This window comes from Pseudomonas nitroreducens (assembly GCF_024170165.1).
Classification (GTDB): domain Bacteria; phylum Pseudomonadota; class Gammaproteobacteria; order Pseudomonadales; family Pseudomonadaceae; genus Pseudomonas; species Pseudomonas nitroreducens_C.
In genome coordinates this window covers 1-112614 of sequence record NZ_JALJXP010000008.1, presented here as the reverse complement: position 1 = coordinate 112614, position 112614 = coordinate 1, and the positions used below count along the sequence as shown (strand labels likewise).

Annotated in this window: 108 protein-coding genes and 1 riboswitch (1 of these 109 only partly in view); of the genes, 60 read left to right on the top strand and 48 right to left on the bottom strand. The window is 67.2% G+C overall.

What is annotated here, in order from left to right:
* The 8 genes from J2T47_RS17390 to J2T47_RS17355 all read left to right on the top strand — a co-directional run.
* Nucleotides 1–900, top strand: the 3' portion of a protein-coding gene (locus J2T47_RS17390; RefSeq protein WP_065084484.1) for a glutamate/aspartate ABC transporter substrate-binding protein. Its footprint begins 9 nt before the window's first position; 900 of the gene's 909 nt are visible here — the last part of the coding sequence; its start codon lies beyond the left edge, outside the window; its stop codon occupies nt 898–900.
* Between the two features lie 194 nt (nt 901–1094).
* Nucleotides 1095–1841 carry an amino acid ABC transporter permease gene (locus J2T47_RS17385; RefSeq protein WP_081517282.1) on the top strand — a complete coding sequence of 249 codons (747 nt, stop codon included), beginning with the start codon at nt 1095–1097 and terminating at the stop codon, nt 1839–1841.
* Nucleotides 1838–2506 carry an amino acid ABC transporter permease gene (locus J2T47_RS17380; RefSeq protein WP_253449284.1) on the top strand — a complete coding sequence of 223 codons (669 nt, stop codon included), beginning with the start codon at nt 1838–1840 and terminating at the stop codon, nt 2504–2506. Before J2T47_RS17385 ends, J2T47_RS17380 begins: the two co-directional genes overlap by 4 nt.
* Nucleotides 2503–3237, top strand: a complete 735-nt coding sequence (locus tag J2T47_RS17375; RefSeq protein WP_253449281.1) for an amino acid ABC transporter ATP-binding protein — start codon at nt 2503–2505, stop codon at nt 3235–3237. Before J2T47_RS17380 ends, J2T47_RS17375 begins: the two co-directional genes overlap by 4 nt.
* Nucleotides 3238–3322: 85 nt before the next feature.
* Nucleotides 3323–4996, top strand: a complete 1674-nt coding sequence (gene ggt, locus J2T47_RS17370) for a gamma-glutamyltransferase (RefSeq protein WP_253449278.1) — start codon at nt 3323–3325, stop codon at nt 4994–4996.
* An 80-nt stretch (nt 4997–5076) separates the two neighbouring features.
* Complete coding sequence (locus J2T47_RS17365; RefSeq protein WP_253449671.1) at nt 5077–6969, top strand: sensor histidine kinase; 1893 nt, start codon at nt 5077–5079, stop codon at nt 6967–6969.
* Complete coding sequence (locus tag J2T47_RS17360; protein WP_253449275.1) at nt 6966–8300, top strand: sigma-54-dependent transcriptional regulator; 1335 nt, start codon at nt 6966–6968, stop codon at nt 8298–8300. The genes J2T47_RS17365 and J2T47_RS17360 overlap by 4 nt, the downstream gene beginning before the upstream one ends.
* Nucleotides 8301–8411: 111 nt before the next feature.
* Nucleotides 8412–8861, top strand: coding sequence for a hypothetical protein (locus J2T47_RS17355; RefSeq protein WP_253449272.1), 450 nt, complete (start codon nt 8412–8414; stop codon nt 8859–8861).
* A gap of 435 nt (nt 8862–9296) precedes the next feature.
* Here J2T47_RS17355 and J2T47_RS17350 read toward each other — a convergent pair whose 3' ends face one another.
* Entirely contained in the window at nt 9297–10262 is a 966-nt protein-coding gene (locus J2T47_RS17350; protein ID WP_253449269.1) for an AraC family transcriptional regulator, read from the bottom strand.
* Between the two features lie 168 nt (nt 10263–10430).
* On the opposite strand from J2T47_RS17350, the gene J2T47_RS17345 reads away from it, so the two are divergent.
* The 3 genes from J2T47_RS17345 (at nt 10431) to J2T47_RS17335 (ending at nt 12053) form a co-directional block, all read left to right on the top strand.
* Nucleotides 10431–11324 (top strand): NAD(P)H-binding protein, encoded by an 894-nt coding sequence (locus tag J2T47_RS17345; protein WP_253449266.1) that lies wholly within the window; start codon nt 10431–10433, stop codon nt 11322–11324.
* Between the two features lie 120 nt (nt 11325–11444).
* Nucleotides 11445–11687, top strand: coding sequence for a hypothetical protein (locus tag J2T47_RS17340; RefSeq protein ID WP_253449264.1), 243 nt, complete (start codon nt 11445–11447; stop codon nt 11685–11687).
* Between the two features lie 108 nt (nt 11688–11795).
* Entirely contained in the window at nt 11796–12053 is a 258-nt protein-coding gene (locus J2T47_RS17335) for a hypothetical protein (RefSeq protein WP_253449261.1), read from the top strand.
* On the opposite strand, the gene J2T47_RS17330 is transcribed toward J2T47_RS17335, so the two are convergent.
* The gene (locus J2T47_RS17330; RefSeq protein ID WP_253449258.1) at nt 12032–12643 is read right to left on the bottom strand and encodes a class I SAM-dependent methyltransferase; all 612 of its coding nucleotides are present in this window, start codon (nt 12641–12643) and stop codon (nt 12032–12034) included. The genes J2T47_RS17335 and J2T47_RS17330 overlap by 22 nt on opposite strands.
* 241 nt (nt 12644–12884) lie before the next feature.
* Between J2T47_RS17330 and J2T47_RS17325 the strand changes: the two genes are divergently transcribed.
* The 5 genes from J2T47_RS17325 (at nt 12885) to prpF (ending at nt 19871) form a co-directional block, all read left to right on the top strand.
* Nucleotides 12885–13607 carry a GntR family transcriptional regulator gene (locus J2T47_RS17325; RefSeq protein WP_253449255.1) on the top strand — a complete coding sequence of 241 codons (723 nt, stop codon included), beginning with the start codon at nt 12885–12887 and terminating at the stop codon, nt 13605–13607.
* Nucleotides 13604–14491 (top strand): methylisocitrate lyase, encoded by an 888-nt coding sequence (gene prpB / locus J2T47_RS17320; RefSeq protein WP_253449252.1) that lies wholly within the window; start codon nt 13604–13606, stop codon nt 14489–14491. Before J2T47_RS17325 ends, prpB begins: the two co-directional genes overlap by 4 nt.
* A 215-nt stretch (nt 14492–14706) precedes the next feature.
* On the top strand, nt 14707–15867 hold the full coding sequence (prpC, locus tag J2T47_RS17315) for a bifunctional 2-methylcitrate synthase/citrate synthase (protein ID WP_081517267.1): 1161 nt from the start codon (nt 14707–14709) through the stop codon (nt 15865–15867).
* Between the two features lie 14 nt (nt 15868–15881).
* The gene (gene acnD, locus J2T47_RS17310) at nt 15882–18491 is read left to right on the top strand and encodes a Fe/S-dependent 2-methylisocitrate dehydratase AcnD (protein ID WP_253449668.1); all 2610 of its coding nucleotides are present in this window, start codon (nt 15882–15884) and stop codon (nt 18489–18491) included.
* Nucleotides 18492–18683: 192 nt separating this feature from the next.
* The gene (gene prpF / locus J2T47_RS17305) at nt 18684–19871 is read left to right on the top strand and encodes a 2-methylaconitate cis-trans isomerase PrpF (protein ID WP_253449249.1); all 1188 of its coding nucleotides are present in this window, start codon (nt 18684–18686) and stop codon (nt 19869–19871) included.
* 141 nt (nt 19872–20012) lie between these two features.
* On the opposite strand, the gene J2T47_RS17300 is transcribed toward prpF, so the two are convergent.
* Genes J2T47_RS17300 through J2T47_RS17290 form a run of 3 tightly spaced genes read right to left on the bottom strand, consistent with a single transcriptional unit; the run spans nt 20013 to nt 21697 of the window.
* Entirely contained in the window at nt 20013–20603 is a 591-nt protein-coding gene (locus J2T47_RS17300) for an LON peptidase substrate-binding domain-containing protein (RefSeq protein ID WP_253449246.1), read from the bottom strand.
* Nucleotides 20604–20621: 18 nt separating this feature from the next.
* Nucleotides 20622–21335 (bottom strand): LrgB family protein, encoded by a 714-nt coding sequence (locus tag J2T47_RS17295; RefSeq protein WP_253449243.1) that lies wholly within the window; start codon nt 21333–21335, stop codon nt 20622–20624.
* Nucleotides 21335–21697: a CidA/LrgA family protein gene (locus J2T47_RS17290; RefSeq protein WP_253449240.1), complete on the bottom strand. Its 363-nt coding sequence runs from the start codon at nt 21695–21697 to the stop codon at nt 21335–21337. Before J2T47_RS17290 ends, J2T47_RS17295 begins: the two co-directional genes overlap by 1 nt.
* A 178-nt stretch (nt 21698–21875) precedes the next feature.
* On the opposite strand from J2T47_RS17290, the gene J2T47_RS17285 reads away from it, so the two are divergent.
* The 3 genes from J2T47_RS17285 (at nt 21876) to J2T47_RS17275 (ending at nt 24839) form a co-directional block, all read left to right on the top strand.
* Nucleotides 21876–22331 carry a MaoC family dehydratase gene (locus tag J2T47_RS17285; RefSeq protein ID WP_045217066.1) on the top strand — a complete coding sequence of 152 codons (456 nt, stop codon included), beginning with the start codon at nt 21876–21878 and terminating at the stop codon, nt 22329–22331.
* Between the two features lie 105 nt (nt 22332–22436).
* Nucleotides 22437–24167 carry a C13 family peptidase gene (locus tag J2T47_RS17280; RefSeq protein WP_253449237.1) on the top strand — a complete coding sequence of 577 codons (1731 nt, stop codon included), beginning with the start codon at nt 22437–22439 and terminating at the stop codon, nt 24165–24167.
* Nucleotides 24168–24197: 30 nt separating this feature from the next.
* Entirely contained in the window at nt 24198–24839 is a 642-nt protein-coding gene (locus J2T47_RS17275; RefSeq protein WP_253449234.1) for an oxidoreductase, read from the top strand.
* Between the two features lie 191 nt (nt 24840–25030).
* Here the strand turns inward: J2T47_RS17275 and J2T47_RS17270 are convergent, their stop codons facing one another.
* The 4 genes from J2T47_RS17270 to J2T47_RS17255 all read right to left on the bottom strand — a co-directional run bounded on the left by J2T47_RS17270 (nt 25031) and on the right by J2T47_RS17255 (nt 29578).
* Entirely contained in the window at nt 25031–25318 is a 288-nt protein-coding gene (locus J2T47_RS17270) for a YceK/YidQ family lipoprotein (protein ID WP_253449232.1), read from the bottom strand.
* On the bottom strand, nt 25308–25937 hold the full coding sequence (gene ubiX / locus J2T47_RS17265) for a flavin prenyltransferase UbiX (protein WP_253449230.1): 630 nt from the start codon (nt 25935–25937) through the stop codon (nt 25308–25310). The genes J2T47_RS17270 and ubiX overlap by 11 nt, the downstream gene beginning before the upstream one ends.
* Before the next feature lie 2 nt (nt 25938–25939).
* Nucleotides 25940–27292, bottom strand: coding sequence for a UDP-N-acetylmuramate:L-alanyl-gamma-D-glutamyl-meso-diaminopimelate ligase (gene mpl / locus J2T47_RS17260; RefSeq protein ID WP_253449228.1), 1353 nt, complete (start codon nt 27290–27292; stop codon nt 25940–25942).
* Nucleotides 27293–27661: 369 nt separating this feature from the next.
* Complete coding sequence (locus tag J2T47_RS17255) at nt 27662–29578, bottom strand: sigma-54-dependent Fis family transcriptional regulator (RefSeq protein WP_253449226.1); 1917 nt, start codon at nt 29576–29578, stop codon at nt 27662–27664.
* A gap of 323 nt (nt 29579–29901) precedes the next feature.
* Here J2T47_RS17255 and exaC point away from each other — a divergent pair, with 323 nt between their 5' ends.
* Nucleotides 29902–31422 carry an acetaldehyde dehydrogenase ExaC gene (gene exaC / locus J2T47_RS17250; RefSeq protein ID WP_253449223.1) on the top strand — a complete coding sequence of 507 codons (1521 nt, stop codon included), beginning with the start codon at nt 29902–29904 and terminating at the stop codon, nt 31420–31422.
* A 245-nt stretch (nt 31423–31667) separates the two neighbouring features.
* Here the strand turns inward: exaC and qhpR are convergent, their stop codons facing one another.
* On the bottom strand, nt 31668–32720 hold the full coding sequence (gene qhpR / locus J2T47_RS17245; RefSeq protein ID WP_253449221.1) for an AraC-like transcriptional regulator QhpR: 1053 nt from the start codon (nt 32718–32720) through the stop codon (nt 31668–31670).
* A gap of 337 nt (nt 32721–33057) precedes the next feature.
* Here qhpR and eat point away from each other — a divergent pair, with 337 nt between their 5' ends.
* The 25 genes from eat (at nt 33058) to J2T47_RS17120 (ending at nt 57388) form a co-directional block, all read left to right on the top strand.
* On the top strand, nt 33058–34422 hold the full coding sequence (gene eat, locus J2T47_RS17240; RefSeq protein ID WP_253449219.1) for an ethanolamine permease: 1365 nt from the start codon (nt 33058–33060) through the stop codon (nt 34420–34422).
* Nucleotides 34423–34433: 11 nt separating this feature from the next.
* Nucleotides 34434–35828, top strand: coding sequence for an ethanolamine ammonia-lyase subunit EutB (locus tag J2T47_RS17235; RefSeq protein ID WP_253449216.1), 1395 nt, complete (start codon nt 34434–34436; stop codon nt 35826–35828).
* A gap of 15 nt (nt 35829–35843) precedes the next feature.
* The gene (gene eutC, locus J2T47_RS17230; RefSeq protein ID WP_253449213.1) at nt 35844–36641 is read left to right on the top strand and encodes an ethanolamine ammonia-lyase subunit EutC; all 798 of its coding nucleotides are present in this window, start codon (nt 35844–35846) and stop codon (nt 36639–36641) included.
* Nucleotides 36642–36903: 262 nt separating this feature from the next.
* On the top strand, nt 36904–37368 hold the full coding sequence (locus J2T47_RS17225; RefSeq protein ID WP_045217031.1) for a GNAT family N-acetyltransferase: 465 nt from the start codon (nt 36904–36906) through the stop codon (nt 37366–37368).
* Nucleotides 37369–37469: 101 nt separating this feature from the next.
* Nucleotides 37470–38354, top strand: coding sequence for a substrate-binding periplasmic protein (locus J2T47_RS17220; RefSeq protein WP_253449210.1), 885 nt, complete (start codon nt 37470–37472; stop codon nt 38352–38354).
* A 194-nt stretch (nt 38355–38548) separates the two neighbouring features.
* Entirely contained in the window at nt 38549–39208 is a 660-nt protein-coding gene (locus tag J2T47_RS17215) for a DedA family protein (protein WP_253449206.1), read from the top strand.
* A 6-nt stretch (nt 39209–39214) separates the two neighbouring features.
* The gene (locus J2T47_RS17210; protein ID WP_253449203.1) at nt 39215–40033 is read left to right on the top strand and encodes a zinc-dependent peptidase; all 819 of its coding nucleotides are present in this window, start codon (nt 39215–39217) and stop codon (nt 40031–40033) included.
* Between the two features lie 80 nt (nt 40034–40113).
* Complete coding sequence (gene ppa / locus J2T47_RS17205; RefSeq protein ID WP_253449200.1) at nt 40114–40644, top strand: inorganic diphosphatase; 531 nt, start codon at nt 40114–40116, stop codon at nt 40642–40644.
* Nucleotides 40645–40966: 322 nt separating this feature from the next.
* Nucleotides 40967–41596 carry an START domain-containing protein gene (locus J2T47_RS17200; RefSeq protein WP_253449198.1) on the top strand — a complete coding sequence of 210 codons (630 nt, stop codon included), beginning with the start codon at nt 40967–40969 and terminating at the stop codon, nt 41594–41596.
* A gap of 106 nt (nt 41597–41702) precedes the next feature.
* On the top strand, nt 41703–41948 hold the full coding sequence (locus J2T47_RS17195; protein ID WP_024764669.1) for an exodeoxyribonuclease VII small subunit: 246 nt from the start codon (nt 41703–41705) through the stop codon (nt 41946–41948).
* Nucleotides 41945–42832: a (2E,6E)-farnesyl diphosphate synthase gene (gene ispA / locus J2T47_RS17190; protein ID WP_253449195.1), complete on the top strand. Its 888-nt coding sequence runs from the start codon at nt 41945–41947 to the stop codon at nt 42830–42832. Before J2T47_RS17195 ends, ispA begins: the two co-directional genes overlap by 4 nt.
* 131 nt (nt 42833–42963) lie before the next feature.
* Nucleotides 42964–43638 (top strand): GntR family transcriptional regulator, encoded by a 675-nt coding sequence (locus J2T47_RS17185; protein ID WP_081517237.1) that lies wholly within the window; start codon nt 42964–42966, stop codon nt 43636–43638.
* 112 nt (nt 43639–43750) lie between these two features.
* Nucleotides 43751–44695: a 4-hydroxyproline epimerase gene (locus J2T47_RS17180; protein ID WP_253449193.1), complete on the top strand. Its 945-nt coding sequence runs from the start codon at nt 43751–43753 to the stop codon at nt 44693–44695.
* Nucleotides 44692–45804 carry an NAD(P)/FAD-dependent oxidoreductase gene (locus tag J2T47_RS17175; protein WP_253449191.1) on the top strand — a complete coding sequence of 371 codons (1113 nt, stop codon included), beginning with the start codon at nt 44692–44694 and terminating at the stop codon, nt 45802–45804. Before J2T47_RS17180 ends, J2T47_RS17175 begins: the two co-directional genes overlap by 4 nt.
* Nucleotides 45797–46033: a 2Fe-2S iron-sulfur cluster-binding protein gene (locus J2T47_RS17170; protein ID WP_081517234.1), complete on the top strand. Its 237-nt coding sequence runs from the start codon at nt 45797–45799 to the stop codon at nt 46031–46033. The genes J2T47_RS17175 and J2T47_RS17170 overlap by 8 nt, the downstream gene beginning before the upstream one ends.
* On the top strand, nt 46030–47277 hold the full coding sequence (locus J2T47_RS17165) for an NAD(P)/FAD-dependent oxidoreductase (RefSeq protein ID WP_253449189.1): 1248 nt from the start codon (nt 46030–46032) through the stop codon (nt 47275–47277). Before J2T47_RS17170 ends, J2T47_RS17165 begins: the two co-directional genes overlap by 4 nt.
* A gap of 173 nt (nt 47278–47450) precedes the next feature.
* A complete protein-coding gene (locus J2T47_RS17160) occupies nt 47451–48230 on the top strand; it encodes a helix-turn-helix domain-containing protein (protein ID WP_437180990.1) in 780 nt (259 codons plus the stop codon).
* 447 nt (nt 48231–48677) lie between these two features.
* Nucleotides 48678–49484, top strand: coding sequence for an ABC transporter substrate-binding protein (locus tag J2T47_RS17155; protein ID WP_138212082.1), 807 nt, complete (start codon nt 48678–48680; stop codon nt 49482–49484).
* Between the two features lie 70 nt (nt 49485–49554).
* Entirely contained in the window at nt 49555–51273 is a 1719-nt protein-coding gene (gene lhpI, locus J2T47_RS17150) for a cis-3-hydroxy-L-proline dehydratase (protein WP_253449185.1), read from the top strand.
* Nucleotides 51273–51938 carry an amino acid ABC transporter permease gene (locus J2T47_RS17145; protein WP_045216994.1) on the top strand — a complete coding sequence of 222 codons (666 nt, stop codon included), beginning with the start codon at nt 51273–51275 and terminating at the stop codon, nt 51936–51938. The genes lhpI and J2T47_RS17145 overlap by 1 nt, the downstream gene beginning before the upstream one ends.
* Before the next feature lie 11 nt (nt 51939–51949).
* Complete coding sequence (locus J2T47_RS17140; protein WP_253449182.1) at nt 51950–52600, top strand: amino acid ABC transporter permease; 651 nt, start codon at nt 51950–51952, stop codon at nt 52598–52600.
* Nucleotides 52593–53315 carry an amino acid ABC transporter ATP-binding protein gene (locus J2T47_RS17135; protein ID WP_138212079.1) on the top strand — a complete coding sequence of 241 codons (723 nt, stop codon included), beginning with the start codon at nt 52593–52595 and terminating at the stop codon, nt 53313–53315. Before J2T47_RS17140 ends, J2T47_RS17135 begins: the two co-directional genes overlap by 8 nt.
* A gap of 175 nt (nt 53316–53490) precedes the next feature.
* Nucleotides 53491–54522, top strand: a complete 1032-nt coding sequence (locus J2T47_RS17130) for a trans-3-hydroxy-L-proline dehydratase (protein WP_253449179.1) — start codon at nt 53491–53493, stop codon at nt 54520–54522.
* 106 nt (nt 54523–54628) lie between these two features.
* Nucleotides 54629–55546, top strand: a complete 918-nt coding sequence (locus J2T47_RS17125) for a dihydrodipicolinate synthase family protein (RefSeq protein ID WP_015475498.1) — start codon at nt 54629–54631, stop codon at nt 55544–55546.
* Between the two features lie 264 nt (nt 55547–55810).
* Nucleotides 55811–57388 (top strand): aldehyde dehydrogenase (NADP(+)), encoded by a 1578-nt coding sequence (locus J2T47_RS17120; RefSeq protein WP_253449176.1) that lies wholly within the window; start codon nt 55811–55813, stop codon nt 57386–57388.
* A 186-nt stretch (nt 57389–57574) separates the two neighbouring features.
* Here the strand turns inward: J2T47_RS17120 and J2T47_RS17115 are convergent, their stop codons facing one another.
* Nucleotides 57575–58579: an Ldh family oxidoreductase gene (locus J2T47_RS17115; RefSeq protein WP_253449174.1), complete on the bottom strand. Its 1005-nt coding sequence runs from the start codon at nt 58577–58579 to the stop codon at nt 57575–57577.
* A 246-nt stretch (nt 58580–58825) separates the two neighbouring features.
* Here J2T47_RS17115 and dxs point away from each other — a divergent pair, with 246 nt between their 5' ends.
* Nucleotides 58826–60751 carry a 1-deoxy-D-xylulose-5-phosphate synthase gene (gene dxs, locus J2T47_RS17110; RefSeq protein WP_253449172.1) on the top strand — a complete coding sequence of 642 codons (1926 nt, stop codon included), beginning with the start codon at nt 58826–58828 and terminating at the stop codon, nt 60749–60751.
* A gap of 20 nt (nt 60752–60771) precedes the next feature.
* Here the strand turns inward: dxs and J2T47_RS17105 are convergent, their stop codons facing one another.
* The 20 genes from J2T47_RS17105 to eutS form a co-directional block, all read right to left on the bottom strand.
* On the bottom strand, nt 60772–61956 hold the full coding sequence (locus tag J2T47_RS17105) for an acetate kinase (RefSeq protein ID WP_253449170.1): 1185 nt from the start codon (nt 61954–61956) through the stop codon (nt 60772–60774).
* 78 nt (nt 61957–62034) lie between these two features.
* The gene (gene eutR, locus J2T47_RS17100; RefSeq protein ID WP_253449168.1) at nt 62035–63093 is read right to left on the bottom strand and encodes an HTH-type transcriptional regulator EutR; all 1059 of its coding nucleotides are present in this window, start codon (nt 63091–63093) and stop codon (nt 62035–62037) included.
* Between the two features lie 131 nt (nt 63094–63224).
* Nucleotides 63225–63773, bottom strand: coding sequence for a BMC domain-containing protein (locus J2T47_RS29230; protein ID WP_301295586.1), 549 nt, complete (start codon nt 63771–63773; stop codon nt 63225–63227).
* A complete protein-coding gene (locus J2T47_RS17085; protein WP_253449166.1) occupies nt 63752–65143 on the bottom strand; it encodes a 4Fe-4S dicluster domain-containing protein in 1392 nt (463 codons plus the stop codon). Before J2T47_RS17085 ends, J2T47_RS29230 begins: the two co-directional genes overlap by 22 nt.
* Complete coding sequence (locus J2T47_RS17080; RefSeq protein WP_253449164.1) at nt 65140–65655, bottom strand: BMC domain-containing protein; 516 nt, start codon at nt 65653–65655, stop codon at nt 65140–65142. The genes J2T47_RS17085 and J2T47_RS17080 overlap by 4 nt, the downstream gene beginning before the upstream one ends.
* 13 nt (nt 65656–65668) lie before the next feature.
* On the bottom strand, nt 65669–66328 hold the full coding sequence (eutL, locus tag J2T47_RS17075) for an ethanolamine utilization microcompartment protein EutL (RefSeq protein ID WP_253449160.1): 660 nt from the start codon (nt 66326–66328) through the stop codon (nt 65669–65671).
* 14 nt (nt 66329–66342) lie between these two features.
* The gene (gene eutC, locus J2T47_RS17070) at nt 66343–67218 is read right to left on the bottom strand and encodes an ethanolamine ammonia-lyase subunit EutC (RefSeq protein ID WP_253449157.1); all 876 of its coding nucleotides are present in this window, start codon (nt 67216–67218) and stop codon (nt 66343–66345) included.
* A gap of 12 nt (nt 67219–67230) precedes the next feature.
* On the bottom strand, nt 67231–68592 hold the full coding sequence (locus J2T47_RS17065) for an ethanolamine ammonia-lyase subunit EutB (protein ID WP_253449154.1): 1362 nt from the start codon (nt 68590–68592) through the stop codon (nt 67231–67233).
* Nucleotides 68593–68618: 26 nt separating this feature from the next.
* Nucleotides 68619–70025, bottom strand: coding sequence for an ethanolamine ammonia-lyase reactivating factor EutA (locus tag J2T47_RS17060; protein ID WP_253449151.1), 1407 nt, complete (start codon nt 70023–70025; stop codon nt 68619–68621).
* 11 nt (nt 70026–70036) lie between these two features.
* Nucleotides 70037–71281 carry an ethanolamine utilization protein EutH gene (eutH, locus tag J2T47_RS17055; protein WP_253449148.1) on the bottom strand — a complete coding sequence of 415 codons (1245 nt, stop codon included), beginning with the start codon at nt 71279–71281 and terminating at the stop codon, nt 70037–70039.
* 47 nt (nt 71282–71328) lie between these two features.
* Nucleotides 71329–72540, bottom strand: a complete 1212-nt coding sequence (locus J2T47_RS17050; RefSeq protein WP_253449145.1) for an iron-containing alcohol dehydrogenase family protein — start codon at nt 72538–72540, stop codon at nt 71329–71331.
* Nucleotides 72537–73379, bottom strand: a complete 843-nt coding sequence (gene eutJ / locus J2T47_RS17045) for an ethanolamine utilization protein EutJ (protein ID WP_253449142.1) — start codon at nt 73377–73379, stop codon at nt 72537–72539. The genes J2T47_RS17050 and eutJ overlap by 4 nt, the downstream gene beginning before the upstream one ends.
* 7 nt (nt 73380–73386) lie before the next feature.
* Nucleotides 73387–74811: an aldehyde dehydrogenase family protein gene (locus tag J2T47_RS17040; RefSeq protein WP_253449139.1), complete on the bottom strand. Its 1425-nt coding sequence runs from the start codon at nt 74809–74811 to the stop codon at nt 73387–73389.
* A 100-nt stretch (nt 74812–74911) separates the two neighbouring features.
* Complete coding sequence (gene eutN / locus J2T47_RS17035; RefSeq protein WP_253449136.1) at nt 74912–75199, bottom strand: ethanolamine utilization microcompartment protein EutN; 288 nt, start codon at nt 75197–75199, stop codon at nt 74912–74914.
* Between the two features lie 131 nt (nt 75200–75330).
* The gene (eutM, locus tag J2T47_RS17030) at nt 75331–75621 is read right to left on the bottom strand and encodes an ethanolamine utilization microcompartment protein EutM (protein ID WP_253449133.1); all 291 of its coding nucleotides are present in this window, start codon (nt 75619–75621) and stop codon (nt 75331–75333) included.
* A 104-nt stretch (nt 75622–75725) separates the two neighbouring features.
* On the bottom strand, nt 75726–76727 hold the full coding sequence (pta, locus tag J2T47_RS17025; RefSeq protein WP_253449130.1) for a phosphate acetyltransferase: 1002 nt from the start codon (nt 76725–76727) through the stop codon (nt 75726–75728).
* Nucleotides 76724–77557, bottom strand: a complete 834-nt coding sequence (eutT, locus tag J2T47_RS17020; protein ID WP_253449127.1) for an ethanolamine utilization cob(I)yrinic acid a,c-diamide adenosyltransferase EutT — start codon at nt 77555–77557, stop codon at nt 76724–76726. Before eutT ends, pta begins: the two co-directional genes overlap by 4 nt.
* 4 nt (nt 77558–77561) lie before the next feature.
* Nucleotides 77562–78290 carry an ethanolamine utilization acetate kinase EutQ gene (gene eutQ, locus J2T47_RS17015; RefSeq protein ID WP_253449124.1) on the bottom strand — a complete coding sequence of 243 codons (729 nt, stop codon included), beginning with the start codon at nt 78288–78290 and terminating at the stop codon, nt 77562–77564.
* Entirely contained in the window at nt 78287–78754 is a 468-nt protein-coding gene (locus J2T47_RS17010; RefSeq protein WP_253449121.1) for a EutP/PduV family microcompartment system protein, read from the bottom strand. Before J2T47_RS17010 ends, eutQ begins: the two co-directional genes overlap by 4 nt.
* A 2-nt stretch (nt 78755–78756) precedes the next feature.
* The gene (gene eutS / locus J2T47_RS17005) at nt 78757–79092 is read right to left on the bottom strand and encodes an ethanolamine utilization microcompartment protein EutS (RefSeq protein WP_253449118.1); all 336 of its coding nucleotides are present in this window, start codon (nt 79090–79092) and stop codon (nt 78757–78759) included.
* 260 nt (nt 79093–79352) lie between these two features.
* Nucleotides 79353–79548: riboswitch (cobalamin riboswitch) on the top strand.
* An 89-nt stretch (nt 79549–79637) separates the two neighbouring features.
* On the opposite strand from eutS, the gene J2T47_RS17000 reads away from it, so the two are divergent.
* Nucleotides 79638–81494, top strand: a complete 1857-nt coding sequence (locus J2T47_RS17000) for a TonB-dependent receptor domain-containing protein (protein ID WP_253449115.1) — start codon at nt 79638–79640, stop codon at nt 81492–81494.
* Nucleotides 81495–81736: 242 nt separating this feature from the next.
* Here J2T47_RS17000 and J2T47_RS16995 read toward each other — a convergent pair whose 3' ends face one another.
* From J2T47_RS16995 to J2T47_RS16980, 4 genes are read right to left on the bottom strand one after another with little or no spacing between them, the layout of a single operon-like run.
* The gene (locus J2T47_RS16995; protein ID WP_253449662.1) at nt 81737–82336 is read right to left on the bottom strand and encodes an HAD family hydrolase; all 600 of its coding nucleotides are present in this window, start codon (nt 82334–82336) and stop codon (nt 81737–81739) included.
* Nucleotides 82337–82344: 8 nt separating this feature from the next.
* Nucleotides 82345–83214, bottom strand: a complete 870-nt coding sequence (gene tesB / locus J2T47_RS16990; RefSeq protein ID WP_253449112.1) for an acyl-CoA thioesterase II — start codon at nt 83212–83214, stop codon at nt 82345–82347.
* 13 nt (nt 83215–83227) lie between these two features.
* Nucleotides 83228–84844 carry a nitroreductase family protein gene (locus tag J2T47_RS16985; RefSeq protein WP_253449109.1) on the bottom strand — a complete coding sequence of 539 codons (1617 nt, stop codon included), beginning with the start codon at nt 84842–84844 and terminating at the stop codon, nt 83228–83230.
* The gene (locus J2T47_RS16980; RefSeq protein ID WP_253449106.1) at nt 84841–85383 is read right to left on the bottom strand and encodes a GNAT family N-acetyltransferase; all 543 of its coding nucleotides are present in this window, start codon (nt 85381–85383) and stop codon (nt 84841–84843) included. Before J2T47_RS16980 ends, J2T47_RS16985 begins: the two co-directional genes overlap by 4 nt.
* Before the next feature lie 211 nt (nt 85384–85594).
* On the opposite strand from J2T47_RS16980, the gene J2T47_RS16975 reads away from it, so the two are divergent.
* Nucleotides 85595–86800 (top strand): MFS transporter, encoded by a 1206-nt coding sequence (locus tag J2T47_RS16975; protein WP_253449104.1) that lies wholly within the window; start codon nt 85595–85597, stop codon nt 86798–86800.
* Between the two features lie 89 nt (nt 86801–86889).
* A complete protein-coding gene (locus J2T47_RS16970; RefSeq protein ID WP_253449101.1) occupies nt 86890–87813 on the top strand; it encodes a histone deacetylase family protein in 924 nt (307 codons plus the stop codon).
* On the opposite strand, the gene J2T47_RS16965 is transcribed toward J2T47_RS16970, so the two are convergent.
* Nucleotides 87798–88298 (bottom strand): hypothetical protein, encoded by a 501-nt coding sequence (locus J2T47_RS16965; protein WP_253449098.1) that lies wholly within the window; start codon nt 88296–88298, stop codon nt 87798–87800. The two genes, J2T47_RS16970 and J2T47_RS16965, sit on opposite strands and share 16 nt — an antisense overlap.
* Nucleotides 88299–88607: 309 nt before the next feature.
* Here J2T47_RS16965 and J2T47_RS16960 point away from each other — a divergent pair, with 309 nt between their 5' ends.
* The 3 genes from J2T47_RS16960 (at nt 88608) to J2T47_RS16950 (ending at nt 90972) form a co-directional block, all read left to right on the top strand.
* A complete protein-coding gene (locus J2T47_RS16960) occupies nt 88608–89849 on the top strand; it encodes a TIGR03862 family flavoprotein (RefSeq protein ID WP_253449095.1) in 1242 nt (413 codons plus the stop codon).
* 59 nt (nt 89850–89908) lie between these two features.
* Nucleotides 89909–90514: a GNAT family N-acetyltransferase gene (locus J2T47_RS16955; protein WP_253449092.1), complete on the top strand. Its 606-nt coding sequence runs from the start codon at nt 89909–89911 to the stop codon at nt 90512–90514.
* A gap of 89 nt (nt 90515–90603) precedes the next feature.
* Entirely contained in the window at nt 90604–90972 is a 369-nt protein-coding gene (locus J2T47_RS16950) for a VOC family protein (RefSeq protein ID WP_253449089.1), read from the top strand.
* A 319-nt stretch (nt 90973–91291) separates the two neighbouring features.
* Here the strand turns inward: J2T47_RS16950 and J2T47_RS16945 are convergent, their stop codons facing one another.
* The 9 genes from J2T47_RS16945 to J2T47_RS16905 all read right to left on the bottom strand — a co-directional run bounded on the left by J2T47_RS16945 (nt 91292) and on the right by J2T47_RS16905 (nt 101082).
* Nucleotides 91292–92767, bottom strand: coding sequence for an aldehyde dehydrogenase family protein (locus tag J2T47_RS16945; RefSeq protein WP_253449086.1), 1476 nt, complete (start codon nt 92765–92767; stop codon nt 91292–91294).
* A gap of 25 nt (nt 92768–92792) precedes the next feature.
* Nucleotides 92793–93611, bottom strand: coding sequence for an ABC transporter permease (locus tag J2T47_RS16940; RefSeq protein WP_138212064.1), 819 nt, complete (start codon nt 93609–93611; stop codon nt 92793–92795).
* Between the two features lies 1 nt (nt 93612).
* A complete protein-coding gene (locus J2T47_RS16935) occupies nt 93613–94524 on the bottom strand; it encodes an ABC transporter permease (RefSeq protein ID WP_081517209.1) in 912 nt (303 codons plus the stop codon).
* Nucleotides 94525–94656: 132 nt separating this feature from the next.
* Complete coding sequence (locus J2T47_RS16930; protein ID WP_253449083.1) at nt 94657–95799, bottom strand: ABC transporter substrate-binding protein; 1143 nt, start codon at nt 95797–95799, stop codon at nt 94657–94659.
* 50 nt (nt 95800–95849) lie between these two features.
* Nucleotides 95850–96965, bottom strand: coding sequence for an ABC transporter ATP-binding protein (locus tag J2T47_RS16925; protein ID WP_253449080.1), 1116 nt, complete (start codon nt 96963–96965; stop codon nt 95850–95852).
* Nucleotides 96966–97341: 376 nt separating this feature from the next.
* Nucleotides 97342–98160, bottom strand: coding sequence for a helix-turn-helix transcriptional regulator (locus J2T47_RS16920; protein WP_253449077.1), 819 nt, complete (start codon nt 98158–98160; stop codon nt 97342–97344).
* 169 nt (nt 98161–98329) lie between these two features.
* The gene (locus J2T47_RS16915; protein ID WP_253449074.1) at nt 98330–99712 is read right to left on the bottom strand and encodes a DEAD/DEAH box helicase; all 1383 of its coding nucleotides are present in this window, start codon (nt 99710–99712) and stop codon (nt 98330–98332) included.
* Nucleotides 99713–99762: 50 nt separating this feature from the next.
* Complete coding sequence (locus J2T47_RS16910; protein WP_253449071.1) at nt 99763–100239, bottom strand: LabA-like NYN domain-containing protein; 477 nt, start codon at nt 100237–100239, stop codon at nt 99763–99765.
* 93 nt (nt 100240–100332) lie between these two features.
* The gene (locus J2T47_RS16905) at nt 100333–101082 is read right to left on the bottom strand and encodes a DUF2076 domain-containing protein (RefSeq protein WP_253449068.1); all 750 of its coding nucleotides are present in this window, start codon (nt 101080–101082) and stop codon (nt 100333–100335) included.
* Between the two features lie 164 nt (nt 101083–101246).
* Between J2T47_RS16905 and J2T47_RS16900 the strand changes: the two genes are divergently transcribed.
* Together J2T47_RS16900 and J2T47_RS16895 are read left to right on the top strand one after the other, a co-directional pair.
* Nucleotides 101247–101897: a YciC family protein gene (locus J2T47_RS16900; RefSeq protein ID WP_253449065.1), complete on the top strand. Its 651-nt coding sequence runs from the start codon at nt 101247–101249 to the stop codon at nt 101895–101897.
* A gap of 88 nt (nt 101898–101985) precedes the next feature.
* Complete coding sequence (locus J2T47_RS16895; protein WP_253449061.1) at nt 101986–102417, top strand: VOC family protein; 432 nt, start codon at nt 101986–101988, stop codon at nt 102415–102417.
* A 39-nt stretch (nt 102418–102456) separates the two neighbouring features.
* On the opposite strand, the gene J2T47_RS16890 is transcribed toward J2T47_RS16895, so the two are convergent.
* Nucleotides 102457–103293, bottom strand: a complete 837-nt coding sequence (locus J2T47_RS16890; RefSeq protein ID WP_253449057.1) for an SDR family oxidoreductase — start codon at nt 103291–103293, stop codon at nt 102457–102459.
* Between the two features lie 153 nt (nt 103294–103446).
* On the opposite strand from J2T47_RS16890, the gene J2T47_RS16885 reads away from it, so the two are divergent.
* Together J2T47_RS16885 and J2T47_RS16880 are read left to right on the top strand one after the other, a co-directional pair.
* Nucleotides 103447–104529, top strand: coding sequence for an endonuclease/exonuclease/phosphatase family protein (locus tag J2T47_RS16885; protein WP_253449054.1), 1083 nt, complete (start codon nt 103447–103449; stop codon nt 104527–104529).
* A 101-nt stretch (nt 104530–104630) separates the two neighbouring features.
* Nucleotides 104631–105395 carry a substrate-binding periplasmic protein gene (locus J2T47_RS16880; protein ID WP_253449051.1) on the top strand — a complete coding sequence of 255 codons (765 nt, stop codon included), beginning with the start codon at nt 104631–104633 and terminating at the stop codon, nt 105393–105395.
* A gap of 109 nt (nt 105396–105504) precedes the next feature.
* Here the strand turns inward: J2T47_RS16880 and hrpB are convergent, their stop codons facing one another.
* Nucleotides 105505–108036 (bottom strand): ATP-dependent helicase HrpB, encoded by a 2532-nt coding sequence (gene hrpB / locus J2T47_RS16875; protein ID WP_253449048.1) that lies wholly within the window; start codon nt 108034–108036, stop codon nt 105505–105507.
* A 193-nt stretch (nt 108037–108229) separates the two neighbouring features.
* On the opposite strand from hrpB, the gene J2T47_RS16870 reads away from it, so the two are divergent.
* The 3 genes from J2T47_RS16870 to J2T47_RS16860 are packed head-to-tail and all read left to right on the top strand — an operon-like array spanning nt 108230 to nt 110056.
* Nucleotides 108230–108646 carry a polyribonucleotide nucleotidyltransferase gene (locus tag J2T47_RS16870; RefSeq protein WP_253449045.1) on the top strand — a complete coding sequence of 139 codons (417 nt, stop codon included), beginning with the start codon at nt 108230–108232 and terminating at the stop codon, nt 108644–108646.
* Between the two features lies 1 nt (nt 108647).
* The gene (locus J2T47_RS16865) at nt 108648–109160 is read left to right on the top strand and encodes a DinB family protein (RefSeq protein ID WP_045215008.1); all 513 of its coding nucleotides are present in this window, start codon (nt 108648–108650) and stop codon (nt 109158–109160) included.
* A complete protein-coding gene (locus tag J2T47_RS16860; RefSeq protein WP_253449042.1) occupies nt 109160–110056 on the top strand; it encodes a cation diffusion facilitator family transporter in 897 nt (298 codons plus the stop codon). The genes J2T47_RS16865 and J2T47_RS16860 overlap by 1 nt, the downstream gene beginning before the upstream one ends.
* A gap of 6 nt (nt 110057–110062) precedes the next feature.
* Here the strand turns inward: J2T47_RS16860 and J2T47_RS16855 are convergent, their stop codons facing one another.
* Complete coding sequence (locus J2T47_RS16855; RefSeq protein ID WP_253449039.1) at nt 110063–111217, bottom strand: DUF6515 family protein; 1155 nt, start codon at nt 111215–111217, stop codon at nt 110063–110065.
* A gap of 443 nt (nt 111218–111660) precedes the next feature.
* On the opposite strand from J2T47_RS16855, the gene J2T47_RS16850 reads away from it, so the two are divergent.
* On the top strand, nt 111661–112140 hold the full coding sequence (locus J2T47_RS16850; protein WP_088421381.1) for an Lrp/AsnC family transcriptional regulator: 480 nt from the start codon (nt 111661–111663) through the stop codon (nt 112138–112140).
* Nucleotides 112141–112614 lie beyond the last annotated feature (474 nt).

The following is a 112614-nucleotide window of genomic DNA, read 5'->3' as shown; positions in this document are numbered from 1 at the left end:
GCACCCCGTGCGTTGGGCGTCGCCATTGTCGCGGCCCTGCTCGCCACTCCCGTCGTCGCCGAAGAACTCACCGGTACCCTGAAGAAGATCAAGGACTCCGGCACCATCGTCCTCGGCCACCGTGACGCCTCCATCCCCTTCTCCTACCTCGGCAGCGATCCCCGCCAGCCGGAAGGTTATTCCCACGACCTGCAGATCAAGGTCGTCGAAGCCCTGAAGAAAGAGCTGAACGCTCCCGACCTGAAGGTGCGCTACAACCTGGTGACCTCCCAGACCCGTATCCCGCTGGTGCAGAACGGCACCGTGGACATCGAGTGCGGCTCCACCACCAACAACCTCGAGCGCCAGAAGCAGGTCGACTTCTCCGTCGGCATCTTCGAGGTCGGCACCCGCCTGCTGACCAAGACCAGCTCGGGCATCAACGACTTCCCGGACCTCAAGGGCAAGAACGTGGTGACCACCGCCGGCACCACCTCCGAGCGCCTGCTCAAGCAGATGAACGCCGACCAGAAGATGGGCATGAACATCATCTCGGCCAAGGACCATGGCGAGTCCTTCCTGATGCTCGAATCCGGCCGCGCCGTGGCCTTCATGATGGACGACGCGCTGCTCTACGGCGAAATGGCCAAGGCCAAGAAGCCCGACGACTGGCACGTGGTCGGCAAGCCGCAGTCCTACGAGATCTACGCGTGCATGGTTCGCAAGGGCGACGCACCGTTCAAGAAGGTGGTCGACAAGGCCATCTCCGACACCTTCGCCTCGGGTGAAGTGAACAAGATCTACGACAAGTGGTTCATGCAGCCCATCCCGCCGAAGAACCTGAACCTCAACTTCCCGATGAGTGATGAGCTCAAGAAGCTGATCGCCAATCCGACCGACAAGTCTGCCGAGCAGATGTAACGGTCGCGCGCGGCTGCGCCCACAAGGCGTAGCCACGCGGGGGCTCGGGAGCGCACGCCAGCGCTCCCGAGCCCACTACTCCTGATGACGATGCCGGAACGCCCGCTACCCGCGGGTGGCGGGCGGCCTTGCGCCCGCGTCCGGCCCCGTACCGCAACAAGCCACCGTGCAAAGCTATCGAGGGGAAACCCGTCATGGATTACAACTGGGACTGGGGCGTGTTCTTCAAGTCCACCGGGATTGGCGACGAACGCTACCTGGACTGGTACATCACCGGCCTGGGCTGGACCATCGCCGTCTCGCTCGCGGCCTGGGTCATCGCCCTGGCGCTCGGCTCGCTGCTGGGCGTGATGCGCACCCTGCCCAACCGCTGGTTGTCGGGCATCGCCACGGCCTACGTGGAGCTGTTCCGCAACGTGCCGCTGCTGGTGCAACTGTTCCTCTGGTACTTCTTCGTACCGGACTACCTGCCGCAGCCGATCCAGGACTGGTTCAAGCTGGGCATCGCCCCGGAAACCTCGGCCTTCATCAGCGTTGTCGTGTGCCTGGGCCTGTTCACCGCCGCGCGGGTCTGCGAGCAGGTGCGCACCGGCATCCAGGCGCTGCCCAAGGGCCAGCTCGCCGCCGCCAGCGCCGTGGGCTTCCGCCTGCCGTCGATCTACCGCCACGTGCTGCTGCCGCAGGCCTTCCGCATCATCATTCCGCCGCTGACCTCGGAATTCCTCAACGTCTTCAAGAACTCCTCGGTGGCCTCGCTGATCGGCCTCATGGAGCTGCTGGCGCAGACCAAGCAGACCGCCGAATTCAGCGCCAACCTGTTCGAGGCCTTCACCCTGGCCACGGCGATCTACTTCACCCTGAACATGAGCCTGATGCTGATCATGCGCTTCGTCGAGCGCAAGGTCGCGGTGCCCGGCCTGATCTCCGTGGGAGGTAAATGATGGACTTCAGTCAGATCGTCCCCGCCCTCCCCGGCCTCTGGGAAGGCATGCTCACCACCCTGCAGCTGATGGTGCTGGGCGTGCTGGGCGGCGTGGTGCTGGGCACCATCCTCGCGCTGATGCGACTGTCGAGCAGCAAGCTGCTGGCGAACATCGCCGGCTTCTACGTGAACTACTTCCGTTCGATCCCGCTGCTGCTGGTGATCACCTGGTTCTACTTCGCGGTGCCGTTCATCCTGCGCTGGATCACCGGCCAGGACACTCCCGTGGGCGCGTTCACCTCGTGCCTGGTGGCCTTCATGATGTTCGAGGCGGCGTACTACTGCGAGATCGTCCGCGCCGGCATCCAGGCCATCCCCAAGGGGCAGATCGGCGCGTCCTACGCGCTGGGCATGACCTACGGCCAGTCCATGCGCCTGATCATCCTGCCCCAGGCATTCCGCAAGATGACCCCGCTGCTGCTGCAGCAGAGCATCATCCTGTTCCAGGACACCTCGCTGGTCTACAGCGTCGGCCTGATGGACTTCCTCAACGCCGCCCGCTCCCGTGGCGACATCATCGGCCAGCCCCATGAGTTCCTGATCTTCGCCGGACTCGTCTACTTCGTCATCAGCTTCGCCGCGTCCTTCGGTGTGAAGCGCCTGCAGAAAAGGTTAACCGTATGATCTCCATCGATAACGTCAGCAAGTGGTACGGCGACTTCCAGGTGCTCACCGACTGCAATACCAAGGTCGCCAAGGGTGAAGTGGTGGTGGTCTGCGGGCCGTCCGGCTCGGGCAAGTCGACCCTGATCAAGTGCGTCAACGCGCTGGAACCCTTCCAGAAGGGCGACATCACCGTCGACGGCACCTCCATCGCCAACCCGAAGACCGACCTGCCGAAACTGCGCTCGCGGGTCGGCATGGTGTTCCAGCACTTCGAGCTGTTCCCGCACCTGACCATCACCGAGAACCTCACCATCGCCCAGCGCAAGGTGCTCGGGCGGAGCAAGGAAGAGGCGCTGGACAAGGGCATGAAGCTGCTCGACCGCGTCGGCCTCAAGGCCCATGCGCACAAGCACCCCGGCCAGCTTTCCGGCGGCCAGCAGCAGCGCGTGGCAATCGCCCGCGCCCTGGCCATGGACCCGATCGTCATGCTGTTCGACGAACCGACCTCGGCGCTCGACCCGGAGATGGTCAACGAGGTGCTCGACGTGATGGTCCAGCTCGCCCACGAAGGCATGACCATGATGTGCGTGACCCACGAGATGGGCTTTGCGCGCAAGGTCGCCGACCGGGTGATCTTCATGGACCGCGGGCAGATCGTCGAGGACTGCCCGAAGGAGGAATTCTTCGGCGACCTGCAGAACCGCGCCGAGCGTACCCAACAGTTCCTCGCCAAGATCCTGCCGCACTGAGCCGCCCGCTCTGATTCACCCGAACGCCCCGGCTCGCCGGGGCTTTCAACCTCACCGCAAGCACAAGAATAAATAAGGAAGTTCCATGCGCGTGTTCCACTTCAGCAAACTGCCCCTGGGCGTCGCGATCCTCGCGGCGAGTACCTCGGTGTTCGCCGTCACCCTCGACGGCGGCGCGGTCGCCTCCCCTGACCAGTACGGCGCGAAAGTCGCCGCCGAGATCCTCAAGAAAGGCGGCAACGCCGTCGACGCCGCGGTTGCCACCGCCTTCACCCTCGCGGTCACCTACCCCGAAGCCGGCAACATCGGCGGCGGCGGTTTCATGACCCTGTACGTCGACGGCAAACCGTACTTCCTCGACTACCGCGAGATCGCCCCGAAGGCGGCGACCAGGACCATGTACCTGAACGACAAGGGCGAGGTCATCGAGAACCTCAGCCTGGTCGGCGCCAAGGCCGCCGGCGTGCCGGGTACCGTGATGGGCCTGTGGGAAGCGCACAAGCGCTTCGGCAAGCTGAAGTGGAGCGAACTGCTGACCCCGGCCATCGGTTACGCGCAGAGCGGCTTCAAGGTCGCCGACCAGCAGTACCAGTACCGTCAGGACGCCATCGCGCTGTTCAACGGCAAGACCAATTTCGGCGACTACTTCGGCACCATGAAGCCGGGCGAGACCTTCAAGCAGCCGGAACTGGCCAAGACCCTGGAGCGCATCGCCGACAAGGGCCCGGACGACTTCTACAAGGGCGAGACCGCCAAGCTGCTGGTCGCGCAGATGAAGCAGGACGGTGGCCTGGTCACCGCCGACGACCTCAGCACCTACGAAGCCAAGTGGCGCGAGCCGATGCGCGTCGACTGGCAGGGCAACACCCTCTACACCGCGCCGCTGCCCAGCTCCGGCGGCATCGCCCTGGCCCAGCTGATCGGCATCAAGGAACAGCGCGCCGCGGACTTCAAGGGCCTCGAGCTGAACTCCGCCAAGTACATCCACCTGCTCGCGGAAATCGAGAAGCGCGTGTTCGCCGACCGCGCCGACTACCTGGGCGACCCGCAGTTCTCCAAGGTGCCGGTGGCCCAGCTGACCGATGCAAAATACATTGCCAAGCGCGCCAAGGAAGTGAACCCGGACGCCATCTCGGCCACCGAGAAAGTCCGCCCCGGTCTTGAGCCGCACCAGACCACGCACTTCTCCATCGTCGACAAGGACGGCAACGCCGTCAGCAACACCTACACCCTCAACTGGGACTTCGGCAGCGGCGTGGTGGTCAAGGGCGCCGGCTTCCTGCTCAACGACGAGATGGACGACTTCAGCTCCAAGCCCGGCGTGGCCAACGCCTTCGGCGTTGTGGGCAGCGACGCCAACGCCATTGAGCCGGGCAAACGCATGCTCTCGTCCATGAGCCCGAGCATCGTCACCCGCGACGGCCACGTCAGCCTGGTGCTAGGCACCCCCGGCGGCTCGCGGATCTTCACCTCGATCTTCCAGGTGCTGAACAACGTCTACGACTTCCACCTGCCCCTGGAGAAGGCAGTCGCCGCGCAGCGCGTGCATCACCAGCTGCTGCCCAAGGACACCATCTACTACGACGCTTACGCGCCGCTCACCGGCAAGGTTGCCGACGAGCTCAAAGCCATGGGCTACACCCTGGAAGACCAGGGTTGGAACATGGGTGACATCCAGGCCATCCGTGTCAACGGCAAGGCCCTGGAAACCGCCTCCGATCCGCGCGGCCGCGGCGTCGGCATGGTGGTCAAACCCTAACCCCTGGCAGACGCACCGTGTGGTATCCGAGCCAGTCCATCGCCGCCCCCCGGCGTTGGGCTGGTTCGGCCCCGGCGACTGTGCTGCAATGCGCTTCCAGCCCATTGCCGTCGCCGCTCACCGTGAAGCCACGCCTCGTGCGCAACTACCTGTTGCCCCTCCTGCTGCTCCTGCTCACCCTGGGCTTCGGCTACGGCGGCTACCTGATCAGCGAAGGCGCCGGCACCCGCAGCCTGATCGAGAGCGGCGAACGCCAGCTGGAACTGCACGCCCGTGGCGTGGAAAGCGAGATCAGCCGCTACACCTACCTGCCCAGCCTGCTGGAACTCGAAAGCAGCGTCAGCCGCCTGCTGGTGGACCCGACGCCGCTGCACCGCGACCGCGTCAACCACTACCTGGAAGGCCTCAACCGCCGCGCCGGCAGCCGCGCCGTTTACCTGCTGGACACCTCAGGCCGCGTGCTGGCCACCAGCAACTGGCAGGACGCCGACAGCTACCTGGGTGAAGACCTGTCCTTCCGCGCCTATTTCCAGGAAGCGGTGAACGGCCGCCCCGGCCGCTTCTACGGTATCGGCAGCACCACCGGCGAGCCCGGTTACTACCTCGCCCACGGCCTCGTGCATGGCGGCAGGATTGTCGGCGTCGCGGTGGTCAAGGTGCGCATGGAATCCCTCGAAGAACGCTGGGAGAAGGCGCGTCTGCAGGCCTTCGTCAGCGACGAGAACGGCATCATCATCCTCTCCAGCGACCCGGCCCTGCGCCTGAAGGCCGTGCGTCCGCTCAGCGACCAGGACAAGGAACGCCTCGCCCGCAGCCTGCAGTACTACTGGTGGGCGCTCAACGAATGGCAACCGCTGTCGCGCAACCCCCTCGGTGAAGGGGTCGAGGAAATCAGCTTCCCGCCGGGCGAACACGCCGACAGCCACAAGCCGCTCAGCTACCTGATGCAGACGCGCCAGCTCAGCGACACGCCGTGGAACTTCACCCTGCTCACCCCGCTCGCCGACCTGCGCCGCGAAGCACTGATGCACGGCGTGCTGGCCGCCGTCGGCTTCGCCCTGTTCGCCTTCCTGCTGATCGCCTGGAACGAACGGCGCAAGGTCATCGCCACCCGCCTCGCCGCCCGTGAGGCGCTGGAGCAGGCCAACAACGCCCTGGAGCGGCGCATTGCCGAGCGCACCGCCGACCTGCGCGCCAGCAACCAGCACCTGCGCGAACAGATCCGCGAACGCCGGCAGGCCGAGGACACCCTGCGCAAGGCCCAGGACCGCCTGGTCCAGGCCGGCAAGCTGGCGGTGATCGGGCAGATGTCCACCAGCATCGCCCACGAACTCAACCAGCCGCTGGCGGCGCTGCGCACCCTGTCGAGCAACAGCGTGCGCTTCCTCGAGCGTGGCAAGCTGGACGTCGCCAGCAGCAACCTCGAAGCCATCGCCGAAATGGTCGACCGCATGGGCCGTATCACCGCCAGCCTGCGCGCCTTCGCCCGGCGCGCCGACGATCACGGCCAGGCGACCCTGAGCAAGGCGGTGGACGCCGCCGTGATGGTGCTGCAGGGGCGCCTGTCCGAAGTGCCGGTGACCCTGCACCGTGACTACCCCGACGCGTGTCTGGCCATCGACCAGACGCGCCTGGAACAGATCCTGGTCAACCTGATCGCCAACGCCCTCGACGCCATGCGCCCGCAGGACGACCGCCAGCTCTGGCTGGAAGGCCGCAGCGAAGGCGACGGCCACTACCGCCTGGTGGTCCGCGACAACGGCCCCGGCATCCCGCAGGATCAGCGCCAGCACCTGTTCGAACCCTTCTTCACCACCAAGCCCGGCGAACTCGGCCTGGGCCTGGGCCTGACCCTTTCGGCCAGCCTCGCCACCGCCGCCGGCGGCAGCCTCGGCGTGACCTACCCGGAGGCCGGCGGCACCGCCTTCGAGCTGCACCTGCCGCTGCTACCGGCCATGGAGACACCCGCATGAGCGACCCATCCCTGCGCGTCCTGATCGTCGAGGACGACCCCCACGTGCGCCTCGGCTGCCAGCAGGCGCTGGCCCTGGAAGACATCGAGACCGACAGCGTGGGCAGCGCCGAGGAAGCGTTGAAAAAGGTCGGCGCCGACTTCCCCGGCATCGTCGTCAGCGACATCCGCATGCCCGGCATGGATGGCCTGCAACTGCTGGAAAAGCTCAAGGAACGCGACCCCAGCCTGCCGGTGGTACTGATCACCGGTCACGGCGACATCGCCATGGCGGTCAAGGCCATGCGCGACGGCGCCTACGACTTCATGGAAAAACCCTTCTCCCCCGAGAAGCTGGTCGACACCGCGCGCCGCGCCCTCGCCCAGCGCGCGCTGACCCGTGAAGTCAGCCAGCTGCGCCGCCAGCTCGCCGGCAAACAGGCACTGGAAAGCCGGCTGATCGGCCGTTCGCCGGCCATGCAGGCGCTGCGTGAACTGATCGCCAACGTCGCCGACACCTCCGCCAACGTGCTCATCGAAGGTGAGACCGGCACCGGCAAGGAACTGGTCGCGCGCTGCCTGCACGACTCCAGCCGGCGCCAGCCCAAGCCCTTCGTCGCGCTCAACTGCGGCGGCCTGCCGGAAAGCCTGATCGACAGCGAAATCTTCGGCCACGAGGCCCACGCCTTCACCGGCGCCGGCAAACGGCGGATCGGCAAGATCGAACACGCCGACGGCGGCAGCCTGTTCCTCGACGAGATCGAGAGCATGCCGCTGAACCTGCAGATCAAGCTGCTGCGCGTGCTGCAGGAACAGCAGCTGGAACGCCTGGGCTCCAACGAACTGATCCGCGTCGACTGCCGGGTGATTGCCGCGACCAAGTCCGACCTCGCCGCCATGGGTCGCGAAGGCAGCTTCCGCAGCGACCTCTACTACCGCCTCAACGTCATCACCCTGAACCTGCCACCGCTGCGTGAGCGTCGCGAAGACATCCTGATGCTCTTCGAGCACTTCCTGCAGCAGTCCTCGCTGCGCTTCGACCGGCCGGCGCCGGCCATCGACAACGCCACCGCCGCCACCCTGATGGCCCACGACTGGCCGGGCAACGTACGCGAACTGCGCAACGTCGCCGAACGCTTCGCCCTCGGCCTGCCGGTGCTGGCCGGCGGCAACCTCGGCCCGGACGCCGGCGAACCGCGCTTCGCCGAGGCCGTGGAAGCCTTCGAGAGGAGCCTGCTGTCCACCGCCCTCGAACGCCACGCCGGCAACCTCAGCCAGGCCGCGCACGCCCTGGGCATGGCCAAGACCACGCTGTTCGACAAGGTGAAGAAGTACGGCCTGAAAAGCGAATGAACGGCACCTGCTTCGCAAGTGCCTGACCTGTAGGAGCAGTTCCCATTGATCTGTGCCGCCCCGTCCCGGACACTATCGGCCTTTGAACCGGCCGCACGAGCGGGAGCCAACATGTCCACCCAAGCCGAAACCCTCTGGAACCAGCTCTGCGCCGACGCCGGCGTCGATCCGCAACAGCGCATGGCCGCACGCCAGGCCATCCTCGCCGACAGCAGCGCGCTGGACGCCACCGTCTACCGCCCGGACGACAACGACCCGGATGCCGAAGAACAGGACATGGGTGATGCCAAGGTGCTCTTCCTCGGCCCCTTCGACCCCCCCACCGAATGGGACGCAGCCGAGCGCGAAGACTTCTTCGACGACGCCGACCCGGCGCTGTTCTTCAGCGTTCGCATCGAGTGCGAAGCCCAGCCCGGCACCTCCGCCTTCTTCGTCCCGGAAGTGGGCGACTACCTGGCAGTGATGGACGGCGGCAAGATCCAGATGTACTTCCTCCACGACTGGCGCGAAGACGAAGACGGCTGCACCTGCGTGCTGATCCGCGACGATATCGAGCTCTGATCTCTTCCTGCCGCCGGCACAAGCGTAGGGCGCATAACCTGGAACAGGTTATGCGCCGAAGCCTCGCAGTGAATGCCACCCTGATGGATTTCGCGGACAAGGTCCGCTCCTACACAGTGCGCTCTGGCTCTGGCTCTGGCTCTGGCTCTGAAATATTTCCAGAGAAATGACCGCACACTCCGACTGCCCCGTTCAGCGAGGGTATTTTTCGCCCCAAGCGAAAAACCGGATGTCCGGGGCAAGCCTTTTGGTTACTTTTCGGCGTTTGGAAAAGTAACTCGCCCGAGGGGGGCGAAACACGAGGTCCGCGCGCACGCCGAAGCGGCGCAGAAACACCCAAGCCAACGCAGCAGACCTGCAACACCAGAGCAAAAGAAGCGTCGGCCCTGCCGACGGATCGCGGGCATGGCCCGCTCCTACAGTCGACGGCACAACCTAGCTGCGCCGCACGCTGCCCGGTGAGACGCCGATAAAGCGCTTGAACGCCCGGCTGAACGCCGCCTCGGACTGGTAGCCGAGTCGCTCGGCCAGTTCGGCCACGGCGATCTCCCGCTCCTGCAGCCAGCTCAGCGCCACATGCATGCGCCAGCGAGTGACGTAATGCATGGCCGGCATGCCGACCTTTTCGGCGAAACGGGCGGCAAAGGCGGAGCGCGACATGGCCGCTACGCCGGCCAGCGACGCGAGGTTCCAGTCCCGCGCCGGGTCACGATGGATCAGGCTCAACGCGCGGCCCAGCTGGCGATCCTGCAACGCGCCGAGCCAGCCGGTCTGGGCCGTGGGGTCCTGCTCGATCCAGGCGCGGATGGCCTGGATCACCAGGATGTCGGCCAGCCGGGTGATCACCGTTTCGCCACCGGGACGCATGGCCCGCGCCTCGTTCTCCATCAGTTGCAGGGTGCTCATCAGCCAGTCGCGCTGGCCGGGATCGCGCACCTGCGCCTCCAGCACGCGCGGCAGCAGGCGCACCAGTTGCAGCGCGGCGGGATGGTCGAAGCGCACGGCACCGCAGATCATCGCCGTCGGCTCCCCGCCACCACCCTGGCGCAGCACTTCGTAGCGGTCGCTGGCGTAGGCGCGCGGCAGGTCGAACAACCCCGCCGCCGTCTGGCCCGGTGCACTCACCAGGCGATGGCCTTCGCCGTGGGGTACCAGCACCAGATCGCCCGGCACCAGCCGACGCGGCTCGTCGCCCTCGGCTTCCAGCCAGCACTCGCCGACGGTCAGCACGTGGAACATCAGGCACTGCGGCATCGCCGGCAGGTCCAGCCCCCAGGGCGCGCTGAACTCCGAGCGGCAATAGAAGGTGCCGCTCATGCGCAGGAAATGCAGCGCCTCTCCCAGGGGATCGGTGGATGCCCAGGCATCGGTCAGGTCCGGAATCGCAGTAGGAGCATTCATGGCCTTGAGACTGGGCCGGCACTCCGGCGGCGTCCAGCACTTCTGGACGAATGAGCATGAAGTTGCGATTTCCAGACATTAACCGTCCAGAAATTCAGCAGCAGACTGAACCCAGGCCAACGAACCCACGGCGGGCGCCGCGGGACGGCCAGCAGCGAGGACACCGCCATGATCACCGTAATGGGAGCCACCGGCCGTACCGGTTCGAGAATCTGCCAGACCCTGCTGGAGGCGGGCGTGCCCGTCCGCGCCCTGGGCCGCAACGCCGAACGCCTGGCGCCGCTGACCGCCGCCGGCGCGCAGATCGCCGTGGGTGAGCCGCACGACGCCGCCTTCCTCAGCGAGGCCTTCCGAGGTTCGGAAGCGGTCTACACCCTGCTCGCCTACGGCCCGGACACCGAGGACTACCGCCAGCAGCAGGCCGCCCAGGGCGAGGCGATCCTTGCCGCGATCCGCACCAGCGGCGTGCGCAGAGTGGTGTTCCTGAGCAGCGTGGGCGCCGGGGTGCCCTCCGGCACCGGGCCGATCATCAGCATGCACGATCAGGAACAGCGCCTGCGCCAGCTGCCGCCGGAGGTGGATGTGCTGATGCTGCGCTCCGGCGCGCTGTTCGAGAACCTGTATGGCGCGCTGGAAATCGTCCGCGCCTACGACTGCTACAGCGATGCAGTGGCGCCGGACGTGCCGGTGCCGATGGTCGCCGCCCGGGACGTCGCCGACGCCGCCAGCCGCGCCCTGCTGGCCCGCGACTGGCAAGGTCGCGTGACCCGCGAAGTGCTCGGCCAGCGCGATATCAGCTATGCCCAGGCCACCCGCCTGCTGGGAGCAGCCATCGGCCGGCCGGACCTGCCTTACGTGCCGGTATCGCCGCCGGAACTGGCCGCCGCGCTACAGGAAGCCGGTTGTTCCACCAGCGTTGCCGGGTGCTACGCCGAGCTGGGCGAGGCGATCAGCAGCGGGCGGGTTCGCGCGCTGGAGGCACGCTCGGCGGCCAACACCACGGCGACGCGCTTCGAAGACTTCGCCCAGGACTGGGCGGCGGCCTACCGGGCATTGCCGTAAGAGCGTGCCGTCGGTCAGTGCAAAATAATTTCCTACAAATATATCGGAGGGTTCTGATGAATTCGGCGCTGGTCCGCTGTCTAGAGTACTCGCCCCTTTCGCAACGGCCGGACCACCGCCATGAACCTCGCTCCCGACAGTCTCTGGGTCGATGTGGAGACCTGGTCTCCCTACCGCCCGCAACGCATTCTCCACGGCCGCATCAGCCGCGAGGATTACCTCGCCCTGCGCGACGGCCGCGCGCCCTTCGAGGTGCGCCTGGGCGATTGCCAGAGCCGCCACTGCCCCACCGGCCCGGTGCAGGACCTGTTCCTCAGCGGCACGCACATCCTCAACGTCACCCCGACCGACCGGGTCGCCTGATGCGCCCGGGATAGTCCCACAGGCCATTCAGAACAACCTGACAGAGACCATTCAGGCCGGACGCTAAGGTTTGTCACCTCTTCTCACCCTCAGTGGAGTGATGTGGCAATGGACGATCAGCTCAAGGTCGAAGTCGTGGTTCGCGCACACAACCGCGAGTCCTCCGTGCTCCAGGGCTGGATCAGTCCGGGCGACTACCACGCGCTGTGCGACGGCGCGGCACCCTTCGTGGTGCGCGTGAACGACTGCCAGTCGGACATGGGACTGCTCGAACACCCGGAAGACCTCTACGTGCGCAGCGCCTACATCCTCAGCATCGAGGTGCTCGACCGCCTGCCCGCGCGTCAGTCGGCCATGCCGCGGTAGACGTAGGTCATCGGTCGCGGGCCCGGCAGGTAGTCCTGGATCAGTTCGCGCAGGTGGAAACCGCCGGACTCGATGATCGCCGGCATGTCGCGATCCAGATGGCAACCGCCGGCCAGCGGCTTCCACACCGGCGTCAGCCGGTGCTGCCAGGCGCGTACGCCGGCATCCGGCGCCAGCCCGTGCTCACAGAAGAGGAACTCGCCGCCGGGCTTGAGGACCCGACGCATTTCCTTCAGCGCCGCCACCGCATCGGGGATGCTGCACAGGGTGAAGGTGCAGACGATGCTGTCGAAGCTACCGGCGTCGGCACGAATCTGTCCCAGCTCCAGCGCCACCATGTCCACCGGAATGCCAATGGCCCCGGCGCGGCTGCGGGCAAGCTTCTGCATCTGCGCCGCCGGGTCGACGCCGACGATTGTCGACACTTTCGCCGGGTCGTAGAACGACAGGTTCAGGCCGGTGCCCATGCCGATCTCCAGCACCCGACCGCGAGCACGGGGCACCAGCAGCGAGCGCTGCTTCATCACATCACCCATGCCGCAGGCGAAGTCGATCAGTCGGGGCAGCACGTAGCGATCATAGAGTTGCATGGGCGATCCTTCCGTCGTTTAGCCGATCCTAGCGGGCCTGCGCCGAACCGGCACAGCGGCCGACGAGGGGATATCCGCCATTCTCGCGCACCATTCATCCGCGGGGGCTGCCGCCGGAACCGCCGCCACGGCATAACCACGAACCCTGATTAGACGATTGTCGACAATTCATCAGATCTCGATTGACCCAGAGGGTTTACGGGGGTAGCTTTCGCCGCACATCAAGAAGATTGTCGACACCATGAGCGATAGCCTGATTCTTCCCACCCCTGCCAGCGACGACGGCGAGACCCTGTCGGAACACGTGTTCCGCAAGATCCAGTCGGCCATCGTCCAGGGCGAGATCGCCCCCGGCAGCAAGATTTCCGAGCCGGAGCTGGCGCGCACCTACGGCATCAGCCGCGGCCCGCTGCGCGAGGCGATCCACCGCCTGGAAGGCCAGAAGCTGCTGGTGCGCGTGCCCCACGTTGGCGCCCGGGTGGTTTCGCTCAGCCACGAGGAGCTGCTGGAGCTCTACGAGATCCGCGAATCCCTCGAAGGCATGGCCTGCCGCCTGGCCGCCGAGCGCATGAGCCAGGCCGAGATCGACGAGCTGCGCCGGGTGCTCGACACCCACGAGCGCGACGAGGCCTTCCAGGCCGGCCGCGGCTACTACCAGCAGGAAGGCGACTACGACTTCCACTACCGGATCATCCAGGGCAGCGGCAACCGCACCCTCACCCGCATGCTCTGCGGCGAGCTGTACCAGCTCGTGCGCATGTACCGCCTGCAGTTCTCGGCGACGCCCAACCGCCCGCGCCAGGCTTTCTCCGAGCACCACCGGATTCTCGATGCCATCGCCGACCGTGACGGCGAACTGGCCGAGTTGCTGATGCGCCGTCACATCGGCGCTTCGAAACGCAATATGGAGCGTCACTACCTGGACGCCCAAGCCAAGACAGCCAACGAACGAGGTGAACAATGAGCTACAAGACCGCCGGCCAACGTTTCCGTGAAGCCCTTGCCGAAGAAAAGCCGCTGCAGGTGATCGGCGCGATCAACGCCAACCACGCCCTGCTGGCCAAGCGCGCCGGCTTCAAGGCCATCTACCTTTCCGGTGGCGGCGTGGCGGCGGGCTCCCTCGGCCTGCCGGACCTGGGCATCAATACCCTGGACGACGTGCTCACCGACGTTCGCCGCATCACCGACGTCTGCGACCTGCCGCTGCTGGTGGACATCGACACCGGCTTCGGCCCCAGCGCCTTCAACATCGAGCGCACCGTCAAGAACCTGATCAAGGCCGGCGCCGCCGCTGCGCACATCGAAGACCAGGTCGGCGCCAAGCGCTGCGGTCACCGCCCGGGCAAGGAAATCGTCTCCACCCAGGAGATGGTCGATCGCGTGAAGGCTGCCGCCAACGCCAAGACCGACCCGGACTTCTTCCTCATCGCCCGCACCGACGCCATCCAGGCCGAAGGCGTGGACGCCGCCATCGAGCGCTGCCAGCGCTACGTCGAGGCCGGCGCCGATGCGATCTTCGCCGAAGCCGCCTACGACCTGCCGACCTACAAGCGCTTCGTCGACGCGCTGAACGTGCCGATCCTGGCCAACATCACCGAATTCGGCGCCACCCCGCTGTTCACCCGCGACGAGCTGGCCTCGGTCGGCGTGGCCATCCAGCTGTATCCGCTGTCCGCCTTCCGCGCTGCCAACAAGGCCGCCGAAACCGTGTACACCGCCATCCGCCAGGAAGGTCACCAGCAGAACGTGATCGAACTGATGCAGACCCGTGCCGAGCTGTACGACCGCATCGGCTACCACGCCTTCGAACAGAAGCTCGACGCGCTGTTCGCCGCCGGCAAGAAGTGATTTCCCCTTCGTCCAGGCCAGTCCTGAACGAAGCGCAGGGTGCATAACGTCACAGACGTTATCCACCCTTGGCTGTGACGGCGGATAACGCTTTGCGTTATTCGCCCTACGCCAGGTCGGCCTCCCGCGTGGGAGCCGGCCAACCAGATTCGAACCGATATCCCGGCCACGCCGGGGACAAGAACAAGCAACCGGATTTGATGAGGAGACACGCGATGAGCGCTACCGCAGAAACCACCACCGGCTTCAAGCCGAAGAAGTCCGTGGCCCTGAGTGGCACCGCCGCTGGCAACACTGCCCTGTGCACCGTCGGCCGTACCGGCAACGACCTGCACTACCGTGGCTATGACGTACTGGATTTCGCCAACCGCTGCGACTTCGAGGAAATCGCCCACCTGCTGGTGCACGGCAAGCTGCCCAACGCCGCCGAACTGGCCGGCTACAAGGCCAAGCTCAAAGCCCTGCGCGGCCTGCCGGCCGGCGTCAAGGCCGCCCTGGAAACCCTGCCGCCGTCGGCCCATCCGATGGACGTGATGCGCACCGCCGTGTCCGTGCTCGGCTGCCTGTCGCCGGAGAAGGATGACCACAACCATCCGGGCGCCCGTGACATCGCCGACAAGCTGATGGCTTCCCTGGGTTCGGCGCTGCTCTACTGGTACCACTTCAGCCACAACGGCAAGCGCATCGACGTCGAGACCGACGACGACTCCATCGGCGGCCACTTCCTGCACCTGCTGCACGGCGAGAAGCCCCGCGAGTCCTGGGTGCGCGCCATGCACACCTCGCTCAACCTGTACGCCGAGCACGAGTTCAACGCCTCCACCTTCACCTCCCGGGTGATCGCCGGCACCGGCTCGGACATGTTCTCCTGCATCGCCGGCGCCATCGGCGCGCTGCGCGGCCCGAAACACGGCGGCGCCAACGAAGTGGCCTTCGAGATCCAGAAGCGCTACGACAACCCGGACGAAGCCGAGGCCGACATCCGCGCCCGCGTCGAGAAGAAGGAAGTGGTGATCGGCTTCGGCCACCCGGTCTACACCGTGTCCGACCCGCGCAACAAGGTGATCAAGGAAGTCGCTCACCAGCTGTCGAACGAGCAGTCCAACACCAAGATGTATGACATCGCCGAGCGCCTGGAAACCATCATGTGGGACATCAAGAAGATGTTCCCCAACCTCGATTGGTTCAGCGCCGTGAGCTACCACATGATGGGCGTGCCCACCGCGATGTTCACCCCGCTGTTCGTCATCGCCCGTACCGCCGGCTGGTCCGCCCACGTCATCGAGCAACGCATCGACGGCAAGATCATCCGCCCGAGCGCCAACTACACAGGCCCTGAAGACCTGAAGTTCGTGCCGCTCAAGGACCGTAAATAACTATGAACGCCACCGTGAACAGCCAATTCCGCAAGCGCCTGCCCGGCACCGCGCTGGATTACTTCGACGCCCGCGAGGCGGTCGAGGCGATCCAGGCCGGCGCCTGGGACAAGCTCCCCTATACCTCCCGCGTGCTGGCCGAACAGCTGGTGCGCCGCTGCGAGCCGGCGGACCTGACTGCCTCCCTGGAGCAGCTGGTCTACCGCAAGCGCGACCTCGACTTCCCCTGGTACCCGGCGCGCGTGGTCTGCCACGACATCCTCGGCCAGACCGCACTGGTCGACCTCGCCGGCCTGCGTGACGCCATCGCCGAGAAAGGCGGCGACCCGTCCAAGGTCAACCCGGTGGTGCCGACCCAGCTGATCGTCGACCACTCGCTGGCCGTGGAAGCCGCCGGCTTCGACCCGGATGCGTTCGAGAAGAACCGCGCCATCGAGGACCGCCGCAACGAGGACCGCTTCCACTTCATCGACTGGACCAAGACCGCGTTCAAGAACGTCGATGTGATCCCGGCCGGCAACGGCATCATGCACCAGATCAACCTGGAGAAAATGAGCCCGGTGATCCAGGCGCGCGGCGGCATCGCGTTCCCCGACACCTGCGTCGGCACCGACTCGCACACCCCGCACGTGGACGCCCTGGGCGTGATCGCCATCGGCGTCGGCGGCCTCGAAGCCGAGACCGTGATGCTCGGCCACCCGTCGATGATGCGCCTGCCCGACATCGTCGGCGTCAAGCTCACCGGCCAGCGCAAGCCGGGCATCACCGCCACCGACATCGTCCTGGCGATCACCGAGTTCCTGCGCAAGGAACGCGTGGTCGGCGCCTACGTCGAGTTCTTCGGCGAGGGTGCGGACAGCCTGTCCATCGGCGACCGCGCGACCATCTCCAACATGTGTCCGGAATACGGCGCCACCGCCTCGATGTTCTACATCGACGGCCAGACCATCGACTACCTCAAGCTCACCGGCCGCGAGCCCGAGCATGTGGAGCTGGTGGAGAACTACGCGAAGACCCTCGGCCTGTGGAGCACCGCTCTGGAAACCGCCGAGTACGAGCGCGTGCTGGAGTTCGACCTGGGCAGCGTCGTGCGCAACATGGCCGGCCCGTCCAACCCGCACCGCCGCCTGCCGACCTCGGCGCTGGCCGAGCGCGGCATCGCCGACGAAGCCAAGCTGCAGGAAGGCAAGGGTGAAGAAGCCCAGGGCCTGATGCCCGATGGCGCGGTGATCATCGCCGCCATCACCAGCTGCACCAACACCTCCAACCCGCGCAACGTCATCGCCGCCGGCCTGGTGGCGAAGAAGGCCAACGCGCTGGGCATGCTGCGCAAGCCGTGGGTGAAGACCTCCTTCGCGCCGGGTTCGAAAGTCGCCAAGCTGTACCTGGAAGAAGCCGGCCTGCTGCCGGAGCTGGAGAAGCTCGGCTTCGGCATCGTCGCCTATGCCTGCACCACCTGTAACGGCATGTCCGGCGCGCTGGACCCGGTGATCCAGAAAGAGATCATCGACCGCGACCTCTACGCCACCGCCGTGCTCTCGGGCAACCGCAACTTCGACGGGCGCATCCACCCCTACGCCAAGCAGGCCTTCCTCGCCTCGCCGCCGCTGGTGGTCGCCTACGCCATCGCCGGCACCGTGCGCTTCGACATCGAGCAGGACCCGCTGGGTACCGACAGTCAAGGCAACCCGGTCACCCTGAAGGACCTCTGGCCGTCCGACGAAGAGATCGACGCCATCGTCGCGGCGAGCGTCAAGCCCGAGCAGTTCAAGCAGGTCTACATCCCGATGTTCGACCTGGGCAGCGTGCAGGAAGCGGAAAGCCCGCTGTACGACTGGCGCCCGATGTCCACCTACATCCGCCGTCCGCCGTACTGGGAAGGCGCGCTGGCCGGCGAGCGCACGCTCAAGGGCATGCTGCCGCTGGCGATCCTGCCGGACAACATCACCACCGATCACCTGTCGCCGTCCAACGCCATCCTGCTGGACAGCGCGGCCGGCGAATACCTGGCGAAAATGGGCCTGCCGGAGGAAGACTTCAACTCCTACGCCACCCACCGCGGCGACCACCTGACCGCCCAGCGCGCCACCTTCGCCAACCCGCAGCTGGTCAACGAAATGGCCGTGGTCAACGGCGAGGTGAAGAAGGGTTCGCTGGCCCGCGTCGAGCCGGAAGGCCAGGTGATGCGCATGTGGGAAGCCATCGAAACCTACATGAACCGCAAGCAGAACCTGATCATCGTGGCCGGCGCCGACTACGGCCAGGGCTCATCCCGCGACTGGGCGGCCAAGGGCGTTCGCCTGGCGGGCGTGGAAGTGATCGTGGCCGAAGGCTTCGAACGCATCCACCGCACCAACCTGGTGGGCATGGGCGTGCTGCCGGTGGAGTTCAAGCCGGGAACCACCCGCCTGTCCCTGGGACTGGACGGCACCGAGACCTACGACATCAAGGGCGACGTCTCGCCGCGCTGCGACCTGACCCTGGTGGTCAATCGCCGCAACGGTGAAGTGGTCGAAGTGCCGGTCACCTGCCGCCTGGACACCGCCGCCGAAGTGAAGGTGTACAACGCCGGCGGCGTGCTGCAGCGCTTCGCCAAGGACTTCCTCGAGTCGTCCGTGGCGTGATGTAACGGCTCCGGCCTGCCTTGTGCGGGCCGGGTTGAGAGCCCCTCTCCCCCGCCCTCTCCCTGAAGGGAGAGGGAGCTGTCCGTGCCGGCTGACGCCATGGTTTCAACCTGCACCCAACGGTCCCCTCTCCCTTCAGGGAGAGGGTTAGGGAGAGGGCAGCCCACCACCGAATTCCCAGGGACCCGACCCATGCCCCACGTACCCCAAGTGAAGATCCCCGCCACCTACATCCGCGGCGGCACCAGCAAGGGCGTGTTCTTCCGCCTGCAGGACCTGCCCGAGCGCTGCCAGGTGCCCGGCGCGGCCCGTGACCAGCTGTTCATGCGCGTGATCGGCAGCCCCGATCCGTACAGCGCGCACATCGACGGCATGGGCGCCGCTACCTCCAGCACCAGCAAGTGCGTGATCCTGTCGAAAAGCACCCAGCCCGACCACGATGTCGACTACCTCTACGGGCAGATTTCCATCGACAAGGCCTTCGTCGACTGGAGCGGCAACTGCGGCAACCTCTCCACCGCCGCCGGCTCCTTCGCCATCCACGCAGGCCTGGTCGATCCGTCGCGCATCCCGGACAACGGCACCTGCGTGGTGCGTATCTGGCAAGCCAATATCCAGAAGACCATCATCGCCCACGTGCCGGTCAGCAACGGCCAGGTGCAGGAAACCGGCGACTTCGAACTGGACGGCGTGACCTTCCCCGCCGCCGAGATCGTGCTGGAGTTCCTCGACCCGTCCGATGACGGTGAAGACGGCGGCGCCATGTTCCCCACCGGCAACCTGGTGGACGACCTGGAAGTCCCCGGAATCGGCACCTTCAAGGCGACCATGATCACCGCCGGCATCCCGACCATCTTCGTCAACGCCCAGGACATCGGCTACACCGGTGCCGAACTGCGCGAAGCGATCAATGGCGACCCCGAGCAACTGGCGCGCTTCGAGAAATTCCGCATCGCCGGCGCCCTGCGCATGGGCCTGATCAAGACCCCGGAAGAAGCCGCGACCCGCCAGCACACGCCGAAGATCGCCTTCGTCGCGCCGGCGAAGAACTACGTCACTTCCAGCGGCAAGCAAGTCCAGGCCGGCGACGTCGACCTGCTGGTGCGCGCGCTGTCCATGGGCAAGCTGCACCACGCCATGATGGGCACCGCCGCCGTGGCCATCGGCACCGCGGCGGCCATCCCCGGCACCCTGGTGAACCTTGCTGCCGGCGGCGGCGAACGCAGCGCCGTACGCTTCGGCCACCCCTCCGGCACCCTGCGCGTGGGCGCCGAGGCGAAACAGGTGAACGGCGAGTGGACCGTGACCAAGGCCATCATGAGCCGCAGCTCGCGCATCCTCATGGAAGGCTGGGTGCGGGTGCCGGGAGATTCGTTCTGAGCGCTCTCCCTGCCCGTAAAAGCACAAGGCCCGCACTCGCGGGCCTTGTCGTTTTCCACGGGCAAATCGTGCCTGGGCCTGCCCTCACCCAGTGCACCGATGTATCCCTGTAGGAGCCAGCGTGCAGGGTGCGTCGGCATGTCAGGCGACGAAGTCGCCCTGCAACTGTTCCAGCAGCACCTGGATGCGCGCCAGGCGTACGGTGGGGTCGTCCATCTCCAGCAGAACCTGCTTCTGGTCGCGTTCGAAGGGCAGCAGGTAGGCGAGCTGGCAGGCCAGGGCCTGCTGGCCGCTGACTTCGCCGCCCATCTCCAGCGCGGAGACCATGGGGTGCATGGACAGCGCTTCGAGCAGCGCCGCAAGGTCGTCGTGTTCCTTGGTCAGCGGCTGGTCGGGCTGCTCGTCCAGCCACTGCACTTCGGCCACGGTCAGCTGGTCCGTCTGCACGTTGGTGGAGAGCACGCGGAAGCGCCGGCCACCCTCGACACGGATACCCAGCAGGCCATTGGACTGCTGCTGAAAGTCACGGATATGCGCCTCGCAGCCGACCAGGCTGTAGCGCTCCGGTGCATCGCCAACCTCCTCGCCCTCGACGATGGCCACCACGCCAAAGCCGCCGTTCTGCTTCATGCAGCGGCCGATCATGTCCAGGTAGCGCGCCTCGAAGATCTGCAGGTCGAGGCGGCAGCCGGGAAACAGCACGGTGTTGAGGGGGAACAGCGGGAAACTCATGGACACTCCGTCGATTCGTCAGGCGATCAGCGCTACCGCCAACGGTAGCAGCACAGCGGTGGCCACGCCCATCAGGCTCATGGCCAGGGCGGCGAAGGCGCCGCACTCCTCGCCTTCCTGCAGGGCGCGTGAAGTACCCACGGCATGGGCGGTCATGCCCAGCGCCATGCCTTGCGCAGCCGGGTGATGCACGCCGAAACGGCGCAGCAGTTCCGGGCCGAGGATGGCACCGAGCACGCCGGTGATCAGCACGAACACCGCTGCCAGCGCCGCCACGCCGCCGATCTGGCTGGCCACCAGCATGGCAATCGGCGAGGTCACCGACTTGGGCGCCAGGCTCATCAGCAATTCGTGATCGACGCCGAACAGCCAGCCCAGGCCGATGCCCAGCGCGGTGGCGAACAGGCCGCCGACCAGCAGGGTGATCAGTGTCGGCCAGAACAGCTGGCGGATGCGTTTCAGGTTGAGGAACAGCGGCACCGCCAGCGCCACGGTGGCCGGGCCGAGGAGGATGGTCAGCACCTTGGCGCTGTTGCTGTACTCGGTGTAGTCGATACCGCAGGCCAGCAGCACCGCGATGACGATCAGCATCGACACCAGCACCGGCTGCAGGAACACCCAGCGCGTGCGCTCGTAGGCGGCCAGCGCCAGCTGGTAGGCACCCAGGGTGACGCCGACGCAGAACAGCGGATGGTGGATGACGGAGTTCAGCGCGCCTTCCCAGTCGAACATCACGCGCCCTCCTTCTGCTTGCGCTGGCGGTCGATGAGCTTCTGCATCAGCCAGCCGGCGAATACGAAGGACACCAGCAGCGACAGCGCCAGGGCGCCGACGATGGCCCAGAAGTCCGCGGCGATCTGCCTGGCGTAGACCATCACGCCCACCGCCGCCGGCACCAGCAGCAACGGCAGGTAGCGCAGCAGCGAGGCGGCCGCCTCGTTCACCGGCTTGCTCACCTCGCCGTTCCACACCAGGAAGGCGAACAGCAGCACCAGCCCAATGATCGGGCCGGGAATCATGTGCAGGATGAGAGCATTCAGGCCCGTGCCGAGCAGTTGGAACAGCACCAGCCAGGTCAGGCCGCGTAACAACATCAGGGAAATCTCCAGCGCAACGAGGCGCCATTATGCCCGCCCGGCGACCGCTATGGCTCGGCATTCGCCCAAAGCATGAATGCCGCTGCGGCTTGACCGGCCGCGGACCCCATGCTGATCTGTTGGCGGACTCTTACGCAGGCCGCACTAGAAGAACAACGATATCCCCGGAGGAAACATGGCATTCGTACCCGTTAGCGCACTGAAGGATTACATCGGCAAGGACCTGGGACATTCGCAGTGGATCACCGTCGATCAACAGCGCATCAACCAGTTCGCCGAGTGCACCGAGGACCACCAGTTCATCCACGTCGACCCGGAGAAGGCGAAGAAGACACCCTTCGGCGGCACCATCGCCCACGGTTTCCTGTCGCTGTCGCTGATCCCCAAGCTCTGCGAGGGCCTGCTGGTCCTGCCGGAGAACCCCAAGATGGTGGTCAACTACGGCCTGGACAGCGTGCGCTTCATCCAGCCGGTACCGGTGGATTCGCGCGTGCGTCTGCAGGTGACCATCACCGACATCACCGAGAAGAACCCCGGCCAGTGGCTGATCAAGGCCCGCTGCACCCTGGAGATCGAGGGCCTGCCCAAGCCGGCCTACATCGCCGAATCCCTGAGCCTGTGCTTCGTCTGACGGCTCGTCATCGACGTGCAACGCGCGTCTGAGAAAAAAGCCCGCGACCGCGGGCTTTTTTACGTCACACTCACTCTGCGCCCCACCGTCGATTCGAGAGCCCCGATGCCACGCCAACTCCTGTCCTTGAGCCTCGCCTTGCTGCTCGCCGCCTGTGGCGAAGGCGAACCGCTGACGCCTCCGGACGCCCGCCTGCCCGATGGCGCACGCTACCGTGGCGATTTAGTGAACGGCCAACTGCAGGGCCCGGGCCGGCTGGATTACAGCAACGGCGCCTGGTACGAGGGCGGCTTCGACAAGGGCCTGCAGAGTGGCCAGGGCAAGTGGAACGACGGCAACGGCACGAGCTATGAAGGCGAGTTCCACGACGGCCTTTTCGAGGGTCTCGGCCGCCTGCAGTACGCTGACGGCAGCTTCTACGAGGGCCAGTTCAAGCGCGGCGAATTCGACGGCGAAGGGCGGCTTTCCCAGAACGGCACCACCTACAGCGGCGGCTTCCGCAAGGGTCGTTACGAAGGCACCGGCAGCCTCGAACTGGCCGACGGCACCCGTCACCAGGGCTACTTCGCCAGGGGCGAGGCCAACGGTGAAGGCGCCCGCCGCGACAGCCTCGGCAACCAGTACAGCGGCCCGTTCAAGAACGGCGTGCTCGAAGGCAAGGGCATCTTCCGCGACGACGCGGGTGACCAGTATGCCGGCGAGTTCCGCAACGACCAGTTCGACGGCAACGGGCGCTTCCAGAACGCCGACGGCGATGTCTGGTCCGGTCGCTTCAAGGCCGGCGCACTGAGCGGGCCGGGTGAGTTCATCGGCACCGATGGCAGCCGCTACAAGGGCGACTTCCGTTTCTGGCGTTTCGACGGCCAGGGCACCCTGAGCAAGGCCGACGGCCAGACCTACAGCGGTGGCTTCGCCCGTGGCGAATACTCCGGCGCCGGCACCCTCACCCGCCATGACGGCAGTGTGCAGAAAGGCACCTGGAGCGCCGGCCAGCTGCGCCAGGACGCCGCCGGCAAGCTGCTGCCCAATCCGCTGGAGGTGGGGCTGCTGGAACAGGGTGCGCTGCTCGACCAGGCGCTGGCCGCCATCCCCCAATCCACTCCGGCGATCGAGCTCTACGGCGTCAGCCTGGGCGGCGACGGCAAGCAGAGCGTGTTCCTGCGCGAGGCCGACTACGTCGCCAACCTGCTCGGCGAGCGCTTCGGCGCGCGCGGCGTGGTACGCCTGGTGAACCACCGCGACCACCTCGCCGACCGCCCGATGGCCACCCGCGAAACCCTCGCCCGAACCCTGCGCACCCTCGCCGAGCGCAGCGGTCCGGAAGACCTGGTGTTCATCTACCTGACCAGCCACGGCTCCCACGACCACCAGCTGGTGCTGGACATGCCGGGCCTGAAGCTCGACGACCTGCCGGCCAGCGAACTGGCCACGCTGCTCGCCCCGCTGAAGGACCGCTACAAGGTGCTGGTGATTTCCGCCTGCTTCAGCGGCGGCTTCATCCCCGCACTCAAGGACGACAAGACCCTGATCATGACCGCCGCGCGCAGTGACCGGGTGTCCTTCGGCTGCTCCGAGGAAGCCGATTTCACCTACTTCGGCGATGCACTGTTCGCCAAGGCATTCCAGCAGACCGACGACCTCAAGCTGGCCTTCAAGCAGGCCAGCGCTACCGTGGCCAAGCGCGAGAAGGAGGAAGAATTCGAGCCGTCGGAGCCGCAACTCTGGGCGCCGGAGGCGGTCATTACTCGCTGGCAGGCCCTGCGCGCGCAGCAGTCGCACGGCGAGCTGGCGCTCGGCAATGGCGATGCGCAGGCAAAACGACAGGGCGGCAACTAAGCTGGAAAGTGTGTCAGAGGGGAAACACAGATGTACTCGAAACCGACGAATATCCTGCTAGCTGGCGCCACCGGCCTGACCGGTGAGCATCTGCTCGACCGCATGCTCAACGAGCCCACGGTCAAGCGCGTCATCGCCCCGGCCCGAAGGAAGCTGGCGGAGCACCCACGTCTGGACAATCCCATCGGCCCGCTGGCGGAACTCATCCCCCACCTGCTCCAGCCGGTGGATACGGTGTTCTGCTGCCTGGGCACCACGCTCAAGGAAGCCGGCTCCGAGGAGGCCTTCCGCAGTGTCGACTTCGACCTGCCGCTGGCCCTGGGCGAGCGCGGCCTGGCCCTGGGCGCGCGGCACTACATCGTGGTCAGCGCGCTGGGCGCGGACAGCCAGTCGTCGATCTTCTACAGCCGGACCAAGGGCGAACTGGAAGATGCCCTGCGCCAGCAAGGCTGGCAGCAACTGACCATCGCACGGCCGTCATTGCTGCTGGGCCAGCGCGAGGAAGTCCGCCTGGCCGAACTACTCGCCGCGCCCTTCTCGCGCATCCTGCCGGGCAAGCTGCACGGCATCGAAGCCATCGCCCTGGCCCGCGCGCTCTGGCGCCTGGCCCTGGAACCGGGCAAGGGCGTGCGCGTCGTCGAGTCGGACGAACTGCGCAAGCTCGGCAAGTAACCCCCCTGCCGCCCACTGGAACACCCTGTCGGAGCGGGCCATGCCCGCGAAGGCGCCAACAGGCGCCCTTGCAGGGGAATGCCCATCCAGCCGGTCAACAACATGCACGCATGTGAGCGCGGACCTGGTCCGCGATCGCGGGCGTGGCCCGCTCCTACAGGGGGAGGCGTTGCTGCGATGGGCGGGAGCGACTAGTTCCCGCCCCACACCTGCAGGCCGATGCCCAGTTCCGCGGCAAGCGACAGTGGCAGCAGCAGGGTATCCAGCAGCGCGCTGCCGGGCAGGTCGAGGCCGGGGTAGGCCGGCGCGTCGGTGCCGAAGTGATCCTTCGGACAGCAGCCGCCATTGAGCGAATACCAGTCCAGCCGGGTGCCGGCATAGATCAGCGGATCGCCGGGGCGGCTGTCGTTGAGGGTGTTCACGGTGGCGCAACCGCCCAGTTGCAAGAGCAGCAGGGCGGCGAGGAGTTTATTCGTCACTGACAAGATGGTGTTCGCCCCAGCGCGGCAGCATGTCCTGGGGAATGCCCAGCTGATTGAGGATGCGCGCGACGACGAAGTCGATCAGGTCGTCGACTGTCTGCGGCTGGTGATAGAAGCCCGGAGCGGCCGGCAGGATCACCGCGCCCATGTTGGACAGCTTGAGCATGTTCTCCAGGTGGATGCTGGAGAACGGCGCCTCGCGCGGCACCAGGATCAGCTGGCGGCGCTCCTTCAGTGCCACGTCGGCGGCGCGTTCGATGAGGTTGTTGCAGGCGCCGGTGGCGATGGCCGAGAGCGTCCCCGTCGAGCAGGGCACCACCACCATCGCACTGGGCGCGCCGGAGCCGGAGGCCACCGGGGCCATCCAGTCCTCCTTGCCGTAGACACGAATCTGCCCCGGCGCGGCGCCGGTGTATTCGCTGAGGAAAGCCTGCATCGCCTGCGGCTTGCCCGGCAGGGTCACGTCGGTCTCGGTGGCCATCACCAGTTGCGCGGCCTTGGAGATCAGGAAGTGCACCTCGCGGTCTTCCTGCACCAGGCAGTCGAGCAGGCGCAGGCCGTACTGGGCGCCCGAGGCGCCGGTCATGGCGAGGGTGACGCGTTCGGCTCCGGCCATGCTCAGCCCTCCAGCGCCTGGGCCAGCTTGCCGTGCAGGCCGCCGAATCCGCCGTTGCTCATGACCACCACCTGGGTGCCCGGCGTAGCGATGGCTTTCACGCCCGCGATGATGGCTTCCAGCGAATCGCACACTTGCGTGGGCACGGTGGAGCTGGCGACGGTGGCAGCCAGGTCCCAGCCGAGGTTCGGCGGCGCGTACCAGAACACGTGGTCAGCCTGCACCACGGACTCCGGCAGGCCATCGCGGTGGGCGCCGAGCTTCATCGAGTTGGAACGCGGCTCGACCACGGCGATCACCTTCGCTGTGCCAACGCGCTTGCGCAGGCCGTCGAGGGTGGTGGCGATGGCCGTCGGGTGGTGGGCGAAGTCGTCAAAGAGGGTCACGCCTTTGACCTCGGCGACCTTCTCCATGCGCCGCTTGACGCTCTTGAAGGCCGACAGCGCAGCGCAACCCAGCTCCGGCACCACGCCGACATGGCGGGCCGCCGCGAGGCAGGCCAGGGCGTTGGCGACGTTGTGCTGGCCGGTCAGCTCCCAGTCCACGGTGCCCTGGGCCTTGCCGTCGAACAGCACCTCGAAGTGCGAGCCGTCTTCGCTGAGCAGGCGCGCCTGCCACTGGCCGCCTTCACCGGTGGTCTGTACCGGGGTCCAGCAGCCCATGTCGATCACGCGCTTGAGCGCGGTCTCGGAAGTGGGGTGGATGACCAGGCCTTCACCGGGGATGGTCCGCACCAGGTGGTGGAACTGCCGCTCGATGGCCGCGAGGTCGGGGAAGATGTCCGCGTGGTCGAATTCCAGGTTGTTCAGGATCGCGGTGCGCGGGTGGTAGTGGACGAACTTGGAGCGCTTGTCGAAGAAGGCGCTGTCGTACTCGTCAGCCTCGACCACGAAGAACGGGGTGCCGCCCAGCCGCGCGGAGACGCCGAAGTTCTGCGGCACACCGCCGATCAGGAAGCCCGGGCTCATGCCCGCGTGCTCCAGCACCCAGGCCAGCATGCTGCTGGTGGTGGTCTTGCCGTGGGTGCCGGCGGCCGCCAGGACCCAGCGGCCCTGCAGCACGTGATCGGCCAGCCACTGCGGGCCGGAGACATAGGGCAGGCCCTTGTTCAGCACGTACTCCACTGCCGGGTTGCCGCGCGACAGCGCGTTGCCGACCACCACCAGGTCCGGAGCCGGCTCCAGGTGCGCGGGATCGTAGCCCTGCATCAGCTCGATGCCCTGGGCCTGCAGCTGGGTGCTCATGGGCGGGTAGACGTTGGCGTCGGAGCCGGTCACGTGGTGGCCCAGTTCCTTGGCCAGGACGGCCAGCGACCCCATGAAGGTGCCGCAGATGCCGAGGATGTGGATATGCATGCAGACTCCTGCAATCAAGCCTTTGAAGGCGCTTCGAATGGGCGGCAGAGTAGCATAGCGCGCCCCCGCGCGGCCCGCCGCCGGGGCATCAGACGACGAGGTGGGGAGGCGGTTCCCGTTCGAGCTGAAATGCCAGCGGGAATGCGCGGACAAGTGGAGGAATCTCGGTTTCCAGGACATGCCTCGGTGCCAGGGCCAATACCCTCTCCCCTGCCCTCTCGCTGAAGGGAGAGGGAGCAGTTCGTGCCGACTGATGCCATGGTTTCAGCTGGCACCATACAGTCCCCTCTCCCTTCCGAGCGGGGCGCGCAGCCAGGGTTAGGGAGAGGGAAAGCCCAGGTACGGGCTTTCAGAGAAAGACAGTTGCTCCTACGAAAGGCTCTTCCTGCTCAGGCCGTGGCGATTGAGCTTGCGGTACAGCGTATTGCGGCTGATGCCCAGGTGCTGCGCGACCCGGCTGACATGCCAGTGATGCACTTCGAGCACCTCCAGCAGCGCCTTGCGCTCGGCCGCGCCGAGGGCATCGCCGCCCTCCTCGGCCATGACGGCGCGAGTCGCAGGAGGAGCCGGCGCGCGGCGCAGGTCCGGCGGCAGGTCGGCCATCTGGATGCGTCCGCCATCGCACAGCGCACAGAGCGTGCGCAGCACGTTGCGCAGCTGGCGCACGTTGCCCGGCCAGGGGAAGTCCAGCAGGTGCCGGCGCACGTCGTCGTCCAGGCGCACGCTGCGGCCCTTGCTCTCCTCGGCCAGCAAGTGATCGAGCAGCGCGCCACGGTCTTCGCGCTCGCGCAGCGGCGGCAACGCGACCACCAGGCCGTTGAGGCGGTAATAGAGGTCTTCGCGGAACTGCCCGGCGGTGACCAGTGCTTCCAGATCGCGGTGGCTGGCGCTGATCAGGCGGATATCCACATCCTGCGGCTCACCGCCGATGGGCACCACCTGGCGCTCTTCCAGCACGCGCAGCAGGCGGGTCTGCAGCGCCAGCGGCATGTCGCCGATCTCGTCGAGGAACAGCGTGCCGCCATCGGCCTGCTGCAGCTTGCCGCGCATGCCTTCCTTGCGCGCGCCGGTGAAGCTGCCGCCGCGATAGCCGAACAGCTCGCTCTCGATCAGGGTCTCGGGAATCGCCGCGCAGTTCAGCGCGACGAAACTCTTGCCGGCGCGCTCGCCGCCCAGGTGTACGGCGCGGGCGAAAGCCTCCTTGCCGGTGCCGGTCTCGCCCTGCAGCAGCAGCGGCACGTCGTGGGCGTAGACCTTCAGCGCACGGCGGAAATCGTGGGCCAGTTGCGGGTCGTCGATGCACAAGCCTTTCGCCAGCGGCGCGCGCGGCAGGACCGGCGCGGCGGCGATGGGCCGCTTGCCGCGCAGCAGCGCATACAGGGTGCGCCCGGCGTGGGTGCGCAGCGGCCAGCTGGCGTTGGGATGCGGGTCGGCGCGACTGAACAGGTCGTCCAGGCGGCAATCGAAGAACTGCTCCAGCGAGCGGCCGATCAGGCTTTCCCGGCGACTGCCGAGCAGGTTGATGGCACTCTGGTTGGCGGCACGGATGCGCCCGTCGCCGCCGAAGGCCAGCAGGCCTTCGCTGAACAGCCCGAGGCCGTCCGGTTGCAGGTGGAAGCGCAGCAGCCACTGGTCCTCGAAATGGCGCAGGAAGTAGCAGCTCTCGATGGCCTTGGCCGACAGGTTGACCAGCGCCATGGTGTGGAACTGGCTCTGCCGCGACACGTCGCGACGCGCGGAGGAAACGTCGAGCACCGCCAGCAGTTCGCCCTGCGGGTCGAACACCGGGCTGGCCGAGCAGGTCAGGCCGGTGTGGCGGCTGCGAAAATGTTCATCCTGGTGGATGGTCAGCGCCTGCCGCTCCACCAGGCAGGTGCCGATGCCGTTGGTGCCTTCGCGGGCCTCGCTCCAGTCGGCGCCGAGCCACAGCCCGGCCAGTTCGAAGGTGCGCCGTTCGGCGGCTTCGCTGACGCAGTTGAGGATCACCCCGCGGGAATCGGTGAGCAGCACCGCATGGCCGGCGCCGGACAGTTGCTGGTGCAGACTGTTCATCTCGCCGCTGGCGATCTCCAGCACCTGGCGATGGCGCTCGCGGACTTCGAGCATGCGCGCGTGCTCCAGCACGGCTGGCGCCATGGGCTGCGCCGGGTCGAGGTGGTACTGCTCCAGGCAGCGCATCCAGGAGCGGGCGATCGACGGGTCGGCGCCGGGGGCTCCGGCGCGGGCCTTGCCCTCGGCCACGGTCATGACCTGGCGGGCGTGGCGGCTCAAATCGTTGGCGCGCATTCTTGTTGTTCTCCGCTTGGGGTCGGGGAGGCAGCCCCGAGGCTCTGTCGAATCCTGTAGGACAATTCAGCAGAACGCAGGACAGCATCCCCCACGCGCCAGCCCAATGCAACGTTCGGCCGACCGTCAGGTCACGACTGTCACGAATACGGGACAAAGTGTCACGAAGCACTGTACCGCAGGCGCAACAGCGCCCTTTCCGGGGCATCGGCAGGCAGCCGTCCAGGCCATGTACGGCGCGCCTTTCACTGGCATGGCCCGGCCCTTGCTCTACGCTTGTTCAACGTCCTCCCCAACAAGCACAAGACCCAGGAGATCCGACCATGCGTTATGCCCATCCCGGTAGCGAAGGCGCCATCGTTTCGTTCAAGGCGCGCTACGGCAACTACATCGGCGGCGAATTCGTCCCGCCGGTGAAGGGTCAGTACTTCACCAACACCTCGCCGGTGAATGGCCAGCCCATCGCCGAATTCCCCCGTTCCACCGCCGAGGACATCGACAAGGCGCTGGACGCCGCCCACGCCGCTGCCGATGCCTGGGGCCGCACCTCGGTGCAGGACCGCTCGCTGGTGCTGCTGAAGATCGCCGACCGCATCGAACAGAACCTGGAGCTGCTGGCCGTCACCGAAACCTGGGACAACGGCAAACCGGTCCGCGAAACCCTCAACGCCGACATCCCGCTGGCCGCCGACCACTTCCGCTACTTCGCCGGTTGCATCCGCGCGCAGGAGGGCAGCGCCGCCGAGATCAACGACAGCACCGTCGCGTACCACATCCACGAGCCGCTGGGCGTGGTCGGGCAGATCATCCCGTGGAACTTCCCGCTGCTGATGGCGGCGTGGAAACTCGCCCCGGCCCTGGCCGCCGGCAACTGCATCGTGCTCAAGCCGGCCGAGCAGACCCCGCTGGGCATCTGCGTGCTGATGGAGCTGATCGGCGATCTGCTGCCCAAGGGCGTGCTCAACGTCGTCCAGGGCTTTGGTAAAGAGGCCGGTGAAGCTCTGGCCACCAGCAAGCGCATCGCCAAGATCGCCTTCACCGGCTCCACGCCGGTGGGCTCGCACATCCTCAAGTGCGCCGCCGAGAACATCATTCCGTCCACCGTGGAGCTGGGCGGCAAGAGCCCGAACATCTACTTCGAAGACATCATGCAGGCCGAGCCGACCTTCATCGAGAAGGCCGCCGAAGGCCTGGTGCTGGCCTTCTTCAACCAGGGCGAGGTGTGCACCTGCCCGTCCCGCGCGCTGGTGCAGGAGTCCATCTACCCGCAGTTCATGGACGTGGTGATGAAGAAGGTGAAGGCCATCAAGCGCGGCGACCCGCTGGACACCGACACCATGGTCGGCGCCCAGGCCTCGCAGCAGCAGTACGAGAAGATCCTTTCCTACCTCGACATCGCCCAGCAGGAAGGTGCGCAGGTGCTGGTCGGCGGCAAGGTCGAGAAACTCGAAGGCAACCTCTCCACCGGCTATTACATCCAGCCGACGCTGCTCAAGGGCAGCAACCAGATGCGCGTGTTCCAGGAGGAAATCTTCGGGCCGGTAGTAGGCGTCACCACCTTCAAGGACGAGGCCGAGGCACTGGCGATCGCCAACGACACCGAGTACGGCCTGGGCGCGGGCGTCTGGACCCGCGACATCAACCGCGCCTACCGCATGGGCCGTGGCATCAAGGCCGGCCGCGTGTGGACCAACTGCTATCACCTGTACCCGGCGCACGCCGCGTTCGGCGGCTACAAGAAATCCGGCGTGGGCCGCGAGACCCACAAGATGATGCTTGACCACTACCAGCAGACCAAGAACCTGCTGGTGAGCTACGACATCAACCCGCTGGGCTTCTTCTGAGTTTGTTCTGATCCACCCGCCCGGCTCGCGCCGGGCGGCCTCCCCCGAATCGATCTTTGCGCGGCCCACGGGCCGCGCTTTTTTATGCCCGGGAGAAACCTGCGGCGCACGGTGAGAGGACAGACCATCGCGGACGGAGTCCGCTCCTACCCAAGGTTTGAACATCGCACGGACCTGTAGGAGCGGGCCACGCCCGCGATCCGTACGCAGGCCGCCGGCATAGCCGGCGCCCCACGAAGCACGGTTCAGCTGGCGTCGCTACGCCACTGCCGCGGGCTCACGCCGAACCAGCGGCGGAAGGCGCGGGAGAACGCGCTGGTCTCGGAATACCCGAGCAACGGCGCCAGCTCGGAGATCGGCCGCTGCGGCTGCCGCAGGTAGTGCAGCGCCAGCTCGCGACGGGTGTTTTCGACCAACTGGCTGAAGCTCAGCCCGGCCTCGCGCAGGCGCCGTTGCAGGCCGGCGGTGGTGAGTTCCAGCTGCTCGGCGATGATCTCCAGCGATGGCTCGCCATCCGCCAGCGCCAGGCGAATCTGCGTGCCGGCATCCTCCACCAGATTCGGCGCACCACTCTGCTCACCCAGGCGACGGATCACGTCCTGCACCAGGAACAGCAGGTTGGCGTCGCGCTCGGGCATCTGCCGGCCGTAGAGGTCGCGCTTGGGAATCAGCATCGAATTGCAGCCGCGCTGGAACAGCACCGGCGCGTCGAACACCCGACCGTGTTCCTGCCAGCCTTCCGGCCGCGCGTGCTCGAAGCTCACTGCGCGCGGCGCCCACTCGGGGCCGAGCGCGTGGCGCATCAGGTTCAGCGCCATCCCCAAGGTCAGCTCGGCGTCCTGCCGGCGGTCGAGGATCGCGCCATGGCGCACCTGGTAGTCGAAGCGATAGCACTCGCCGCAATCCACCAGGCGGATCAGGGTGTCGTGCTGGTGATAGGGGAAGGCCGCGGCGAAGTTCTTCAGCGCCTCTTCCAGGGTCTCCGAGCACAGCCCGACGTAGCCCAGCAGGCCCAGCTCGCGGGGGCGGAACTGCTCGCCGTAGCGCAGGCCGAAGTTGTCGCAACCCGACTGCCGAGCGGCCTCTTCCAGCACCTGGCAATAGTTGGTCAGCGCCAGGCTCAGGGTCGGATGCAGCAGGCGCTCCGGATCGATGCCGGCGCGGCCGAAGACGCGGTCGATATCGCCGCCCTGGTCGCCGATGAAGCGACCCAGGCCGCTGGCGGCGGCGGACAGCACGCCGATGTTGCTGGCCAGGGGCAGGCTCAGGCCGGACGGGGAAAACAGAGGCTGGCTCATGTCGGTTACCGATCTTGTTATGAGGCACTTCGAACCCATAAACGAAGCAAATCCCGTGCCTCGTCCAGCTCTTGTCCAATCAGCCGAACACCGCGCTACGCCTGACCTGCAGCTGCCACAGCACGGGGCGGGCAGGCAATTTCGGGCACCAGAAGCGGGCACCGTGCGCACGGTGGGGCGATGGGTAACAACCAGTTGACCCTGCACGGCGAAAGCCGGTTCCAGCGGTCAAGTCTTGCGCGGCAGTGCGCCACTACCATCGGGGCTCGGCTATCCGTCCATGCCCCTGCGGCCCGCCCCTTGCGGCCTATCCCTTGCGGAGAGAGGAATAACAACAATGAGCGCATCACAACTCAAACCAACGCTTGGCACCCTGCACCTCTGGGGGCTCGCCGTGGGCCTGGTGATCTCCGGCGAGTACTTCGGCTGGAGCTACGGCTGGGCCGCCGCCGGCACCCTGGGCTTCCTCGTCACTACGCTGATCGTGGCGGTGATGTATACCTGCTTCATCTTCAGCTACACCGAGCTGACCACCGCCATCCCCCACGCCGGCGGCCCCTTCGCCTACAGCCTGCGGGCGTTCGGCAAGACCGGCGGGATGATCGCCGGCATCGCCACCCTGATCGAATTCGTCTTCGCCCCGCCGGCCATCGCCATGGCCATCGGCGCCTACCTCAACGTGCAGTTCCCCGGCCTCGATCCGCGGTGGGCAGCCACCGGCGCTTACGTGATCTTCATGACCCTGAACATCCTTGGCGTGAGCATCGCCGCCACCTTCGAGCTGGTGGTGACCGTGCTGGCGGTGGCCGAGTTGCTGGTGTTCATGGGCGTGGTCGCACCGGGCTTCAGCTTCAGCAACTTCGTGCTCAATGGCTGGGCCGGCTCCGACGTGTTCGGCTCCACCGCCATGGCCGGCATCTTCGCCGCGATCCCGTTCGCCATCTGGTTCTTCCTCGCCATCGAGGGTGCGGCCATGGCCGCCGAAGAAGCCAAGGATCCGAAACGCACCATCCCGCGTGCCTACATCGCCGGCATCCTGACCCTGGTGACCCTGGCCATCGGCGTGATGATCTTCGCCGGCGGCGTGGGCGACTGGCGCGCCCTGTCGAACATCAACGACCCGCTGCCGCAGGCGATGAAAGCCGTGGTGGGCAACAACTCGACCTGGATGCACATGCTGGTGTGGATCGGCCTGTTCGGCCTGGTGGCGAGCTTCCACGGCATCATCCTGGGCTACTCGCGGCAGTTCTTCGCCCTCGCCCGCGCCGGCTTCCTGCCCCGCGGCCTGGCCAGGCTGTCGCGCTTCCAGACCCCGCACCGCGCCATCCTCGCCGGCGGCGCCGTGGGCATCGCGGCGATCTTCAGCGACGGCCTGATCAGCCTGCAGGGCATGACCCTGACCGCGGCGATGATCACCATGAGCGTGTTCGGCGCCATCGTCATGTACATCATGAGCATGTTCAGCCTGTTCAAGCTGCGCCGCAGCGAGCCGGACCTGGAGCGCAGCTTCCGCGCGCCAGGCTACCCGGTGGTGCCGGCCATCGCGCTGGTGCTGGCGCTGGTGTGCCTGGCCGCCATGCTCTGGTTCAACAGCGTCATCGCCTCGGTGTTCCTGGTGCTGATGATCGGCGGCTGCTCCCTCTGCAGCATCGTCATCAGCCTCAACCGCGGCACCGACGCATCGTTCGCCAGCCAGGGCTGAGGAGTAGCGCCATGTCCGGATTCGTCCACAGCGTCGGTGGCCAGACCTGGCGCTTCGACAGCCTGCGCGAGGTGATGGCCAAGGCCAGCCCGGCGCGCTCCGGCGACCGCCTCGCGGGGGTCGCCGCCGGCAGCGATGCCGAGCGCGTCGCCGCGCAGATGGCGCTGGCCGACATCCCGCTCAAGCACTTCCTCGACGAGGCGCTGATCCCCTACGAGAGCGACGAGGTCACCCGGCTGATCATCGACAGCCACGACCGCCAGGCCTTCGCCCCGGTCAGCCACCTCACGGTAGGCGGCCTGCGCGACTGGCTGCTCGGCGATGCCGCCGACGAAACCAGCCTGCGCGCCCTTGCTCCCGGGCTGACGCCGGAGATGGCCGCGGCAGTGTCGAAGATCATGCGCGTGCAGGACCTGGTGCTGGTCGCGCAGAAGATCCGCGTGGTCACCCGCTTCCGCAACACCATGGGGCTGCGCGGGCGCATGTCCACCCGGCTGCAGCCCAACCACCCGACGGACCACCCGGCCGGCATCGCCGCCAGCGTGCTCGACGGCCTGCTCTACGGCAACGGCGACGCCATGCTCGGCATCAACCCGGCCACCGACAGCCTGCAATCGATCTGCACCCTGCTGGAGATGCTCGACGCGATCATCCAGCGCTACGAGATTCCCACCCAGTCCTGCGTGCTCACCCACGTCACCAGCTCCATCGAGGCGATCAACCGCGGCGCGCCGCTGGACCTGGTGTTCCAGTCCATCGCCGGCACCGAGGCGGCCAACGCGAGTTTCGGCGTGAACCTGTCGATTCTCCGGGAAGGCTACGAGGCCGGGCTGTCGCAGAAGCGCGGCACGCTGGGCGAGAACCTGATGTACTTCGAGACCGGCCAGGGCAGCGCGCTGTCGGCCAATGCCCACCACGGCGTCGACCAGCAGACCTGCGAGACCCGCGCCTACGCGGTGGCGCGGCACTTCAAGCCGTTCCTGGTGAACACCGTGGTCGGCTTCATCGGCCCCGAGTACCTGTACAACGGCAAGCAGATCATCCGCGCCGGCCTGGAAGACCATTTCTGCGCCAAGCTGCTCGGCGTGCCCATGGGTTGCGACATCTGCTACACCAACCACGCCGAGGCCGACCAGGACGACATGGACATGCTCCTGACCCTGCTCGGCGTGGCCGGCATCAACTTCATCATGGGCATCCCCGGCTCCGACGACGTGATGCTCAACTACCAGACCACCTCCTTCCACGACGCGCTCTACGCGCGCCAGACGCTGGGCCTGCGGCCGGCGCCGGAGTTCGAGACGTGGCTGGAGCGCATGGAAATCCTCCGCCAGCAGGACGGCCGCGTGCAGATGGCCGGTCAACTGCCCGGCGCGTTCCGCCACGCGCTGGCGCAACTGTCCTGAGTTGAGGAGTCTTCGATGAGCGACAGCTTCACCCCCAACCCCTGGCAGGAATTGCGCCGCCTGACCTCCGCGCGTATCGCCCTGGGCCGCGCCGGCACCAGCCTGCCGACCGGCGCGCAGCTGGACTTCCAGTTCGCCCACGCCCAGGCGCGCGACGCCGTGCATCTGCCCTTCGACCGCGACGGCCTCGCCGAACAACTGGCCGAACGCGGCCGCGACACTTTGCTGCTGCACAGCGCCGCCGCCGACCGCGACACCTATCTGCAACGTCCCGATCTGGGCCGCCGGCTGAACGCGGCATCGGCGGACATCCTGCGCCGCCACGCCGACCGCCATCCCCAGGGCTACGACCTCGCCGTGGTGATCGCCGACGGCCTCTCGTCGCTGGCCGTGCAGCGTCACAGCCTGCCCTTCCTCGAACGCATGGAAGAACAGGCGCGCAACGAAGGCTGGAGCCTGTCGCCGGTCGCGCTGGTGCAACAGGGACGGGTTGCCGTGGCCGATGAAGTCGCCGAGCTGCTGCGGGCGAAGATGGTGGTGATCCTGATCGGCGAACGCCCCGGCCTGTCATCGCCGGACAGCCTGGGCCTGTACTTCACCTGGGCACCGAAGGTCGGTCTGAACGACGCCTACCGCAACTGCATCTCCAACGTGCGCCTGGAAGGCCTCAGCTACGGCCTCGCCACTCACCGCTTGCTGTACCTGATGCGCGAGGCCTGCCGCCGGCAGCTGTCGGGGGTAAACCTGAAGGACGAGGCGGAGCTGCCGACCCTGGAGGGCGGCGGGCCAGGGGCGAATTTCCTGCTGACCTGAACTCCCGGCCGCTGCGTACTGCTCTTTTGTAGGAGCGAGCTTGCTCGCGAACGTGTCTCCCGGCCGCTCCGTTGCTGAGGCGGTTCGCGAGCAAGCTCGCTCCTACAGCTCTTTAGGCCCCATCTGCCAAGCCTTCCAGATCAAACGCTCGCTTGGATTGCGCTTTCAACAATTTCTGGTGCAGCATCGGACCAATGGCCATCCGCTGGCATAGCCCCTGCATTGCCATACCAGCCCACCCACCTCCCGCCGAGGCCCGCTTATGCGCATCGTGCAAGCCACGCTCGACCACCTCGATCTGCTCGCGCCGCTGTTCGTCAAATACCGCGAGTTCTACGGCATGCTCCCCTACCCCGAGTCCTCGCGGAAGTTCCTCGAGAAGCGCCTGCGCCGCAAGGAATCGGTGATCTACCTGGCCCTGCCGGATGACGACGACAGCAAGCTGATGGGCTTCTGCCAGCTCTACCCGAGCTACTCCTCGCTATCGCTCAAGCGCGTGTGGATCCTCAACGACATCTACGTCGCCGAAGAAGCGCGCCGCCAACTGGTCGCCGACCACCTGCTGCAGACCGCCCGGCAGATGGCCCGCGAGACCCAGGCCGTGCGCATGCGCGTGTCCACCAGCGTCAACAACGAAGTAGCGCAGAAAGTCTACGAGTCCATCGGTTTCCGCGAGGACAGCGAGTTCAAGAACTACATATTGCCGATCAGCGACGACCTCAACTGAGGATCCCGCCCAAGGTGCGGGGCGGCCCGCTGGCATCGGCGGGCCCGGCGCATTAGAGTGCAATCAGCGGAATCACCGCGGCCTCCGCATGAAGGGATCCCATGCGTATTTCCCTGCTTGTTCTGCGCACCGCCAGTCTCTGTCTCGCCATCCTGGGCGCCAGCGTCCAGGCTCAGACCTTGCGTGTCGCCACCCTGGAATGGGCGCCCTACGTCGGCAGCGACCTGCCGGGCAACGGGCTGGCCAGCCGCATCCTCAGCGAAGCCCTGGCGCTCAACGGCGACAAGGCCGAGCTGGTCTTCCTGCCCTGGCAACGGGCCCTCAACGAAACCCGCGAAGGCCGCTTCGATGCACTGATGCCGGCCTACCTGTCACCCGACCGCAGCCAGGACTTCTACACCTCGATGCCGCTGCTGGACTCCCAGCTCGGTTTCTTCCGCCGCCGCGACCGCGCCCTGCCGATCAACCCACGCGACCTCGACAGCCTGCGCCCCTACCGCATCGGCGTGGTGCGCGGCTACGTCAACCAGGAAGGCTTCGACGCCGCCGACTTCCTCAACAAGGACGTGGTCAGCAGCGACTGGCAGAACCTGGAAAAGCTCCTGCGCGGGCGCATCGACCTGGCCGTGGTGGACCGCTACACCGGCTACCAGCTGCTCAGCCAGAACGCCCCGGCGCTGCGCGAGCAACTGGAGTTCGTCGACCCGCCGCTGGAGGTCAAGCCGCTCTACGTGCTGGTGCCCAAGAAGCGCGCCGAAGGCGAAGCCCTGGCCGCCAGCCTCGACCGCGGCCTGCGCACCCTGCGCCGCAGCGGTCGTCTTCAGCAACTGATCGCCGAGGCCCGTCTGGAAAGCGCGATGAATACCCGCGAAGTCGCCGCGCATCCGCTGGCCGAGCAGTTGCCGGCGACCCGCGATCAGCACGGGGCCGCGCTTTCGCCTCAGGCCCAGACGAGCCTGCTGAGCTGGCAGGCGAGCCTGCTCTGACAAGCCCGGGGGCACTGCCCCGGCATTTGTCACAAGGCGTTGCCGCGCTCACAGCGACAGGATTTTCACGCAGAAGCTGTAATATCCTCCCGCGGACCTCCGTCGCAGGATTCGACGGAGCGCTCTCCCGGCAGCCCGGCCGCGCCTTATAATGGGCGGCCCGGCCGTTCACCTTGTTGTCAGACAGGCTTCTCATGGAATTCAACCCGATCGACCTGATTCTCCACCTCGACACCTACCTGTCGCTGGCGGTAGCCAACTATGGCACCTGGATCTACGCCATCCTCTTCCTGGTGATCTTCTGCGAAACCGGCCTGGTGGTGACGCCCTTCCTGCCGGGCGACTCCCTGCTCTTCATCGCCGGGGCCATCTGCGCCACCGGCGGCATGGACCCGTGGATGCTCGGCAGCCTGCTGCTGGTCGCAGCGATCACCGGTGACAGCACCAACTACGTGATCGGCCGAACGCTGGGCAAACGCCTGTTCAGCAACCCGGACTCGAAGATTTTCCGCCGCGACTACCTCGACCAGACCCACGCCTTCTACGAACGCCACGGCGGCAAGACCGTGACCCTGGCGCGCTTCCTGCCCATCGTGCGGACCTTCGCGCCCTTCGTCGCCGGCATGGCCTACATGCCCTACGCGCGCTTCGTGTTCTTCAGTGTCGCCGGCAGCATCGCCTGGGTCGGCGGCCTGGTGACCCTGGGCTTCTTCTTCGGCAACGTGCCCTTCATCAAGCAAAACCTCTCGTTCATGATCATCGGCATCATTGCCTTCTCCCTGCTGCCCATGGTGATCGGCTTCGTCCGCCACAAGCTGCGCCCGTCGGCCAAGGCCCAAACCAACGAGCGCTGATCCCCCATGTGGTCGTTCAGCGCCTGGCGCCGCCGGCGCTTCCTCGCCCGCTATCCGCTCGACGCCGAGCTGTGGGCGCAGGTGCGCCGGCACCTGCCGATTCTTGACGGCCTGAGCGAAGAAGACCTGCAGCGACTCGGTGAGCGGGCCCTGCTGTTCCTGCGCGACAAGCGCCTCTCGCCACTGCCGGGCATCGAACTGGACGACTACCGCCGCCTGCTCCTGGCCACCCAGGCCGAGCTGCCGCTGCTGCACCTGCCGGACCTGAACTGGTACGGCGGCTTCCACGAACTGGTCCTTTACCCCGACGACTTCGTCAGCCCGCAGAAGCACCGCGACCCGGCGGGTGTCATGCACGAATTCGACGACGAGCGCGCCGGTGAGACCTCGTTGCAGGGTCCGGTGATCCTCGCCTGGCCCGGCGTGGAAAGCGGCGGTGGCTGGGATGCCTACAACCTGGTGATCCACGAACTGGCACACAAGCTCGACATGCTCAATGGCGATGCCAACGGCATGCCGCCGCTGCACCGCGACATGCGCGTCGCCGACTGGGCCGCGGCCATGCAGGCCGCCTACGACGACCTGAACCGACAGCTCGACCGCGACCCGCAGGCGCACACCGCCATCGACCCGTACGCGGCCGAGAATCCGGCGGAGTTCTTCGCCGTCACCAGCGAGTACTTCTTTACCGCTCCGGACCTCCTTCAGGCGGCCTATCCCAAAGTCTATGAACAGCTTTCGCTGTTCTACCGGCAAGATCCGCTCGCGCGTCTGCACAAGCTGCAGGCCGATCACCCCGAATATCAGGAAACTCAGGCGCACTAGGCGATGTCTGTGGCTTGGACACGGCAATCTGCCTATAATCCGCCGCACTTTTTCGGCCCGACCACTATCTGGAGTCGTCCATGAGCTACAGCAGCATCCCGGCTGGCAAAGACCTGCCGCACGACATTTACGTCGCCATCGAGATCCCGGCCAACCACGCGCCGATCAAGTACGAGATCGACAAGGACACCGACTGCCTGTTCGTCGACCGTTTCATGGCCACCCCGATGTTCTACCCGGCCAACTACGGTTTCATTCCGAACACCCTGGCCGACGACGGTGACCCCCTGGACGTGCTGGTGGTGACTCCGTATCCGGTCGCTCCGGGCTCCGTGATCCGCGCCCGTCCGGTTGGCGTGCTGAACATGAGCGACGAAGCCGGCGGCGACGCCAAGCTGATCGCCGTGCCGCACGACAAGCTGAGCGTGCTGTACCACGACGTGAAGGAATACACCGACCTGCCCGCCCTGCTGCTGGAGCAGATCAAGCACTTCTTCGAGAACTACAAGGATCTCGAGAAGGGCAAATGGGTGAAGGTCGAAGGCTGGGGCGACACTGCCCAGGCGCACGACTACATCAACAAGGCCGTCGCCGCCTTCCAGGCCAAGTAATGGTTGCGGGTTGACCCCCGCCACGAAAAGCCCCGCCTGCGCGGGGCTTTTTTATGACCAGGAATAGGCTTTTCGTCCCGACTTTGCTACCATCCTGGCCCCCGCACGCAGCTCGCTGCGCTGCCACAGAATCAAGGCGGTCCGCCCTACCAGAAGTAAGGTTGGACCACCCCCTGAAAGCCGGCCACAAGCCGGCTTTTTTAATGCCCGCGATTTGCCTCGCGCCGCTTGCGCAATCCCCCCGCCAGACCGCTCGCCGGCCAATGCGCCACTGTCACGAGCCAGGCATAAGATCGAGCTGATCCCTCGCCGGTCCGTTGCCATGAAATGCTCCTCGATCGCCCTGCTCGCCCTGCTGCTGACAGTCCCGCCGCTGGCCCATGCGCAGGCGAGCGACTGGAAGCTCGCCAAGGATGCGGACGGCGTGCAGGTCTACCTGAGCGATGTACCCGGCTCGCGCTACAAGAGCTTCCGCGGGGTGACACTGGTGAAAGCCGACGTCGCCACCCTCGGCCACCTGCAGGAGAACCTGCGCGTCTCCTGCGCCTGGCTCTATTCCTGCGCGCAGATGAGCCTGCTCAAGTACAGCGACGCGGCCATCTGGGTCTACCTCGACACCAAACTGCCCTGGCCCGCAGCGCCGCGGGATCTGGTGCTGAAGGTGAGCACCGAGGAAACCCCGGACGGCGGCATGATCCGCCGCCTGCAGGCCGATCCGGACTATATCCCGCCGGTCAAGGACCGCATCCGCGTGCCCAGCGTCTCCGGCACCTGGCAGATGGTTCCCAAGGGCCCGAAACTCACCGAGGTCACCTACGAAATGCGCGGCGAACCCGGCGGCAGCGTGCCGTCCTGGCTGGCCAACCAGTTCGTGGTGGATGCCCCCTTCGAGTCGCTGCGCATGCTCAAAGTGGTGGCGGAGCACCAGGGCGTCCGTGACGGTGGCTACTAGGCCAGCGGTCCGCAAGCACCCCGGGCAGCCCGACCGAAGATTTGCCCGCAAAGCCCGTCTCTGCTAGTGTCGCGAGGTTTCCGAATACCCCCGCCGAGATGTCCGCATGGCCCGCAAGAAAGCTTCCCTCGACTTCGAACAGTCCCTCGCCGAGCTGCAAACGCTGGTGGAGCGCCTGGAAAGCGGCGAGCTGTCGCTGGAGGACTCGCTGGGTGCCTTCGAGCAGGGCATCCGCCTGACCCGCGACTGCCAGGCGGCGCTGACCCAGGCGGAGCAGAAGGTGCAGATCCTGCTGGAACGCGATGGCGAGCTGAGCGAAGCGCCCTTCGATCCGGAAGGCGAAGACGCATGATCGCCGCGTACCAGGCGCGCTGTACGGCGCGTGTCGATGCTGCGCTGGAAAAACTCTTCGTCGCCCCCCGTGAAGAACTCACCCGCATCTACGCCGCCATGCGCTACAGCGTGGTCAACGGCGGCAAGCGCGTGCGCCCGCTGCTGGCCTACGCTGCCTGCGAAGCCCTGGGTGGCGAGGCCGAACGCGCCGATGGCGCGGCCTGTGCGGTAGAGCTGATCCACGCCTATTCCCTGGTGCACGACGACCTCCCGGCCATGGACGACGACGACCTGCGCCGCGGCCAGCCGACCACCCACATCGCCTTCGACGAAGCCTGCGCGATCCTCGCCGGCGACGGCCTGCAGGCGCTGGCGTTCGAGGTGATCGGTAACGTCCGACTCAATCCGCAGGATGCCCAGACCCGCCTGGACATGCTGCTGGCCCTGACCCGCGCCGCCGGTTCCGCCGGCATGGTCGGCGGCCAGGCCATCGACCTGGAATCCGTGGGCCGCAAGATCGACCAGGCGGCGCTGGAAACCATGCACCGGCACAAGACCGGCGCGCTGATCGAAGCCAGCGTGCAGCTCGGCGCCCTGGCCAGCGGCCGCGCCGACGCCACCGCCCTGGAGGCCCTGCGCCGCTATGCCGAGGCCGTGGGCCTGGCGTTCCAGGTGCAGGACGACATCCTCGACGTCGAAAGCGACACCGCCACCCTGGGCAAGACCCAGGGCAAGGACCAGGCGCACGACAAGCCGACCTACCCCGCCCTGCTCGGTCTCGACGCCGCCAAGGCCTACGCCCTGGCCCTGCGCGATCAGGCGCTGGCCGCACTGGAAGGCTTCGGCGACAACGCCGAGCCGCTGCGCGCCCTCGCCCGCTATATCGTCGAACGCCGCCACTGATTCCCCGGCACGCGCATTGCGTGTGCAAATGCACCGACTCAGCCATTGCGATGACCGCTTGCCGGTGCTTCACTGCATCACAGGGATTTCGTATACCATATCCGACAACCGCCACCTGACCGGACTGCATCGTGCCGCTACGCAACGCCCCCAACCTGGGTATCGTCCCCTCCGCCTCGGAGACCATCGCCAAGCACCTGCGCGAGGCGATCATTTCCGGCCAGATGGCGGAACACGAGCCGATCCGCCAGGACGACATCGCGCAGATCTTCAACGTCAGCAAGATCCCCGTGCGCGAGGCGCTCAAGCGCCTGGAAGCCGAGGGCCTGGTGGAGTTCCAGCGCAACAAGGGCGCGCTGGTGACGAAGATTTCCGAGCCGGAACTGGCGCAGATGTTCGAGGTGCGCGTGGTGCTGGAAGTCCAGGCGCTGCGTCTGGCGATCCCCAACATGAGCGCGCAGACCTTCGCCCGCGCCGAGAGCATCTGTGCCGAGTTCGTCGGCGAGGATGACATCGGCCGCTGGGCCGAGCTGAACTGGGAGCTGCACGCCTGCCTCTACGAGCCGGCGCAGCGGCCGTACCTGGTCGGGCTGATCCGCTCGATCCACGACAAGGTGGAACGCTACCTGCGCCTGCAGATGAGCATGTCCGACGGCAAGGAACGCGCCGACCACGAGCACCACGACATCCTCGACGCCTGCCGCGCCGGCGATGCCGACCGCGCCGCGCGTCTGCTCGAAGAGCATATCAACGGCGTCTGCCGCACGCTCTACGAGCACCTGCCGAACCGGCCGACGCCGAGTTAGGTAAAAGACCCGCTGTGCCGATTTCATCATCGGCCCGGCGGAAAACCCTCAAGCTGCAATCCCCGCCCCGCGCCACCCTAGGGTCAATCACAAGACCACCTCAGGGGGCAGCATGAAACGCATCCAGGTTCTCGATTCCCACACCGGCGGCGAACCCACTCGCCTGGTGCTCGACGGCTTTCCCGATCTGGGCAAGGGCAGCATGGCCGAGCGCCGCGCGCTGCTGGCCGAACAGCACGACAGCTGGCGCGCCGCGACCGTGCTGGAGCCGCGCGGCAGCGACGTGCTGGTCGGCGCGTTGCTCTGCGAACCGGTGGACCCGGACGCCTGCGCCGGGGTGATCTTCTTCAACAACACCGGCTACCTGGGCATGTGCGGCCACGGCACCATCGGCCTGGTGGTCTCGCTGGCGCACCTGGGGCGCATCGGCCCCGGCACGCACAAGATCGAGACGCCGGTGGGCACCGTCGAAGCGACCCTGCACGACGACCGCTCGGTGAGCGTGCGCAACGTCCCCTCCTACCGCTACCGCAAACAGGTTCCGCTGGAAGTGCCCGGTCATGGACTGGTGCACGGCGACATCGCCTGGGGCGGCAACTGGTTCTTCCTGATTGCCGATCACGGCCTGCGCGTCGCCGGCGACAACCTCGACGAGCTGACCGCCTACACCGTCGCCGTGCAGAAGGCGCTGGAAGACCAGGGCATCCGTGGCGAAGACGGCGGACTGATCGACCACATCGAACTGTTCGCCGACGACCCCGATGCGGACAGCCGCAACTACGTACTCTGCCCCGGCAAGGCCTATGACCGCTCGCCCTGCGGCACCGGCACCAGCGCCAAGCTGGCGTGCCTGGCCGCCGACGGCAAACTCGCTGCCGGCGACGCCTGGCGCCAGGCCAGCGTGATCGGCAGCCAGTTCGAAGGGCGCTTCGAGTGGATCGGAGAACCCTCCGAGGGCCGCATCATCCCGACCATCCGTGGGCGCGCCAACGTCAGCGCCGAGGCCACCCTGCTGCTGGAAGAGGACGATCCCTTCGCCTGGGGCATCCGCCCGTGAGCGATGCGGACATCATCGTCATCGGCGCGGGCATAGTCGGCGCCGCCTGCGCCCACGCCCTCGCCCGCCGCGGGCTCGACGTGCTGGTGCTGGACGCGCGCCTGCCCGGCGCCACCGCCGTCGGCATGGGCCACCTGCTGGTGCTCGACGACAACGCCGCCGAGCTGGCGCTGAGCAACTACTCGCTGCAACGCTGGCGCGAGTGGGGCCACGACATGCCCGCCGAGTGCGCCTACCGCAGCAACGGCACGATGTGGCTGGCCGCCAATGACGAAGAGATGGCCGAAGCCGAACGAAAATTCGCCGTACTGCGCGAACACGGCGTCGCTGCGAAACTGCTGAACAGCGCCGAGCTGCAGCAGGAAGAACCCGAGCTGCGCAAGGACCTGCATGGCGGGCTGGAGATCACCGGCGACGGCATTCTCTACGCACCGCGCGCCGCCGCCTGGCTGCTGGAATCGGCGCTGAAACCGATCCGCCAGCGTCAGGCCAAGGTGGTGGAGATCGACGAACCCCGCGTGCGCCTCGACAACGGCCAGTGGCTGAGCGCCAGGGCCGTGGTGCTGGCCAACGGCATCCAGGCCGGCGAGCTGTGCCCCGGCCTGCCCATCGAACCGAAGAAAGGCCACCTGCTGATCACCGACCGCTACCCCGGCAAGGTGCGCCGCACCCTGGTCGAACTGGGCTACGTGACCAGCGCGCACAACGCCAGCGGCCCCTCGGTGGCCTGCAACATCCAGCCGCGCCCCACCGGCCAGCTGTTCATCGGTGCCTCGCGGCAGTTCGGCACCACCGACCCGCAAGTGGAAGGCTGGATGCTGGCGAAGATGCTGCGTCGCGCCGTGGACTACATGCCCGGCCTGGCCAACCTCAACGTGATCCGCAGCTGGGCCGGATTCCGCGCCGCCAGCCCGGACGGTATGCCGCTGGTGGGCGAACACCCGCAGCGCCCCGGTCTGTGGCTGGCAGTCGGCCACGAGGGCCTCGGCGTGACCACCGCGCCGGGCACCGCCGACCTGCTCGCCGCGCAGTTGTGTGATGAGCCGTTGCCGCTGCCGGCCGAACCCTATTCCCCGCGCCGCTTCCCCGGAGTCAACACCCATGCCTGAGCTGATCCTCGACGGCCGCCCGCTGCGGGTCGCCGCCGGCACCACGGTCGCCGCCGCGCTCGCCCTGGGCGGTGACGGCACCACGCGCACCTCGGTCAGCGGCCAGCGCCGCGCCCCCTTGTGCGGCATGGGCGTCTGCCAGGAATGCCGGGTGAGCATCGACGGCCAGCGTCGCCTGGCCTGCCAGACCCTGTGCCGCGACGGCATGCAGGTGGAGACCCGCCCATGAACGCTGCGGCCGATATCGTCATCATCGGCGCCGGCCCGGCCGGGCTGTCCGCCGCCCTCGCCGCCGCGCCCAGCGGCGCGAGCATCGTCATCCTCGACGACAACCCGCTGCCCGGCGGGCAGATCTGGCGCGACGGCCCCAACGCGCACCTGCCGCGTGCCGCCACCGAGCTACGCGAGCAAGTGGCTGCCTGCGCCAATATCAGGACTCACAACGGCACGCGCGTGGTCGCGCTGGCAGGCGAGCGCGGCCTGCTGCTGGAAGATTTCGAGCGCGGCTGGCGCCTGGACTACCGCAAGCTGATCCTCTGCACCGGCGCGCGCGAGCTGTTGCTGCCCTTCCCCGGCTGGACGCTGCCCGGCGTCACCGGTGCGGGTGGCCTGCAGGCGCTGGTCAAAGGCGGTATGCCGGTGGATGGGCAACGCGTGGTGATCGCCGGCAGCGGCCCGCTGCTGCTCGCCAGCGCCGCCACTGCACGCGCCAACGGTGCGAAGATCCTGCGCATCGCCGAACAGGCGCCCTGGCCGGCGCTCGCACGTTTCGCCCTGAAGCTGCCGCGCTGGCCGAACAAGCTGCTGCAGTCCTTTGGCCTGTATGACCCGGCCTACCGCGCCGACAGCCATGTGGTCGCCGCCCTGGGTAGCGATCACCTGGAAGGCGTACGCATCCGCCAGGGTGGCAAGCTGAAGGAGATCGCCTGCGATCGCCTGGCCTGCGGCTTCGGCCTGATCCCCAATGTGCAACTCGGCCAGGCGCTGGGCTGCGCGGTGGACGACGGCGCGATCCGCGTCGATGCCTGGCAGGCGAGCAGCCGCGATGGCATCTATGCAGCGGGCGAATGCACCGGCTTTGGCGGCTCGGAAAAAGCCCTGGTGGAAGGTCGCATCGCCGGCCACGCCGCCGTCGGTGAGCATGAGCGCGCGCGCGAGTTCTGGGCGCAGCGCCAGCGCTGGCAGGGCTTCGCCGTTGCACTCAAACAGGACTTCGCCCTCGACCCGCGGCTGAACCAGCTGGCCCAGCTGGACACCCTGATCTGCCGCTGCGAAGACGTGCCCTACTCGGCGCTGGCCGGCAAAGCGGACTGGACCGCCGCCAAGCTCGCCAGCCGCTGCGGCATGGGCGCCTGCCAGGGCCGCGTGTGCGGCGCGGCGGCGAAGCAGCTGTTCGGCTGGCAACCGCCGGCCCCGCGCCCGCCGTTCAGCCCGGCGCGGGTGGAAACCCTGTTGCAGCTCGCAGAAGACTGAAGGAGCGGACGGCGGATAACGCTTGGGGCGTTATGCGCCCTACGCGCGCACTCCGCAGGGCGCATAAAGCGGCACGCTTTATCCGCCGGACCTGCTCCCTCGCATTGACTGCGGCGGATAACGCCCGAGGCGTTATTCGCCCTACCACGAAGGCCCTTCGCCCCGTATTCTCCATGTTCCGACAGCCGACCCGCTTTCCGATGCACGACCTGATCCCCCAGGGCGCCCGCGACCTGGACAGCCTGCTGCAGACTTTCCGGCAGATCGCCCCGCTGCTCGATGCCATGCCCGACGTGGTGTTCTTCATCAAGGACACCGCGGCGCGCTACGTGCTGGTCAACCAGACCCTGGCGCGGCGCTGCGGCGTGAAGGACGCCAGCGAACTGCTCGGGCGCACCGCCGAGGAAGTCTTCCCCTCGCGCTTCGGCCCGGTCTACACCGAGCAGGACCGCCGCGTGCTGGAAACCGGCGGGCAGCTCAGCGACCAGCTGGAGCTGCACCTCTACCCCGGCCGCCAGCCCGGCTGGTGCCTGACCCACAAGCTGGCGCTGCGCGATGCAGGCGGCGCGGTGATCGGCATGGCGGGGATTTCCAGCGACCTGCAGGCGGCGCAATCCACACACCCGGCGTACCAGCGCCTGGCAGCGGTGGACGCCTATATCCGCGAGCACTTCGACAAGCCGATCAACCTTGGCGAGCTGACCGAGCTGGCCGGGTTGTCCGTCGCCCAGCTGGAGCGCCACTGCAAGCGCATCTTCCAGCTCACCCCGCGGCAGATGATCCACAAGGCGCGCCTGGGCGCGGCCACCCGCCTGCTGGGCGAAGACCTGCCGATCACCGAGATCGCCCTGCGCTGCGGCTACACCGACCACAGCGCCTTCAGCCGGCAGTTCCGCGCACTGACCGGGCTTTCGCCGACGCAGTATCGCGAGTCGCAGATCGCTTCCAACTGACAAGCCCCGTAGGGCGCATAACGCCTACGGCGTTATCCGCCGTCAGTCCAGCCGAGAAATGGCGGATAAAGCGTGCCGCTTTATGCGCCCTACTGGGCGGTTCGCGAGCAAGCTCGCTCCTACAGGTTTACACCCGCGCTCTTCGTAGGACCGAGGGGGACGCCTAGCCCTTGCTCGCGAACGCTCTTCAACTCCACTGCGCAAACGCTCGCCGAGTGCTCCCATTGGGGGCAGCGAAACGCCCTCCTGCTTCATTTGGTAACAGCGCGCAGAACCCGCCTACAGTTAATTCGGAAGGCTCCCAGCAACCAATCCCCCGAACACCGGGCTTTGCGACCCATGGGTCACACCCGAGTGGTTTCTGGCACATGCCTTGCTCTAAGAAATATCGTATACGAAATCCATAATACAAAAACTGCTGCACAACACTGACTCAGAGAGGCCCCCATGAAATTCTCCCGAATTGCTCTAGCCCTCACCGCTGTGTTCCTCGTCGGCCAGGCGCAGGCCGACAAGCTCGACGACATCATCGAATCCGGCAAGCTGCGCTGCGCCGTGACCCTGGACTTCCCACCGATGGGTTCGCGCGATGCGCAGAACAACCCGGTCGGCTTCGACGTGGACTACTGCAACGACCTGGCGAAAGTGCTGGGCGTGACCGCCGAAGTCGTCGAGACGCCCTTCCCGGATCGCATCCCCGCGCTGGTGTCCGGCCGCGCCGACGTAATCGTCGCCTCCACCTCCGACACCCTGGAGCGCGCCAAGACGGTCGCCATGACCATCCCCTACTTCGCCTTCCAGATGGTCGTGCTGACCCGCGACGACACCGGCATCACCAAGTACGACGACCTCAAGGACCGTCCGGTGGGCAACACCAGCGGCACCTACGAGGCCATCGCGCTGGAGAAGGACGTGAAGAAGTGGGCCGGCAAGGGCAGCTTCCGCGCCTACCAGAGCCAGAACGACACCATCCTCGCCGTCGCCCAGGGCCACATCGACGCCACCGTGGTGACCAACACCGTCGCCGCCTCCACCCTCAAGTCCGGCAAGTACAAGGGCCTGAAGGTCGTGGGCAACGCGCCCTACGTGATCGACTACGTGTCGCTGGCCGCCGCGCGCAACGAGTACGGCCTGATCCACTACCTCAACCTCTTCGTCAACCAGCAGGTCCGTACCGGCCGTTACGCCGAGCTGTACGAGAAGTGGGTCGGCGGCGCCCCGGTCGATCTCACCGTTCCCCACGTGTACTACTGACAGCGGGTGCACCATGTCTTCGATGCAGGCTTCAAGGGTGCGGGACACACGCCTCACAGGGCGGGTCCTGATGGGGGGTAGCGCCGAAGGGGCGCTACTGTCCGCCGCCACCGGGCTGAGCTTCTGGGGAGGCGTCGAGCCTTTCACGGGCGAGGTCATCGACCGCCACCATCCGCTGTCGGGCAGTTTCCTGCCCGGCCGGGTGCTGGCGATTCCCAGCGGACGCGGCTCCTGTACCGGCAGCAGCGTGATGCTGGAGATACTGCTCAACGGCCACGCGCCGGCAGCCCTGCTGCTGGCCGAGCCGGACGAAATCCTCACCCTCGGCGTGCTGGTGGCGCAGGCGTTGTTCGGCCGCTCCATCCCGGTGCTGTGCCTGGGTCGCGAAGGTTTCGAGCAGTTGTCCACGGGCGGCTGGGCCCGTATCGAAGACGGTCAGGTAACCCTCACCGCCGAGCGCCCTGCCGATGGCTGGCAGGGCGTGATGGCCAGCGACGCCGGCCCGCTGCCGGAGGGCCTGGCGCTGAATGCCGGCGACCATGAGCTGCTCGACGGCAAGCAGGGCAAGGCCGCCCAGGCCGCCATGCAGATCGTCCTGCGCATGGCCGCGCTGCAAGGTGCCAAGGATTTGCTCGATGTGGCCCAGGCGCACATCGACGGTTGCATCTATACCGGCCCCGCAAGCCTGCGCTTCGCCCGCCAGCTGGCGGACTGGGGCGGCCAGGTGAAGGTGCCGACCACTCTGAATTCCATCTCCGTGGACCACCGCCGCTGGCGCGAGCTGGGCGTCGACAAGGCCTTCGGCGAACCCGCCGCCGCGCTGGGCGATGCCTACATGGAGATGGGCGCGCAGATGAGCTACACCTGCGCTCCCTACCTGCTGGACAGCAAGCCGAGCCTCGGCGAACAGGTGGTCTGGGCCGAGTCCAACGCCGTGGTGTACGCCAACAGCGTGCTTGGCGCGCGCACCCTGAAATACCCGGATTACCTCGACATCTGCATTGCCCTCACCGGCCGCGCGCCGAACGTCGGCAGCCACCGCGACGAGGGCCGGCTGGCCACGCTGCGGATCGACGTCGAGCTGCCGGCCGCGCACGACGAATCGATCTTCCCGCTGCTCGGCTACCACATCGGCGAGCTGTGCGGCTCGCGCATCCCGGTGGTCGACGGCCTGCAGCCGCTGGCACCGGACAGCGATGCGCTGAAAGCCTTCGGCGCAGCCTTCGCCACCACTTCCGCTGCGCCGATGTTCCACATCGCCGGGGTCACCCCGGAAGCGCCGGACGCGAACACCGCCCTGGGTAACAAGGCGCCGCTGCAACACCTGCGCGTCACCCCGGCGGACCTGATCGCCTCCTGGCGCGAGCTGGACCACGCCAGCGAGCCGACCGTGCAGCTGGTGTCGCTGGGCAACCCGCACTTCTCCGCCAGCGAATGCGCGGACCTGGCGAAACTGGTCGCCGGGCGCCGCAAGCATCCGGACGTCGCGCTGGTCATCGCGCTGGGTCGCGCCGTGCAGGAAAAGGCCCGCGCCGCCGGTGACGTGAAGGTGCTGGAAGACTTCGGTGCGCAACTGCTCAACGACACCTGCTGGTGCATGATCGGCGAGCCAGTGATCCCGCCGGCCTGCACCACGCTGATGACCAACTCGGCGAAGTACGCCCACTACGGTCCGGGCCTGGCCGGACGCCAGGTGCATTTCGGCAGTCTGGCCGCGTGCGTCGAGGCGGCCTGCAGCGCTCGCGCCGACGGCGGCGTGCCGCACTGGCTGAGCGAGGGGGTACGCTGATGTTCAACTACAGTTTCCACTGGCGTTCCGCGTTCAAGGCCCTGCCGGACATGCTCGGCGGCGCCTGGGTGACCCTGGAGACAGCCGCGCTGTCGATGATCCTCGGCGTGCTGATCGCGCTGCTGCTGACCGTCATGCGGCAGATGAAGAACCCGCTGCTCAAGGGTTTCGCCGACACCTGGGTATCCATCGCACGCAACACCCCGTCGCTGTTCCAGATCTACATCCTGTACTTCGGCCTGGGCTCCTTCGGCCTGCACGTCAGCTCCTGGGTGGCACTGCTGGCGGGGATCACCTTCAACAACGCCGGCTACCTCGCGGAGAACTTCCGTGGCGGCCTCAAGGCCGTGCCGGACACCCAGATGCGCGCCGCGCGCTCGCTGGGCATGAGCGCCTTCCAGGCGTACCGGATGATCATCGTTCCGCAGCTGCTGCGCATCGTCTATTACCCGCTGACCAACCAGATGGTCTGGGCGGTGCTGATGACCTCGCTGGGCGTGGTGGTGGGCCTGAACAACGACCTCACCGGCGTGACCCAGGACTTCAACGTGCGCACCTTCCGCACCTTCGAGTACTTCGCCCTGGCCGCGGTGCTCTATTACATCATCGCCAAGGTCATCGTGGCGGTCGCCCGCCTGTTGAGCTGGCGGTTGTTCCGCTACTAGGAGAAGCACGCATGTTTTCCACGAGCTTCACCGTCAATGACCTGATGTTCCTTCTGCAAGGGGCCTGGGTCACCGTCAAGCTGACCGTCGGCGCCATGCTCATCGGCACCCTCGCCGGCATCGTGCTGGGCTGGCTGCGCGCCGCCCTGCCACGGGCCACGATGCCGGTCGGCTGGTTCCTCGACATCTTCCGCAGCGTGCCGCTGCTGATCCAGTTCGTGCTGTTCAACTCGCTGAAAAGCATCGTCGGTCTGAACTGGAGCGCCTTCACCGTCGGCTGCCTGGTACTGGGCGTGTACGCGGCGGCGTTCTGCACCGAGATCATCCGCAGCGGCATCCTCGCCGTCGGTCCGAGCATCCGGCGGGCCAGCCGCTCGCTGGGTCTGACCTACTGGCAGGACCTGCGCTACATCGTGCTGCCACTGGCCGCACGGGTGGCCTTCCCCGGCTGGCTGAACCTGGTGCTGGGGGTGATGAAGGACACCGCGCTGGTCATGTGGATCGGCATCGTCGAACTGCTCCGCGCCTCGCAGACCATCGTGACGCGCATCCAGGAACCCCTGCTGGTGCTGTGCGTCGCCGGGGTCATCTATTACCTCATGAGTTGGGTCGTGGCGCGCCTCGGTGCCCGGCTGGAAAAAAGGTGGCAGGAAAATGATTGAAATAGACAACGTGCACAAAGCCTACGGCGATCTGGAAGTGGTCAAGGGCGTGAGCCTGACCGTGAAGAAGGGCGAAGTGGTCTCGATCATCGGCGGCTCGGGGTCGGGCAAGTCCACCCTGCTGATGTGCATCAACGGCCTGGAGCCGATCCAGCGCGGCAAGATCCGCGTCGACGGCATCGAGGTCCACGCCAAGACCACCGACCTGAACAAGCTGCGGCAGAAGATCGGCATCGTCTTCCAGCAGTGGAACGCCTTCCCGCACCTCACCGTGCTGGAGAACGTCATGCTCGCCCCGCGCAAGGTGCTCGGCCTGTCCAAGGAAGAGGCCGAGGCGATGGCGGTGAAGCAGCTCAAGCACGTGGGCCTGGGCGACAAGCTCAAGGTGTTCCCGCAGAAGCTCTCCGGCGGTCAGCAGCAGCGCATGGCGATTGCCCGCGCGCTGGCCATGTCGCCGGACTACATGCTGTTCGACGAAGCCACCTCGGCGCTCGACCCGCAGCTGGTGGGCGAGGTGCTCGACACCATGCGCCTGCTCGCCGAAGAGGGCATGACCATGGTCCTGGTGACCCATGAGATCCGCTTCGCCCGCGACGTGTCCGACCGCGTGGCGTTCTTCCGCGACGGGCTGGTGCACGAGATCGGCACGCCGGACCAGGTGATCGTCAACCCGCAGCGGGCGGAGACGGCGGAGTTCCTTCGCTCGGTGAACTAGGCAGTCGGTAAACAAGAGACAGGAGCCCCTCACCCTAACCCTCTCCCGCAAGCGGGAGAGGGGACCGTTCGGTGAAGGATAAAACCACAGCGTCAGCCGGCACGACCTGCCCCCTCTCCCTCTGGGAGAGGGCTGGGGTGAGGGAAGGCAGGCGGCACAGATCGAGGAGACAGCAATGCGTTCGAGCAAGATCATCCACGTGGTCAGCTGCCATGCCGAAGGCGAGGTCGGCGACGTCATCGTCGGCGGCGTCGCCCCGCCGCCGGGCGACACCGTATGGGCGCAGTCGCGCTTCATCGCCAGCGACAACGTGCTGCGCAACTTCGTCCTCAACGAACCGCGCGGCGGCGTGTTCCGCCACGTGAACCTGCTGGTGCCGCCGAAGGACCCGCGGGCGCAGATGGCCTGGATCATCATGGAGCCGGCCGACGTACCGCCCATGTCCGGCTCCAACTCACTGTGCGTCAGCACCGTGCTGCTCGACAGCGGCATCCTGCCGATGCAGGAACCGCAGACGCGCCTGACCCTGGAAGCCCCCGGCGGGCTGATCGAGGCGGTGGCCGACTGCAAGGACGGCAAGGTGCAGCGCGTGGAAGTGCGCAACCTGCCCTCCTTCGCCGACAAGCTCGACGCCTGGATCGAAGTGGAAGGCCTCGGCTCGTTGCAGGTGGATACCGCCTACGGCGGCGACAGCTTCGTGCTCGCCGACGCCCATTCTCTCGGTTTCACCCTGCATGCCTCGGAGGCTGCCGACCTGGTCGCCACCGGCCTGAAGATCACCCAGGCGGCGAACCAGCAACTGGGCTTCCAGCACCCGGAAAACCACGACTGGGCGCACATCTCCTTCTGCCAGTTGACCGCTCCGGTGGAACGCGTCGACGGCGTACTGCACGGCCGCAACGCAGTGGTCATCCGCCCCGGCAAGATCGACCGTTCGCCCTGCGGCACCGGCTGCTCGGCACGCATGGCCGTACTGCATGCCAAGGGCCAGCTGAAGGACGGCGAGCGCTTCGTCGGCCACTCGATCATCGACTCCAAGTTCCACTGCCGCATCGACGGCCTCACCAGCGTCGGTGGCAAACCGGCAATCCATCCCTGCATTTCCGGTCGTGCCTGGATCACCGGCACCCACCAGCACCTGCTCGACCCGTCCGATCCGTGGCCGGAAGGCTACCGGCTCTCGGACACCTGGCCGAACGGCTACTGATTTCCCCTTTTCAACCCTGATTCGCCGCGTAGCGGCACCCGACGACGAAATTTCAGGAAAACCTTCCAGAATTTTCGTATACGAAATACGACAATCGGAGACAAACATGAGCAAGAAGGTCAATTGGAGTGGCGTGTTCCCCGCGGTGACCACTCAGTTCAACGACGATTTCTCGGTCAACCTGGAAGCCACCCACAAGGTGATCTCCAACCTGGTGCGCGACGGCGTCTCGGGCCTGGTGGTGTGCGGCAGCGTCGGCGAGAACACCTCGCTGTCCATCGAGGAAAAGATGGCCGTCACCGAAGTCGCCAAGGACGCCTCCGGCGGCCGCGTGCCGGTGATCTGCGGCATCGCCGAGTTCACCAGCCACGGCGCCTCGCAGGTGGCCAAGGCGGTACAGAAGGTCGGCGTCGACGGCATCATGGTGATGCCCGCGCTGGTCTACTCCTCCAAGCCCCACGAGACCGCTGCACACTTCCGCAGCGTGGCCACCAGCACCGACCTGCCGGTGATGGTCTACAACAACCCGCCGATCTACAAGAACGACGTCACCCCGGACATCCTCATCTCCCTGGCCGACTGCGAGAACATCGTCTGCTTCAAGGACAGCTCCGGCGACACCCGCCGCTTCATCGACGTACGCAATGAAGTGGGCAACCGCTTCATCCTCTTCGCCGGCCTCGACGACGTGGTCCTGGAGAGCATCGCGGTGGGCGCCGAAGGCTGGATTTCCGGCATGTCCAACGTCTTCCCGCAGGAAGGCGAAACCATCTTCCGCCTGTGCAAGGCCGGCCGTTATGAAGAGGCCATGCCGATCTACGAATGGCTGATGCCGATCCTCCATCTCGACGCCCGCCCGGACCTGGTGCAGTGCATCAAGCTGTGCGAAGAGATCGCCGGCCGCGGCACCGCCCTCACCCGCCCGCCGCGCCTGGCGCTGCAGGGAGCTGACCGCGAGCATGTGGAGACGATCATGGCCAAGGCGCTGGCCAATCGGCCGAAGCTGCCGGATGTGGGGCTCTGAGTCGCAGCCAGTGAGAAGAGCGAACGACCGTGCCTGGGGAAGCTTCATGGTTCACCGGCACGCTCGATGCCCTCTCCCTAACCCTCTCCCTGAAGGGAGAGGGGACTGGTTCGGCGTGAAGAGGCAACGCGTACTCTTCCTGATGCCATCCCCGAAGGAGAGCACGACCGCCCGAGCCACTCGGACACTCCCTCTCCCTTCAGGGAGAGGGCTGGGGAGAGGGGCTCTTCGCCGCACCAAAATCCAGCCCCCGAGAGCCCGCCCATGACCGCCCACAACTTCATCGCCGGCCAGCGCATCGGCGCCGGCACTGTCCGCCTGCAAAGCCTCGACGCCAGCACCGGCGAAGCCCTGCCCCGGGAATTCCTCCAGGCCACCGAGGCCGAAGTCGACGCCGCTGCCCGCGCTGCCGAGGCCGCCTTCCCGGCCTACAACGCCCTGTCGCCGGAGCGCCGCGCGCAGTTCCTCGACGCCATCGCCAGCGAACTCGAAAGCCTTGGCGACGACTTCATCGCCACCGTCTGCCGCGAGACCGCGCTGCCTGCCGCGCGCATCCAGGGTGAGCGTGGCCGCACCGCCAATCAGATGCGCCTGTTCGCCAAGGTCCTGCGTCGGGGCGACTTCCTCGGCGCGCGAATCGACAGCGCATTGCCCGAGCGCCAGCCGCTGCCGCGCCCGGACCTGCGCCAGTGCCGCACCGGCGTCGGCCCGGTGGCCGTGTTCGGCGCCAGCAACTTCCCGCTGGCCTTCTCCACCGCCGGCGGCGACACCGCCGCCGCCCTGGCTGCGGGCTGCCCGGTGGTGGTGAAAGCCCACAGCGGCCACATGGCCACCGCCGAATTCGTCGGCGAGGCGATCACCCGCGCGGCCGAAGCCACCGGCATGCCCGCCGGCGTGTTCAACATGATCTACGGAGCCGGCGTCGGCGAGCCGCTGGTCAGGCATCCGGCGATCCAGGCGGTCGGTTTCACCGGCTCGCTCAAGGGCGGCCGCGCGCTGTGCGACCTGGCCGCCGCGCGACCGCAACCAATCCCGGTGTTCGCCGAGATGAGCAGCATCAACCCGGTCCTCGTGCTGCCCGCTGCCCTGCAACAACGCGGCGAGAAGATCGCCCGCGAGCTGGCGGATTCGGTGGTCATGGGCTGCGGCCAGTTCTGCACCAACCCCGGCCTGGTCATCGGCATCGCGTCGCCCGCGTTCAGCCTGTTCATCGCCAACCTGATCGCCGAGATCGGCCAGCGCCCGGCGCAGACCATGCTCAACGCCGGCACCCTGAAGAGCTACGAGAAAGGCATCGCCAGCCTGCTCACCCACCCCGCCGTGTGCCACCTCGCCGGCCAGCCGCAGGAGGGCAGGCAGGCGCTGCCGCAGCTGTTCCAGGCCAAGGCCGAGTTGCTGCTGGCCGGTGAGGAGTTGCTGCAGGAAGAAGTCTTCGGCCCGACCACCATCGTCGTCGAAGTAGCCGATGAAGCCGAACTGCGCCGCGCCCTGGACGGCCTGCACGGCCAGCTCACTGCCACGCTGATCGCCGAAGCCGACGACCTGTCGCAATTCGCCGCGCTGGTGCCGGTGCTGGAGCGCAAGGCCGGGCGCCTGTTGATCAACGGCTATCCGACCGGCGTGGAAGTCTGTGACGCAATGGTTCACGGCGGCCCCTACCCGGCGACCTCCGACGCGCGCGGCACCTCGGTCGGCAGCCTGGCGATCGACCGCTTCCTGCGCCCGGTGTGCTACCAGAACTACCCCGACGCGCTGCTGCCCGATGCGCTGAAGGACGCCAACCCGCTGGGTATCGCGCGGCTGGTGGATGGCGAAACGACGCGCAGTGCGGTGACTCGCTAAGGGTTCGTCGGCGCGGGAGTGAACTGTCGGCCAGTCCCGCGCCGATGCTCAGCCCCGGCCTTGCGCCGGGGCTTTTTTATGCACAGATGATTGGGGTTTGCGTAGGAGCGGACTCCGTCCGCGATGACTTCGCGCCGCGCCGGATACCCTCGCGGATAAATCCGCTCCTGCAGGGAGAGTCCGGCGTTATTCCATCAACCTGCGCAAATCGGCATACAGCGAATCGCTGATTTCCACCCCCTCGGCCAGGCTGCGCTCGCGTGCCGCAAAGCGCCGCTGCGACGGCAACCGCGCGCCCATGTCGACGATGGACTCGAACAGCTTCTCCGCCCGCGCCAGATGCTGCGGGGCGTCGGCGCCAAGGAAGCGCGCCGGGTCCAGGGCGATCAGCAACTCGCCGTGGTGCGGCGAGGACTTGGTGCCCTCGTCGAACACCGTGGACTCCGCACTGGTCAGGTCGCCGATCAACGGGCCGGCGATCAGTTCGACCATGGTCGCCAATGCCGAGCCCTTGTGCCCGCCGAAGGTCAGCATGGCGCCGTCGAGTACCGCGCTCGGGTCCGTGCTGGGATTGCCCTGCGCGTCGATGCCCCAGCCCAGCGGGATCGCCTTGCCCTCGCGCTCGTGCAACTGGATTTCCCCGCGCGCCACCACCGTGGTGGCGAAGTCGAAGACATAGGGATCCTTGTCCCCACGCGGCCAGCCGAAGGCGATGGGGTTGGTGCCGAACAGCGGCCGTGTGCCGCCGGCCGGCGCCACGTAGGCCTGGGCCGGAGTCACCGCCAGCGCAACCAGGCCCTGAGCGGTGATCCGCTCGATCTCCACCCACAATGCCGAGAAATGTACGCAATGGTTGATCGCCAACGCCGCCAGCCCCTGACTGCGCGCTTTCTCCGCCAGTTTCGGCAGGCCGAGGTCGAAGGCGCATTGCGAGAAGCCCCCCTTGGCGTCCACCCGCACGATCGCCGGCGCCGGCTCGGACAGTTGCGGTACGGCATCGGCCACCACCTTGCCGGCGCGCACCGTGTGGATGCAGCCCAGCAGCCGCCAGACCCCATGGGAGGTGCAGCCATCGCGTTCGCCGGCCAGCACGGTATCGGTCACCGCCTGTACGTGGGGTTCGCTGAAGCCGTTGTGGCGCAGGATCGCCACCGACAGTTCGCGCAGTTCATCCAGGGTCAGTCGGGCCACGCCATTCTCCTCAGATTGCAACAAAAGCCTGCGGCAAACCGCCGCCGGTCGGTGATCGGTCTACCATGGAGTCTCACGCCCGGCCCCGCTTGCGCGCAATCGCCAGCCGCGGCGACGATTTCGGCACAGCCTGCCGACCCATTCCCGACCATCCGGTCGTCCGAAGGATTGGCCCCACGTTGCTTGGGGCATTCCGGCGCATCAGGTAAACTTCCGCATCTTTGCCTTCTCATAACGATCAGCCTGATGCCCACGACGTTTCACGAGATTCCCCGCGCGCGCCCTGCCACGCCCCTGCTTGACCGCGCCAGTACGCCGGTCGAGCTGCGTCGGCTGGGCGAAGCGGAGCTGCTGACCCTCGCTGACGAACTGCGCCAGTACCTGCTGTACAGCGTCGGCCAGACCGGCGGCCACTTCGGCGCAGGCCTGGGCGTCATCGAACTGACGGTGGCCCTGCACTACGTCTTCGACACCCCGGACGACCGCCTGGTGTGGGACGTCGGCCACCAGGCCTACCCGCACAAGATCCTCACCGGTCGCCGCGAGCGCATGGGCAGCCTGCGCCAGAAGGACGGCCTGGCCGCCTTCCCGCGCCGCTCCGAAAGCGAGTACGACACCTTCGGCGTCGGTCACTCCAGCACCTCCATCAGCGCTGCGCTGGGCATGGCGATTGCCGCCCGCATGCAGGGCTCGGGGCGCAAGTCAGTGGCGGTGATCGGCGACGGCGCCCTCACCGCGGGCATGGCCTTCGAGGCGCTCAACCATGCGTCGGAAGTGAAAGCCGACATGCTGGTGATCCTCAACGACAACGACATGTCGATCTCCAACAACGTCGGCGGCCTGTCCAACTACCTGGCCAAGATCCTCTCCAGCCGCACCTACAGCAGCATGCGCGAAGGCAGCAAGAAGGTGCTCTCGCGCCTGCCCGGCGCCTGGGAAATCGCCCGCCGCACCGAGGAATACGCCAAGGGCATGCTGGTCCCCGGCACGCTCTTCGAGGAGCTGGGCTGGAACTACATCGGCCCCATCGACGGCCACGACCTGCCGACCCTGATCGCCACCCTGCGCAACATGCGTGACCTCAAGGGCCCGCAGTTCCTCCATGTGGTGACCAAGAAGGGCAAGGGCTTCGGCCCGGCCGAGATCGACCCGATCGGCTACCACGCCATCACCAAGCTCGAACCCGAAGGCGCCCCCGCCCATGCCGTGCCGAAGAAGGCCGGCGGGCCGAAGTACTCCAGCGTGTTCGGCCAGTGGCTGTGCGACATGGCGGCCCAGGATCCGCGCCTGGTCGGCATCACCCCGGCGATGAAGGAAGGCTCCGACCTGGTCGCCTTCGCCGACCGCTTCCCGGAGCGCTACTTCGACGTCGCCATCGCCGAACAGCACGCCGTGACCCTGGCGGCCGGCATGGCCTGCGACGGCGCCAAGCCGGTGGTGGCGATCTACTCCACCTTCCTGCAGCGCGGCTACGACCAGCTGGTGCACGACGTCGCGGTGCAGAACCTCGACGTGCTGTTCGCCATCGACCGCGCCGGCCTGGTGGGCGAAGACGGCCCGACCCACGCCGGCAGCTTCGACCTCTCCTACCTGCGCTGCATCCCCGGCATGCTGGTGATGACGCCCAGCGACGAGAACGAACTGCGCAAGCTGCTCACCACCGGCCATCACTTCGAAGGCCCGGCGGCGGTGCGCTACCCGCGCGGCACCGGCCCCAACGCGGCCATCGAGGCGGCGCTGGAACCGGTCGAGATCGGCAAGGGCGTGCTGCGCCGCGAGGGCAAGGCCGGCAAGGTCGCCTTCCTGGTGTTCGGCGTGCAGCTGGCCGAAGCGCTGAAAGTGGCCGAGCAGTTCGACGCCAGCGTCGCCGACATGCGCTTCGTCAAACCGCTGGACGAAGAGCTGGTACGCCAGCTGGCCGCCAGCCACGAGCTGCTGGTGACCCTCGAGGAAAACTCGGTGATGGGTGGCGCCGGCGCCGCCGTCAGCGAATTCCTCGCCCGCGAGAACCTCCAGCAGCCGATCCTGCACCTGGGCCTGCCGGACTACTACGTCGAGCACGCCAAGCCGGCGCAGATGCTCGCGGAATGCGGTCTGGACGCTGCCGGCATCGAAGCCTCGGTGCGCACTCGCCTGGACCTGCTGCAGGCCAGCGCCGGCGTGAAGCGCTGACCTGTTTACCCTGGCGCGGCTCAGTCGAGCAGCGCCAGGGTATCCAGCGCGATCATCTCTTCTTCCGCCGTCGGAATGACCAGCACCCGCCGACTACCCGCGGCCTCGACACAACGGGCAGCACCTCCCGCACGAGCTTCGTTGGCCCGTTCGTCCAGGCTGAAGCCGAGCGCGTGCAGATGGGCGACTGTCAGCCGGCGTATCAGCGCCGAGTTCTCGCCGATGCCGCCGGTGAAGATCAGCCCGTCGATACGCGGCAGGGCACAGCTCATGGCCGCCAGCGACTTGGCCAGCCGATAGCAGAAGACCTCGATGGCCAGCGTCGCGCCAGGGTGCCCCTCGGCACGGGCCAGCTCCAGCGTGCGCATGTCATTGGACAGGCCGGACAGCCCCAGCAGACCGCTTTCATGGTTCAACAGTCGATCAACCCGCTCGATGCTCCAGTCCAGCGTGCGCATCAGGTGGATGTGCAGGTTAGGGTCCACATCGCCGCTGCGGGTGCCCATGGCCAACCCTTCGAGGGGCGTCATCCCCATGCTGGTATCACGGCTGTGCCCATTGACGACGGCACAGGTCGAGCTGCCGTTGCCCAGGTGCGCCGAGAGCCAGCAGCTGTCATCCGCAGGCAGGTCGCAGAAATGCGCGGCACGCTGGCTGACACAGCGGTGGCTGGTGCCATGGAAGCCGTAGCGGCGCACGCCCAGCTCACGATAGAGATCGTCAGGCAAGGCGTAGCGGTAGGCGCGCTCCGGCATGGTCTGGTGGAATGCCGTGTCGAACACCGCAACTTGCGGTAGCGCGGGAAATACCGCCAGCGCGGCTTCGATCCCCGCCAGCGCGCCGGGGTTGTGCAAGGGGGCGAGACCGATGGTGGCACGGATGATTTCGACCACCTTTGCGTCGATCCGGCAGGCCCGCGTGAAGTGCTCGCCGCCATGCACCACGCGATGGCCGATACCGTGAAGGTCGCCGCCGGCGGCAAGCCGTGCCAGCGGCAGCAAGTGGGCCAGCGCCCGAGCATGATCGGCACCCGGAATCGGCAGAGATTCCTCCGTCAGGCCGTCGCAGATGCGCAGGAGTGCCTCAGGCGACTCCAGGCGCTCGGCGATGCCCGAGAAGCCGGCAGCAGCATGGCCTTCACGGTACAGGGCGAACTTGATGGAGGAGCTGCCGCAGTTGATGACAAGGATATTGCGTGTGGACATCGTCGATTTCCGGATGAAAGCGCCCGCCGCGCCTGCAGGGCAGGCGCGATCAGGTGCCTGGCTGTGGATAAGGGGTAGCTACCAGGCCTCGATAAGCTGGGTCCGCTCGGCAAGGGTCTGGGAAGGAAGGATTCCGAAGTACGTCAGGTAATCGCGTGCAAACTGGCCCATGTGCCAGAACCCCCAGGCCATCGCAGCGTCCTGCACGGTGCGGAAGATCGAATAGGGGCTGCCCAGCTCGCGGTGCACCGCATTCAGGCGCACGGCCTTGAGGTAGTTCATCGGGCTCTTGCCGATGACCTCCATGAAACAGTTCTGCAAGGTGCGCTGGCTGACGTGCAGGCGCTGGCACAACTCAAGCACCGTCACCGGCTCGCAGGGGTTATCCAGAACGATCTCGCGTGCCCGAGCCACCGTCTGGCGTTTGCGCAACAGGCTCGCGGAACACTCCTGGCGCACGGGTTCAGCGGCCTGCAGGGTCGCCAGCAACCCCAGCAGCAAGTCATGCCGCATGTGCTTACCCACAGCCGGCACCGTCAGGCTTTCCGGCGTACCGGTGGCAACGCGCAAGCCCTGCGCAACCAGCTCGCACAGGTGATGCCTGCGCGCGGGGTCGACGTGCAGAAGCGTGTGATCGTCCAGCAGGCGCACGGTTTCCGGCAGCTCCTGATGCTCCAGCTGCTCCTGCAACAACTGACGATTCACCACCAGTCCGAGGATGCTGTAGTCATCCGGGGTGCTGAGCTCGAACTCGTGCCCCCCCGGGCGGACCGCAATCGACTGTTCGTCGATCTGCCGTCTGCCGATGTAGCTGGCGGCCTGGGTGGCGCAAGGAACGCCGAACCAGAACGAGTCCGGCCAGACCATGCAGGACTGGTGGAGGGCATGGCTGGTGTATTCGCGAAAGAACTGCACGCCCGTGAGCCAGACCTCGTCCAGCTCGCCCTGGAAGGTTCCCGGCTTCAGCTGGTCGTACAGCTGCTGCCAGGCCGTGATGTGGCAGGCGTGCGTATAAACATCCTCGGCGCGGCGCAGGAGCACTCCGTCGCTGCGTCCCAGACGCTCTTCGGCACATTCGCCGGCCCGGCGCTCCTGCCAAAGATGATGCAGATCGATATCGCGTTTTTTACTGCTCATGCCTGCCTTGCCGGGGGCCCGATGGGGCCCACAATCCAACCTGGCGCGAACGCCAACTTCATCTGCAAGGCACAACAATTCGTACATCTGGAGGCGACTCTTCGGTCGCCTGACCAGCCTGTTTCACACAGCTAGAGCAGGTGCTGCCACAGATCAACATGCGGCCGGGGCACCGTCATGCTGTGAACCAGTAGGCCTTTCTCCCCGGCGCTGCGTGCGGCGACCTTCACCGCCGTCTCCACGTCAGCCACCTCACCGGTGACCACCAGATAGCACTTGCCACCGATGCCGAACGCCATGTGCACACGCACCAGCACCACGTTGGCCGCTTTCACCGCTGCATCGGCCGCCTCGATGCAGGCGGCCACGCTGAAGGTTTCCACCACACCCAGGGCTCGGGTGCGCTCCACCCGGGTCACACCGCTGATGGCAGGTAGCACCGACTCATGGATGTTGGGCAGGACAAAGCGATCGACCAGCATGTGGCCTGCGCCCTCTTCGCCGACGCTGACAGCCTGGTTCACCGCGGCGATCTGCCCGCCGACCATGGCGATGTACTTACCGGGACAGATGGTCTTGGCCGACAGCAGTTGCACATCGGCGCTCTTGAGCATCAGGTCGGCAACCTGGACTCCGCGGGCAATGCTGGTCAGCTCGATCAAGCCGATGGCGTGATGCATGGGAGCTCTCCTTGGGAAGTGGCGCAGGTTGCAGAAGCGACGATGCGGATATGCTCGGCGCTGACTTCGACTACCTCGCCGGCAATGCTGGCGTGCAGCGCAGCGCCCAGTTGTCCGTCGGCCATGCGCGCAATGCACTGGCCAACGCCGACCCTCTGCCCCACGCTCACGCAGGGTTCGGCGGCTGCGCCGATATGCTGGCGCAGCGGCAGGCGGACCTCTTTGGGCACGTAGTCGGGGACCTGCATCGGCGCCTTGTGGTTGAAGGGTTGCAGCTCCAGGCGCGAGATCAGCCGGCTAACCGGCAACAAGCGGTACTCGGCCATGGGATCGGCGGCGCGCAACTCGCCCTCGTAGCGGGCGCCTTCGGCACGCAGGCGGGTCTTGAGCGCCTGGTTGAGGCGCATCGGCGAAATCTCCACCGGACAGGCATAGGCCTCGCAGATACCGCATTCGGAGCAGGTCAGCGCCGACAGCAGCACGCTGGGCTGGGCGATGTGCTGGTAGTTGGTCGCGCGCACGATCAGGTGCGGCGGCAGCTCGTGGCCGATCAGGTGGCGCGGGCACAGTTCGGTGCACAGGGTGCACTGCTCGCAGACCGAGCGCGCCATGGCCAGTACCGTCTCCATGCTCTGCCGGCGTCGGCGGATCAGCAGGTGATCGACGGGCAATACCAGCAGGCCGCCGGTGGTCTTGGTCACCGGCTCGTCGAGATCCTCCAGCAGGCGCCCCATCATCGGCCCGCCATTGATGAAGGCCGGATTGCCGATGCTGCTGCCACCGGCCAGCGCCAGCGCCTCGCGCAACGGCGTGCCGAGCGGCAGGCTGAGGGTCAACGGCTGGGCCACCGCACCGTTCACCGTGAGGGTGCGGTGGGTCACCGGCCGTTCGAGTTCCACCGCGCGGGCGACGTTGATCAGCGTCTGCACGTTGCTCACCACCACACCGATGGACAGCGGCAGTGCCGCCGGCGGCACGCGCCGGCCGGTGGCCAGCCAGATGGTGATGACCTCGTCGCCGGCCGGGTAGATGTCCGGCAGGATGTGCAGGCGCACGTTGCTCGGCAGCAGCGGCGTCAGCCGGGCGATGGCGGCTTCGTACTTGGCCTTGAGGGCGATAATGCCCTCCTGCGCGCCGGTTGCGGCCATGCCATACAGCAGTCCCTTGAGCAGCCACTGGGCCTGCTCGTCGGCCATCTGCTGGTCGACCTTGAGCAACGGCTCGCACTCGGCACCGTTGACCAGGTAGATCCCGGCCTGGGCGTTGAGCTTGACGTGGGTCGGGAAGCCGGCGCCGCCGGCCCCCACCACCCCCGCCGCCGCTACCCGTTGGCGGATGACGGCGGCGTCCAGCTCGAGCAGTGCGCTCATGACTGGCCCCCGCCGACTCGCCGATAGCGGCTGCCGCGCTTGCGCAACTTGCCCGCCATGCGCAGCTGCTCCAGCCAGTCGCGGGCGAGTTCCACCGAGACCTCCAGCGCCGCCGATACTTCACTGGCGCTGACACCCTGCTTGTGCTGCGTCAGCAGTGCCAGCAGCTCAGCCACTGGCGCCGGCTCAACCGGCACAGAGGTGAACGACGGCGCCACTGGCGACAGCTCCTGCTCCGCCAGCAAGGTCGTCAGCAGGTGCGCCGTGTCCGCTTCCGGCCGGCCGATTTCCCGTCGACTGACCAGTGCATTGGCACGCAGCGCTACCCCGGCGCCCGCATCCAGCGCGGCGCGGCAGGCGGCGAGGTCGCCCTCCACCACCAGACTGACCAGCGCCGGGTTGGTGATGGTCTGGCGCAGCAGCCGCACCGAGGCCGACTTGAGCATGGCGTCCGCGGCTTCGATCCCGACGACCAACCCGCGCACTTCCAGCAGACCGATGGCGTTGAGCATTCCCGGTTCCTCCTCAGCGCAGCTGGATCGGCTGCCGCGCGACGTCCAGGACGGCTTCGCGGAAGGCGTTGCAAGCTGCCAGGCAGGCCGCCTGACTGCCACTCAGGAAGGCCGCCGAGTAGTTGGTTTCCGAGGGCGGCGGCACATAGGTCACCAGCTTCACGTCGGCCGCCTTGAGCGCAGCGTCGATGCCGAAGGTCGCCTCCAGCGGCGGCGCCACCAGGTAGGCCAGCGGATCGCCCAGGGCAATGCCGGCGGTCTCCGACAGGTAGCTGCCGGTACGCGTTACCACGTGAGCGAGGAAGGCGGTGTTCTCGGCATCGTTGGCCCAGCGGAACGCCGGGCCGCTCTCGATGGTGGCAACCATCGCATCGAGGCCGGCGCGCACCTCGGCGGGGTTCGGCCCGCCGAGCATGATCAGTACTTCACCGGCGGTGGGTGAAGGGCCATTGGCGGCGCCGGCGTACAGCGAACGGCCGTAGACCACCTGTACCAGCGCCTGCTTGGTGGCCTCGTCGGCGGCGATATAGGCAACGTCGTCGGAGTCGACACTGATAAGGCCGAGGCTGCGGATGTCATCGGGCAGTTTCAGCTCGCGGCGGAAGTCGTCCTGCAGCGAGGCGATCAGGCGCAGGGCGGTAACACTGGGTTTGATCGGATCGAGCATGCTCATCGAAGGTCACTCCCTTAACGGTTCAGTGCGATACCGGAGGCTTTCTTCTCCAGCATCCGCTTGGCCAGGTCGACGATCACCGCCGCGGCCTCCACCGGCGGCGTGCCGCCACGGTGGATGTTGGAGATACAGGTGCGGTCGGCTTCCACGGTGCCGGCCTGGGTCGGCTGGTACACCGCGTAGCAGGACAGGCTTTCCGACTGCCCCAGACCCGGCCGTTCGCCCACCAGCAGGATCACCACCTGGGCGCCGAGCACTTCGCCGATCTGGTCCTCGACCTTGACCCGGCCATAGCGCACGAAGAACGGCGTGCCGACGTCGAGGCCAGCGCTCTTGAGACCCTGCAGCAGCGGTGGGAGGATTTCGTCGAAGTTGGCCGTCACCGCGTCGGTGGACAGGCCGTCGGAGATCACCACCTGCACCTGCGGGTTCTTCCTGCACTCGTTCTGCAGCGTGGCCAGAGCCTGGGCGCTCAGGCGACGGCCCATATCCGGCCGAGTCAGGTACTGGTCCTTGCTCTCCACCTCGGACTGGACTTCCAGCAGCCCCTGCCTGGCCACCCACTCGCTGGAAACTTCCTTGAGCACGGTGTCCTTGGAGCGCGAGTGGTCGGCGAGGAAGCGCAGCAGCGCCTGGGTGCGCGGGCGTACACCGGTGCGGCCCAGGCAAACCCGCGCGGCAGTGGACTTGCGAAACTCCTGGAGCACTTCGGGACGATGGGCGTTGTCGATGCCGATCCACTGACGGGCTTCGGCCGAGCCCAGGTCCCAGCCGCACAGGCCGTCTTCCACGCCGCTCTGTTCAGGTGCCGCGACGCTGGCGGCAGTGGGGCGTGCCTTGAGTTCGCTCAGCACGGAGCGAACGATGTCCTCGATCTGCTGTTGATGCATGTCGCTTCACCTTTAAAAGAAAATGGAGGGATCGCCGGCGCGGGCGGTCAGCCGGCCGTTGTGCATCAGGCCCATGCGCTCGAGCCACTGCTCGAACTCCGGGGCCGGGCGCAGGCCGAGCAGCTGGCGGATGGTGGCGGTGTCGTGGAAGGCGCTGGTCTGGTAATTGAGCATGATGTCGTCGCCCATCGGCATGCCGATGATGAAGTTGCAGCCGGCGGCGGCGAGCAGGATCATCAGGTTCTCGTTGGAGTTCTGGTCGGCATCGGCGTGGTTGGTGTAGCAGCAGTCCACGCCCATGGAGAGCCCGCTGAGCTTGCCCATGAAGTGGTCTTCCAGGCCGGCGCGGATGATCTGGCGATCGTTGTAGAGATACTCCGGGCCGATGAAGCCGACCACGGTGTTGACCATGAACGGATCGTAGTGACGAGCCAGGCCGTAGTTGCGCGCTTCCATGGTCAGCTGGTCGGCACCGAAGTGTGCGCCGGCGGACAGCGCCGAGCCCTGGCCGGTCTCGAAGTACAGGCAGTTGCTGCCGGCAATGCGGTTGTACTCGGCGCCCACGGCGCGCGCCTCGTCGAGCATGGCCAGCTCCACGCCGAACTCGCGCAGGCCCTTTTCGCTGCCACAGATGCTCTGGAAGATCAGCCCGCCTGGCGCGCCGCGGCGGATCGCCTCGACCTGGGTGGTGACGTGGGCCAGCACGCAGCCCTGGGTGGGAATCTCGAACTTGTCGATGGCCTCGTAGATGGTATTGAGCACCCGCGTGGTGTTCTCGACGTTGTCGGTCACCGGGTTGACCCCGATCACCGCATCGCCGATGCCATAGGACAGCCCCTCGTACAGCTGCGCGGCGATGCTCTTCACATCGTCACGGGTGTCGTTGGGCTGCAGGCGCGCGCTGAAATGCCCCGGCAGACCGATGGTGTTGTTGGCACGCTTGACCACCGGGATCTTCTTCGCGCCGTAGATCAGGTCGGTGTTGGAGCAGAGCTTGGCCACCGCCGCGATCACTTCGGAGCTCAGCCCCTTGCGCAGGAAGGCAATGGCGTCGGTGTCGGTGCTGTCGGCGAGGATGTACTCGCGCAGCTCGCCGATGCTCCAGTTGGCCACGCGGGCGTAGGAGGTCTCGTTGATGCCGTCCTGGATCAGGCGCGTGACACAGTCTTCCTCATAGGGGATGACCGGGTTCATGCGGATGTCGGCCACCGTCAGCTCCGACAGCACCTGCTTGGCCGCCACGCGTTCCTGGGCAGTGGTCGCCGCCACGCCGGCGAGAACATCGCCCGAGCGCGGCTCGTTGGCCTTGGCCAGGACTTCCTTGACGCTACCGAACTGGTAGGTCTTGCCGAACAATTGAGTCTTGAGTTTCATCGTCACTGCCTTAAGAAAGAGAAAGCTCAGGAAGGAAAAGCCAGGGACTTGACGGTGACCGGGAGGATCTCGCCGTCGAAGATCGGGCTGCCGATATCGATGTAATCGCCATCGCTGGTCGCCACCTCGTCGATCACCGCCAGGGCGCGACCGGCCAGGTGCGGCTGGAGCAGCATGCCCAGCGCCTTGCCGAGGTCCTGGCTGGCGACGACCAGCAATGGATGGGGGTTGGAATAGCGCTGTTGGAACGCCACCAGCTGTTCCACGCAACCTTGCAGCGCCCGGTAGGCGATGGGCAGATCGTCGGCCAGGGCCAGGGCGTACAAGTCCTCGCCGGGGCGCAGATCCAGCTGTGCCAGACGGGCACTCCAGCCCTCCAGCGGCGCGAGCCCCGGCATGCCGTGCACCACCGGAATGTTGCGCATGGGCAAGTGCAGGTCGCGCAGCCAGATGGTGCTGCCCGACAGCGAAAGGCTGTGGGCACCGGCACCGATGACCGTGGCACGCACGGTCTGCTTCGGCTCACGCATGGGCAGCGCGCGGAAGCCAGAGTCCTCACGCAGCGCCACCGCCAGCAACGGACCGATGTCGCCATAGCGCAGCGGCGCCTCGTCACGGTCCTGGTAGTAGCACTGGCCGACACCACCGGAGAGCGTCACCGCATGCAGCGGCAACAGCTTCGGCAATGGCTCGGTCATCAGTAGTTGGCGCGCCAGCGGCGACAGCTCGCCACTGACGACCTCATGCAGCAGCTGCGCCATGCGTCGGGTCAACGCCTGCAGTTGCTCAAGGCTCAAGCCATTGGATTCGTCGAAAGCGGGGAACAGCTCACGGCAGATGGTCCGTGCCGGCGCATGCAGGTGCTTGACTCGCCCCTGCTGATCCAGCTCGACCAGGTGGCCGCCAACGTTCAGGCAGGCCGAAGCCACTACGCGCCCGGCCTCGAACAGCGCGTAGTTCGCCGTACCACCACCGATGTCGATGTTCAGCACGCGGCTGGCGCTTGCGGCGGACAGCTCGGCCGCGCCGGCACCACGCCCGGCAATCACCGACTCCAGGTGCGGGCCCGCGCTGGCGACCACGAAGTCCCCCAGCCGCTCGGCCAGCTGCAGCACGGCCGGACGGGCATTGCGCGCCTTGGAGGTCTCACCGGTGATGATGATCGCGCCGGACTCGATATCCTCCGGCGCAAGCCCCGCCGCGCGGTACTGCGCGAGGATGAAATCGAGCAGCTCGCTCTCGCGCAGACGCCCTTCGAAATCGATCGGGGTGAAGGTCACCGGACTGACGTAGGTGACCTCCCGCGAGGCGAATTCGTAATGCGGCACCTGCGACAGTGACGCGCGGTTGACCAGTACCAGCCGGGAGAAGATCACCTGGGTGGTGGTGGTGCCGATGTCGATGCCGACGCTGCGCAATTCCTTCCTGCTCATCGCTGCGCGTCCTACTTGACCGGCAGCGCAGCGTCGGCAGCGATGGCCGCCGGCTCGGATTTGGGCACGATCATCATCGCCACGATCACGGCAGTGACGCCGCCCACCAGCTTGCCGACGATCATCGGGAAGATCATCGCGGACATGTTCGCCGCGGTGAAACCCAGGTGGTCGCCCAGGGCGAAACCGGCGGACACGGCGAAGGCGCAGTTGATCACCTTGCCGCGGTTATCCATCTTGCCGAACATGCCGAACATCGGGATCACGTTGGCCAGGCTGGCGACCATCCCGGCGGCGGCGTCCTTGTTCATGCCCAGCAGGTTGCCGACCTTCATCAGCGGCGTGCCGAACCAGCGGGTCAGCAGCATCACCATCGGGTAGGCGCCCAGCAGTACGCAGGCGATCGAGCCGATCACCTCGATGGCGCGCATCACCTCGCCCGGCTTGTCGCCAGCGGACATGAAGATCGGGTCGATCCCCGGAATCAGCGTCCAGCCCACGGTGTACTGCACCACGGCGGCGGCGAGGCCGACGGTGATGACGCCCACCAGCAGTTTGGCGAACACCTCGAAGCCGGCAATGATCTTCTCCGGACAGAACTTCAGCCCCAGGGCGATCAGCCCGGCGACGATCAGCACCGGAACCATGTTGATGAGGATCATCGCCATGGAGAACTCCACCGGCACGCCGTTGACCTCGATGTTCGAGGCCATGGCGACCATGCCGCCGGCGATGCAGCCCAGCGGAATGGTGACGATGCCGGCCAGGGTGCCGATGGCCAGGTAACGGCGGTCCGACGGCTCGATGATGCCCAGCGCCACCGGAATGATGAACACCAGGGTCGGCCCCATCATGGCGCCGAGGATCAGCCCCGAGTACAACCAGGCGGCGGTGTCGCCGCCAGCCAGTTCCCTGGCCAGGAAGAACGCGCCCATGTCGTTGGCCAGCAGGGTGCCGGCGAACATCGCCGGGCTTGCGCCGACGCTTTCGTACAGCGGGATCACCAGCGGCCCGAGCAGGTGCGCCAGCACCGGCGCCAGCGCGGTGATACCGACCATCGCCAGGCCCAGGGCCCCCATGGCCATGAAGCCTTCCTCGAACTGCGAACCGGCGCCCTCGATGCCACGCCCGACCTTGCCCAGGCCGACATAGCCGAGGATTTTCGCCGAACCGCCGAACTGGGCCATGATCCTGTCCACTGCTGCTATCAGCAGGAAGACCATCATCACGACCATGATGATTTCGTTGATGCTCATGACTGCTACTGCTCCTGAATGACTCTTGATTCCTTGTGGCAGCCGACTCAGCGCTGCCAGGCATCCTGGTAGATGCCGATGATCTGTTGGGCCGTGGCGGTGCGCGGGTTACCGGCCAGGCAGGCGTCCTGCAGGGCCACATCGGCGAGGGCGGCGAAGTCCTCGCGCAGCACACCGAACGACGGCAGCGGACGCCCCGCACCCACCTCATCGATCAACTGCTGCACCGCCGCGACGCTCTCGCCGGCATCCAGCTCGCGGCGGGTCAAGGCGTGGCCGATCTCGGCGTAGGCGCGCTTGCACACCAGCTGGTTGAAGCGCATGACTGCCGGCAGCATCAGCGCGTTGGCCTGCCCATGGGGGATGCCGTAGCGCGCGCCTAGTGGATGGGCACTGGCGTGGCACAGTCCCAGCCCGGAATTGGAGAAGGCCATCCCGGCCATGTAGGAGGCGAGCATCATCGACTCGCGGGCGCCGACATTGGCGCCCTGCCCCACGGCCAGCGGCAGCGCCTCGCCGATCAGGGCCACGGCGCGCAGGGCCAGGCCCTGAGTCAGCGGCGTGGCACTGGGCGAAACGTAGGCTTCCACGGCATGGGTCAGCGCATCGATACCGGTGGTGGCGGTCACCGCCGGCGGTACGCCCAGAGTCAGGCAGGCGTCGATGATCGCCAGATCGGGGATCAGGTCGGTGTGCAGCAGTACCTGTTTCACCCGACGGACGCTGTCGGTGATGACTGCCACGTTGGTCGCTTCCGAACCGGTACCGGCGGTGGTCGGCACTGCGATCAGCGGCATGCGGCGACGCAGGGGGCGAGCATCCGCGCCGAGACTCTGCACAGTGCAGTCAGGGTTGGCGGCGAGCATGGCGGTCACCTTGGCGGCGTCCAGCACCGAGCCGCCGCCGAAGGCCAGCACACCGTCACAGGCCGCTTCGAGCAATTGCCGGCCGGCGGCCTCCACCGTCTCGCTGTGTGGCTCGCCGCCGGGATAGACCAGACACTCGTAGGCCACGCCGGCATCTTCCAGCGAGCGGAACAGACCCTGATCGAGCGCCAGCTCATGCAGCAGCGCGTCGACCATCACGAACACCCGGCCGATGCCGCAGGCGTGGATAGCTTCGCCCGCGCGCACCGTGGCCCCCGGACCGATGAAGGTGCTGGGCGGAACGCGGAACTCGCGCACCGCACGGGCGTTGAGCATGTCCAGAGCGCGGTAGATTACCCGGCCAACATCCTGCCGATTCATGGCGCTAGTCATGGGGAGATTCCTTGCGCGGCCCGCAGGCCGCAACTGGCGATGGCCAAAGGCGTGGTGAACAGCGGCGGCGCCGGCAGCAGCACGCGTTGTTCGGGGAAGGCGGCGGCGAACAGCGACTGCACGCCGGGCAGGCAGCAGGAACCGCCGGACAGGTAGATCTCCTCGACCGCGTGGCCACGCAGGTGCTGGCGGACGATGTCGGTCATCTTGTCGAACACCGGCCGCACCAGCGGCCAGAGCTGCGCTCCGTTGACCCGTTTCTGCCGCTCGGCCTCTTCCAGCGGTACGCCCAGGTGCCCGGCCAGCACCAGGCTGACGTGGTGGCCGCCCGTGGGCTCGTCGCCGCTGTAGATCACCCGGCCGTCACGCACCACCGCGACTCCGGTGGTGCCGCCACCGATGTCGACCACGGCGGCGCTTTTGAGCCGCAGCATGCTGGCCACCGCGGAGGGCTCGTCGATCACGCAACTGACGTCCAGGCCCGCGGCCTCCAGCACGTTGATCGAAATTCGCGGCTCGGTGCCCGGCGGATAGGACGTCGCCGCCTGGGTGAAGCGCACCCCCAGCTGCTGCTGGAGGCTGTCCAGCTGCCGGCGGACGATGTTCACCGCGCCGAAGAAATCCCAGACCACGCCATCGCGCACCACGTCCGCCCAGTCCAGGCGCACGGCGACCGGCCGGCCCTGGGCATCGAGCACCATGGACACCAGGTCGCAGGTGCCCAGGTCGATGCCCAGGGTCAGCGGACCGTCATCGATGAGCGCCGCCTCAGGCTCCGCCAGGTAGCAGGCGGCACTCTGGAGGCGGGGTAGCAGCCAGTGCTGCAGGTCGCGTTGCATGGCCGCCTCAGACGATCCGCAGGTGGTCGACCATGACGCAGCGGCGCAGGCGCACGAAAGTGCGCGCCGAGGTCACGCCCTCGCCGGTCGGCGTGGTGATGGTCATGGTGGTCCAGCCTTCGCCGCCGAAGCCCAGGCCGGCGATGCACGGTCCGTTCTTGACGAAGATGCTGGTGTCCATGGCGTTGGCCATGCGGTCGAGGTTGTCGAGGTTGCGCGAATGCATGGCCGCCGTGTGGTGGCAGCCACCTTCAAGTTGCACCGCCAGCTCGATGGCGCGCTCGACGTTGGCCGCGCGCACCAGGGGCAGCACCGGCATCATCAGTTCAGTGACAGCGAAGGGGTGCTCGGCGCTGGTTTCCACCAGCAGCAGCCGCGTGTCGGCAGGCACCTCGAGGCCGATGGCAGCAGCGATCTTCGCCGCATCGCGCCCCACCCAGTCGCGCGCTACCGAACCACGGCCCCGGGCATCGATCTTCGGCAGCAGGATCGGCAGCAGTTGCGCGGCCTGCGCAGCCGTCAGCTCGACGGCGTGATGCTTGAGCATCTCCGCCTTGAGGCGGTCGGCGATGCCCTCCACCGCGATCAGCACCTTCTCGTCGGCACAGATGATGTTGTTGTCGAAGGAGGCGCCGTAAACGATGTCACGACCGGCGCGGGCCAGGTCGGCGGTCTCGTCCACCACCACCGGCGGGTTGCCGGCGCCAGCGGCGATCAGACGCTTGTCGGTGTGCTTGCGAGCGGCTTCGACCACGGCTTCGCCGCCGGTGACCACCAGCAGACCGATGCCGGGATAGCGGAACAGGCGCTGCGCGGTTTCAATATCCGGAGTCTGCACGGTGGTGATCAGGTTGGCCGGGACGCCAGCCTCGACCATCGCCTCGTTTAGCAGGCTGACAGTGCGCTGGGAAACACGCCTGGCCGCCGGGTGCGGGGCGAACACCACGCTGTTGCCGGCAGCGATCATGCTGATGGCGTTGTTGATCACGGTGGCCGCCGGGTTGGTCGATGGCGTCACCGAGGCGATCACACCCCAGGCGGCATTCTCGATCAGGGTCAGGCCACGATCACCGGTCAGCACCTGCGCCTGCAGGCACTCACTACCGGGAGTGTGGCGAGCCTGGGCGATGTTCTTGGCGAGCTTGTCCTCGACCCGCCCCATGCCGGTTTCCGCCACGGCCATTTCCGCCAGCTCACGGGCATGTCGCTCGCCGGCCATGCGGATGGCAGCCACAGCGCGATCGCGCATGGAGACCGAGCACAGTGCCTTCTGCGCCTCGCGGGCAGCTGCCACCGCATCGTCGAGTTCGACGAACACGCCCGGCGCGCAGCTGGCGCCCGGCGCGGAGGATGCAGCGGCCGTGGAGGTCGCCCCTATGGAGGCGAGCACCGCCTTGACCACCTGTTCGATTTCCTGCGGGTTGATATCCACGTCGTGCCTCACTCAAATTCAGGATGAGCCGGTCCGCTCCGGCTGGACGCGGCCAGCGGAGAGTCCGATTCGAAAATTCAGGTGCGCCGCCTGGGCGCACTCACTTGCGGTAGAACACCTCGCCATCGAGCACCGTCTCGTCGACGATGCCGATCACGCACAGGTCGATGGGGGCGCGTGTTTCGCTGCTGGCCTGGCGCGCGGAACTGCCGCTGGCCAGGAGAACCCATTCGCCGTTGCCGGCGCCGATGGCATCGCTGGCAACCAGGCGTTCCCCTTCGGGTCGGCCCTTCGCGTCGAGGCCCTGCACCAGCAGCAAGCGCTCCAGTCCCAACCCCGGATGCCGGACGGTGCAGACCACCTGTCCCACCACCATTGCCAGTTTCATTGCGTCCTTCCTTGCCCGGTCGCCGGCCGGGGCCGCCATGCATGGCATGCGCGGCTCCGGTGCGACGGGATCAACCTGCGTTCACGCAGCGCCGTGCACCAACACGTTGGATACACCGCGCTCGCGGGCCATCAGTCCAGCGATCCGCCGGACAGCTTGATCGGGAAGACTTCTTCCAGGTCCGAATGCGGACGCGGAATCACCTGTACCGAGACCACCTCGCCGACACGCTGCGCAGCGGCGGCGCCGGCATCGGTGGCGGCCTTGCAGGCGGCGACGTCGCCACGCACCATCGCGGTGACCAGGCCACCACCAATCTGCTTGACGCCCACCAGCTTGACGCGGGCGGCCTTGACCATGGCATCGGACGCTTCGATCAGCGCCACCAGGCCCTTGGTTTCAATCATGCCTAACGCTTCCATCACTCACTCCTCGAACTTTCGCCCTTGCGGGACTGCATCCGAGTGGCTGACCACTCGACTCGCCCCCGGACGGCGGGGGCCACCGTATGGCTCGGACCGATCGATTACGCGACGCGGTCCACAGCCCTGGTTCCACCGCCCATCTTTGCGGCGAGCAGAACCGTCTGAATCATTTCCTCGCGGCTGCAACCGCGGGACAGGTCATGCAGCGGTGCACGCATGCCCTGCAGCATCGGCCCGATGGCGCTGTAGCCACCCAGGCGCTGGGCGATCTTGTAGCCGATGTTGCCGGCCTCAAGACTGGGGAAGACGAACACATTGGCCGCGCCACCCAGCGGGCTGCCGGGAACCTTCAGGGCAGCAACATCCGGAACGAAGGCGGCGTCGAACTGCAGCTCGCCGTCCACGCACAATTGCGGCGCTCGCTCACGCACCAGGGCACAGGCCTCGCGCACGGCATCGGCGTCAGCGTGGCGGGCGCTGCCATGGCTGGAGAAGGAAAGCATCGCCACCCGCGCCGGCCGTCCGGTGACCCGTTCGAAACTGGCGGCCGAGCTGATCGCGATATCCGCCAGCTGCTCCACCGTCGGCCGCGGCACCACACCGCAGTCGGCGAATGCCAGGGGCTGGCCGCCATCGGGCGGGAGCATGAAGAACACCGAAGACAGCGTGCGGTTGCCCGGCTCCAGGCCGATCACCCGCAAACCGGCGCGCAGCACATCGGCGGTGGAACTGAGGTTGCCGGCGATGCACAGGTCGGCATGCCCGGCCTCGAGCATCGCCGCGCCGAACCACAGCGGCGAGCGCAGCGACTCTTGCGCCTGCTCCAGGGTCAGCTTCGGCTGACGTTGCAGCAGTGACTCGGCGAAAGGCTGGGCCCAGGGCGAGTGGCACGGGTCGATCAGTGATACATCACCCAGGCGCACGCTGTGCTCCAGACAGTAGCTGCGCAGGGCGAAGGGATTGCCCAGCAGCAGCGGCTCGGCCAGGCCCTCACGCTTGAGATACTGCGCCGCCTCGATGGCACGGCGGTCCAGGCCGTCGGGGAAAACCACCCGTGGCGGATTGCGCCGGGCAGCCTGGCGGCATTCGTCGAGCAGGCTCATGGCCGGTCTCCTTGCAGGCGCTGCAGCAGCGCTTCATGACTGGGCCAGGGCTGACCGCGGCCGTGCAGGACGCTGAGCAGCATGGCTACGTACAACGCGCTCGATAGCCGGTTGAGTCCATGCAGCAGATCCTTGCGCTGCAACTGGTAGCCGACGCCCATGAACACCTCGGCAGCCGTCACCTCCACCTCGCGCACCTTGGCGCGCAGCAGATTGAGCAGTGCGCCGGTGCGCCCGTGGGCCACCTCCGGTACCAGGTGGTCATGGCCCAGATACTTCAGCGGCGCATGGGAAATCCGGTGCAGCGCCTCATCGTCGAGCCCGCCGATTGCGAAGCCCGCAAGAGGCTCGCCGAGTACATCGGCGCGCATCACCTGGCCGAGCACCGAACGGATATCAGCGAGCCACAGCGCCAGCTCACCCGGCTCGCGCAACTCCACCTGCAACCACACCGCCTGGGCGATGGCCGCATCGAGCTGGGCGCGCAAGCGCAGGCGCGGATCGTTTTTCGCGACCAGCTCGTGGGCATTCAGATGTGTCATGCCTTCAGGCTTGCGCGCGGCGGGCTGGTGGCACAGCTGGCAGCAGGCGACGAGCTTCTCGCTGCTGCCGGTCAGACCATGCACCGGCTCCAGCGTGGCAACCTCACCCTCCTCGCTTTCCCGGTACAGGCGGCCCTGCTCATCGTGGTACTTCACCGTCAACCGCCGCGACTCGATCAGCGTGCGGGCTGCCGGCGTCAGCCGTGCGTTGGCCGGCAGCCGCAGCTCCGTGCCCTCGCTCAGGCTGTGCCGCTCGCGCAGCCAGGTTTCGGTGATGAAGGCGCTCATGAGCTCACTGCTCCTGCCAGTTGGCGGGCCAGGCCACATAAAGGAAGCGCACACGGGTCGGGGTGCCGAACTCGATGCTGCTGCCCTTGGGGATGAACAGCACATCGCCTGCTCTGCCCACCAGGGTCTCGCCGTTCTGGCGGATATGCAGCTCGCCCTCGAGTACCAGATCGACCTCGTCGTAATTCAGCGTCCAGGGGAAGAAGGCGTTCTCCCACTGCATGAAGCCGGCCCCCATGCTGCTGCCGTCGGCCGTGCCCACCACATCGGTGATGCCGATCTGGCAGCCCCCCTCAACGCCATCCAGCAAGCCGAAACGCACGCTGTCGCCCTTCACCAGCTTGATCCCGCCGGCACCGGTGCGCGATTCGAAACCGGCCTGCGTCGCAGCGTCGCTCATGCCGCCGGCCTGGGCCGCCTTGCGCACCAGTTGCTCCACCAGCGCCGCATCGGCACCAGCTGGAAGCTGCGCCAGCACCGCGGCGCGAATGGCGGTGATGTGGTCTTCATTGGCCGCCGTGGAACCTTCGTGGTCCTCGACGTTTTTCACCGTGACGCAGGCAGCAGACTGCACTGCTGCGCCGGCGACGCGCTCGATGATCTCCAGCCCTGCCTCTTCGGCGATCATGCGCGCCTCGGGCGTCAGGATGCAGCGGGGCAGCTCGACTTCCAGGGTGCGTTGGCCGGCGGCAATCGCCTCGCGGACGGAGCCGGCGGTAATCAGCTTTTTCATGGGCACTCTTCCTCAAGCGGAGCGCGTCCGTGCAACACCTGGCGCAGACGCTCGATACTGGTAGGGTCGTCCTGGGCAATGCGCAGGATGTCGCCGCGAATGCCATGACTGCGCAGCAGGCGCTCGATCGCCTCGGGGTCGGCATCGTCCAGGTCGCACTTGCTGATCACACCCACCAGGCGCTTGCCCGAATGGATATCCAGCAGGCCCGGTGGCAGGCGGCATTCGCGCTCGTTGGCCGGATGCACGTAGACCAGGGTGTCGACGTTGTCGGTACTGGTGATCAACGCCCGATACAGCCGCGGGTGACTGATGAACTCGCCGGGAGTGTCCAGCGCACCGCACAGGTCGAAGTCCAGCGCCTGGGTCTTGCGCGGGGTTTCCTTGCGACCGCGCAGGGCGTTGAACAGCGTGGTCTTGCCGGCACCCACGCCACCGACCAGGGCATAGCGTTGCGTGCGCATGCTCAACTCCTGGTCACCGGGCAAATGGTGTAGGCAAGCAGACGGCCAAGAGAAGCGCAGGTACGCTCCAGGGCCTCCTCCACCGCACCGACACTGCCGTAGAGGACCAGCGCGCCGCTGAAGCGATCGAGAAAGCCGATCTGCACGTTGGCGGCCTTGGTCGCGAAGTCACCGGCGATCATCGCGGTCTCGCCCGGCGTGAGGGTCATGATGCCGATGGCCTCGGCCCCGGGAACGCCGATCTTGCTCGACAGCTCCTCCTGGGGATGCGCGATCAGGTGCGCCAGGGTCACCTGCTTGCCCGGCACAAACTCCTGAATGATTCGCTCTGTGGTCATATCGCGGCCCTCTCGTTCATGACCAGAAGGCTAACCATCGGGGGCAAAGCGACCCTATCAAAAATCGGCAAATCTTCCGGCCGCACTGCCGGTAGCGAACGACAACGCCCCTGACCACCTGGCCGCGCGACGGATGAGAGATTTCGTCGCAGCTCCTGATCGGCGCGGGAGGCTTCTGGCAGCTGAGTTGCTGGATGGCACAGGCAACGAGCCGGGCGTGCAGGAAGGCCACCATTGATCGGCCGCGCTCTTGCCCGCCGAGCACCTTGGCCGTATGGTTCGCCCCGTTTTCGTTCGAGGTAACGGGAAGCAGGTGAAAAACCTGCGCTGCCCCCGCAACGGTAACCGACGCACTCCCTGCGGGAGTGCAGCATCGCCATGAGCCACTGCACGATTGTGGGAAGGCGGCGATGTGACGTCGGCAGCCCGGAGACCGCCCTCGACACGCCCCGACAGGTGTTGCGGAGGGCCGCACCGTCAAGTGCGGCCTGCCGCCCTTGTCACGCCCTCCTCGAAAGTCATCCGACCGCTTTTGAGGACGCTCCATGAAACTGACCCGACTCGCCCTGGCCACCAGCCTGCTGCCCGGCATGGCCTTCGCCACTGGCGACATCTACACGCTCTCCGACCAGGTGATCACCTCCGCCCGCCAGGCCCAGCCGCGCAACGAGGCCACCTCGGCCAACAGCGTATTCACCCGCGCCGACATCGAGCGCCTGCAAGTGCGCAGCGTGCCTGCCCTGCTCGCCCGCGTGCCCGGCGTGCAGATGGGCAGCTCCGGCGGCGTGGTTTCGTACTCCGTACGCGGCGCCAGCACCGCGCAGACCCTGGTGCTGGTCGACGGCCAGCGCATCGCTTCGGCCAGCAGCGGCATCGCCCGCCTGGACTACCTGAGCATCGACAGCATCGAGCGCGTGGAGGTGACCCGCGGCCCGCGCTCCGCGCTGTATGGCGCCGACGCCATTGGCGGGGTGATCCAGATCTTCACCCGCCGCGGTGAAGCCGGCCTGCACCCCGAAGTGCGCCTGGCCGCCGGCAGCCACGGCACCTTCGAGCGCAGCCTGAACCTCTCCGGCGGCGACGGGCAGACCCGCTACAACCTCGGTGGCAGCCTCGACGAAAGCCAGGGCTGGGACCGCACCAGCGACAACGTCGGCGCCGACAGCGACGACGACGCCCAGCGCAACAAGGCCGTGCACCTGAACCTGGACCACCATTTCAGCGAAGACTGGAAGGCCGGCCTGAACCTCAACGACCAGCGCGGTAAGAACGAATACGACGACGCCTACAACTTCGAGCCCGGCCGCCCGCAGGACGAATTCCGCGTCAGCAGCTACAGCGCCTACCTCGACGGCCAGATCACCCGGATGTGGAACAGCCGCCTGGAACTGGGCCGCAGCTTCGATCGCAACAAGGCCGTGGGCGCCGCCGACAGCTGGAACAACGGCACCCTGGAAACCACCCGCCATTCCGCGAGCTGGATCAACCGCCTGCAGCTGGACGCCGCCAACCAGCTGGCGCTGGGCGCCGACTGGTACGAAGACAAGGTCGATGGCAGCACCGATTTCGCCGACGACCAGCGCAGCAATCGCGCCTTCTTCGCCCAGCACAGCTTCAAGGGCGACAGCTTCGGCACCGAGCTGGGCGTGCGCCACGACAACAACCAGGCCTACGGCAGCCAGAACAGCTGGAACGCCGCCTTCAGCCTGCCGGTGGGCGACAGCCAGACCTGGATCGCCAGCTATGGCGAAGGCTTCCGCGCGCCGACCTTCAGCGACCTCTACTACCCCGGCGCGAGCAACCCGGACCTGAAAGCCGAGACCTCGAAAACCTACGAGCTGCAATGGCGCGGCGACTTCTCCGGCACGCACCTGGAGGCCTCGCTGTACCGAACCGAGATCGACGACCTGATCGCCTGGGACAGCACCAGCAACCAGCCGGAGAACATCAACAAGGCGCGCATCAACGGCTTCGAGGCCAGCGTCGCCCGTGACGTGCTGGGCTGGCAGGCCGCCCTCGGCCTGAGCCTGATCGACCCGCGCGACCGCGACACCGGCCACACCCTGCCGTACCGCGCGCGGCGCACCCTGAGCCTGGACCTGGACCGCCAGTTCGGTGTCGTCGGCGTCGGCGGCACCTGGCGCGCGGTCAGCCAGCGCTACGACGACGCGGCCAACACCCGCGAGCTGTCCGGCTACGGCGTGCTCGACCTGCGCACCAGCTGGCTGGCCAGTGATGAAATTCGCTTCGACCTGAAGCTGGATAACGCCCTGGACCGCAACTACACCCTGGGCGACTACCTGCGCCCGACCAGCCCCAGCGACTACTTCGGCGAAGCCCGCCCCTACCAGGAACCCGGCCGCACCGCGCTGCTGGCGGTGACCTGGACGCCGGAGCTGTAAGTCACGCCCGAGCCGAATGGCTCTTCGTAGGATGGTGTGGAGCGCATCGATACCCATCGGCCCTTGCACCGACCGCATGGGTATCGCCTAGGCTCCACCCATCCTACGTTCGAGGCTCCCTGCACCCGAAGTTTCGTAGGGCGCATAACCTGGAACAGGTTATCCGCCGTCAGTTCCGACGGCGGATAACGCTGGCGCGTTATGCGCCCTACGCCCGCCCGGTCATCGGTGTGGGAATGGGCTCAGCCCAGAACCCCCGCCATCCGCCCCAGCTCCGCGCAGTCCTGCGCGTGCCAGTTGGTCAGCTCCGGCCAGGGATTCTCCGCGAGGTTCACCAGCGCACTGTGGGCGCCGGCTGCGCGGGCACAGTCGAGATCGAAGCGGTAGTCGCCGACCATCAGCATCTGCTGCGGCGCCACGTCCCAGCGCGCGGCAAGGCGCAGCAGGCCGTCCGGGCTGGGCTTGGGATCGGCCTCGCCACGGCCGAGCACATCCTCGGTGAGGAAGCAGTCGCCAATGCCAATCGCGGCCAGGGTAATCAGCGCCAGCTCGTGGGCATTGCGAGTGAGGATGCCCAGGCGGTGGCCGGCACCGTGCAGTGCACGCACCAGTTCCACGGCGCCCGGTGCGGCCCTGGAAGCTACCGCCAGCTCGCGCTCGTGCTCCAGCAGCCAGGCATGTTTGGCCGCAGCCTCGTCCTCGGGCAGCGCGGCCAGGTGGCTGAGGATGTCGTGTTCCTGGGGAATCCCCAGGGCCCGCTTGATCGCCGGAAAATCATGCACCGCCAGGGTCAGGGTGCCGTCCATGTCGAACACCCAGTGGCGGATTTCATCCAGCGCCATGACTGGGCTCATGCCCAGTCCTCGCGGCGGCGGATCAGGCCTTCCTGGGTCGAGGAAGCGACCAGCTGGCCGTCGCGGTTGAAGATGCTGCCGCGCACGAAGCCACGGCCGTTGCCGGCCCAGGGGCTGTCGATGGCGTAGAGCAGCCACTCGTCCGCGCGCAGGTCGCGGTGGAACCACACGGAATGATCGATGGTGGCGACCTGCATGTCCTTCTGCCACACCGAGCGGCCGTGGGGCAGCAGCGAGGTGGTGAGGAAGCCGAAGTCCGAGGCGTAGGCGAGGATGTACTTGTGCAGTGCCGGGATGTCCGGCAGCTTGCCGTCGGCGCGCAGCCAGAGGTACTTGATCGGCTCGCCGATCTCCGGGTCGTACGGGTCGTTCTCGGTCACCGGGCGGATTTCGATGGGCTTGGGATAGAGCAGCTTGTCGCGGATGCGCTCGGGGAACTGCGCGGCGCTGCGCTTCTTCAGCTCCTGATCGGTCGGCAGGTTCTCCGGGCCGACCACGTCGGGCATGGCGATCTGGTGCTCGAAGCCTTCCTCGTCGGTCTGGAACGAGGTGCTCAGGGCGAAGATCGGCTGGCCCTTCTGGATCGCGGTGACGCGGCGGGTGCTGAAGGTACCGCCGTCACGCACGCGGTCGACCTGGTAGACGACCGGCATGCTGGCATCGCCCGGGCGCAGGAAGTAGCCGTGCATCGAGTGCACGTGGCGCTCCGGCTCGACGGTCTGGCTGGCCGCCGACAGTGCCTGGCCGAGCACTTGCCCGCCGTACAGCTGGCGGAACCCGAGGTCCTGGCTCGTGCCGCGGAACAGGTTCTCTTCGATCTGTTCCAGGCTCAGCAGAGCCACCAGGTTGTCCAGGATCTGGGTCATGCGCGTTGTTTCCTCAATTGCGGTCTTGCTGAAGTGGGAGTCGGCGTGGCGACGGATAAGCGGGAAGGCTGCTGAGGCGTTCGTCCCACACGGCGCGGCCGATGGTGAAATGATAGAGGCTGACCGGGCAGTCCGGACCGCCGCCGAGCAATTCGTCCAGCGCCGGGTCGAAATAGCAGCCGATGCCGGTGCCCGACAGGCCCGCCGCTTCGGCTTCCAGGTAGAGCAGCTGGCCGATCTGGCCGGCCTCCCAGTACAGGCGCGGATAGGTCCAGGCGCCCTCGGCCAGCGCAGCGTCGAGGTCGGCGAGCATGGCGAAGGCGACGCAGCCGTCGCTGGCGATGTCCTGCCCGCAGGAGAGGAACGCCGACAGCCCGCGTGCGTCGCCGGACAGCAGGCGGTACAGCGGCACGCCGCTCTCCTCCACCGGTTGCCACAGGTAATCCGCGCGCAGCCCGCCCGGCTCGCGGCCGCTGCGCCCCAGCCAGTACAAGCCCGGGTCAAGTCCCTGGACGCGATGGACGAACAGCAGCAGGTCGATGCGCACCGGCTCGCCGCTGCAGGCGAAGGGGACCGGCGAGCGCTCCGGCATCAGGCGGCGCAGCCAGGCATACAGCAGCTCGGCGTGAATGCCGCTGCGGCCGTCCATGGACTGCGCGCTGCGTCGGCGATGCAGGATCGGGCGCAGCGGCAGGCCGGGGTTGTCCACAGCCACCTCGGTTGACGCTGTGCTCCAGTCACGGGTCGCCAGCGCGGGCGCGCGACTCAACCGGTGTACCCGCTCCAGCTCCGGCCAGTGGCGATACTCGCGAGAGAGACGATTGGGCGTGCCGGCCAGCGGTAGCTCGGCGAGGCCCTTGAGCAACGTGTCGGGCAGCGGGAATTCGGCGGGCTGAGCCGGGCCGATCCACAGCAGCGCATCGGCGAACTCATGCTCGCTGAAGCCTTCACTGTCGAGGCCGATCAGCGTATCCAGTTGCGCTTCGGCGATGCCGCGCAGCAGGCGCACTTCCCAACCCTGGATCGCCGCGGCGATGCCCAGACAGGCCAGCGCGTGGCCGAGATCGTGATTGCAGTAGCGGTAGGCGCGCTCGCCGTATTTCCAGGCCTCGCGCCAGGGAATGCTCGCCAGCGCCAGCAGGAAGCCACCGGCGGGAAGCGCATCGCCGAGTTGTGCGGCCAGCGGTGCGGGCAGCTCGGCGCGCACCTCCAGCAGATGTTCGTCGGCGCTGTAGTGCGCCAGCAATGCGGGGTTATCCACAGCACCGGAGGGCAGCAGCAGATAGGCCTCGGTCGGGTGCAGGTTGCCGCTCGACGGGTTGACGCGCAGCGCCCAGCGATTGCCGCCCGCCTCCTTCCAGGCCGAAATGGCCAGGCTGTCGTAGAGCAGCTGCGAGAGGCTGGCGAGGTTCAGCGGGGCGGGCGCGCCGAGGGGGCCGGCGAACACCTCGTCATAACCCGGCGACTCTTCCTGCGGCCGGTGCAGCAGCTCGATGCAGCGCGCGCCGGAATAGCGGCGGAAGGCCGCCGGCTGGGTCGCCCAGTCGAGCTGGCCGGGGCCGGGGGCGAAACGCTCCGGGCGGTGGCTGCTCAGTTGGTGATAGGCGCGCACGCCCTCGGCCGGCGTCATGGCCGCGCAATCCGGTAGAGCACGTGCTGACGCAGGGCATGGCCTTCGGGCAGGCGCGGGTGCTCGAAGTCGCCGGCCTCGTCATGCTGCATGCCCAGGCGCTGCATCAGCCCCCGGGACGGCAGGTTGGCCGGCACGGTGAAGGCAACCACCTCCTCCAGCTGCAACTGCTCGAAGGCAAACCCCAGCACCGCACGGGCCGCTTCCAGGGCATAGCCCTGGCGCCAGTAGGCCGTATTGAAGCGCCAGCCGATTTCCACCGCCGGGGTGAACGGAGCGTCGAAGGACACCCGCTGCAGGCCGAGCACGCCGATGAAGGCACCCTCCTCGCGACGCTCGACTATCCACTGGCCGAAACCGTGCTCGTCGAAGTGTTTGAGAATGCGTGCGGCCAGCAGGTCGCTTTCCTCGCGATTCATGCAGGCGGGGAAATGGCGCATCACCTCGGCGTCGGCATTCAGCGCAGCGAAGGGCGCCAGGTCGTCATGGCGCCACGGTCGCAGCAACAGGCGCTCGGTGGTCAGGCTGGGAAAATCCATGGGAATCATCACGGCTCATCAGAGGTCACCATGATACCCGGCGACGGGCCTGTAGGACGCACTCCGTCAGACGAGGCGCAATCGATTCAGCACAGTGGGGCCTTCATCTGGTATTTTTCTCCTACCTTCGCTGTCGGTCACTGCCTTGACCGTGCTTACGCAGACAGCCGCGCCGCCATGGCGCACCGCAAAAAAGACCAAGGAACCCCCAATGACGACCTCCACCACCGGACTGCAACGCAGTACGGCCCTGGTGCTTTTCGCTTTGGCTGTCGGCGGCTTCGCCATCGGCACCACCGAATTCGCCACCATGAGCCTGCTGCCCTACTTCGCCCCGGCGCTGGGCATCGATGCCCCGACCGCCGGCCACGTGATCAGCGCCTATGCCCTGGGCGTGGTGGTCGGGGCGCCGCTGCTGGCGGTGCTCGGCGCGCGCCTGCCTCGGCGTACCCTGCTGGTGCTGCTGATGGCGCTGTTCGCCGTCGGCAACGGCCTCAGCGCCCTGGCGCCGACCTACCACTGGATGCTGCTGTTCCGCTTCATCAGCGGCCTGCCCCACGGCGCCTACTTCGGCATCGCCGCGCTGGTCGCCGCCTCCATCGTGCCGCCGCACCGGCGCACCGTGGCGGTTGGGCGGATGTTCCTCGGCCTCACCGTCGCCACCATCATCGGCGTGCCGCTGGCCAACTGGCTGAGCCAGGCCGTGGGCTGGCGCTGGAGCTTCGCGCTGGTGGCCGCACTCGGCGTGCTGACCATGATCTGCGTGCGCCTGCTGGCGCCCTACTCGCCCGCCGAGCCGGACTCCAGCCCGCTGCGCGAACTGGGTGCACTCAAGCGCGGCCAGGTCTGGCTGACCCTGGGTATCGGTGCCATCGGCTTCGGCGGACTGTTCGCGGTGTACACCTACCTGGCCGACATCCTCGGCGCGGTGACCCACGTATCGCCGAGCATCGTGCCGCTGATCCTGGCGGTGTTCGGCATCGGCATGACCCTGGGTAACCTGTTCATCCCGGTACTCGCCGACCGCGCCGTGATGCCCACCGCCGGCGGCCTGCTGGTTTGGAGTGCGGTGGTGCTGGCGATCTTCCCGTTCACCGCGGGGAACATCTGGGCCATCTCGATCTGCGTGTTCTTCGTCGGCTTCGGCGGCGCCCTGGGCACCGTGCTGCAGACCCGCCTGATGGACGTCGCCGAAGACGCCCAGGGCCTGGCCGCGGCGCTGAACCACTCGGCCTTCAACTTCGCCAATGCGCTGGGCCCGTACCTCGGCGGCCTGGCCCTGGCGGCCGGCTACGGCTGGACCTCGCCGGGCTGGGTCGGCAGCCTGCTGGCCATCGGCGGCTTCATGCTGTGGTCGGTGTCAGTGGCCACCAGCCGCAGCGCGCGACGCGACACCGCCCTCTCCAACGAAGGCTGATAACGGCAAGGGCCGGCGCAATGCCGGCCCTTTCGTCTGCGCGCTGCGCCGACGTACCCTGTGCAGCACATTCCCGATCCGCCGACGCCATGCCGCTGCCCCTGGTCTACCACGACGACTACAGTCCGCCCTTCCCGGACAACCATCGCTTCCCCATGGAGAAATTCCGCCTGCTGCGCGACCACCTGGTGGACAGCGCGCTGGTCAGGGACGAACAGTTGCTGCGTCCGGAACTCTGCCCACCGGACATCCTCGCCCTGGCCCACGACCGCGACTACATCGAGCGCTATTGCAGCGGCGAGATGAGCCGCGAGGAACTGCGCCGCCTGGGCCTGCCCTGGACACAAGCGCTGGCACGGCGAACGGTGCGTGCGGTGGGCGGCTCGCTGCTCAGCGCGGAGCTGGCGCTCAAACACGGCCTGGCCTGCCATCTCGCCGGCGGCACGCATCACGCGCACCACGACCATGCCTCGGGCTTCTGCATCTTCAACGACCTGGCGGTGATCAGCCTGTACCTGCTGGAAAGCGGCAAGGCCAACCGTGTGCTGATCTTCGACTGCGACGTGCACCAGGGCGACGGCACCGCGCGTATCCTGGAAAACGTGCCGGATGCAGTGACGGTGTCCTTGCACTGCGAGAAGAACTTCCCTGCGCGCAAGGCGCAGAGCGACTGGGACATTCCCCTGCCGCTGCACCTGGGGGACGCGGAGTACCTGAAGGTGGTACAGGAGGCGCTGGACTACCTGCTACCCCTGTATCAACCGGACATCGTGCTCTACGACGCCGGCGTGGACGTGCACAAGGACGATGCCCTGGGCTATCTGCAACTCACCGACGCGGGACTGGCGGCGCGCGACGAACACGTCATCCGCCGCTGCCTGTCCGGCGACATCCCGGTGGTGGGTGTGATCGGCGGTGGCTACGACAAGGACCGCCACGCGCTGGCCCGGCGTCACGGCATCCTGCACCACAGCGCCGCGCGGGTAGCGCGCGAGTTTCAGCTGGAGCGGTAACGCGAGTTGTTGGTGTCCATTCGTATCGGCAGGCGTTGCTGTTCCCAGCGCGCCAGCTCCTGCGCGGAGAAATTCAGAAGCGCCGCCGCTCGCGGGCGGGCTTCCGCCTCGTAGTGCTTCTCGCAGAAGCGCATCACCTGCTCGGGAACGTGGTGCTGCAGCAGCTCCTGGGCGCGCAGCGGCCCGGCGAACTGAAGATAGCGCGGCAACAGGCGGCTCCAGTTGGTGAACACGTAGAGGTTGTGCAGCGCGATCTGTATCGACAGCAACTCGAGCACACGCTGTTCGAACTTCACCTTCGAACCCTGCAGGTTCTTGTTCAGTCGCACCACCATATGTGCCGTCGCCTCGTTGAGCAGGGCGCGGATCTCCTCGCTGGGGAGGCTGCGGATGACAATATCGAGGCCATTCACCCGGACGCGGGTGTCGCTGCCCTCCACCCATAGGTGGGCCTCGTGGGAGCGAAGGTAATCACGGACTTTCATCGACAGTCGGACCAAGGTTGCAAGAGGCCCGCATGCTGATGGATTCACAAAAGTGCCAACATCGGCGCAATCCCGATCCCCTGTAGGAATTCTCGTAACACCCGCCCTTCAAGCGGCGGAGCGCCTCGACCGACCGCTGGCCTTTTCCACGACAACTGTGGAGCGGCCTGTGGATAAGCTGCGGGGAAACCGCTGGCGCGCCCACGGCGCAAGCCTTTGCGGGTACTGAGCGAAAAATGAGCAACCGCCGTGGAGCAGCGCTGCGCTAGAATTGCGCCCCTTCCCGCCCTCCTTCGCCTGGCCTTCTGCATGACCGATTCCCGCCCGCTCGCTTCCCGTACCGCCCTCGTCATCGGCGGCGGTCCTGCCGGCCTGATGGCGGCCGAAGTCCTGGCCAGCGCCGGCGTAAAGGTGGAGCTGTTCGACGCCATGCCCTCGGTCGGGCGCAAGTTCCTGCTGGCCGGCGTCGGCGGCATGAACATCACCCACTCCGAGGCGCGCGAGCCGTTCCTGTCGCGCTACGGCCAGCGTGCACAGACCCTCGCGCCACTGATCGACGCCTTCGACAACCAGGCCTTGTGCACGTGGATTCACGAGCTCGGCATCGAGACCTTCGTCGGCAGCTCCGGCCGCGTCTTCCCCACCGACATGAAGGCCGCGCCGCTGCTGCGCGCCTGGCTCAAGCGCCTGCGCGAATCCGGCGTAGTTATCCACACCCGCCACCGCTGGCTGGGCTGGGACGCCAATGGCGCGCTGCTGATCGAAGGGCCGGAAGGCCAGCGCCGCCTGAACGCCGACGCCACCGTACTGGCCCTCGGCGGCGGCAGCTGGCAACGCCTGGGTTCGGACGGCGCCTGGGTACCGCTGCTGACCGACCGCGCGGTGGATGTCTCGCCGTTGCGCCCGGCCAACTGCGGCTTCGAGGTGGCCGGCTGGAGCGAGTTCTTCCGCGACAAGTTCGCCGGAGTGCCGGTCAAACCGGTGGCGCTCTCGCTGGACGGCGGCACGCCGCGCCAGGGCGAATTCGTGGTCACCGCCGGCGGCATCGAGGGCAGCCTGGTCTATGCACTGTCCGCCGGCATCCGCGAACGCATCGCACAGAGTGGCAGCGCCACCGTGCACCTGGACCTGCTGCCCAACCGCAGCCTGGAGCAGGTCGCCAAGGCCGTGGCCCAGCCGCGCGGCTCCAAGTCCATGGCCAACCACCTGCGCGGTCGTCTCGGGCTGGACGGCGTGCGCGCCGGGCTGTTGCGCGAGTTGTCCACAGCCGCCGACTACGCCGACCCGCAGCGCCTCGCCCAGCTGATCAAGGCACTGCCGCTGACCGTGGTGCGCCCCCGCCCGCTGGACGAAGCCATCAGCAGCGCCGGCGGCGTGACCTTCGAGGCGCTGGACGCGCAGCTGATGCTCAAGGCGCTGCCGGGCGTGTTCTGCGCCGGCGAGATGCTCGACTGGGAAGCCCCCACCGGCGGCTACCTGCTCACCGCCTGCTTCGCCAGCGGTCGCGCAGCCGGGCTCGGCGCATTGCAGTGGCTGCAAGCGCAAGGCTGACCACTGCTTTTCTGGAACCATGGTGCTAGATTGCCGACTCCCACTCAGGAGTCGCCTGCATGCCGCTGACCTTCCGCCGCGCCCGCCCCGCTGATGTCGACGCCGCCGTTCCGCTGATCTACAGCTCCGGCCCGGACGCCTTCGACTACGCCTTCGCCCGCCCCGGGCGCAACAGCGCCGAGGACTTCCTGCGCTACGCCTTCCTCCAGGGTGGCGGGCAGTTCGGCTGGCGCCAGCACTGGGTCGGCGAGCAGGACGGCCAGGTGGTGGCGGCCGGCACGGTGTTCGGCGGCGAGGTGAACCTGAGCTACATGCTCGCGGCGACACGGCAGATTTTCGGCTACTTCGGCCTGGGCTCGGCGGGGGTGATCCGTCGCGGCCTGCAGCTGGAAAAGATCATCTGCCCGCCGCCACGCAAGACCCTGTACCTCGCGCACCTGGGCGTCACGCCGACGCTGCGCGGCGAAGGCCTGGGCAGCCAGCTGATCGACCACTTCCTGCAGATCGGCCGCAGCAGCGGCCTGCCCATGGCCGCACTGGATGTCTCCACCGCCAACCCCAAGGCCCAGGCGCTCTACGAGCGGCTGGGCTTTTGCGTGCAGCTGGAGCGCGCCTCGACCCTGCCCGGCGTCGCCGGCAGTCGTTACATGCAGCGCCAGCTCTGAGTTAGACTCGCGGCCAGCCGCCCGCCAGAGGCGGCCTGCTCCCTTGCCGTCGAAAAAGCCTGCTCACGTATTAACCAGGAAGGTTGCCCATGAGCACTGCCAGCGTTGAATTGAAAGTCTTCGTCCCCGCCCGCGATTTCGCGCTGTCCCAGCAGTTCTACAAGGACCTGGGATTCCTCTCGCCGTGGAACTCCGAAGAGCTCGCCTACTTCCACCATGGCGACCACTGCGCCTTCCTGCTGCAGAACTACTACGTCAGGGAATTCGCCGAGAACCTGATGCTGCACCTGCTGGTGGAGGACGCCGACGCCTGGTACGCGAAGGTCCGCGACGCCGGCCTCGCCGAGCGCTACGGCGTGCGCCTCGGGACGCCGGAAGACCAGCCGTGGAAGATGCGCGACTTCACCCTGCACGACCCGAGCGGCGTGCTCTGGCGGATCGGGCATAACCTCGATTGAGTGGCGCGCCGCACTTGGGCTTTTTGTAGGAGCGAGCTTGCTCGCGAAGGAGCTCCCGGCCGCACCCTGTTCCTGGCCAACCTTCGTTCGCGAGCAAGCTCGCTCCTACAGTGACGCCGCTACTTCAGGTACCAGTACGTAGGGCGCATAACCCGGAACGGGTTATCCGCCATTGCCACGACGGCGGATAACGCTGACGCGTTATGCGCCCTACGAGCCTGTGATAGCAGGCTGAATCAGGAGCATCCGAGCACTCCGAACGGTCCCTTCTCCCTTCAGGGAGAGGGAGAGCTCGGGGGAGAATTTTCCAGGGAAACCATCAGCCCTTCAGATACCACCCCCAAGGCTGATCCGAGAGGTACTCGGTCACCTGCTTCACCTCCAGGTAGTTCTCCAGCCCCCACACGCCCAGCTCGCGGCCGATGCCGCTGTGCTTCATGCCGCCCCAGGGCGCCTGGGTGAAGGTGGGCTGCGAACAGTTGACCCAGACGATCCCCGCACGCAGCCCGTCGGCGACCCGCGCGGCGCGCTGCGGGTCGCCCGACATCACCGCGCCAGCCAGGCCGAAGCGGCTGTCGTTGGCCAGGCGCAGGGCCTCGGCTTCGGTCTTGAAGCGCTTCACGCAGAGCACCGGGCCGAAGATTTCCTCGCGCCAGATCAGCGCGTCCTCGGCCGGCTCGTCGAAAATCGCCGGCTCCAGGAACCAGCCCGCCTCCAGCCCCGCCGGGCGCTTGCCGCCGGTGAGCAGCCGAGCACCGCCAGAGCGGCCCTTGTCGATGAAACCGAGCACCTTCTCGTGCTGCCCCTGGCTCACCAGCGGGCCGAGCAGCACGCCCGGCTTGAGACCGTTGCCGATGGTGATGGCGCGGGTCGCTTCCACCAGCCGCTCGATCAGCCGCGGGGCGATGCCCTCCTGCACCAGCAGGCGCGAGGTGGCGCTGCACACCTGGCCCTGGTTCCAGAAGATGCCGAACAGGATCCACTCCACCGCCGCCTCGACATCGCTGTCATCGAAGACGATGAAGGCCGACTTGCCGCCCAGCTCCAGGCTGACGTTCTTGATGTCCTGGGCCGCCGCCGACATGATCCGCGAGCCGGTCGGCACGCTGCCGGTGAAGGCCAGCTTGTCCACGCCCGGATGCTGGCTCAGTGGCCCGCCGGCCTCCGCGCCGAGGCCCGGCAACACGTTGAGCACGCCTGCCGGCAGGCCCACGGCGTCTGCCGCGGCGGCCAGTTCGAGGGCGCTCAGCGGCGTCAGCTCGGACGGCTTGAGCACGCAGGTGGCGCCCGCCGCCAGGGCCGGTGCGACCTTCCACGCGGCCATCAGCAGCGGGTAGTTCCAGGGAATGATCTGCCCCGCCACGCCCACCGGCTCCTGGCGGATGCGGCAGCGGAAGCGCTCGTCGGGCAGCGGCAGAATCCGGTCCTGGCGCTCGTCCAGTTCCCGCGCCAGCCCGGCGTAGTAGCGGAAGCAGCCGATGGCGTCGGCCACGTCCCACTGCGCCTCGGGCAACGGCTTGCCGTTGTCGCGTACCTCCAGTTCGGCCAGTGAATCCTGGTTGCGCGCAAGCTCCTCGGCCAGCGCCTCCAGCCATTCGGCGCGCTCGCTGCCACGGCTCTGCCCCCAGCCGCGATTGAACGCGGTACGTGCTGCGCGCACGGCATGGTCGACGTCTTCCTCGGTGGCCGCCGGGACTTCCTGCAGAGGCTGCCCGGTGGCCGGGTCGAAGCTGGTGAAGCGGCCGCCCAGGTCCGGCCTGACCCACTGCCCGTTGATGTAGAGCTGGTCGCGCATCCTCGAGTCTCCTTGAAGGCGGCCCTCAGGCGGCCTGAACGCCGGTGCGGCGGTTCTGCAGGTAGCGGGAGGTGAACAGCAGCGCCAGCGAGGCGCAGATGATCACCGTGGAGATGGCGTTGATCTCCGGCGTGATGCCCCGGCGAATCGACGAGAAGATGTAGATCGGCAGCGTGGTCTCGGAGCCTGCGACGAAGAAGGCGATGATGAAATCGTCGAAGCTGAAGGTGAACGCCAGCAGGAAGCCGGCGAGGATGGCCGGGGCGATCTGCGGCAGGGTCACCCGCCAGAAGGTGTCCAGGGGCGGGGCGTAGAGGTCGGCGGAGGCTTCCAGCAGCGACTTGTCCATGGCCTCGACGCGGGTGCGGACGATCACCATCACCAGCGCCATGGTGAACAGCGAGTGCGCCGCCACCACCGTGCCGAAGCCCATGTTGAGTTTCGGCAGGCCGATGTCCAGCAAAGCCAGCAGCGGGTTGAGCACATCGAACAGGGTGATGAAGGCGATCAGCGTGGCGATGCCGATGACGATCCCCGGCACGATGATCGCGCAGTAGGTCAGCGCGTCGAACAGCAGGCGCACGCGCTTGCCGACGCGCTGCAGGCCGAACACTGCGAGGGTGCCGAACAGGGTGGCGATGAGCGCCGAGCAGAGGGCGATCAGCGCGCTGTTGCCCAGGGCTTCCATGATGAACGGATTGTCGAAGGCGCGGCCGAACCACTGCACCGAGCAGCACTGGAAGCTCAGCCCGCTGCGCCCTGCGTTGAAGGCGAAGAGCATGATCAGCGCGATGGGCGCGTAGAGAAACAGGTAGACCGAGGTGGAGTAACTGCGCAGCCACATGTCAGAGCACCCCGTCGTTGCGCGAGCCGCCGTAGCGGGCCACGAGTTTCAGATAGACGCCGATGATCACCAGCATCATCGCCACCAGGGTCATCGCCACCGCGCTGCCGAACGCCCAGTTGCGCGATTGCAGGAACAGGTCGACCAGCGCATTGCCGACGAAGAACACCTTGCCGCCGCCGAGGATCGCCGGGATCAGGAACTCGCCCATGAGCAGGATGAACACCAGCATCACCCCGGTGATCACCCCCGGCGCGGAGAGCGGCAGGGTGATCCGGCGGAACGTCTCGAAGGCGCTCGCGCCCAGGTCGCCGGAAGCTTCCAGCAGGCGCTTGTCGAGCTTCTCCAGGGTCACGTAGATGGGGAACACCATCAGCGGCAGGTAGCCGTAGACGATGCCGATCAGCACCGCGTAGGGCGTGTTGATCAGGCGCACGTCGGCGATCCCGAAGGTTTCCAGCAGCGCCGGGATGCCGCGGCCGCTGAGCAGGAAGATCCAGGCGTAGGTGCGGATCAGGAAGCTGGTCCAGAACGGCACGATCACCAACGTCAGCAGCAGCGACTTGTTGCGCCGCACCTTCACCGCCAGGAAGTACGCCAGCGGGTAGGCCGCCAGCAGGCACGCCAGGGTGCCCAGCGGCGCCAGGGTCAGGGTGTTCCAGAAGGCCTGGGCGCGGGAGCCGAGGTTCAGGTAGTTCTCCAGCGTCAGCCCGCCGCCGTAGCCACCCACGGCGCTGCGCTCGCCGAAGCTGAAGACCAGGATGATCACCAGCGGCATCAGGAGCAGCAGCAGGAACCACAGGGTGGACGGCAACAGCAGCAGGAGCGTGACGCGCCGGCCGAGGCTTTTCGCGCGCGAGGCGCTGGGCGTCGCCTGGGTCTGCGGCAACGGAGCGCTGACAGCGATGTTCATGTTCGATTCCCTACGCATAGGAGTTGCTCAGGGCCCTCTCCTGTAGGAGCGAGCTTGCTCGCGAACCCGCCCAGCTTCCGAGCTACCGGGGAACTTGTTCGCGAGCAAGCTCGCTCCTACGAAAAGAACCCGTCAGGCGGCCTTGAACCGCGCCATCAGTTCGGCGCGCGCCGGGCTGGTGAGGGTCGCCGCGGCGCCGAACTCCAGCGGCGACAGGCGCTCGGCCGCGGGGTACATGATCGGGTCGTCGAGCATCTCCTTGGAGAGCAGCGCATCGACGCGCTTGTCCCCGCTCGGGTAACCGTGGGAGAGCACCTCCAGCTTGTTGTGCTGCGGGTCGAGCAGGTAGTTGATGAACGCGTAGGCGGCGTCGCGGTGCTCGGCACTCTTGGGAATGGCGAAGAAGTCGCTCCAGATTTCGCCGCCTTCCTTGCCCAGCACGAAGGTCATGTCCGGGTTGTCGCGGTGCAGCTGCGAGGCGTCGCCGGTCCAGGCCATGGCCATCCAGGCGTCGCCGTTGCGCAGCGAGGGCTGGATGTCGGAGTTGATCGCGAACAGGTGCGGCTTGGCCTGGATCAGCAGCTTCTCGGCTTCGGCCAGCTCCTTGGGGTCCAGCGAGTTGAAGCTATAGCCATGGTACTTCAGCGCGTTGCCGATGGCGGTGAGCTGGTAGTCGTGGACGATGGTGCGGCCCGAGGCGCTGGTCAGGGTCAGGTCCCAGAACTGCTTCCAGGAGTCCGGGCTGCCCTTCACGCGGCTGGCGTCGTAGACGATGCCGGTGGTGCCCCAGTTCTTCGGCACCGCATAGACCTTGCCGTCCACCGTGCCCTGGGCCATGAAGCGTTCCTCGAAGGCCTTGGGGTCGAAGTTGGGGATGCGCGACAGATCCAGCGGTTCGATCAGGCCGAGCTGCACGTAGGTGCTGATGGTGTAGTTGGTCGGCACGAAGACGTCCCAGCCACTGCCGCCGGCCTGCAGCTTGGCGAGCATCTCTTCGTTGGAGCCGAACACGTTCATCTGCACCCGCGCGCCGGTGGCCTTGGCGAAGGCGTCGAAGTTTTCCTGGCTGTGGTAGTTCGGCCAGGTGGCGAGCGCGAGGCGGTCACCGATGTTGCTGCCCTCGGCCGCGTAGGCCTTGCCGCTCAGCAGGCCGGGCGTGTTGGCGGCGACCACCGCCATCGCCAGCCCGAGGCCGGTCCTGCCGAGGAAATCGCGCCGCGTGATGGAGCCGTTTTCCCAGCTGCGCATCGTCTTGATGAAGCTCTTCTTGTCCATCGTCACTCCCCGCCTGTCTGCTGATTGTCGTTATGCTTGGATCGTCGAACTCAAAGGGCCATGGCCAGGCCACTGGCCTGGTTCCAGCCGACCTGCACCGGTGCGCCATGCTCGAAGGCCTCTGCCTCGCCGCCGGCCTTGCGCGGCACGCGCACGCAGACGATGCCGAAGGCGTCGGTGCGCACGCGGTATTCGGTGAGGTTGCCCAGATAGATGCGGTCTTCGACGCGGCCCTTCAGGCGCACTTCGCGCTGCAGGTCCGAATCGGCGGCGGCAATGCCGACCAGCTCCGGGCGCACGGCGATGCAGCCTTCCGCCTGGGGCGCCAGCGCGGGGCCGGTGGGCGTCGGCGGGCTGCTCAGTTCCAGCCCGGCCGGGGTGCCCAGCACCACGCGGCCGGAATCGAGGCGGCGCACGGTGCCGGAAAACAGGTTGGATTCGCCGATGAAGTCGGCCACGTAGCGGCTCGCCGGCGTCTCGTAGAGCGCTTCGGGGGTGGCGGTCTGGATGATCAGGCCGTCCTTCATGATGCTGATGCTGTCGCTCATCGACAGTGCTTCTTCCTGGTCATGGGTGACCAGCACGAAGGTGATGCCGACCTCACGCTGCAAACGCAGCAGCTCCGACTGCATCTCCTTGCGCAGCTTGCGGTCGAGTGCGGCCAGCGGCTCGTCGAGCAGCAGCACGGTGGGTTTGTTCACCAGTGCGCGGGCCAGCGCCACACGCTGCTGCTGGCCGCCGGAAAGCTCGTGGGGCTTGCGCGTGCCGAAGCCGGAGAGGCGCACCATCTCCAGCGCCTCGTCGGCCATGCGGCGCTGCTGCGCGCGGTCCGGGCGCGGCGTGCGGTAGCGCAGGCCATAGGCGATGTTCTCGGCCACCGTCAGGTGCGGGAACAGCGCGTAGTGCTGGAACACCATGTTCACCGCGCGCTGGTGCGCCGGCCCCCCGGCCACCGCCTTGCTGGCCAGCAGCACCTCGCCTTCGCTGGGCTGCTCGAAGCCGGCGATCATCCGCAGGGTGGTGGTCTTGCCGCAACCGGAACTGCCGAGGAAGGAATGGAAGGCGCCGCGCTTCACCCTGAAGCTCAGCCCGTTGACCGCCGGCACGCTGCCGTAGCGCTTGACCACGTTACGGAATTCGATATCGAAGTCCTGACCGCTCTCCATCACCGCGCGCTCCCACTTTCGTTCTTGTTGGGGCTCACGCTAGCAACGGGGCTTTCGGGGTGTATATATCCCTCGGGGGATAGATGGCGGGATTGGAGCGCCCGGTGCGTATCCGCTGGCTCTTCCTGTAGGAGCGCGCCATGCGCGCGATCGCGGGCATGGCCCGCTCCTACAATGGGCGCCCGGAGCTTCCGATGACTGTAGGGCGCATAACCTGGAACAGGTTATCCGCCAGCGACGGCACGGCGGATAACGCTGGCGCGTTATTCGCCCTACATGACTGTAGGAGCGAGCTTGCTCGCGAACAGGGCTCCCTGGCAGCTCAGGCGCTGGGCGGGTTCGCGAGCAAGCTCGCTCCTACGAAGAGCCGCCCGGCTCAACCGACCGCACGCATCCCACCCGCAGCATCGCGCCCGGCCAGCTCGCGGATGAACAGCCCGAGCAGCTCCGACTGGCTACCGATGCCGAGCTTGGCGTAGATGTTCTTGCGGTGGATCTTCACCGTGCCGGGGCTGATATCCAGCTGCTCGGCCACCGAGGCGCTGGAGTGGCCGCGCAACAGCAGCTGGACGATCTCCTGCTCGCGGGGCGTGAGCAGCTGGGCACCGAACTGGTCGAAGGCCTCGCGGATCTGGTAGTCCAGGTCCTGGGCCGGACGCGGTTGCGCGCGGCGCAGTTCCCAGGCCTCGCGCACCACCTGTTCGACCACCGGCCGCGCGCACTCCAGCAGCTGCATCTCGTCGCGGCTGTAGGCGGGGCTGGAGGTCTTGCGCATCAGCGAGAGCACGGCGGTAGCGCCATCGGCGAGGTCGATGAAGAAGGCGATCTCCTCGGTCAGGCCGGTCTGCTGGTAATAGGTCTGGTAGTACTCGCCCAGGTAGAAGTGGTCCGGCGCGAACTGGCGCAGGCGCCACAGGCCGGGAGCCTGGTGGCGGGTGCAGGCGAGGTAGAAGGGATCGAGCAGGTACGGGCCGACCTGGTAGTCCTCGACGTAGACGTGGCGGATGTCGGCCGGGAAGGTGTCGAACAGGTCCAGCGGCCGGTGGTTGCCTTCGTAGACGAAGAGCACGAAGTTATCCACCGCGCAGACCTGCTGCAGCCACTGGCTGAGGCCGAGCAGGCGCGGACGACCGGCGGCCAGCGGGAGCAGGTGGGCGACTCCGCCGGTCCAGGCTTTGAGTTCCTTGTGGCGCATGGGCTGTCGTTCTTGTTGTGTGCGCGATGGGCACACTATAGGCGTTCGGGATTCCACACGGAAATGCAGCTTTTGCGCCACACCCCGCCAGGCCCCGCCACACCTGAAGACAGCGGCTGATTCAGCCTCAGGCGCGCACCGCGATGAAGCAGGCGCGCGCCAAATCGGCTCAGGGGCGACGAGAGCCCTTGCCGCCCGGCTTTCCAGCAGACGATTTGCCGGAAGCAGGTTTGCCGGCGGCGGGCTTGCCCCCCAGGCCAAAGCCCGGCGCCTTGCGCACCGCCTTGACCTGCGGCTTGTCATCCAGCAGCGAGCCTAGGTGGACCTTGCCCGGCTTGCCTTCCGGCACCTTGGGTTGCTTGGGCTTCTTCGGTTTCTTGGTGATCTGGCCGCCAGGGGCGGTGACGGGCACCCGGTGCTCGGCCTCGAAGCCGTCTTCTTCCTGGCGCTGCAGGGTCTGGCCGATCAGCGTCTCGATGGCCGCCAGCTGCTGCACTTCATCGGCGCAGACCAGCGAGATCGCCTGCCCGCTGGCGCCAGCGCGGCCAGTACGGCCGATGCGGTGCACGTAGTCCTCGGGGACGATGGGCAGGTCGAAGTTGACCACCAGCGGCATTTCCTCGATATCCAGGCCGCGGGCGGCGACGTCGGTGGCGATGAGGAAGTCCACCTCGCCGGCCTTGAACCGCGCCAGGGCACGCAGGCGCGAGGGCTGCGGCTTGTCGCCGTGGATCGAGTCGGCGCGGATGCCTTCGCGCTGCAGCAGGTCGACCAGTTCGTCGACGCCCTTGCGGGTCTTGGCGAACACCAGCGCCTGGCGCCAGCCCTGTTCGCGCAGCAGGTGCAGGAACAGCTCGGCCTTGCGCTTCTTGTCCACGGTGAGCAGGTGCTGCTTCACCGTCTTCGCCGCCGTGTTGCGCGGCGCCACGTCGATGGTCAGCGGGTCGCGCAGCAGCGTGCGGGCCATCTGGCGGATGGCGTCGGAGAAGGTCGCGGAGAACAGCAGCGTCTGCCGGCGCTTTGGCAGTGCGGCGAAGACTTCGTCCAGCTCGCGGGCGAAACCGAGGTCGAGCATGCGGTCGGCTTCGTCCAGCACCAGCAGCTGCAGCTGGGTGAACTTCAGGGCGTTCTGCCGGTACAGGTCGAGCAGGCGGCCGGGGGTGGCTACCAGCACGTCGACGCCCTTGCGCAGCTTCATCATCTGCGGGTTGATGCTGACCCCGCCGTAAGCCACGGCGGTGCGCAACGGCACGTGCTGGCCGTAGGCGCGGAAGCTTTCGTGCACCTGCTCGGCCAGCTCGCGGGTCGGCACCAGCACCAGCGCGCGGATCGAGTTGGCCGCCACCTGCGGGCCTTCCTGGAGCAGCTTCTGCAGCAGCGGCAGGGCGAAGCCCGCCGTCTTGCCGGTGCCGGTCTGGGCGGCGGCCAGCAGGTCGCGGCCCTTGAGCACGGCCGGGATGGCCTGGGCCTGCACCGCCGTCGGGTTCTGGTAGCCGAGCCCGTCAAGGGCGTGCAGGAGGGGATCGATCAGGCCGAGATTGGCGAAGGTCATGGAGCGCTCGCAGAAACGATTCGGAATGGGCGGCATTGTAGCCGCAGGGCTCAGGAGCGCAGCAGCAGCGCGCCTTCGATGGGCACGTAGCGGCTGGCCGCGCGGATCAGCGCCTGGGCGGTGAGGCCCGGTACGCCGTAGGCGGTGGCGTCGGCGCCGCCGGCACGGACACGCTCGAGCAGCAGGTCGAAATCGCCATCGCCGGAGGCCAGGACGATCTCGTCCACCTTCGGCGCGGCGTCGAGGATGTCGATGGTGATGCCCACGTCCCAGTCTCCCTTGGCCGAGCCGTCGGCGCGCTGGATGTAGGGCTTGAGCTTCACGGTGAAGCCGAGCTTGCGCAGGATCTGCTGGAACTGCTGCTGTTTCGCATCGCCGCGGTCGATGGCGTAGGCGTAGGCCTGGACGATGTTGCCCTGGGCGCTCAGCTCGGCCCACAGGGCGGCGTAGTTGAAGTGGCAGCCGTAGGCCTGACGCACGGTGTAGTAGAGGTTCTGTACGTCGGCGAACAGGGCGATGGTCTTCAACGGTGACTCCGGGACTCGAACAGCGGGGGCGCATTATCGGCACAGTGGCGCGCCCCCGCCAGTCCCGGCGGGCGGGATGACCTTGCGTACGGATCAGCTGAACAGGTCGCCGTCGTCATCGCCGAAGAAGCTGGAATCGTCGCCGAAGCTGCCGCTGTCGTCGTAATTCGCATCGTTGAAGCCGTTGTCGGCGTAGCGGTCACCGCCCAGGGAGGAGTCATCGCCGCGCCCGTCGTCGAAGCTGGACGGCTCCGGCTGCACCGGCTGCTCCTGGATCACCTCGACGATTTCCTGCGGCTGGTTGTGGTGGAACATGCTGGTCAGCAGGTCCGCCACCATCACGCCACCGGCCACGCCTGCGGCGGTCTGCAGGGCGCCGCGCATGAAGCCGCCGCCTTGGGGCGCGGCCTGCGCCGGTTGCGCAGGTCGGAAGTCGTTCGGGTTGCCGGCGCCAGGGTTGTTCGCGTAGGCGGCGTTGCCGCCGGCCGGTTGCGAGAAGCGCGTCTGGCCCCAGCCATCCGGGCGTTGCTGCGCTGGCGCCGGACGCGGCTCCTGGCTCTGGCCGCCGCCGAACAGCCCGGCGAGGAAGCCGCCGCTGCTCGGACGCTGCTCCTGCGCCCTGGCCTGCTGCGCTTCCAGCTCCTTGACGCGCTGGTCCAGGCGCTTGATCGCCGCTTCCTGGATCAGCATCGCCTGGGCCATGTAGTAAGGCGCGGCCGGCTGTTGCACCAGGTGCCGGTTGATCTGCGCCTCGGCATCGGCGTCGCGCGGCGCGGTCTGCGCCTGCGCGTCACGCAGGCGGGTGAACAGACCATCGATCAGGGATTGCTCTTCGGAATTCATGGCAGGCCTCAAATGAGCGGGTGGATCGCTGCGGGTGAATCATTGCTGACTGAAACATTGGATCGAGTCGGAAAAAAACAAGTTCCGGTCGCAGAATTCTGGCGTCTTCAGCTGAGGGTTTGCTTAAGTTAGAGTCGAAGCCCTCGGACAGTATCGGGTTACTGATGAATCCCCTCTCCATCCTTCGCGACACCTGGTTCTTCTTTTCCCGTCATCTGGGCACCCTGGTGCCGCTGTGCCTGCCCTGGATCGTCATGGAGACGATCGTCCAGCAGCAGATCAACGTCGCTGCCGGCCCGCAGAACATCGCGCCCTGGGGCATGGCTGCGGGACTGGTGTTCTACCCGATCTACACTGCCAGCCTGATCCTCTTCATGATCGATGCCGGTGAAGGCGTGCAGCGCAGCGTGCGCGAACTCTGGAGCGCCGCGCTGCGGTTGTGGCCGGCCTTCGCCCTGCTCTCGGCAATTACCTCACTGCTGATCGTGATCGGCCTGTACCTGATGGTGCTGCCGGGCATCTTCGTGATGATCAAGCTGGCCTTCGCCGAGTTCCTCCTGGTACAGCGCGGCCGCGCGCCCATCGATGCCATGCGCGAGAGCTTCGCCATGACCACCGGGCACTTCTTCCTGCTGCTGATGACCTCGCTGGCCATCCTCGCGCCGGTCTGGCTCGCCGAAGGCTGGATCGCCGAGGCCGGCCAGGATGCGCCGGTGCTCAGCGTCGCCCTGCACTCGCTGAGCGGGTTCTTCCAGCTGCTGCTGACGGTGGCCGCCTACCGCATCTTCATCCTGCTCGGCCGCGAAACCGCCTGAGCGGCAGCAAGTCGCAACAAATCTCCCGGCACGGCGAGTGCCGGGGTTCTACGCTGGAGGCTCCCTTTCCCGAGTCTGGAGACTCGCCGTGAGCGACTTCCCGCCCAGCTGCCTTTCGCACATCTCCATCGGCACCAACGACTACCCGCGCGCCAAGGCGTTCTATGACGCGGTGCTGGCGACCCTGGGCTGCCAGCCGATCATGGAGCACCCCGGTGCCGTGGCCTACGGCCGGGTGTTCCCCGAGTTCTGGCTGCAGACGCCCATCGACGGGCGCCCGGCCAGTGTCGGTAACGGCACGCACTTCGGCTTCATGGCCAACTCCCGCGAGGAGGTGGACGCCTTCTACCGCGCGGCGATTGCCGCCGGCGCCACCGACGAAGGCGCCCCCGGCCCACGCCCGCTGTATGGCGACCCTTACTACGGCTGTTTCATCCGCGACCTGGACGGGCACAAGATCGAGGCCTCGTTCTGGGACATGGCGCTGGCGGGCGACGGTTTCGATACCCACTCCCACTGACCGCTCCCACAGTTGTCCCGATTTTCAACTCGCACCGGTTCAGTGTCCGGGGCGCAGCCCCGACATCTTCGGCACCAGCAGCTTCTCGAACAGCCGCGGGAAAAAGCGCGCCAGCAGGCGCGCCCGCCAGTTGACGTTGGACAGCACCAGCAACCGGCGTCGACGCAGCGCGCCCTGGAAGATCGCCTCGGCCACGTCGCGCGGCGACGCCACTTCCGCGCCCAGCACCAGGGCCGGCTGGCGGATCACCGAGCCGTCGCCGACCAGGGCGTTCCTGCGCAGATCAGTAGCGGTGAAGCCCGGGCAGGCCAGGGTGATCGCCACGCCGGTGCCGTCCAGTTCCATGCGCAGCGTGTCGAACAGACCGTGCAGCGCGTGCTTGCTGGCGTTGTAGGCGCTGCGGTAGAGCAGCGGGGCGAAGCCGGTCAGTGAACTGAGCACGACGATCTGCCCGTGCCGCGCCAGCAGGCTGGGCAGCGCCGCCTGGGTGCAGTGCAGCGCGCCATAGAAGTTCACCGCCATCACCCGCCGGAACACCGCCAGCTCGGTCTCGATGAACAGACTGCGGTGGGTGATGCCGGCGTTGTTCACCAGCACGTCGATGCCGCCGAAGCGCTCGACGGCGAGCGCCACTGCGCGTTCCACCGCCTCGGCGTCGGCAATGTCGCAGCGCAGGCCGAGGGCTTCGACGTTCAGGTGTTCGCGCAGGTGCTGCACCAGGCTGTCCAGCGCCGCCTGGTCGAGGTCGAGGATCACCGGGTGCGCACCTGCCCGGGCGAAGCGCAGCACCAGCGCGCGACCGATGCCGGAACAGCCGCCACTGACCAGCACCACCTTGCGCCGGTAGGTCGAATGGGAGAAGAGTTTGCGGGGCATGGCAGTCTCCCGAAGCCCGCAGGGCGCGATGTTGACGTCTTGCGAACTACATCTCACAAGGTTTCAGGATAATTCCCACATCAAACACGGAGGTGAAATACAAAGTCGTAGCCACTATCCTCTGGACCCAACAAGCATAGCCCCTGGTCACCCATGAGCCTCTCGCTTCGCCGCCGCTTCCTCTTCGTGCTGTTCATCGCCCTGCTGCTCGCCGTCACCGCTGCCGCCTGGCTGCTGGCCTGGCACCCCGCCGAGCGCGAGGCCGTCGCCGCGCAGTGCCGTGCGCCCGCGCCGCAATTGCAACCGGGCCAGGCGCTGAAGGTGATGACCTGGAACGTCCAGTACCTGGCCGGCAAGCGCTACATCTTCTGGGACGACCTGCCCGACACCACCGGCCCCGACGACAGCCCCAGCCCCGAGGACATCGCCTACAGCCTCGACGAAGTGGTGCGGGTGATCCGCGACGAGGCCCCGGACATCGTCCTGCTGCAGGAAGTCGATGACGGCGCCGCCGCCACCGGCAAGCAGGACCAGCAGGCGCTGATCGGCGACCGCCTGACCGACCTCTACCCCTGCTCCACCGCCGCCTTCGACTGGAAGGCGCGCTTCGATCCCAACCCCCATGTATTCGGCAGCGCCGGGCGCAAGCTGGTGACCTTCAGCCGCTTCCAGATCAGCGGCGGCGAGCGCATTGCGCTGCCGCAGCGCTCGTCGATCCCGCTGCTGCACCTGTTCGCTCCGCAACCGGCGCTGCTGCAGAGCGACCTGCCGATCCGCGGTGGCGGCCAGCTCAGCGTGATCAACACGCGCCTGGAGCGCCCCAACGGCGACGACACCCCGCAGCGCCAGGTCGAGGCCGTCGAAGCCCACCTCAACGCCCTGCAGGCCGCCGGCCGCCCCTGGCTGCTGGGCGGCGACCTCGGCCTGCTGCCGCTGGGCCAGTACCCCTACCTGCCGGAAGTGCTGCGCGCGCCCTACCGCGCCAACAGCGAACTGAACCTGCTGGCGGCGCGCTTCCCGGTGGTCCCGGCGGTGGAGGAATCCAGCGGCGCCGACCAGGAGAACTGGTACACCCACTTCCCCAACGACCCGCGCGTACACAAGCCCGACCGCACCCTCGACTACCTGTTCCACAGCCCCGGCCTGAACCGCCTGGAAGCCGGCGTGCGCCGCCACGACACCCTGCGCATCTCCAACCACCTGCCGCTGTCCGCGCGCTTCCTGCTGCCCCACTGAGGGGTGCGCCACATCGCCGCCGGGCCAGGCTGGACAAGCGAGGCGCGGCGGCCCCATGCTCGCCCGGCACCGCATAACAACAACATGTACCTCGGGTCTCCATGCACTTTCGCCGTCTCGTCGGGCTGATCGTCGCCCTGCTCTGCCTCAACGCCTTCGCCGTCGACCGGCCCACGCTGGCCGACCGGCTGCCGCATCCGCTGCCGGCGTTGAGCGTCGGCTACTACGAGTTCCCGCCCTACACCTACACCGCCCCGGACGGCAGCACCCGCGGCAGCGGCGCCGAGATGGTCCGGCGCATCCTGCTCAAGGCCGGCTACCGCGCCGATTTCCGCCCCTTGCCCAGCGCCCGCCTGTACCTGGGCTTGCAGGACGGCAGCGTGCAGCTCTGGGCCGGCGCGCCGGGCAAGCAGGAACTGCTGGGCAGCACGCTGGAATGCGAGCGCGTGCTCGGACATGTCGAACTCAACCTGTACCGCCTGACGTCACGACCCTCGCCGAAACTGCCCGAGGGGCTGAGCGGCGGCCGGATTATCCTGATCAGCGGCTACAGCTACTGGCGACCGATCACCGAGATGCTGGCCGACCCGAAGCTCAACCTGGAGCTGCACCGCACCAGCACCCACACCGCCGCCCTGCAGATGCTCGAACGCGGCCGCGGCGACTACCTGATCGACTACCAGACCCCGGTGGAACAGGCACGCCGCCAGCTGAACATGGCACCGCTGGCCTTCGACACCCTGTACAGCGTGCCGACCAAGCTCATCGTCTCCCGCCGTGCACCCGACGCCGAAGGCCTGCGTGCGCAGCTCGACCAGGCCTACGACAAATTGCAGGCGGCGGGTTACGAGATGGTATTGCCCTGAACCGTGACAGCAGGAATGGCGTAAGCGCGGATTCAAGCGACGGAGCTGACCTGCAGGAGCGCGCCATGCGCGCGATCGCGGGCATGGCCCGCTCCCACATGCGTTCTGGTCAGGTCTTGCGCGGTTTGGCCCGCGCCGTCGGCTCGGCGATCAGCGGGTCATCCGGCCAGTAGTGTTTGGGGTAACGCCCCTTCAGGTCCTTCTTCACTTCCGCATAGGTGCTGCGCCAGAAGTTGGCCAGGTCCTGGGTCACCTGCACCGGGCGCTGTGCCGGCGACAGCAGATGCAGCTTCACCGCCACCCGCCCTCCGGCAATGCGCGGCGTGTCGGCAAGGCCGAACAGCTCCTGCAGGCGCACGGCGAGCACCGGCGGGAACTCGCTGTAGTCCAGGCGGATACTCGAACCGGACGGCACCTGCAGCGTGCGCGGCGCCAGCTCGTCCAGCCGTTGCGGCAGTGGCCAGGGCAGCAGCCCGTGGAGAATCCCGCTCAGCTCCAGGTTGGCGAAGTGCGACAGCCGCGAGACCTTGCCCAGGTAAGGCAGCAGCCAGTCTTCCAGGGAAGCGAGCAACGCCGCGTCGCTGACGTCCGGCCACTCGCTCTCGCCCTTGCCTTCCAGGTCGAGTCGGCGCAGCAGGGCGATACGCGCCTGCCACTGGCGCAGTTCCGGCGTCCACGGCAGCAGCTCCAGCCCCTTGCGCCGCACCAGCCCGAGCAGCGCGCGGCTGCGGGCCTCGGCGTCGAGGTTGGGCAGAGCCTCGGTGGACAGCACCAGCTCGCCGACCTTGCGCTGGCGCTCGGCGCGCAGCACGCCTTCGCGCTCGTCCCACTCCAGTTCGTCGTGGACGCTGACCTGCTCGGCGAGGATGGTTTCGAACAGCGCCGGCTCCAGCGCCGCCGCCAGGTAGATGCGCTCCTCGCGCTGGCCCTGGCGGCTGCCGAGGTCGGCGATCACCAGCCAGGCTTCCTTCATCAGCGCATCCGGCTCGCCGAACAGCGCCGCCCGGCCGTTGGCCAGGCGGTACTCGCCACCGCCGGCGCGGCGCTGGCGGGCAATGCGGTCCGGGTAGGCGAACGCCAGCAGACCGCCCAGCCAGCGCGGATGATCGGGATCGGCCACCGGCTCGCGGGCCGGGCCACGCAGGTAGCCCTTGAACTGCCGCGCCAGCTGGCGAACCCGCTGCACTGCGCCCCGGCTGGCGCGCGGGCCGTTCTGCTCGCCGGCCAGCAGGGCGATGCGGTGATGCAGATCGGCATCGTTGCCGCGCAGGATGTCGCGCTCGCCCAGCAGGGCAGCCAGATCGCAGGCCAGTTGCCCCAGCCCCAGCGCATGGCCGCGCAGCAGCAGGTGGGCGATGCGCGGGTGCGCCGGCACTTCGGCCATGGCCTGCCCGTGCGGCGTGAGGCTGCCGCCACCGGCGCGGGAGGCGAGCGCGCCGAGGCGCTCCAGCAGGTCCCGGGCCTGTGCATAAGCGGCGGCGGGTGGCAGGTCGAGCCAGGCCAGCTCCTGCGGGGCGACGCCCCAGCGCGCCAGCTGCAGGGCCAGGCCGGCGAGATCGGCCTGGAGGATTTCCGCCGCGCCGTAGGCCGATAGCTGATCGTGCTGCGTTTCCGACCACAGCCGGTAGCAGGCGCCCGGTTCCAGCCGCCCGGCACGACCGGCGCGCTGGGTGGCGGAGGCGCGGGAGATGCGCTGGGTGTCCAGGCGGGTCATGCCGCTGCCCGGATCGAAGCGCGGTACCCGCGCCAGCCCGGCGTCCACGACGACGCGCACGCCGTCGATGGTCAGGCTGGTCTCGGCGATGTTGGTCGCCAGCACCACCTTGCGCTTGCCCGCCGGCGCGGGTTCGATGGCGGCGCGCTGGGCGTCCAGGTCGAGTTCGCCATGCAGCGGGCAGAGCAGCACCTCCGGGCGACCGGCCAATGCCTCGCCCAACTGTTCGGCCACGCGGCGAATCTCCGCCTGGCCGGGCAGGAACACCAGCAGGCTGCCGGACTCGTCGGCCAGCGCCTGCAGGACCGTCTGCACCACCCGCGGCTCGATGAATTCGCCCGCCTGCCAGGGGCGGCCCCAGCGGATATCCACCGGGAACATGCGGCCCTCGCTGCGCACCACCGGCGCGTCGTCCAGCAGCGCGGACAGGCGCTCGCCTTCCAGCGTCGCCGACATCACCAGCACCTTGAGGGGCGGATCGTCGCGCAGCAGCGCACGGCCATTGAGGGTCAGCGCCAGCGCCAGATCGGCATCCAGTGAGCGCTCGTGGAATTCGTCGAAAATCACCAGCCCCACGCCCTCCAGTGCCGGGTCGTCCTGCAGACGGCGGGCGAGGATGCCCTCGGTGACCACTTCGATGCGGGTCCTGGGGCCGACCCGGCTGTCCAGACGGATGCGGTAGCCGACGGTCTCGCCGACCTTCTCGCCCAGCTCCGCGGCCAATCGCTCCGCGGCGGCGCGGGCGGCCAGCCGGCGCGGCTCCAGCATCAGGATCGACTGCCCGGCCAGCCACGTCTCATCCAGCAGCGCCAGCGGCACGCGGGTGGTCTTGCCGGCGCCGGGCGGCGCTTCCAGCACCACTTCGTGGCGCCCGGCCAAAGCCTGGCGCAGGGCGGGAAGGACGCTGTCGATGGGAAGGGCGTTCATGCCGGCTCCTGGAACTCGGATGTCATAAGGCGGTAACCCGGACTACGCGGGGGGCGGCGATTATAGCGGGCGAACCGCGGTGCCAACCCAGCAGTCATAGAAGCAACGAGAACGCCGGCTAGTGCGAAACTGCCAGCAGTTGTTCAGAACTCGTTGATATAGTTGTCCGCATCATCCTCCCGGAGGTTATTTCATGCGTCTTGCCACCCGAGTCTCCTGTGCAGTTCTGAGCGCCGCCCTGTTCAGCCAGCTGACGGCCTGCGGCACCCTGTTCTATCCCGATCGCCGCGGCCAGATCGACGGCCGCATCGACCCGGCAGTCGCCGCCCTGGACGCCGTCGGACTGTTGTTCTACATCATCCCGGGACTGATCGCCTTCGGCGTAGACTTCGCCACCGGCGCGATCTACCTGCCCGACGAGAAGTACTCGGTCGCGCCTGAAAAGCTCAAGGATGCCGTGAGTGAGGACGGCACCGTGGACAAGGCTAAACTCAAGGCGATCCTCGAGCGTGAAACCGGCCGCAGCCTGCCCCTGGATGATCCGCGTCTGATCCAGCGCAGCGGCAGCCTCCAACAACTCGCCAGCCTGGGCCTGCGCCCGGAGGCCTGATATGCACGGCGCTCTCGCTTCACACCTTCAGCAACTCCTGGCGTACCACCAGTGGGCCTACGAACGCATCCTGGAGGCCGTCGCGCCGCTGGATGAGGAAGCCTACCGCGCACCGCGCGGGTTGTTCTTCGGCAGCCTGCACGGCACCCTCAACCACCTTGCGGTAGTCGATCGCATCTGGTTCGCCCGTGTGCAGCGAGAGCCCTGGCAGTTCGAACGCCTCGACGCCGAGGCCGCGCCCGACCGGGCCGGCCTCGCCGACTTTCTCAATGACGGTGTCGGCGCCTGGCGCCTGTGGCTGAGCAAGCAGAGCGACGCCACCCTCGGCACCCAGCTGGACTACCGCAACATGGCCGGCCAGGAACACCGCCAGAGCCTGGCGAACATCGTCCAGCACCTGGTCAACCACGGCACCCACCACCGCGGGCAGATGAGCGCCGCGCTCACCGCGCTGGGGCAGAAGGCGCCGCTGCTGGACTACATCTACTTCCTGCCCAATCGCCTGGACACCTGATGCTCAAGCACGCCAGCCACGCCCACCTGATGCGGCTGGCGACCTTTGCGTCGCTCGGCGTCGCCACTACCCTGATCGTCGCCAAGGCCATCGCCTGGTGGCTCAGCGGCTCGGTCAGCCTGCTCGCCGGCCTCACCGACTCGCTGCTCGACGGCGCCGCGTCCTTCCTCAACCTGCTGGCGGTGCACTACGCCATCCGCCCGGCGGACGACGACCACCGCTACGGCCACGGCAAGGCGGAGTCGCTGTCGGGGCTGGCCCAGGCACTGTTCATTGCGGTCAGCGCCGTGCTGGTCGGCACCCAGGCCATCGATCGCCTGCAGCATCCCGAGCCGGTGGAAGCCGTCGGCTGGGGCGTCGCGGTGATGATCCTGTCGCTGGCGCTCACCGCCGGCCTGCTGATGGTGCAGGGCTACGTGGTGAAGATCACCGGTTCCAACGCCATCCGCGCCGACTCCCTGCACTACCGCTCGGACCTGCTGCTCAACAGCAGCATCCTGGTGGCGCTGCTCCTGGCGCAGTTCGGCTGGCAGCAGATGGATGCCATCTTCGGTCTGGGCATCGCCCTGTATATCCTCTGGAGCTCTTTCCAGATCGCCCGCGAATCCGTGGCAGTGCTGATGGACGAGGAGCTGCCGCCGGACGTCAGCACGCGCATGCTCGAACTGGTGCGCGAAGTCCCCGGCGTACTCGGAGCCCATGACCTGCGCACGCGGATTTCCGGCACCCACTGGTTCGTCCAGCTGCACCTGGAGCTGCCCGGTGAGCTGTCACTGTCGAAGGCACATCACCTGTGCGATGAGGCGGTGCTGGCGATCCACAAGGAATTCCCGCGGGCCGAGGTGCTGGTGCACGCCGACCCGCAGGAAGTGGTGGGCAAAGAGACCATCAGCTAGAGAGCATCAGTTGACGCTGTAGCCGCGCCCACTCAGGCAGGCACCCAGGGCGCGGCGATAGTTGTCGGCGACGTAGTCCGGCGGCGCATAGCTGGCCAGCGCCGGGTCGAAGCCGCTCTGGTCGGCCGCCCAGCGGTGGCATTCGTAGCGGTCGCGGTTCTGCTGATCCGGCCCCTGGTTGTACATCGGGTAGGCAATCACGTCATAAGGCGACTGCGCCACGCTGGCTACCTGCTGCGGCGGCGGCTGCACCACTTCGTAATCCTGCGTACCGGCCTGCCACAGGTAGTAGGTACCGGCGGCAAGGAAGTAGCCGATGCTGCCGATCCACACCTGCTCGGCGTAGGACGGCAGGTAACGCACGCGCACACCGTAAGGCGGCGTCACCACCACGTAGCGCGAGCCGTACGGGCGATACCAGTAGCCATCGTTGAAGTAGTAGTCGCTGCCGCGATAGGGCACGCGGTAGTGCCCGCTCGGCATGCGGTCCACCACATAACCCGGTCGCCAGTAGGACGGATGCGGGCCCCAGTTGCCATGTGAAGGCGGCGGGCGCCCCTGCCAGCCGGCCGACGGCGGACGGCTACCGCCCTGCCAGCCGGGGCTGCCGTGGTCGTTGCCCTGCGGACGGCCTTGCCACTGCCCACCGGTGCTGCCCTGCGGATGGCCCTGCCATTGGCCACCGTTGCTGCCCTGCGGACGCCCCTGCCACTGACCGCCGTTGTTGCCCTGCGGACGGCCTTGCCACTGACCACCGTTGCTGCCCTGCGGATGGCCCTGCCATTGCCCGCCGTTGTTGCCCTGCGGACGCCCCTGCCACTGGCCACCGTTGTTGCCCTGCGGATGGCCTTGCCATTGCCCGCCGTTGTTGCCCTGCGGGCGGCCGTGCTCGCGGTCACCATCGTTGCCTTGCGGACGACCCTGCCACTGACCGCCATTGTTGCCCTGCGGACGACCCTGCCATTGGCCACCGTTATTACCCTGCGGTCGACCGTGCTCCTGGCCGCCACTGTTGCCCTGCGGGCGCCCCTGGGGCTGACCGCCCCCGCCGTTCGCCGGCGGATGGCCCTGCATATCGGGACCATCGGCCGCCACCGCCTGGACCGCGACGGCCAGAGTAAGCACAGCGAACGAGGCGAACCGCCCGAGACCCGACTTCATGGATTCCTCACTTCGGCGACGGCCGAAAAGCGTGATGTGACATTGCCATAGACCACGGCGCAAAGCCGCCATTGCAGGATGTTGGGTAAAGGCAGGGTAAAGATGGCGGGGGTAAATCGCGGGCAAGAAAAAAGGGAGGCTCGTCAGCCTCCCTTCGGAGAATCTCGTCCTGCTCGTCGCTGTTGGCGCCGGCTCACCTCGCTCCGCCTTCTGGGCAGTGCGTAGCCCGGTGGCCGGCGCGATCCTGTTGGGTCGGCGAGCCGCGAAGCGCCTGATTGGGCGGATCGCAAGGGGACGTGATGTCCGGGCTGTGAATCTGGAAGAAATAGTAAAGCGACAGAGCAGGGAAATGATTGCTAAGATTGCTCATACAGGCACCACCTGAGCAACAAATTCCTAAAAATTACGCCAAAAGCGCAATTGAATCGAAAAACGAGGCTTTCATGGACAAGCTGGACCGCTACGACCTGCGAATTCTTGCCGAACTGCAACGCGACGCGCGCATCTCCAACCAGGAACTGGCCGAACGCATCGGCCTGTCGCCCTCGCCCTGCTCGCGGCGGGTCAAGCAGCTCGAGGACGACGGCTACATCGTCCGCCAGGTCGCCCTGCTGGACAGCAAGAAGCTCGGCCTGAGCCTCACCGCCTTCGTGCTGATCGGCATGGACCGGCACACACCGGAGCGTTTCGAGCACTTCCAGCAGATCATCGGCAAGTGCCCCGAGGTGCTGGAATGCAGCCTGGTCACCGGGATGGACGCGGACTACCAGCTCAAGGTGATGGTGCCGGACATGGAACATTACCAGCACTTCCTGCTCGGTACGCTGACCCGTATCGAAGGTGTGACCAGCGTGCGGTCGAGCTTCGTGTTGCGCAATGTAATGGCGAGTACCGAGTTGCCGCTGGATCACCTGCGCGCCTGAGCCAGCTCGCGATCTGCGCGGTCCCGGGCCAATCGCGGACGGAGTCCGCTCCTACCCGCGCGCCGTGCCCAATGGGCTCCCTGTAAGAGCGGATTCATCCGCGATGGATTTCGCGGACAAAGTCCGCTCCTACAGGGGAATATCTGTGCCATGCGGTTCGCGAGCAAGCTCGCTCCTACGAAAAGCCAATGCGCCGCTCCGGCTCCGGCTCTGGCTCTGGCTCTGGCTCTGAAGGCTTCCAGAGAAATCGCCGCACACTCCGACGGCCCCGTTCAGGAGGCCTCGTTGAAGCGGAGTTTCGGGGGTTGAGCGACATGGATGTCGCGAGAGCCGCGATGGGCCAGGGATGGCCCTTCGCGGCGTGCCCTTGAAACTTCGCTTCAACGAGGGAATTTTTCGCCTAAGCGAAAAACCGGATGTCCGGGGTGTAGGAGACAACCACATAGGTAACAAACGAGTTCAGTCACATGGGTG

Coding starts and splice junctions, on each gene's coding strand:
- ggt (WP_253449278.1), top strand. CDS start 3,323: ATGCGCGTGTTCCACTTCAGCAAACTGCCCCTGGGCGTCGCGATCCTC.
- hrpB (WP_253449048.1), bottom strand. CDS start 108,036: ATGAACGCCCTTCCCATCGACAGCGTCCTTCCCGCCCTGCGCCAGGCT.
- J2T47_RS17010 (WP_253449121.1), bottom strand. CDS start 78,754: ATGCGCACGCAACGCTATGCCCTGGTCGGTGGCGTGGGTGCCGGCAAG.
- J2T47_RS16955 (WP_253449092.1), top strand. CDS start 89,909: ATGCCGCTGACCTTCCGCCGCGCCCGCCCCGCTGATGTCGACGCCGCC.
- J2T47_RS16960 (WP_253449095.1), top strand. CDS start 88,608: ATGACCGATTCCCGCCCGCTCGCTTCCCGTACCGCCCTCGTCATCGGC.
- ppa (WP_253449200.1), top strand. CDS start 40,114: ATGAGCTACAGCAGCATCCCGGCTGGCAAAGACCTGCCGCACGACATT.
- J2T47_RS17165 (WP_253449189.1), top strand. CDS start 46,030: ATGAACGCTGCGGCCGATATCGTCATCATCGGCGCCGGCCCGGCCGGG.
- J2T47_RS16935 (WP_081517209.1), bottom strand. CDS start 94,524: ATGAACATCGCTGTCAGCGCTCCGTTGCCGCAGACCCAGGCGACGCCC.
- J2T47_RS17000 (WP_253449115.1), top strand. CDS start 79,638: ATGAAACTGACCCGACTCGCCCTGGCCACCAGCCTGCTGCCCGGCATG.
- J2T47_RS17335 (WP_253449261.1), top strand. CDS start 11,796: ATGGACGATCAGCTCAAGGTCGAAGTCGTGGTTCGCGCACACAACCGC.
- J2T47_RS17065 (WP_253449154.1), bottom strand. CDS start 68,592: ATGAAACTCAAGACTCAATTGTTCGGCAAGACCTACCAGTTCGGTAGC.
- J2T47_RS17285 (WP_045217066.1), top strand. CDS start 21,876: ATGGCATTCGTACCCGTTAGCGCACTGAAGGATTACATCGGCAAGGAC.
- J2T47_RS16885 (WP_253449054.1), top strand. CDS start 103,447: ATGAGCCTCTCGCTTCGCCGCCGCTTCCTCTTCGTGCTGTTCATCGCC.
- tesB (WP_253449112.1), bottom strand. CDS start 83,214: ATGACCCAGATCCTGGACAACCTGGTGGCTCTGCTGAGCCTGGAACAG.
- J2T47_RS17195 (WP_024764669.1), top strand. CDS start 41,703: ATGGCCCGCAAGAAAGCTTCCCTCGACTTCGAACAGTCCCTCGCCGAG.
- J2T47_RS17360 (WP_253449275.1), top strand. CDS start 6,966: ATGAGCGACCCATCCCTGCGCGTCCTGATCGTCGAGGACGACCCCCAC.
- J2T47_RS17295 (WP_253449243.1), bottom strand. CDS start 21,335: ATGTTCGACTGGGAAGGCGCGCTGAACTCCGTCATCCACCATCCGCTG.
- J2T47_RS17340 (WP_253449264.1), top strand. CDS start 11,445: ATGAACCTCGCTCCCGACAGTCTCTGGGTCGATGTGGAGACCTGGTCT.
- J2T47_RS17180 (WP_253449193.1), top strand. CDS start 43,751: ATGAAACGCATCCAGGTTCTCGATTCCCACACCGGCGGCGAACCCACT.
- J2T47_RS16975 (WP_253449104.1), top strand. CDS start 85,595: ATGACGACCTCCACCACCGGACTGCAACGCAGTACGGCCCTGGTGCTT.
- J2T47_RS16950 (WP_253449089.1), top strand. CDS start 90,604: ATGAGCACTGCCAGCGTTGAATTGAAAGTCTTCGTCCCCGCCCGCGAT.
- J2T47_RS17085 (WP_253449166.1), bottom strand. CDS start 65,143: ATGAGCGCACTGCTCGAGCTGGACGCCGCCGTCATCCGCCAACGGGTA.
- eutS (WP_253449118.1), bottom strand. CDS start 79,092: ATGACCACAGAGCGAATCATTCAGGAGTTTGTGCCGGGCAAGCAGGTG.
- J2T47_RS17255 (WP_253449226.1), bottom strand. CDS start 29,578: ATGCGCGCCAACGATTTGAGCCGCCACGCCCGCCAGGTCATGACCGTG.
- qhpR (WP_253449221.1), bottom strand. CDS start 32,720: ATGAGCCAGCCTCTGTTTTCCCCGTCCGGCCTGAGCCTGCCCCTGGCC.
- J2T47_RS17215 (WP_253449206.1), top strand. CDS start 38,549: ATGGAATTCAACCCGATCGACCTGATTCTCCACCTCGACACCTACCTG.
- J2T47_RS17350 (WP_253449269.1), bottom strand. CDS start 10,262: ATGAATGCTCCTACTGCGATTCCGGACCTGACCGATGCCTGGGCATCC.
- J2T47_RS17155 (WP_138212082.1), top strand. CDS start 48,678: ATGAAATTCTCCCGAATTGCTCTAGCCCTCACCGCTGTGTTCCTCGTC.
- J2T47_RS16870 (WP_253449045.1), top strand. CDS start 108,230: ATGCGTCTTGCCACCCGAGTCTCCTGTGCAGTTCTGAGCGCCGCCCTG.
- J2T47_RS16905 (WP_253449068.1), bottom strand. CDS start 101,082: ATGAATTCCGAAGAGCAATCCCTGATCGATGGTCTGTTCACCCGCCTG.
- J2T47_RS16945 (WP_253449086.1), bottom strand. CDS start 92,767: ATGCGCGACCAGCTCTACATCAACGGGCAGTGGGTCAGGCCGGACCTG.
- J2T47_RS17220 (WP_253449210.1), top strand. CDS start 37,470: ATGCGTATTTCCCTGCTTGTTCTGCGCACCGCCAGTCTCTGTCTCGCC.
- eutT (WP_253449127.1), bottom strand. CDS start 77,557: ATGAGCGCCTTCATCACCGAAACCTGGCTGCGCGAGCGGCACAGCCTG.
- J2T47_RS16855 (WP_253449039.1), bottom strand. CDS start 111,217: ATGAAGTCGGGTCTCGGGCGGTTCGCCTCGTTCGCTGTGCTTACTCTG.
- J2T47_RS17325 (WP_253449255.1), top strand. CDS start 12,885: ATGAGCGATAGCCTGATTCTTCCCACCCCTGCCAGCGACGACGGCGAG.
- J2T47_RS17355 (WP_253449272.1), top strand. CDS start 8,412: ATGTCCACCCAAGCCGAAACCCTCTGGAACCAGCTCTGCGCCGACGCC.
- J2T47_RS17210 (WP_253449203.1), top strand. CDS start 39,215: ATGTGGTCGTTCAGCGCCTGGCGCCGCCGGCGCTTCCTCGCCCGCTAT.
- J2T47_RS17345 (WP_253449266.1), top strand. CDS start 10,431: ATGATCACCGTAATGGGAGCCACCGGCCGTACCGGTTCGAGAATCTGC.
- J2T47_RS17235 (WP_253449216.1), top strand. CDS start 34,434: ATGTCCGGATTCGTCCACAGCGTCGGTGGCCAGACCTGGCGCTTCGAC.
- J2T47_RS17140 (WP_253449182.1), top strand. CDS start 51,950: ATGTTTTCCACGAGCTTCACCGTCAATGACCTGATGTTCCTTCTGCAA.
- J2T47_RS16860 (WP_253449042.1), top strand. CDS start 109,160: ATGCTCAAGCACGCCAGCCACGCCCACCTGATGCGGCTGGCGACCTTT.
- prpF (WP_253449249.1), top strand. CDS start 18,684: ATGCCCCACGTACCCCAAGTGAAGATCCCCGCCACCTACATCCGCGGC.
- J2T47_RS17130 (WP_253449179.1), top strand. CDS start 53,491: ATGCGTTCGAGCAAGATCATCCACGTGGTCAGCTGCCATGCCGAAGGC.
- eutC (WP_253449157.1), bottom strand. CDS start 67,218: ATGCATCAACAGCAGATCGAGGACATCGTTCGCTCCGTGCTGAGCGAA.
- J2T47_RS17330 (WP_253449258.1), bottom strand. CDS start 12,643: ATGCAACTCTATGATCGCTACGTGCTGCCCCGACTGATCGACTTCGCC.
- J2T47_RS17120 (WP_253449176.1), top strand. CDS start 55,811: ATGACCGCCCACAACTTCATCGCCGGCCAGCGCATCGGCGCCGGCACT.
- eutQ (WP_253449124.1), bottom strand. CDS start 78,290: ATGAAAAAGCTGATTACCGCCGGCTCCGTCCGCGAGGCGATTGCCGCC.
- J2T47_RS16980 (WP_253449106.1), bottom strand. CDS start 85,383: ATGGATTTTCCCAGCCTGACCACCGAGCGCCTGTTGCTGCGACCGTGG.
- eat (WP_253449219.1), top strand. CDS start 33,058: ATGAGCGCATCACAACTCAAACCAACGCTTGGCACCCTGCACCTCTGG.
- J2T47_RS16865 (WP_045215008.1), top strand. CDS start 108,648: ATGCACGGCGCTCTCGCTTCACACCTTCAGCAACTCCTGGCGTACCAC.
- J2T47_RS16850 (WP_088421381.1), top strand. CDS start 111,661: ATGGACAAGCTGGACCGCTACGACCTGCGAATTCTTGCCGAACTGCAA.
- exaC (WP_253449223.1), top strand. CDS start 29,902: ATGCGTTATGCCCATCCCGGTAGCGAAGGCGCCATCGTTTCGTTCAAG.
- eutH (WP_253449148.1), bottom strand. CDS start 71,281: ATGAGCATCAACGAAATCATCATGGTCGTGATGATGGTCTTCCTGCTG.
- J2T47_RS16925 (WP_253449080.1), bottom strand. CDS start 96,965: ATGGAGAGCGGTCAGGACTTCGATATCGAATTCCGTAACGTGGTCAAG.
- J2T47_RS17380 (WP_253449284.1), top strand. CDS start 1,838: ATGATGGACTTCAGTCAGATCGTCCCCGCCCTCCCCGGCCTCTGGGAA.
- J2T47_RS17125 (WP_015475498.1), top strand. CDS start 54,629: ATGAGCAAGAAGGTCAATTGGAGTGGCGTGTTCCCCGCGGTGACCACT.
- eutM (WP_253449133.1), bottom strand. CDS start 75,621: ATGGAAGCGTTAGGCATGATTGAAACCAAGGGCCTGGTGGCGCTGATC.
- J2T47_RS17160 (WP_437180990.1), top strand. CDS start 47,451: ATGTTCCGACAGCCGACCCGCTTTCCGATGCACGACCTGATCCCCCAG.
- J2T47_RS17200 (WP_253449198.1), top strand. CDS start 40,967: ATGAAATGCTCCTCGATCGCCCTGCTCGCCCTGCTGCTGACAGTCCCG.
- J2T47_RS17275 (WP_253449234.1), top strand. CDS start 24,198: ATGTACTCGAAACCGACGAATATCCTGCTAGCTGGCGCCACCGGCCTG.
- prpB (WP_253449252.1), top strand. CDS start 13,604: ATGAGCTACAAGACCGCCGGCCAACGTTTCCGTGAAGCCCTTGCCGAA.
- ispA (WP_253449195.1), top strand. CDS start 41,945: ATGATCGCCGCGTACCAGGCGCGCTGTACGGCGCGTGTCGATGCTGCG.
- J2T47_RS17145 (WP_045216994.1), top strand. CDS start 51,273: ATGTTCAACTACAGTTTCCACTGGCGTTCCGCGTTCAAGGCCCTGCCG.
- J2T47_RS17135 (WP_138212079.1), top strand. CDS start 52,593: ATGATTGAAATAGACAACGTGCACAAAGCCTACGGCGATCTGGAAGTG.
- eutL (WP_253449160.1), bottom strand. CDS start 66,328: ATGAGCATGCTCGATCCGATCAAACCCAGTGTTACCGCCCTGCGCCTG.
- pta (WP_253449130.1), bottom strand. CDS start 76,727: ATGAGCCTGCTCGACGAATGCCGCCAGGCTGCCCGGCGCAATCCGCCA.
- lhpI (WP_253449185.1), top strand. CDS start 49,555: ATGGGGGGTAGCGCCGAAGGGGCGCTACTGTCCGCCGCCACCGGGCTG.
- J2T47_RS16915 (WP_253449074.1), bottom strand. CDS start 99,712: ATGACCTTCGCCAATCTCGGCCTGATCGATCCCCTCCTGCACGCCCTT.
- J2T47_RS17300 (WP_253449246.1), bottom strand. CDS start 20,603: ATGAGTTTCCCGCTGTTCCCCCTCAACACCGTGCTGTTTCCCGGCTGC.
- eutC (WP_253449213.1), top strand. CDS start 35,844: ATGAGCGACAGCTTCACCCCCAACCCCTGGCAGGAATTGCGCCGCCTG.
- J2T47_RS17170 (WP_081517234.1), top strand. CDS start 45,797: ATGCCTGAGCTGATCCTCGACGGCCGCCCGCTGCGGGTCGCCGCCGGC.
- J2T47_RS16890 (WP_253449057.1), bottom strand. CDS start 103,293: ATGCCCCGCAAACTCTTCTCCCATTCGACCTACCGGCGCAAGGTGGTG.
- ubiX (WP_253449230.1), bottom strand. CDS start 25,937: ATGGCCGGAGCCGAACGCGTCACCCTCGCCATGACCGGCGCCTCGGGC.
- J2T47_RS16970 (WP_253449101.1), top strand. CDS start 86,890: ATGCCGCTGCCCCTGGTCTACCACGACGACTACAGTCCGCCCTTCCCG.
- eutN (WP_253449136.1), bottom strand. CDS start 75,199: ATGAAACTGGCAATGGTGGTGGGACAGGTGGTCTGCACCGTCCGGCAT.
- J2T47_RS16995 (WP_253449662.1), bottom strand. CDS start 82,336: ATGGCGCTGGATGAAATCCGCCACTGGGTGTTCGACATGGACGGCACC.
- prpC (WP_081517267.1), top strand. CDS start 14,707: ATGAGCGCTACCGCAGAAACCACCACCGGCTTCAAGCCGAAGAAGTCC.
- mpl (WP_253449228.1), bottom strand. CDS start 27,292: ATGCATATCCACATCCTCGGCATCTGCGGCACCTTCATGGGGTCGCTG.
- eutR (WP_253449168.1), bottom strand. CDS start 63,093: ATGAGCAGTAAAAAACGCGATATCGATCTGCATCATCTTTGGCAGGAG.
- J2T47_RS16940 (WP_138212064.1), bottom strand. CDS start 93,611: ATGTGGCTGCGCAGTTACTCCACCTCGGTCTACCTGTTTCTCTACGCG.
- J2T47_RS17290 (WP_253449240.1), bottom strand. CDS start 21,697: ATGTTGTTACGCGGCCTGACCTGGCTGGTGCTGTTCCAACTGCTCGGC.
- J2T47_RS17280 (WP_253449237.1), top strand. CDS start 22,437: ATGCCACGCCAACTCCTGTCCTTGAGCCTCGCCTTGCTGCTCGCCGCC.
- eutJ (WP_253449142.1), bottom strand. CDS start 73,379: ATGCAACGCGACCTGCAGCACTGGCTGCTACCCCGCCTCCAGAGTGCC.
- J2T47_RS16930 (WP_253449083.1), bottom strand. CDS start 95,799: ATGGACAAGAAGAGCTTCATCAAGACGATGCGCAGCTGGGAAAACGGC.
- J2T47_RS16900 (WP_253449065.1), top strand. CDS start 101,247: ATGAATCCCCTCTCCATCCTTCGCGACACCTGGTTCTTCTTTTCCCGT.
- J2T47_RS17375 (WP_253449281.1), top strand. CDS start 2,503: ATGATCTCCATCGATAACGTCAGCAAGTGGTACGGCGACTTCCAGGTG.
- J2T47_RS17105 (WP_253449170.1), bottom strand. CDS start 61,956: ATGTCCACACGCAATATCCTTGTCATCAACTGCGGCAGCTCCTCCATC.
- J2T47_RS17050 (WP_253449145.1), bottom strand. CDS start 72,540: ATGACTAGCGCCATGAATCGGCAGGATGTTGGCCGGGTAATCTACCGC.
- J2T47_RS16965 (WP_253449098.1), bottom strand. CDS start 88,298: ATGAAAGTCCGTGATTACCTTCGCTCCCACGAGGCCCACCTATGGGTG.
- J2T47_RS17385 (WP_081517282.1), top strand. CDS start 1,095: ATGGATTACAACTGGGACTGGGGCGTGTTCTTCAAGTCCACCGGGATT.
- J2T47_RS16985 (WP_253449109.1), bottom strand. CDS start 84,844: ATGACGCCGGCCGAGGGCGTGCGCGCCTATCACCAACTGAGCAGCCAC.
- J2T47_RS17060 (WP_253449151.1), bottom strand. CDS start 70,025: ATGAGCAGGAAGGAATTGCGCAGCGTCGGCATCGACATCGGCACCACC.
- J2T47_RS29230 (WP_301295586.1), bottom strand. CDS start 63,773: ATGCATCACGCCATCGGCTTGATCGAGCTGACCAGCATTGCCCGCGGA.
- J2T47_RS16880 (WP_253449051.1), top strand. CDS start 104,631: ATGCACTTTCGCCGTCTCGTCGGGCTGATCGTCGCCCTGCTCTGCCTC.
- dxs (WP_253449172.1), top strand. CDS start 58,826: ATGCCCACGACGTTTCACGAGATTCCCCGCGCGCGCCCTGCCACGCCC.
- J2T47_RS16920 (WP_253449077.1), bottom strand. CDS start 98,160: ATGCGCCACAAGGAACTCAAAGCCTGGACCGGCGGAGTCGCCCACCTG.
- J2T47_RS17225 (WP_045217031.1), top strand. CDS start 36,904: ATGCGCATCGTGCAAGCCACGCTCGACCACCTCGATCTGCTCGCGCCG.
- J2T47_RS17080 (WP_253449164.1), bottom strand. CDS start 65,655: ATGCTCAACGCCATCGGTCTGCTGGAAGTGCGCGGGTTGGTCGTCGGG.